This window comes from Bradyrhizobium sp. AUGA SZCCT0222 (genome assembly GCF_018130205.1).
Taxonomy (GTDB): Bacteria; Pseudomonadota; Alphaproteobacteria; order Rhizobiales; family Xanthobacteraceae; genus Bradyrhizobium.
Map to the genome: position 1 here is coordinate 109505 of NZ_JAFCLX010000001.1, position 115343 is coordinate 224847.

At 63.4% G+C, this 115343-nt stretch carries 81 protein-coding genes, 1 tRNA gene and 1 pseudogene (2 of these 83 running past the window's edge); 48 read left to right on the forward strand and 35 right to left on the reverse strand.

What is annotated here, in order from left to right; all coding sequences use genetic code 11:
- The 10 genes from fdhD to JQ629_RS00645 form a co-directional block, all read left to right on the forward strand.
- Positions 1–627, forward strand: the 3' portion of a protein-coding gene (gene fdhD, locus JQ629_RS00600; RefSeq protein ID WP_212410632.1) for a formate dehydrogenase accessory sulfurtransferase FdhD. Its footprint begins 204 nt before the window's first position; only the last 627 of its 831 coding nucleotides appear in the window; the start codon falls outside the window, past its left edge; the stop codon is at positions 625–627.
- Positions 617–832: a formate dehydrogenase subunit delta gene (locus JQ629_RS00605; protein ID WP_212410415.1), complete on the forward strand. Its 216-nt coding sequence runs from the start codon at positions 617–619 to the stop codon at positions 830–832. Before fdhD ends, JQ629_RS00605 begins: the two co-directional genes overlap by 11 nt.
- Before the next feature lie 117 nt (positions 833–949).
- Positions 950–2335: a sigma-54-dependent transcriptional regulator gene (locus tag JQ629_RS00610; RefSeq protein WP_212410416.1), complete on the forward strand. Its 1386-nt coding sequence runs from the start codon at positions 950–952 to the stop codon at positions 2333–2335.
- Positions 2328–4352: a sensor histidine kinase gene (locus tag JQ629_RS00615; RefSeq protein WP_212410418.1), complete on the forward strand. Its 2025-nt coding sequence runs from the start codon at positions 2328–2330 to the stop codon at positions 4350–4352. The genes JQ629_RS00610 and JQ629_RS00615 overlap by 8 nt, the downstream gene beginning before the upstream one ends.
- Before the next feature lie 420 nt (positions 4353–4772).
- Positions 4773–6704, forward strand: a complete 1932-nt coding sequence (locus JQ629_RS00620) for an AMP-dependent synthetase/ligase (RefSeq protein WP_212410419.1) — start codon at positions 4773–4775, stop codon at positions 6702–6704.
- Positions 6705–6718: 14 nt separating this feature from the next.
- The gene (locus JQ629_RS00625; RefSeq protein WP_502752155.1) at positions 6719–7516 is read left to right on the forward strand and encodes an ABC transporter ATP-binding protein; all 798 of its coding nucleotides are present in this window, start codon (positions 6719–6721) and stop codon (positions 7514–7516) included.
- Positions 7517–7525: 9 nt separating this feature from the next.
- Positions 7526–8428, forward strand: a complete 903-nt coding sequence (locus JQ629_RS00630; RefSeq protein WP_212410420.1) for a branched-chain amino acid ABC transporter permease — start codon at positions 7526–7528, stop codon at positions 8426–8428.
- A 27-nt stretch (positions 8429–8455) separates the two neighbouring features.
- A complete protein-coding gene (locus JQ629_RS00635; RefSeq protein WP_212410421.1) occupies positions 8456–9520 on the forward strand; it encodes a branched-chain amino acid ABC transporter permease in 1065 nt (354 codons plus the stop codon).
- 89 nt (positions 9521–9609) lie between these two features.
- Positions 9610–10962, forward strand: coding sequence for an ABC transporter substrate-binding protein (locus JQ629_RS00640; RefSeq protein WP_212410422.1), 1353 nt, complete (start codon positions 9610–9612; stop codon positions 10960–10962).
- A gap of 81 nt (positions 10963–11043) precedes the next feature.
- Complete coding sequence (locus JQ629_RS00645) at positions 11044–11898, forward strand: ABC transporter ATP-binding protein (protein WP_212410423.1); 855 nt, start codon at positions 11044–11046, stop codon at positions 11896–11898.
- Positions 11899–12002: 104 nt separating this feature from the next.
- On the opposite strand, the gene JQ629_RS00650 is transcribed toward JQ629_RS00645, so the two are convergent.
- The 3 genes from JQ629_RS00650 to JQ629_RS00660 all read right to left on the reverse strand — a co-directional run bounded on the left by JQ629_RS00650 (position 12003) and on the right by JQ629_RS00660 (position 15820).
- Positions 12003–12078: transfer RNA gene (locus JQ629_RS00650), tRNA-Lys, on the reverse strand.
- 148 nt (positions 12079–12226) lie between these two features.
- Positions 12227–15058: a glycosyltransferase gene (locus tag JQ629_RS00655; RefSeq protein ID WP_212410424.1), complete on the reverse strand. Its 2832-nt coding sequence runs from the start codon at positions 15056–15058 to the stop codon at positions 12227–12229.
- 189 nt (positions 15059–15247) lie between these two features.
- Positions 15248–15820 carry a beta-1-3, beta-1-6-glucan biosynthesis protein gene (locus JQ629_RS00660; RefSeq protein WP_212262873.1) on the reverse strand — a complete coding sequence of 191 codons (573 nt, stop codon included), beginning with the start codon at positions 15818–15820 and terminating at the stop codon, positions 15248–15250.
- 343 nt (positions 15821–16163) lie between these two features.
- Between JQ629_RS00660 and JQ629_RS00665 the strand changes: the two genes are divergently transcribed.
- Entirely contained in the window at positions 16164–17789 is a 1626-nt protein-coding gene (locus tag JQ629_RS00665) for a glycoside hydrolase family 17 protein (protein WP_212410427.1), read from the forward strand.
- Here JQ629_RS00665 and JQ629_RS00670 read toward each other — a convergent pair.
- Together JQ629_RS00670 and JQ629_RS00675 are read right to left on the reverse strand one after the other, a co-directional pair.
- Positions 17749–18129, reverse strand: coding sequence for a hypothetical protein (locus JQ629_RS00670; protein ID WP_212262875.1), 381 nt, complete (start codon positions 18127–18129; stop codon positions 17749–17751). The two genes, JQ629_RS00665 and JQ629_RS00670, sit on opposite strands and share 41 nt — an antisense overlap.
- Before the next feature lie 140 nt (positions 18130–18269).
- On the reverse strand, positions 18270–19697 hold the full coding sequence (locus JQ629_RS00675; RefSeq protein WP_212410429.1) for a hypothetical protein: 1428 nt from the start codon (positions 19695–19697) through the stop codon (positions 18270–18272).
- A gap of 170 nt (positions 19698–19867) precedes the next feature.
- On the opposite strand from JQ629_RS00675, the gene glmU reads away from it, so the two are divergent.
- The 4 genes from glmU to JQ629_RS00695 all read left to right on the forward strand — a co-directional run bounded on the left by glmU (position 19868) and on the right by JQ629_RS00695 (position 28402).
- Positions 19868–21226 (forward strand): bifunctional UDP-N-acetylglucosamine diphosphorylase/glucosamine-1-phosphate N-acetyltransferase GlmU, encoded by a 1359-nt coding sequence (gene glmU / locus JQ629_RS00680; RefSeq protein WP_212410431.1) that lies wholly within the window; start codon positions 19868–19870, stop codon positions 21224–21226.
- Positions 21227–22185: 959 nt separating this feature from the next.
- Complete coding sequence (locus tag JQ629_RS00685; RefSeq protein ID WP_212410432.1) at positions 22186–25500, forward strand: autotransporter outer membrane beta-barrel domain-containing protein; 3315 nt, start codon at positions 22186–22188, stop codon at positions 25498–25500.
- Positions 25501–25704: 204 nt separating this feature from the next.
- The gene (gene glmS / locus JQ629_RS00690) at positions 25705–27531 is read left to right on the forward strand and encodes a glutamine--fructose-6-phosphate transaminase (isomerizing) (RefSeq protein ID WP_212410434.1); all 1827 of its coding nucleotides are present in this window, start codon (positions 25705–25707) and stop codon (positions 27529–27531) included.
- A 97-nt stretch (positions 27532–27628) separates the two neighbouring features.
- Positions 27629–28402 carry a DUF502 domain-containing protein gene (locus JQ629_RS00695; protein ID WP_212410436.1) on the forward strand — a complete coding sequence of 258 codons (774 nt, stop codon included), beginning with the start codon at positions 27629–27631 and terminating at the stop codon, positions 28400–28402.
- A gap of 114 nt (positions 28403–28516) precedes the next feature.
- Here JQ629_RS00695 and JQ629_RS00700 read toward each other — a convergent pair whose 3' ends face one another.
- The 4 genes from JQ629_RS00700 to JQ629_RS00715 all read right to left on the reverse strand — a co-directional run bounded on the left by JQ629_RS00700 (position 28517) and on the right by JQ629_RS00715 (position 33021).
- Positions 28517–28804 (reverse strand): GIY-YIG nuclease family protein, encoded by a 288-nt coding sequence (locus tag JQ629_RS00700; RefSeq protein ID WP_212410438.1) that lies wholly within the window; start codon positions 28802–28804, stop codon positions 28517–28519.
- Between the two features lie 121 nt (positions 28805–28925).
- Entirely contained in the window at positions 28926–31034 is a 2109-nt protein-coding gene (gene recG, locus JQ629_RS00705) for an ATP-dependent DNA helicase RecG (RefSeq protein WP_212410440.1), read from the reverse strand.
- Between the two features lie 176 nt (positions 31035–31210).
- Positions 31211–31834 (reverse strand): peptide chain release factor H, encoded by a 624-nt coding sequence (gene prfH, locus JQ629_RS00710; RefSeq protein ID WP_212410442.1) that lies wholly within the window; start codon positions 31832–31834, stop codon positions 31211–31213.
- On the reverse strand, positions 31831–33021 hold the full coding sequence (locus JQ629_RS00715) for an RNA ligase RtcB family protein (protein ID WP_212410444.1): 1191 nt from the start codon (positions 33019–33021) through the stop codon (positions 31831–31833). The genes prfH and JQ629_RS00715 overlap by 4 nt, the downstream gene beginning before the upstream one ends.
- A 368-nt stretch (positions 33022–33389) precedes the next feature.
- On the opposite strand from JQ629_RS00715, the gene JQ629_RS00720 reads away from it, so the two are divergent.
- Positions 33390–33680, forward strand: coding sequence for an FAD assembly factor SdhE (locus JQ629_RS00720; RefSeq protein ID WP_212410445.1), 291 nt, complete (start codon positions 33390–33392; stop codon positions 33678–33680).
- Positions 33677–37195, forward strand: a complete 3519-nt coding sequence (gene mfd / locus JQ629_RS00725) for a transcription-repair coupling factor (RefSeq protein ID WP_212410447.1) — start codon at positions 33677–33679, stop codon at positions 37193–37195. The genes JQ629_RS00720 and mfd overlap by 4 nt, the downstream gene beginning before the upstream one ends.
- 137 nt (positions 37196–37332) lie before the next feature.
- On the opposite strand, the gene JQ629_RS00730 is transcribed toward mfd, so the two are convergent.
- From JQ629_RS00730 to JQ629_RS00740, 3 genes are all read right to left on the reverse strand, one after another.
- The gene (locus JQ629_RS00730) at positions 37333–38559 is read right to left on the reverse strand and encodes a GGDEF domain-containing protein (RefSeq protein ID WP_212410449.1); all 1227 of its coding nucleotides are present in this window, start codon (positions 38557–38559) and stop codon (positions 37333–37335) included.
- Between the two features lie 90 nt (positions 38560–38649).
- Positions 38650–40155: an AMP-binding protein gene (locus tag JQ629_RS00735; protein WP_212410451.1), complete on the reverse strand. Its 1506-nt coding sequence runs from the start codon at positions 40153–40155 to the stop codon at positions 38650–38652.
- Positions 40156–40177: 22 nt separating this feature from the next.
- Positions 40178–41941: an extracellular solute-binding protein gene (locus tag JQ629_RS00740; protein ID WP_249134747.1), complete on the reverse strand. Its 1764-nt coding sequence runs from the start codon at positions 41939–41941 to the stop codon at positions 40178–40180.
- A gap of 339 nt (positions 41942–42280) precedes the next feature.
- On the opposite strand from JQ629_RS00740, the gene JQ629_RS00745 reads away from it, so the two are divergent.
- Positions 42281–43126, forward strand: a complete 846-nt coding sequence (locus JQ629_RS00745) for an invasion associated locus B family protein (protein WP_212270264.1) — start codon at positions 42281–42283, stop codon at positions 43124–43126.
- Positions 43127–43212: 86 nt separating this feature from the next.
- Here JQ629_RS00745 and hspQ read toward each other — a convergent pair whose 3' ends face one another.
- Positions 43213–43545, reverse strand: a complete 333-nt coding sequence (hspQ, locus tag JQ629_RS00750) for a heat shock protein HspQ (protein ID WP_212031571.1) — start codon at positions 43543–43545, stop codon at positions 43213–43215.
- A 134-nt stretch (positions 43546–43679) separates the two neighbouring features.
- Between hspQ and JQ629_RS00755 the strand changes: the two genes are divergently transcribed.
- Together JQ629_RS00755 and JQ629_RS00760 are read left to right on the forward strand one after the other, a co-directional pair.
- Positions 43680–44633, forward strand: coding sequence for an AEC family transporter (locus JQ629_RS00755; protein ID WP_212410453.1), 954 nt, complete (start codon positions 43680–43682; stop codon positions 44631–44633).
- 906 nt (positions 44634–45539) lie between these two features.
- A complete protein-coding gene (locus JQ629_RS00760) occupies positions 45540–46199 on the forward strand; it encodes a hypothetical protein (RefSeq protein WP_212390757.1) in 660 nt (219 codons plus the stop codon).
- Between the two features lie 49 nt (positions 46200–46248).
- Here JQ629_RS00760 and JQ629_RS00765 read toward each other — a convergent pair whose 3' ends face one another.
- Entirely contained in the window at positions 46249–47439 is a 1191-nt protein-coding gene (locus JQ629_RS00765) for a UbiH/UbiF family hydroxylase (protein WP_212410455.1), read from the reverse strand.
- A 134-nt stretch (positions 47440–47573) separates the two neighbouring features.
- Between JQ629_RS00765 and pcsA the strand changes: the two genes are divergently transcribed.
- The 3 genes from pcsA (at position 47574) to JQ629_RS00780 (ending at position 50102) form a co-directional block, all read left to right on the forward strand.
- Positions 47574–48308, forward strand: a complete 735-nt coding sequence (gene pcsA, locus JQ629_RS00770) for a phosphatidylcholine synthase (protein WP_212410456.1) — start codon at positions 47574–47576, stop codon at positions 48306–48308.
- Positions 48305–49039 (forward strand): TerC family protein, encoded by a 735-nt coding sequence (locus tag JQ629_RS00775; protein ID WP_212410457.1) that lies wholly within the window; start codon positions 48305–48307, stop codon positions 49037–49039. The genes pcsA and JQ629_RS00775 overlap by 4 nt, the downstream gene beginning before the upstream one ends.
- Positions 49040–49127: 88 nt before the next feature.
- Positions 49128–50102 carry a quinone oxidoreductase family protein gene (locus JQ629_RS00780; RefSeq protein ID WP_212410459.1) on the forward strand — a complete coding sequence of 325 codons (975 nt, stop codon included), beginning with the start codon at positions 49128–49130 and terminating at the stop codon, positions 50100–50102.
- Between the two features lie 151 nt (positions 50103–50253).
- Here the strand turns inward: JQ629_RS00780 and JQ629_RS00785 are convergent, their stop codons facing one another.
- Both JQ629_RS00785 and JQ629_RS00790 read right to left on the reverse strand, forming a co-directional pair.
- A complete protein-coding gene (locus JQ629_RS00785; RefSeq protein ID WP_212410460.1) occupies positions 50254–51450 on the reverse strand; it encodes an acetylornithine transaminase in 1197 nt (398 codons plus the stop codon).
- 243 nt (positions 51451–51693) lie between these two features.
- Positions 51694–52965 (reverse strand): tetratricopeptide repeat protein, encoded by a 1272-nt coding sequence (locus tag JQ629_RS00790; protein ID WP_212410462.1) that lies wholly within the window; start codon positions 52963–52965, stop codon positions 51694–51696.
- A 155-nt stretch (positions 52966–53120) separates the two neighbouring features.
- Here JQ629_RS00790 and JQ629_RS00795 point away from each other — a divergent pair, with 155 nt between their 5' ends.
- Positions 53121–54077 (forward strand): hypothetical protein, encoded by a 957-nt coding sequence (locus JQ629_RS00795; RefSeq protein ID WP_212410463.1) that lies wholly within the window; start codon positions 53121–53123, stop codon positions 54075–54077.
- A 9-nt stretch (positions 54078–54086) separates the two neighbouring features.
- Here JQ629_RS00795 and rimO read toward each other — a convergent pair whose 3' ends face one another.
- On the reverse strand, positions 54087–55412 hold the full coding sequence (gene rimO / locus JQ629_RS00800) for a 30S ribosomal protein S12 methylthiotransferase RimO (protein WP_212410464.1): 1326 nt from the start codon (positions 55410–55412) through the stop codon (positions 54087–54089).
- Between the two features lie 113 nt (positions 55413–55525).
- Between rimO and JQ629_RS00805 the strand changes: the two genes are divergently transcribed.
- From JQ629_RS00805 to JQ629_RS00825, 5 genes are all read left to right on the forward strand, one after another.
- Positions 55526–56116 carry an ANTAR domain-containing response regulator gene (locus JQ629_RS00805; protein WP_212031559.1) on the forward strand — a complete coding sequence of 197 codons (591 nt, stop codon included), beginning with the start codon at positions 55526–55528 and terminating at the stop codon, positions 56114–56116.
- Entirely contained in the window at positions 56113–57279 is a 1167-nt protein-coding gene (locus tag JQ629_RS00810; protein ID WP_212410465.1) for a CmpA/NrtA family ABC transporter substrate-binding protein, read from the forward strand. Before JQ629_RS00805 ends, JQ629_RS00810 begins: the two co-directional genes overlap by 4 nt.
- 355 nt (positions 57280–57634) lie before the next feature.
- On the forward strand, positions 57635–59422 hold the full coding sequence (locus tag JQ629_RS00815) for a NirA family protein (protein WP_212410466.1): 1788 nt from the start codon (positions 57635–57637) through the stop codon (positions 59420–59422).
- A 10-nt stretch (positions 59423–59432) separates the two neighbouring features.
- Entirely contained in the window at positions 59433–61031 is a 1599-nt protein-coding gene (locus JQ629_RS00820; RefSeq protein ID WP_212410467.1) for a sulfite reductase subunit alpha, read from the forward strand.
- 197 nt (positions 61032–61228) lie between these two features.
- Positions 61229–61381 carry a hypothetical protein gene (locus tag JQ629_RS00825; protein ID WP_212410468.1) on the forward strand — a complete coding sequence of 51 codons (153 nt, stop codon included), beginning with the start codon at positions 61229–61231 and terminating at the stop codon, positions 61379–61381.
- 92 nt (positions 61382–61473) lie between these two features.
- Here the strand turns inward: JQ629_RS00825 and JQ629_RS00830 are convergent, their stop codons facing one another.
- The gene (locus tag JQ629_RS00830) at positions 61474–62385 is read right to left on the reverse strand and encodes a helix-turn-helix domain-containing protein (RefSeq protein WP_212410469.1); all 912 of its coding nucleotides are present in this window, start codon (positions 62383–62385) and stop codon (positions 61474–61476) included.
- Between the two features lie 168 nt (positions 62386–62553).
- On the opposite strand from JQ629_RS00830, the gene JQ629_RS00835 reads away from it, so the two are divergent.
- From JQ629_RS00835 to JQ629_RS00860, 6 genes are read left to right on the forward strand one after another with little or no spacing between them, the layout of a single operon-like run.
- Entirely contained in the window at positions 62554–63780 is a 1227-nt protein-coding gene (locus JQ629_RS00835) for an amino acid ABC transporter substrate-binding protein (protein WP_212410470.1), read from the forward strand.
- 30 nt (positions 63781–63810) lie between these two features.
- Positions 63811–64680: a branched-chain amino acid ABC transporter permease gene (locus tag JQ629_RS00840; RefSeq protein WP_249133094.1), complete on the forward strand. Its 870-nt coding sequence runs from the start codon at positions 63811–63813 to the stop codon at positions 64678–64680.
- Positions 64677–65624, forward strand: coding sequence for a branched-chain amino acid ABC transporter permease (locus tag JQ629_RS00845; protein ID WP_502752128.1), 948 nt, complete (start codon positions 64677–64679; stop codon positions 65622–65624). The genes JQ629_RS00840 and JQ629_RS00845 overlap by 4 nt, the downstream gene beginning before the upstream one ends.
- Positions 65621–66364, forward strand: coding sequence for an ABC transporter ATP-binding protein (locus JQ629_RS00850; RefSeq protein WP_212410472.1), 744 nt, complete (start codon positions 65621–65623; stop codon positions 66362–66364). Before JQ629_RS00845 ends, JQ629_RS00850 begins: the two co-directional genes overlap by 4 nt.
- Entirely contained in the window at positions 66357–67082 is a 726-nt protein-coding gene (locus JQ629_RS00855; protein ID WP_212410474.1) for an ABC transporter ATP-binding protein, read from the forward strand. Before JQ629_RS00850 ends, JQ629_RS00855 begins: the two co-directional genes overlap by 8 nt.
- 39 nt (positions 67083–67121) lie before the next feature.
- The gene (locus tag JQ629_RS00860) at positions 67122–68573 is read left to right on the forward strand and encodes an aldehyde dehydrogenase (RefSeq protein ID WP_212410475.1); all 1452 of its coding nucleotides are present in this window, start codon (positions 67122–67124) and stop codon (positions 68571–68573) included.
- On the opposite strand, the gene JQ629_RS00865 is transcribed toward JQ629_RS00860, so the two are convergent.
- Positions 68561–69601, reverse strand: a complete 1041-nt coding sequence (locus JQ629_RS00865; protein WP_212410477.1) for a helix-turn-helix domain-containing protein — start codon at positions 69599–69601, stop codon at positions 68561–68563. The two genes, JQ629_RS00860 and JQ629_RS00865, sit on opposite strands and share 13 nt — an antisense overlap.
- Before the next feature lie 53 nt (positions 69602–69654).
- Between JQ629_RS00865 and JQ629_RS00870 the strand changes: the two genes are divergently transcribed.
- The 3 genes from JQ629_RS00870 to ggt are packed head-to-tail and all read left to right on the forward strand — an operon-like array spanning position 69655 to position 74421.
- On the forward strand, positions 69655–71631 hold the full coding sequence (locus JQ629_RS00870; protein ID WP_212410480.1) for a primary-amine oxidase: 1977 nt from the start codon (positions 69655–69657) through the stop codon (positions 71629–71631).
- Between the two features lie 42 nt (positions 71632–71673).
- Positions 71674–72759, forward strand: a complete 1086-nt coding sequence (locus JQ629_RS00875; protein WP_212410482.1) for a TRAP transporter substrate-binding protein — start codon at positions 71674–71676, stop codon at positions 72757–72759.
- Positions 72760–72798: 39 nt separating this feature from the next.
- On the forward strand, positions 72799–74421 hold the full coding sequence (gene ggt, locus JQ629_RS00880; protein ID WP_212410483.1) for a gamma-glutamyltransferase: 1623 nt from the start codon (positions 72799–72801) through the stop codon (positions 74419–74421).
- Positions 74422–74426: 5 nt separating this feature from the next.
- Here ggt and JQ629_RS00885 read toward each other — a convergent pair whose 3' ends face one another.
- From JQ629_RS00885 to pxpB, 3 genes are read right to left on the reverse strand one after another with little or no spacing between them, the layout of a single operon-like run.
- A complete protein-coding gene (locus tag JQ629_RS00885) occupies positions 74427–75197 on the reverse strand; it encodes a LamB/YcsF family protein (RefSeq protein ID WP_212410484.1) in 771 nt (256 codons plus the stop codon).
- A 34-nt stretch (positions 75198–75231) separates the two neighbouring features.
- Positions 75232–76287 carry a 5-oxoprolinase subunit C family protein gene (locus tag JQ629_RS00890; RefSeq protein WP_212410485.1) on the reverse strand — a complete coding sequence of 352 codons (1056 nt, stop codon included), beginning with the start codon at positions 76285–76287 and terminating at the stop codon, positions 75232–75234.
- Positions 76284–77015 (reverse strand): 5-oxoprolinase subunit PxpB, encoded by a 732-nt coding sequence (gene pxpB, locus JQ629_RS00895; RefSeq protein WP_212410486.1) that lies wholly within the window; start codon positions 77013–77015, stop codon positions 76284–76286. Before pxpB ends, JQ629_RS00890 begins: the two co-directional genes overlap by 4 nt.
- Positions 77016–77267: 252 nt before the next feature.
- Between pxpB and JQ629_RS00900 the strand changes: the two genes are divergently transcribed.
- Together JQ629_RS00900 and JQ629_RS00905 are read left to right on the forward strand one after the other, a co-directional pair.
- Positions 77268–77966 carry a ribonuclease activity regulator RraA gene (locus JQ629_RS00900; RefSeq protein ID WP_211996833.1) on the forward strand — a complete coding sequence of 233 codons (699 nt, stop codon included), beginning with the start codon at positions 77268–77270 and terminating at the stop codon, positions 77964–77966.
- Positions 77967–77989: 23 nt separating this feature from the next.
- A complete protein-coding gene (locus JQ629_RS00905) occupies positions 77990–78394 on the forward strand; it encodes a (R)-mandelonitrile lyase (RefSeq protein ID WP_212410487.1) in 405 nt (134 codons plus the stop codon).
- A 116-nt stretch (positions 78395–78510) separates the two neighbouring features.
- Here the strand turns inward: JQ629_RS00905 and JQ629_RS00910 are convergent, their stop codons facing one another.
- The 3 genes from JQ629_RS00910 to JQ629_RS00920 form a co-directional block, all read right to left on the reverse strand.
- Positions 78511–78870 carry a hypothetical protein gene (locus JQ629_RS00910; RefSeq protein WP_212410488.1) on the reverse strand — a complete coding sequence of 120 codons (360 nt, stop codon included), beginning with the start codon at positions 78868–78870 and terminating at the stop codon, positions 78511–78513.
- A gap of 198 nt (positions 78871–79068) precedes the next feature.
- Positions 79069–79917 (reverse strand): DUF2147 domain-containing protein, encoded by an 849-nt coding sequence (locus tag JQ629_RS00915; protein ID WP_212410489.1) that lies wholly within the window; start codon positions 79915–79917, stop codon positions 79069–79071.
- Between the two features lie 187 nt (positions 79918–80104).
- Positions 80105–80884 carry a transporter substrate-binding domain-containing protein gene (locus tag JQ629_RS00920; RefSeq protein ID WP_212410490.1) on the reverse strand — a complete coding sequence of 260 codons (780 nt, stop codon included), beginning with the start codon at positions 80882–80884 and terminating at the stop codon, positions 80105–80107.
- 97 nt (positions 80885–80981) lie between these two features.
- Between JQ629_RS00920 and JQ629_RS00925 the strand changes: the two genes are divergently transcribed.
- The gene (locus tag JQ629_RS00925) at positions 80982–81494 is read left to right on the forward strand and encodes a DUF1993 domain-containing protein (protein ID WP_212410492.1); all 513 of its coding nucleotides are present in this window, start codon (positions 80982–80984) and stop codon (positions 81492–81494) included.
- Between the two features lie 9 nt (positions 81495–81503).
- Here the strand turns inward: JQ629_RS00925 and JQ629_RS00930 are convergent, their stop codons facing one another.
- From JQ629_RS00930 to JQ629_RS00955, 6 genes and pseudogenes are all read right to left on the reverse strand, one after another.
- Entirely contained in the window at positions 81504–82124 is a 621-nt protein-coding gene (locus tag JQ629_RS00930) for a hypothetical protein (protein WP_249134739.1), read from the reverse strand.
- Positions 82125–82264: 140 nt separating this feature from the next.
- A pseudogene (locus tag JQ629_RS00935) lies at positions 82265–83250 on the reverse strand (hydroxyacid dehydrogenase).
- Between the two features lie 32 nt (positions 83251–83282).
- A complete protein-coding gene (locus tag JQ629_RS00940; RefSeq protein WP_212410494.1) occupies positions 83283–84383 on the reverse strand; it encodes an ABC transporter ATP-binding protein in 1101 nt (366 codons plus the stop codon).
- A gap of 4 nt (positions 84384–84387) precedes the next feature.
- Positions 84388–85302, reverse strand: coding sequence for a carbohydrate ABC transporter permease (locus JQ629_RS00945; RefSeq protein WP_212031516.1), 915 nt, complete (start codon positions 85300–85302; stop codon positions 84388–84390).
- The gene (locus JQ629_RS00950) at positions 85302–86234 is read right to left on the reverse strand and encodes a carbohydrate ABC transporter permease (protein WP_212031515.1); all 933 of its coding nucleotides are present in this window, start codon (positions 86232–86234) and stop codon (positions 85302–85304) included. The genes JQ629_RS00945 and JQ629_RS00950 overlap by 1 nt, the downstream gene beginning before the upstream one ends.
- Positions 86235–86388: 154 nt before the next feature.
- Positions 86389–87729 (reverse strand): ABC transporter substrate-binding protein, encoded by a 1341-nt coding sequence (locus JQ629_RS00955; protein ID WP_212264495.1) that lies wholly within the window; start codon positions 87727–87729, stop codon positions 86389–86391.
- Positions 87730–88193: 464 nt separating this feature from the next.
- On the opposite strand from JQ629_RS00955, the gene JQ629_RS00960 reads away from it, so the two are divergent.
- On the forward strand, positions 88194–88943 hold the full coding sequence (locus JQ629_RS00960) for a Spy/CpxP family protein refolding chaperone (protein ID WP_212410496.1): 750 nt from the start codon (positions 88194–88196) through the stop codon (positions 88941–88943).
- A gap of 346 nt (positions 88944–89289) precedes the next feature.
- On the opposite strand, the gene JQ629_RS00965 is transcribed toward JQ629_RS00960, so the two are convergent.
- Both JQ629_RS00965 and JQ629_RS37660 read right to left on the reverse strand, forming a co-directional pair.
- The gene (locus tag JQ629_RS00965) at positions 89290–89691 is read right to left on the reverse strand and encodes a VOC family protein (protein ID WP_212264499.1); all 402 of its coding nucleotides are present in this window, start codon (positions 89689–89691) and stop codon (positions 89290–89292) included.
- 27 nt (positions 89692–89718) lie between these two features.
- Entirely contained in the window at positions 89719–90900 is a 1182-nt protein-coding gene (locus JQ629_RS37660; RefSeq protein WP_212410498.1) for an acyl-CoA dehydrogenase family protein, read from the reverse strand.
- Positions 90901–91318: 418 nt separating this feature from the next.
- Between JQ629_RS37660 and JQ629_RS00975 the strand changes: the two genes are divergently transcribed.
- On the forward strand, positions 91319–91585 hold the full coding sequence (locus JQ629_RS00975; RefSeq protein WP_212410500.1) for a PilZ domain-containing protein: 267 nt from the start codon (positions 91319–91321) through the stop codon (positions 91583–91585).
- 9 nt (positions 91586–91594) lie between these two features.
- Here the strand turns inward: JQ629_RS00975 and JQ629_RS00980 are convergent, their stop codons facing one another.
- Both JQ629_RS00980 and JQ629_RS00985 read right to left on the reverse strand, forming a co-directional pair.
- Entirely contained in the window at positions 91595–92563 is a 969-nt protein-coding gene (locus JQ629_RS00980) for a Bug family tripartite tricarboxylate transporter substrate binding protein (protein WP_212410502.1), read from the reverse strand.
- 84 nt (positions 92564–92647) lie between these two features.
- The gene (locus tag JQ629_RS00985) at positions 92648–93283 is read right to left on the reverse strand and encodes a DsbA family protein (RefSeq protein ID WP_502752135.1); all 636 of its coding nucleotides are present in this window, start codon (positions 93281–93283) and stop codon (positions 92648–92650) included.
- A 211-nt stretch (positions 93284–93494) separates the two neighbouring features.
- Here JQ629_RS00985 and JQ629_RS00990 point away from each other — a divergent pair, with 211 nt between their 5' ends.
- The 5 genes from JQ629_RS00990 to JQ629_RS01010 all read left to right on the forward strand — a co-directional run.
- Positions 93495–93884 carry a hypothetical protein gene (locus JQ629_RS00990; protein WP_212410504.1) on the forward strand — a complete coding sequence of 130 codons (390 nt, stop codon included), beginning with the start codon at positions 93495–93497 and terminating at the stop codon, positions 93882–93884.
- Between the two features lie 4 nt (positions 93885–93888).
- On the forward strand, positions 93889–94092 hold the full coding sequence (locus JQ629_RS00995) for a hypothetical protein (protein ID WP_212410506.1): 204 nt from the start codon (positions 93889–93891) through the stop codon (positions 94090–94092).
- A gap of 470 nt (positions 94093–94562) precedes the next feature.
- Entirely contained in the window at positions 94563–95276 is a 714-nt protein-coding gene (locus tag JQ629_RS01000) for a hypothetical protein (protein WP_212410508.1), read from the forward strand.
- Between the two features lie 75 nt (positions 95277–95351).
- The gene (locus JQ629_RS01005) at positions 95352–113987 is read left to right on the forward strand and encodes a leukotoxin LktA family filamentous adhesin (protein WP_212410510.1); all 18636 of its coding nucleotides are present in this window, start codon (positions 95352–95354) and stop codon (positions 113985–113987) included.
- A 15-nt stretch (positions 113988–114002) separates the two neighbouring features.
- On the forward strand, positions 114003–115343 hold the 5' portion of the coding sequence (locus JQ629_RS01010) for a ShlB/FhaC/HecB family hemolysin secretion/activation protein (RefSeq protein WP_212410512.1). Its footprint extends 321 nt past the window's final position; only the first 1341 of its 1662 coding nucleotides appear in the window; it begins with the start codon at positions 114003–114005; its stop codon lies off the right edge, out of view.

The window sequence follows — 115343 nt, forward strand, 5'->3', positions numbered from 1 at the left end:
GAGATTGAATCCCTCGACATCGTTTTCCTCGACGACGGCATCGAGCTGCGAATGTGGCTGGCGCAATCGAAAGCGGACCAGCTCAGCGAACGGCGGCGGCATATTGCAGGGCCCACCGGCTGTGGATTGTGCGGCATCGATTCCATCGCGGAGGCGGTCCGTCCGACGGCCGTCGTCGCGCAAGGCCGATCATTCTCGCCACAACAGGTCATGGCGGCGATGCAGAGCCTGCCGCCCTTGCAGAAGATCAATGTCGAGACCCGCGCGGTTCATGCCGCGGCGTTCTGGACCCCCGCACGCGGCAATGTTGCGCTGCGTGAGGATGTCGGCCGTCACAACGCGCTCGACAAGCTGGTCGGCGCACTGGCGCAGGATGGGATTTCCGCGGACGAAGGCATGGTGCTGCTGACCAGCCGCGTCTCGGTCGAGATGGTGCAGAAGGCCGCGGCGATGGGCGCGCCGCTGATGGTTGCCGTCTCCGCGCCGACGGCGCTGGCGGTGCGGACGGCGGATGCCGCCGGCATCACGCTTGCCGCCATTGCCCGTAGCGACGGGTTCGAAGTCTTCACCCATCCTGGCCGGATCAGCGCCGGCGTCGCCACTGAGGAAGCCGCCCATGTCGCCTGACCGGCTGATCTACATGGCCAATCAGATTGGCAAGTTTTTCCAGAGCCAGGGCCACGACAAGGCGGTACCGGGCATTGCCGATCATATCAGGAAGTTCTGGGATCCGAGGATGCGTAGCGCGATCCTGGCCCATCTCGACACTGGAGGAACAGGACTGGATCCGGACGTGATGAAGGCGATCGAGGCGCTGAAGACCGGTTCTTGAGTAACGTCACTCCCGGATCAGCCGGACCCATCCTGCTTTGTGATGAAGGACACCACCTGTACGTGCCGGACCGGCACGGCTAAGGTGTAAAAAAAGCAGGAGGCCGGGGGGAATTCTTTGCGGGGGGAAGCAGCGCGGAAAAGCCAGGAGAAGCTGGGCGATCCCGAATTTGGACCGTGGCTGGCGCAGGCGTCGATCCTGGTGGTCGATGACGAACCAGGCATGCGCAACTTTCTGGTGCGCACGCTCGGGCCGCTGTGCAAGCGCATCGAGGAAGCCGCCGATACCGAGGAGGCATCCCGCAAGCTCGACGCCAATTATTTCGATGTCGTCATTCTCGACAACGTGATGCCGGGCCGCCACGGGGTCGACTGGCTGGCCGAGCAGCGCGCGATCGGCTTCTTCGCCGATGCGATCCTGATGACGGCCTTCGCCGATCTCGAAACGGCGATCAGCGCCTTGCAGGCCGGTGCTGTCGACTTCGTGCTGAAGCCGTTCCGCTCCAACCAGATACTGAACGCCGTCGCAAGGTGCCTGCAGCGGAACAGGCTGCAGCGCGAAAACTACGTGCTGCGCTACGAGCTCAGGTCGACTTCGGATCACATCCTGTTGCGCGACCGGCTGCTTGGCGAATCGCCGGCGATCCGGCGCGTGCGCGAGACACTCGCCCGCGTCGCGCCGTTGCCCACCTCGGTGCTGCTGACCGGCCAGTCGGGCACCGGCAAGGAAGTCGCGGCGCGCTCGCTCCATTCGCTATCGGACCGGGCCGACAAGCCATTCGTGCCGGTGAACTGCGCGGCAATTCCGCCGGACATGATGGAGAGCGAGTTTTTCGGCCATCTGGAAGGCGCCTTCACCGGCGCCAAGGGAAGCCGCGCCGGGCTGTTCACCCATGCCCAGGGCGGAACGCTGTTTCTCGACGAAGTCGGCGAATTGCCGCTGGCGATGCAGAGCAAGCTGCTCCGTGTGCTGGAGGATCGCCGCGTGCGTCCGGTCGGCTCCGAGCGCGAGGTCCCGGTCGATCTGCGGTTCATCTTCGCGACCAATGCGGAGCTGGAAAAGGAGGTGGAGAAGGGGCGTTTCCGGGCCGACCTCTTCTTCCGGATCAACGTGATGCAGATCCGTCTGCCGCCATTGAAGGACCGCGAAGACGACGTGCAAACGCTGGCGACGGTTTTCATGCGCAAGCTCTCGCAGCAACTGGGCATGCCGCAGGTCGTGATCAGCGATTCCGTGAGGGCGTCGCTTGCCAGGTACGATTGGCCAGGCAATGTGCGCGAGTTGCGCAACGTCATCGAGCGTACGTTGATACTCGGACAATTCCCCGACGATTTCGGCGGCAACGCCGTCGAAACGCCCGGCACCGACAGCCTTGCTGAAATGGAGCGGCGCCATATCCTGGCCGTGCTGAGAGAGACCGGCGGCAACAAGGATGAAGCTGCCCGCAGGCTCGGCATTTCACGCAAGACGATCGATCGCAAATTCGCCTTGTCGAATGCTTAAGCGACCCGAAAACACGCTGTCACCCGTTCGGGGACGCTCGGTCCGCTTCCGCCTCCTCGCCATCGCGCTGTTGCCGATGCTGGTGATCCTCCCGCTGCTGCTTGGCGTTGCCGTCATCAGGTGGAACGAAAAATTCAACGCGGCGCTGATCTCGAAGGTCAATGGCGATCTCACCATTGCCCATCAGTACCTGGCCCGTATCCTCGAATACACCAGCGAGCACCTGCAGGCGCTCGGTCTCTCCGCCCGTTTTCGCGACGTCGTCGCCGCGGAAAACAGTGCAGACCTCGATGCGTTGCTCGAGGACAGGCGAAAAGCGCTGGGCCTCGATTTTCTCTACCTGGCGGACGGTGATGGGAAGATCATGTCGTCGGCGCCTAAAATTGCATCGGCGTCAATCCGGAACGATTGGCCGGTTGTCGTGTCTGCCCTGAAGGGCACGCCTTCAATCGCGATCGACATATTTGCCAATAGCGAACTCGGCGACATCGCGCGCGGACTTGCGGAGCGGGCGAGGCTCGAACTCGTACCGACCCCGAACGCGGTCCCGACCGACCGGGACGCGGAAACCCGCGGCATGGTGGTCCATTCGGCCAGCCCGGTTTCTCTGAATGGTCGGCAGCAGGCGGCGCTCGTCGGCGGCCTGCTGCTGAACCAGAACCTCGTGTTCATCGATACCATCAACGACCTGGTCTATCGCGCGGCGAGCTTGCCGGCGGGAAGTCAGGGAACGGCCACGCTGTTCCTGGACGATGTGCGGATCACCACCAATGTGCGCCTGTTCGAGGACCGACGCGCGCTCGGCACGCGGGTGTCCAGTGCGGTGCGATCGACGGTGCTGGACCAGGGCAAGACCTGGCTCGACAGCGCCTTCGTCGTCAACGACTGGTACATCTCGGCCTACGAGCCGATCATCGACAGCTATGGCAAGCGGGTCGGGATGCTCTATGTCGGGTTTCTCGAAGCCCCGTTCATCAAGGCCCGATATACCACGCTCGCAATCATCCTGATCGCGTTTCTGGCCATCACGGCGGCGATCGTGCCGATTTTCCTTCGCTGGGCGCGCGCGATCTTCAAACCACTGGAGCGGATGACGGATACGATCGAAAAGGTCGAAAGCGGCGATCTCGGCGCGCGCACCGATCTTCCCGTCGTTAATGACGAGATCGGGGTGGTGGCGTCGCATCTCGACAGTCTGCTCAATCGGCTGCAGGTAAGGGATCGTCAGCTTCGGGAATGGAACGAGGAACTCAATGCACGGGTCGACGAGCGCACCCGGGAACTCCAACTGGCGAACCGGCAGCTCGAAGCCACGACCAAGCAATTGATCGTTTCCGAAAAGCTCGCCACGATCGGCGAGGTCACCGCGGGCGTCGCGCACGAGATCAACAACCCGATCGCGGTGATGCAGGGCAATCTGGACGTCATCCGTGACCTGATGGGCGACAAGGCAAGCCTCGCACGAACCGAATTCAATCTGCTCGACGAGCAGATTCACCGCATCAGCCAGATCGTGAGCAGGCTGCTGCAGTTCGCCAAGCCGGAGGAATATGCCGGTTACGTCGAGCGCCACGCCGCGGACAATGTCATCTCGGATTCGCTGCCGCTGGTCCGCCACCTCTTGAACAAGGCCAGGATCGTCGTGGTCAGGGACGACCGTTCCTCCCGGCTCGTGCTGATGAACCGGACGGAACTGCAGCAGGTCGTCGTCAATCTCATCGTCAACGCCATCCACGCCATGCCCGACGGGGGCATGCTGACGCTTCGGACATCCGACACGGATATCGATGACAGACCGGGCCTCGCCATCGAAATCATCGACACTGGCGTTGGGATGGCGCCGGAAGTGATGCAAAGGGTCTTCGACCCGTTCTTCACGACAAAGCGGCGCGAAGGCACCGGTCTTGGGCTGTCCATCAGCCAGACGCTGGTAACGCGGCAGGGCGGCAAGATCTCGGTCGAAAGCGAGCCGGGGAAGGGGACCGCATTCACGGTCTGGCTGCCGGAGTCCAACTGAAGCCCGACGGACAATTTGTCCTCTCGGTCAGGACATTATGTCCCGGTCATCCCAATCATCTCTCCTAACTATTTGAATTTGCTGGATCGCCCGATTGGCACGGCGGTTGCTCCTAAGATGAAAAGCCGGGGGCATGTGCATTGCACCTCGAGCTGCAAAATCTGGGGGGATCTGCATGTCGTTACAAAAACAATCGACTGGAAATTAGCCGGCGGGGTCGGGCGCGGTTGCTCGCGCGTGACCTTAGCTGGCGATCGCGCCGCGCAAATGCTGCGGCGCCTGGCCAGCGAGCCGTGAACCAAATCCATCGTCGTATTCAGCAGTTTTCGCTCATCGCGAATTCGCGATGAGTCTTGCCTGCGCGCTCGCGACGGCGGGCAGGCGGATCACCAAATGGCCAGGCATTGAGGACACCAATAGATGGCGACCGAAAACGTAAGACCAGATACGTTCCCGCAGCTTCTCCTTCGTCATTCAAGGGAACGCGGTGAGCGTCCTGCGCTGCGGGAAAAGAAGCGGGGCATCTGGCGTACCGTGACGTGGCGCGAACTGGCTGACGAGGCGGCGGCGCTGGCCGCGGCGCTGTCGGCGCGAGGCCTGCAGCGCGGTGCGCATGTCGCTTTCGTGGGCGACAACCGGCCGCGCCTCTACACCGCGATGTGCGCGGCGCACTGGCTCGGCGCCATCGCGGTGCCCCTTTATCAGGATGCGACGGCCGACGAGATGGTTGCTCCGGTCCAGAGCGCCGAGATCACCCACATCTTCGCCGAGAACCAGGAACAGGTCGACAAGCTGCTGGAGATTCTGCCGCGCTGCCCGACCGTTCGCAGCATCGTCTACGACAAAGACCGGGGCATGCGCCATTACGACCGGCCCGAGCTTGTCAGCTACGATGCCCTCTTGAAGCAGGGCCGGGAGCTCGCCGCTACGAAGGAGAGCGAACTGCAGGCCGAGGCCGGGCGCGGCAGCGGCCAGGACGCGGCCTTCCTGTTCTTCACCTCGGGCACGACCGGTGCCGCCAAAGGCGTCGTCCTCACCCATGGATCGCTGATGGACCGTGCCCGGGTCGCCGCGGCGACGGAAAGTCTGAAGGACACCGACGTCGCGATGGCTTACCTGCCGCCGGGCTGGATCGGCCAGACCTTCTTCAGCTACGTCCAGCCGATGGTCGTCGGCTACTGCGTTTGCTGTCCCGAATCCGCGGAGACCATGCTCGCCGACATGCGCGAGATGGGGCCGACCTACTTCCTGGCGACACCCCGGGTGCTTGAAGCCCTCCTGACGCAGGTAACCATGCGCATGGAGGACGCGGGCGGGTTTAATCGACGCCTGTACCAGGCCGGCATGGCCGTGGCGCATCGCGTCGGCGCGCAGACCTCGACGGGCCAGACGATCTCTCTGGGCGACCGTCTCACCACCACCCTATGCAATTTGATGATCTACGGTCCGCTGCGCGACGTCCTGGGGATGAGCAAAGTGCGCGTGGCCTTCACGGCTGGCGACGCAATCGCTCCCGCGCTGGTGGCCTTCTTCCGCGCGCTCGGCATCAATTTGAAGCAGCTCTATGGCTCGACCGAGACCGGATTCTTCGTGGCGATGCAACGCGACGGACAGGTCAAGCCGGACACGGTGGGGCCGGCGGCCGACGGCGTCGAACTGAAATTCACGGCGCAGCGTGAAATCCTGGTGCGCTCACCCGGGATGTTCATGGAATATCACCGCGACCCCGAAACCACCACGCAGGCCAGGAATCCCGAGGGCTGGTTCCACACCGGCGACGCCGGTTATCTCGGCGATGACGGGCATCTGCGGATCATCGACCGCATGAAATATATCGGCGCCTTGAACGACGGCACCGCCTATGCCCCCAAGCCGATCGAAAACAGGCTCAAGTTCAGTCCCTACGTCAAGGAAGCGGTCACCTTCGGCGATCGGCGCGACATGGTCTGCGCGCTGATCGACATCGACATGGCCGCCGTCGGCAGATGGGCCGACAAGCGGAGCATCTCCTACACCGGCCACGCCGACCTTGCGTCGCAGGACGAGGTGTACACGCTGATCGCCGACAGCATCGCCAGGGTCAATGCCGATCTGGTGCAGGAGCCCGCGCTGGCGAATTCGCAGGTCCACCGCTTTCTGATCCTGCACGGCGAGCTCAGCGCCGATGACGGCGTGCTGACGCGCACCGGCAAACTGCGCCGCGGCGTGATCGCCGAACGCCACCGCACGCTGGTGGACGCAATGTACGGAGGCGGCAGTCACGTACGCATCGATGTCGAGGGCGGTCAGGCCGACATCAAGATCCGCGACGCGAAGGTCGTTGCCTCAGGGAAAATCAGGAGCGCAGCTTGAACATTTCGGCCATCCTGCAAACGTCGCAACGCGCCTTTCCCGTCGGCAAACCCATTCTCGAGCTCGACTCGATCTCGCTGCGGTTCGGCGGCGTCAAGGCGCTGACCAACATCAGCTTCAATGTGCTCGAGCACGAAGTGCGGGCGATCATCGGTCCGAACGGTGCCGGCAAGAGCTCGATGCTCAACGTCATCAACGGCGTCTACGTTCCTCAGGAAGGCAGCATCACCCTTCGGGGCGAGCGTCTGGCGGGCATGAAGCCGACGGACGCCGCCAAGCTCGGCATCTCCAGGACCTTCCAGAACATCGCCTTGTTCAAGGGCATGTCGGTGCTGGACAACATCATGGCGGGCCGCAATCTGCGTATGCATGCCGGCTTTCTCGAGGTCGCCCTGCAACTGCCCCGGGCCCGCCGCGAGGAAGCCGAGAGCCGCGAAGCGGTCGAGGAGATCATCGAGTTTCTCGAGATCGAACACATCCGCAAGACCCCGGTGTCGCGTCTGCCCTATGGCTTGCAAAAGCGCGTGGAACTTGGCCGTGCGCTGGCCGCCGAGCCGAAAATCCTGCTGCTCGACGAACCGATGGCCGGCATGAACATCGAGGAGAAGCAGGACATGTGCCGCTTCATCCTCGACGTCAACGATCACTACGGCACCACGATCGTGCTGATCGAGCACGACATGGGCGTGGTGATGGACATCTCCGACCGCGTCGTCGTGCTCGACTACGGCAAGAAGATCGGTGACGGCACGCCCGAAGAGGTGCGCTCGGACCAGAACGTCATCGACGCCTATCTCGGCGTCCCACACTGAGGAAGCGCAATGCCGGATTTTTGGTTTTTCCTCGAGGTGCTGGTCGGCGGTCTGCTTTCAGGCACCATGTACGCGCTGGTCGCGCTCGGCTTCGTGCTCATTTACAAAGCCTCGTCGGTGTTCAACTTCGCGCAAGGCGCGATGGTGTTCTTTGCCGTTCTGTCCTTTGTCGGCTTCATGGAGCTCGGCCTGCCGTTCTGGGCGGCGTTGCCGGTGACCGTCGGCGTGATGGTGCTGGTCGGCATGGGCACCGAGCGCTTCGTGCTGCGCCCGCTGGTGAACCAGAGCGAGGACACGCTGCTGATGGCCACGATCGGCCTCGCCTTCGTCATCGAAGGCGTGGCGCAGCTGGCCTGGGGCGTCGACGTGCGGCGCCTGGATCTCGGCATCCGGGACGAGCCGATCATCTGGCTGATGGACCAGACCGGCATGCTGATCAGCCAGCTCGATATCACGGCGGCCGCAGTCGCCGGCATCATGGTGGTGATACTGGCGCTGTTGTTTTCTCACACCAAGGTCGGGCGCGGCTTGCGCGCGGTCGCGGACGACCACGCGGCGGCGCTGTCGATCGGCATTCCGCTGAAGCACATCTGGATGCTGGTATGGGCGACGGCCGGCGTCGTCGCGCTCGTTGCGGGCATGCTGTGGGGCGCGCGCAGCGGCGTTCAGTTCGCGCTGGTATGGGTCGCTTTGAAAGCCTTGCCGGTGCTGATCATCGGCGGCTTCACCTCGGTGCCGGGCGTCATCCTCGCCGGCCTGATCGTCGGCGCAGTCGAAAAGATCGCCGAGGTCTTTATCGGCCCGTATTTCGGCGGCGGCATCGAAGGCTGGGCGCCGTACATGCTTGCCGTCCTGTTCCTGCTGATCAGGCCCGAAGGCCTGTTCGGCGAAAAGATCATCCGGCGCGTTTGACGTCGCGCAACCTGGAGACTCCCGTTCATGTTCTACAGAGAAGCCGGACAATTCCACACCAGTTACGCGCAGGACTCGCAGATCTTTCCGCTGCGTCAGGATCGCATCGGCATCCTCGTCATGCTGATCGCGGCGGTGCTGCTGCCGTTCGTCGCCAATAGCTACTGGCTGAGCGCGATCCTGATTCCGTGGCTGGTGCTTTCACTGGTGGCGCTCGGGCAAAACATCCTGATGGGCTATGCCGGCCAGCTTTCGCTTGGATCGGCCGGCTTCATGGCCGTCGGCGCGTTCGCCTGCTACAATCTGATCCTGCGCGTCGAAGGCATTCCGTTCGTGGTAGCGGTGGCGCTTTCCGGCGTGTGCGCGGCGCTGGTCGGCATCGTATTCGGCCTGCCGAGCCTGCGTATCAGGGGGCTCTATCTCGCGGTCGCGACGCTGGCGTCGCAGTTCTTCATCGTCTGGGCGCTGGACAAGTTCGGCTGGTTCAAGAACTACGACCCGGCGGGCGTGATCACCGCGCAGCCGATCGTGATGTTCGGCCATAACTTCGCAACGCCGCGTGAAAAATACTGGGTGGTGCTGGCGATCGTCGCGGTGCTAGCGCTGCTGGCCAAGAACATGGCGCGCGGCAGCATCGGGCGAGGCTGGATGGCGGTGCGCGACATGGACGTCGCGGCCGAGGTGATGGGCCTGTCGCTGCTGCGTACCAAGCTGCAGGCTTTCGCGATCAGCTCGTTCTATTGCGGCGTGGGCGGCGCGCTGTTTGCGTTCGCCTATCTGCAGACGGTGGAGCCTTCGGCGTTCGCCATCGATCTGTCGTTCCGAATTCTCTTCATGGTCATTATCGGCGGCCTCGGCACCATCATGGGCTCTTTCCTGGGCGCAGGATTCATTTTGCTGATGCCGATCTTCCTCAACATCTTTTTCCACACTGTCTTCGGCAAGTCGGTCGATGCCACCATCACGTCGGCGCTGGAGCAGGTCATTTTCGGCGCGATGATCATCATGTTCCTGATCTTCGAACCGCTCGGGCTGGCGCGGCTTTGGCAACTGACGAAAGAGAGGTTGCGGCTATGGCCATTCAAGCACTGAGGCAGACCAGCCAGCGCGCAACGCGCGTCGGTACCCCAACAAGAAGAGACAACAACGTCCAATAAACGCAAACAACGGGAGGACTAGTAATGTTAATCGACAAGATGCTTCGCCGCGTAATTCCCGCTATCTCCGCTACCGCCACCTTCATTGCGATATCAGCGGCGGCGTCCACGGCGATGGCCCAGGCCCAGGAACAGTATTTCGGGATACCGAGCAGCCGCGTCGGCCCGTACTCCGCCATGGGTACCGGCTATTACGGCGGCATCATCGACTATCTCAACTACGTCAACATGAAGGACGGCGGCGTCAACGGCGTCAAGCTGACCTATGACGAGTGCGAGACCGAGTATAACGCTGCGCGCACCGTGGAGTGTTATCAGCGCCTGCTCAACAAGGGCGATCAGAAGATGGTTGTGTTCGATACGCTCGGCACGCCAGGCGCCTATGCCGTGATCGGTCGCATGTCGCAGGACCACGTCGTGCTGGCTCAGTACGGCTATGGGCGAACCGATGCCGCCGACGGACGCGTCTGGCCGTGGGTGTTCAACGCCGCCGGCCACTACTGGGGGCAGATCGCGGTCAAGATGAACTATATCGCCAAGAAGGAAGGCGGCGTCGACAAGATGAAGGGCAAGACGATCGTGCATCTGCACATCGACACCGCCTATGGCCGCGAGCCGATTCCGGCGCTGCGTCAGATCGCCAAGGAATGGGACTTCAAGTTGATCGAGATCGCCGTGCCGGCTCCGGGCCTGGAACAGCAGTCGCAATGGCTGCAAATTCGCCGCGAGAAGGCCGACTGGGTCACGTTCTGGGGCGCCGGCTCCGGCATGAACTCAACCGCGATCACCACCGCCGCCCGCGTCGGATTCCCGCGCGAGAAAATGTTCTACGTCACATTCGGTGGTGCCGAGGAGGACATGATTCCGGCCGGAGACGCGGCGAAAGGCACGTATGTCGCCGCCAACGCCGCACCCGGCAGGGAATACCCGTTGATCGCCGACATCCTGAAAGTGGTCTACGGCGCCGGCAAGGGCAACATGCAGAACCCCGAACGCGTCGGTACGGTCTACTACAATCGCGGCGTCGGCGCGGCGGCGATGTGGATCGAAGCACTGAAGAACGCGCAGAAGATCCACAACAAGGTCGGCAAGACGGTCAATGGTGACGAGTTCCGGGATGGCTACGAGGCGCTCGACATCACCGACGCGAAGCTCAAGGAGATCGGCATTCTCGGCATGTCGGCGCCGTTCAAGATGTCATGCGCCAAGCACGACGGTTCCGAGCGCTTCAAGATGATGCAGTGGGACGGCAAGAAGTTCCAGATCCTGACGGACTGGGTACCGGCGCCGGACCCGGCATTCATCCGCAAGCTGATCGAAGACTCGGCCTCGAAATATGCCGCCGAGAACAACATCACGCCGCGCAAGTGCTCGTGATCGGCGGACGCATCACACGCGATATCCGGGGGATGGGGTGACACCCATCCCTCCGATGGATTTGTCCCAAGGGAGATTGCCATGAGTGTTTCTGTTGCCGCGGCCGTTGAACGGACCGTAGCGGTCGAAGCTGCGGCGCAGCCGGTGCTGGCGGTGAAAAACATCGAGGTAATCTACAATCACGTGATCCTCGTGCTCCGCGGGGTGTCGCTTGAAGTGCCGCAGGGCAAGATCGTGGCGTTGCTCGGCGGTAACGGCGCCGGCAAGAGCACGACGCTGAAATCGATCTCGACGCTATTGGCTTCGGAACGAGGCGCGGTAACCAAGGGATCGATCGAATTTCGCGGTCAGCGAACCGATCAACTCACGCCCGGCGAACTGGTCGGCATGGGTCTGGTGCAGGTGATGGAGGGCAGGCATTGTTTCGGGCATCTGACCGCCGAGGAAAACCTGATCACCGGCGCCTATGCGCGGTCCATCTCCAGATCGCAACTGCGCAACGAGCTCGAGCGGATTTATGCCTACTTTCCGCGGCTGAAAGTCCGGCGGAGCAGTCTTGCGGGGTACACGTCGGGCGGCGAACAGCAGATGATCGCGATCGGCCGCGCGATGATGGCGAAGCCGAACATGCTGCTGCTAGATGAGCCATCGATGGGCCTGGCGCCGCAGATCGTGGCCGAGATCTTCGAGATCGTTCGCGACCTCAACCAGAAGGAAGGCGTCAGCATTCTGCTGGCCGAGCAGAACACCAACGTCGCCCTGAAATATGCCGACTACGGCTACATCCTGGAGAGCGGTCGCATCATGATGGACGGCCCGGCCAAGGCTTTGGCGGAGAACAAGGATGTCAAGGAATTCTATCTCGGGATGTCTTCGGACGGCCGCAAGAGCTTTCGCGACATGAAGTCCTACCGCCGCCGCAAGCGCTGGGTTTGACGGCGTCGCGGATGCAGATGATCAATGGCCAAACGGTCCGCGGTCTTGCGTGCTCGGGCGGCATCCTCAGCGAACCGCCGGAATTCAACTTGTGCCCGATCTCATGGTGAGCGCGGAGGGACTCGAACCCTCGACCCCATGATTAAAAGTCACGTGCTCTACCGCCTGAGCTACGCGCTCACTCGACGCGCTGTGTAGGGGGCGGACCCCTGCGGGTCAATAGCGCCGGCGCCAGAAAATGTTAGGCCGTGCGATCCAAATTCCTGAGGTTCGGCTTGCGGTTAGTCCGGCTTCTTCAAGCGGGCGGCGCCGATCGATTTACCATCCGTTAATTGGCCTCCCGGCGAATCTCGGATGCCACCGGCTGGGAGGGGCGCGCGACCGTCGGCAGCCGGACCGGGCGGATCCCGATCAGTTCCGCCGTGCGCACCGCGCTGTTGCGCCAGAAGGCGAACGAGTTGGTGCGGGAGTTCTCCAACAGCGCAATCGCGACCGCGGACAGGAACGGCAGGCTTTGCAGCACCAGTACGCCAGCGAACACGTAGATTTCGTGCACCTGCTTGGATCCGTTCGTGACCACCAGCACGGCAGCGCCGATCAGAAGCAGCACGCCGATCACGGCCTCCCAGAATGCCTGGAATTCGATCGACATCCGCGACAGGCCGCCCTTGGAGGTGCGCGCAAAAGCGAGGTGCTCCGTTATCAGGCCCTGGGCGACGGCGCGCGACACGGTCCACTGCACGCTCATCGCCGCGATCATGGCGCCCAGCATCTGGCCGGCCTTGATCTTCACGCGCAGGCGATAGAGCGCGATGAAATGCACCAGCGAGACGACGAAGGAGGCGATGATCGGAAACGTCAGGATCTTGTCGGGGATGGCGATGTCGGCAAACGCCACGATCGGAACCCAGATCAGGTTGAGGATCGCAACCACCACGCCAAGGCTTTCGGCCCCTAACCAGTTCAGCCAGCCGAGCGAAAATTCCCGGCGTTGATCGGGGCTAAGCCGGCTCGCGCCGGGCAGGAAGCGCCGCCAGTGCTTCTTGACGATCTGGAAGCCGCCGTAAGCCCAGCGGTGACGCTGCTTCTTGAACGCTTCATAAGTGTCGGGGAGCAGGCCCTCGCCATAGCGGATGTTGGTGTAATGCGTCAGCCAGCCCTGTTGCTGGATGGTCAGCCCGAGATCGGTGTCCTCGCAGATTGTGTCGCTGGACCAGCCTCCAGCCATATCCATCGCGGAGCGGCGGATCAGGCACATCGTGCCGTGCACGATGATCGCGTTGAACTCGTTGCGCTGGACCATGCCGATGTCGAAGAATCCGGCATACTCGCCGTTCATGATGTAGTGCATCAGCGAGAGGTCGCCGTCGCGATGCTCCTGCGGCGCCTGCACCAGGCCGACGCGGGGGTCCGCGAAGACAGGGACGAGGTCCTTCAGCCAATCCGGATGCACGACATAGTCGGCGTCGATGATGCCGATGATTTCGGCGTCCGCCGCGGTGCGCTCCATCGCGATGCGCAGCGCGCCGGCCTTGAAGCCCTGCACCTTCTCGGCGTTGATGAACTTGAAGCGTTCACCGAGCGCACGGCAATGATCCTGGATCGGCTGCCAGAATGCCGGATCGGGCGTGTTGTTGATGATGCAGACGCATTCGAAGTTCGGATAGTCGAGCCGGGCCACCGCGTCGAGCGTCTGCTTCAGCATCTCGACCGGCTCGAAATAGGCGGGAATGTGGATCGACACCTTCGGGAAGGTGACGTTCTCGCCGATGGTGGCGGGCGCCAGCGGCGCGCTCTTGGTGATCAGCCGGCGCGGGCCGCGGCCGAAGGCGACCGCCGCGATCTCCTCGATCCGCGCCATCGCGATCAGCACCAGCGGCACCAGCAGGATCAGGCCCAAGGTCAGCGCGAAGGCTGAGCCGAATACGAAATAGTGAGTATCCCAATAGGCGAATACGGTGGCTGTCCAGGCGCCGACGCCGTTCGCGGCCGCCGACAGCATGACGGTCTGCATGACCGTCGGCCGGTCGAGGCGCAGGATCGGCAACGACAACAGAATGCCGACCAGCAGCGCGATGAGCGCCAGCTTCCAGTAGTTCGGATTGACGATCGGGCCGGTCCAGCTGAATTTCGGTTCGCGCGACGCGTTGAATATGCCCCAATACGGTCCGACGCCGCCTTCGAAGAATTTCCAGGGCTGATCGATCGCCTCGACAATATTGTAGTCCATGCCGATGGCGTCGGCACGCGTCACGAAGTTGCGCAACACCGACGCCTGCTCGAACGAACCGGGCTCGGCATTTCTCAGATTGTAGCCTGCGCTCGGCCAGCCGAATTCGGCGATGACGATCCGTTTTCCCGGGAACTGGTCGCGCAACAGCTGGTACATGGCGACCGACTGGTCCACCGCCTGCTTGTCGGTGAAGTTTTCCCAGTAGGGAAGGACGTGCGCGGCGATGAAATCAGCCGAGTTTGCGAGTTGAGGATGATCGCGCCAGATGTTCCAGATCTCGCCTGTCGTCACGGGAACATTGACGGACTTCTTGATCCGCTGGATCAGCCTTGCGAGCCGATAGACGTTGTTTTGCGCCGTCGTCCATTTCAACGCTTCGGCCCGCTTGTCTTCAGGCTGCGCTTCCGCTTCCTGAAGCCGCTGGGCCTCCTCGCGAAGTATCCGTGCGGCCTCACCGCCCTCAAGCTCAAGGTCCGGTAGCGGCACGAGGTTCTCGATGGGGACTTGTTCGCCCCGGTAGATCGTTTCGTTGCCGACGACGACCCCGATGACGTTGCTGTTGCGCCGCGCGAGATTGATGACCGCCTCGATTTCGCGCTTGTTGCGGTCCTTGTCCTTGTCGATCCAGGCGCCGACCGTGACCTTGAGGCCAAATTCGGCGGCAATCGGCGGCACCAGTTCGTTGCCTTCCGTCGAGGAGTAAAGGCGGATCGCGCGCGTCAGGGTGGAGAGTTTCCTTAGATCGGCGCGAACCTTGTCGGTGTCGGCGACGCTGTCGGCAACGGTGTGCCCCGGTTCAAACGGCGCGTAGGACAGGCTTGGCAGAATGCCCCGGAAATCGGGTGCTGGCCGCTTTTCCTGGAGCAGGCCCCACAACGCAGCATGAGCTGCGGTCACAAACAGCAGAACGGCGACGACGACGCGCATCGGCGGCTAAACCATACGGGGCCCAAATGAGGGGAAAGCGAACCCGTCCCCTAGGTTCGACCGACAACGCGGCTTCATGAGGATAATCCTGCCGCACAATTTAACAACTGGTATGACGCCATGGCGTTTTAAGGGCGCGGACGATTCAAACGCTGAAAAATTTGAATCGTTCCCGGCAGTTACGGCCGGTTACTTCGCCGGCGTCGGGCTGGCGCTGGGGGCCGGCGAGGGCGCTGCCGCTGGCGTTGGTGCTGCGTTGCCGGCGGTCGGGGGCGTGGCCGGGCTGGCCGCCACCGCAGCCTGCGGTTGGGCCGCCGGATTGATCCAGCAGGCGTGAACCCTGTCGTCGAGGCTCCTTGGCACCTTGTCGTCGATCTGTCCCCCGAAGCGGGTCAGGCAGCGGAACGTCGCCTGGACATGGCCGCCGGGGCAACCGAACCGGTCATAGAGGTCCAGATGCCGGAATGCGGTATCAAGGTCGTCGCGCCACATCAGGCGGACCACGCGCCGGCCGAGCCAGACGCATTCAGGGTTCCCGCCGGGGCCGTTGATGACCTGCGAAGCCTCGCCGAATTCATCGGTTTTCCGCTGATTATCCTTGGTCGGGTCGGCCGGATTGGCCGCCGGCGGCTTGCCGGACTGGTCCGGGGCGGGGGTGCCGCTCTGGGCGAAAACCCCGCCTGTGCCGAGCAGGAGGGCAAGGCCTGCAACGGCGAGATGGCGCAAAACCGCATTCTTGAGATCAGGCCCACTGCGACGCATACATTCCCCGACTTGTTTCATGGCCACTGAATTCCCAAAAAGGCAATTCCCGCGGCCCGTGATGGCTTGGCTAGTTGCCGTCCAAATAGGTCTCCAATGCGGCGGAGACACTGCCGGATTCCCATGACCGTTATTTCGGTTTTTGTCCAGCAAACTCACAACTTTATCGTGGCGTGGTAAAATCGCCGCAGCCAGGTCGGCGGGAAGACTTGGATCGAGAGGACTTGGATGAAGTCTTAGGTGAAGACTTTAGGGGGAGACTTGGGTCAGGTCTTTGGATTAGGTCTATCCTGGACTTGGCAGAACGCCGGTGACCGGCTAATCGACGGTCCCCGCCCGGAGGATGGAACCGATTTCTCTTCGTACGCCGCTGGCGCTTCTCCTGACATCGCTAGGTATGATCGCAGCTTTGTGGTGGTGGTTGGCCACCCCGATCACGCTTGTGCGCGCCCCGATCGATCCCAACGCCAAATTGCAATGCGTTTCCTACGCGCCGTTCCGCGACGGGCAGACACCGCTGATTCCGACCACGCATATCAGTGCGGAACAGATTGCGCAGGATCTGGCGCAACTCGCCAAGATCACCGACTGCGTGCGCACCTATTCGATCGAGAACGGCCTCGACCAGGTTCCGGCACTCGCCGCCAAGGTCGGGCTCAAGGTCATGCAGGGCGTCTGGCTCAGCAGCAACCGGATCAAGAACCTTTCGCAGATCGCGATCGCGGTCGGCCTGACCAAGCAATATCCAGGCGTCATCACCGCTCTGGTGATCGGCAACGAGGTGCTGCTGCGCGGCGAGATGACGACGTCGGATCTGGCGGCCTACATCCGCGGGGTCAAGCCGCAGGTCACCGTTCCCGTCACCTATGCCGATGTCTGGGAATTCTGGCTGCGCAACCGTGAGATCTACGACGCGGTCGACTTCGTCACGATTCATATCCTGCCGTACTGGGAAGACATTCCGGTGCGCGCGAAGTTTGCCGCCTCCCATGTCGATTCGATCCGCAAGCGGATGGCGGTCGCCTTTCCGGGCAAGGAAATCCTGATCGGCGAGACCGGCTGGCCCAGCGCCGGGCGGATGCGCGAGGGCGCGCTGCCGTCGCGCACCAACCAGGCGCGGGTGGTTTCCGAAATTCTCGATCTCGCCAAGCGCGAAGGCTTTCGCGTCAATCTGATCGAGGCCTACGACCAGCCCTGGAAGCGCCAGCTCGAGGGCACCGTCGGCGGCTATTGGGGCCTGATCGACGCGGCGCAGCGGGCGGTGAAATATCCGCCAGGCGAGGCCATCAGCAATTTTCCGTTCTGGAAGCTGCAGATGGGATGCGGCATGGCGCTGAGCTTTTTCGTGTTTTTCGCGGGCTGGCTGACGTTGCGGCGGCGGCCCTGGCAGCCGCGGCTGGCCGCCTGGCTTGTGGTCGGCACCTCAGCGACGATCTCCGGCATGCTGCTCGGCGTCGCCGCCGACAAGATGTTCTACGAGAGCTACGGGACCGGCGGCTGGCTGCAATGGGGGGCGCTGCTCGCGGCCGCGATCGCTTCACCGATGCTGTGCGCCAACGCTGCGATGTCGGGACGGCCGCTGCCGACCTTCCTCGAATTGCTCGGTCCGCGCGACGGCCGGACCGGATCGGTGCTGTCGGTGCTGCTCGGCCTGACGCTGGTGGTCGCCACGCTGATCGGCGCGGCGACCGCGCTCGGTTTTGCGTTCGATCCGCGTTATCGAGACTTTCCGTTCGCGTCGCTGACCATGGCCGTGGTGCCGTTCGCCGCCTTGATGCTGGTCAACCGGCCGAAAGAGGGCACTCGCCCGATCGCCGAATCGGCCTTTGCCGGACTGCTCGTGGCGGCCACGCTCTACATCGGCGTGAACGAAGGCGCGCAGAACTGGCAGGCGATGTGGACCTGCGCGATCTACTTCCTGCTCGCGCTTACGCTGTGGCGGGCGCGGGCCGTGCAAATCCCAAAATAAGCAGCCCGATCGCGATCCCCGACAGCGCGACGTTATAGAGCACGATCCCGAGCCCGGCTGCGATCAGGCCGCCGGTCAAAAGCACGATCGACGGCCGCATCACGTGAAGCACCGCGATGATCAGGGCGACGATGCCGAACACCGAATTCTTGAACAGGGTGGTGGCGAGCGTACGGGCCTTGCAGATCATCGTCTGCAGGCCGGCGTCGCACGCCAGCGCGACGGTGGAGAACTCGACCGCGAGATAGCGCAGATACAGCGCGTAGCCGACGGTGACGAAGCCGACCACCAACAGGAACTGCACCTGATAGGGCGTCAGCCGGAACGGAATTTTTTTCACAGCGGCATTTTCTCGAGCGTGGATGGATGGCGGGCGAATATGGTCGGGAATGGCCGCCGGGACAAGTCACTGCAGGACATTAAGGAGTGTCACAAGCAGATCAGAGTCTGACCGCAACCCATTGTATTACAATGAAATATCTATTGACCTCGCTTGCCGAACCAGGACGAGACCGCGGTCGTTGCCGCTGTTTCCGGCTTCTTTGCCGGGTCCTCCGCGACGACGGCCGCTCGTTTCGCCACCGCACCCCGCCGGCGCGGCGCGGGTTTTGCGCCCGGTGCAGGCGCCGGGTTGTCGCCGGTCAGCGACAGCCGTTGGCCGTCGAAGATCGCCGTCTCGCAGTTCCGCTTGTTTTCGGTCAGGACGGCGCAGATCCGGGCGGCAGCTCCGGCGTCGTTGATGGGACCGGCCACCAGCCGAAGCTGCATGCCGAGCCCGTTGGTGCTTTCCTTGATCACGATGATCGGGCGGAGCGCGGCGAGCGGCGCGTTCGATCTTGATTTCAACAGCCCCCGCCACAGCGCGCGCAGGCCGGGGACCGAATTGGCGGTGCCGAGATCGACCCCGAATTGGGTCCGTTGGACCGGGACCTTCGGGGCGGTTTCCTCGTCCGCCGCGGCGTCCGTGGCCGGCGCGGCCGCCATCACTTCCGGGATCGGGCTCGCTGTCACCGGACTCAGGGGTCTGCTGGGTTCGATCAGTTTGGTGGCGGACGGATCGGGCGGCGCCATGAAGGATTGTGAGGCGACCAGCGGCGTAGCCGGCGTCGCCGCGTCGGCCTTCGCAACTTCGATCTTCACGGTATCGATTTTCGCCGTATCGGACTTTACCGCTTCAAGCTTTAGCGGTTCAGGCTTAACCGCCTCAGCTTTGGCCAATTCAGGTTTGGCGGCTTCAGACCTTATCGGATCGGTCTTCTTTGCTTCGATCTTCGGCAACTCGGGCTTGATGGTTTCCTTGGCGGTCTCCTTGCCAATGTCTTTGGCCGAATCCTTGGCAACGGATGAAACCGCCGCCGGACCCGGTTCGGCTGGGCCTGGATTGGCAACGGGTTTGTCAGGTGTTGCCGCCGCCGTCTGCGTCGCCACCGGCGCGACGGTGGGGGCGGGAGTTTGCGCGGCTTGGGCGTGGGGCTCGGCAGGCGAAGGCGCTGCCGGGGCCGGCGATGCCGCGGCGGAATTCTGGCGGGCGATGGACCCGGTCACGGAGTCCAGCCCGCGCTCCAGGCCGGCGACGCGGGTGTAGAGCCGGTCGCGATCGCTGTTGAGCGTATCGATGGCCGCGGCGAGCCGCCGCGCCTCGCGTTCCGTTTGATTGGCAACATTCTGGATCTGCTGCGCTCGCTGGCTGATATCGGCCGCGGCCATCTGGTCGCGCTTCCATCCAAACTGGGTCTGGTTGGCCATGACGGCGACGACGACCGCGGCCACCGCACCGACACCCCACGATCCGAGCCGCCACAGCGCGCGGCGGTCGAGATCCTCTTCCTCGGCCAGCAAACCGCTCAGCACGCCGCCGGTATTGTCCGTCTCGAGGCCGCCAGCGCGATGGTCGGAATTCTTGGCCAAACGTCTTTGGCCCTCCCGAGGCCAGCCGAATCACAGGTCAAACATTAACAGGAATTCTGCCATGATCTTGAATCCGGAACTTTGCGGAACGGCGAATCGGGTTTCCACTCACAGCGAAAACACCTAAAGACGGCGCCGGCGTATTTTGGCTCAAATATTTGAGGACTTTCATGACTGCTCGATCCAGCCTGACGGTGGTGCTCGCGGCCGGCGAGGGGACGCGGATGCGGTCCGCGCTGCCGAAAGTGCTGCACCCGGTGGCCGGCCAGTCGCTGCTGGCGCACGTGCTGGATGCCGCCCCGAAGGGCCCCAGCGCCTCGCTCGCCGTCGTGATCGGCCCCGATCACAAGGCGGTCGCCGACGAGGTTGCGCGGATACGACCCGATGCCGCGACCTTCATCCAGCGCGAACGCCTCGGCACCGCCCATGCGGTGCTGGCGGCCCGGGAGGCGCTGGCGCGCGGCGCCGACGACCTGATCGTCGCCTTCGGCGATACGCCTTTGATATCGGCCGAAACGTTTGCGCGAATGCGCGCGCCGCTGGAGAAGGGCGCAGCCCTCACCGTGCTCGGTTTTCACGCCGCCGACCCGACCGGTTACGGCCGCTTGCTGATCGAAGGCGATCAGCTGGTGGCGATCCGCGAGCATGCGGATGCCAGCGCCGAGGAGCGCAAGGTCACGCTGTGCAATGCCGGGGTGATGGCGTTCGACGGCAAGAAGGCGCTCTCGATCCTCGAGCGGATCGGCAATGCCAACAGCAAGGGTGAGTATTATCTCGTCGATGCGGTTGCACTCGTCAGGGACATGGGACTGGAGGCCGTCGTGATTGAAACCAGCGAGGATGAAGTGCGCGGAATCAATACCAAAGCTCAGCTCGCCGAAGCCGAATCTGTCATGCAGGCGCGGCTGCGCAAGGCAGCGCTCGACGCCGGCGTGACGCTGATCGCGCCGGAAACCGTGCATCTTGCCGCCGACACCACCTTCGGCAACGACGTCACCATCGAGCCGTTCGTGGTGATCGGCCCCGGTGTCACCATCGCCGACGGCGCGGTGATCCATTCGTTCTCGCACATCGTGCAGGCCTCGATCGGCAAGAAGGCGTCGGTCGGTCCGTATGCGCGGCTGCGGCCCGGCACCTCGCTCGGCGACGGCGCGCGGATCGGCAATTTCGTCGAGACCAAGGCCGCTCATTTGGAAGCCGGCGTCAAGGTCAACCATCTCTCCTATATCGGCGATGCCCATGTCGGCGCCAATTCCAACATCGGCGCCGGCACCATCACCTGCAACTATGACGGCTTTTTCAAGCACAAGACCACGATCGGCGAGGGCGCTTTCATCGGCACCAATTCGTCGCTGGTGGCGCCGGTGAAAATCGGCAAGGGCGCCTATATCGGCTCGGGCTCTGTCATCACCAAGGACGTGCCCGACGATGCGCTGGCCGTCGAGCGCAGCCCGCAGAACAACCGCGACGGCGGCGCAGCGCGCTACCGCGAGATGAAGCTGCGGGCGAAGGCGAAGAAGGAAGGGTGAGGGCGCTTGCGTGCTAGAGGTCGTCGAACGACGACATCTCGTCCTGGTCGTCCCGGCGAACGCCGGGACCCATACCGCGTGATCTCTCGGTGAAGTCTCGGTAGCAGAGACCTTTCGCAAAGCTTTTCCCTGTGGTTATGGGTCCCGGATCGCGCTTCGCTTGTCCGGGACGACAAGAATGTGCGTTCGCATTCTCGCGGCGCGATGCGCCCGAGTTTTGCTCGTGAACTTCCCGCCCTCATGAAATCAGAGGGCGCAGGGAATGCCGGATGCGCGCTGCACCCGCGGTCTCATGTGCGATTGTGCTAAGAATGCTGCACATGAGCATACAGGGCAGCGGAGAACATCCGACATTCCCTGCGCAATGGCTTTACGGCTTATGACGCGCTCTCCCCGGTGAGACGGCCTCTATTGCCACCGTCGCCCCTCGGAAGCGTTAGCTCCCGCAGGACTTAACGCCGTTACGGGCGCCAGGACCACACGCTTTCGCCGTACGCTTCAGCCGCGACCGTCTATCGCAACTGTTACGTCCACCGCAACCCGCCCCTCGTCGTGACGACGGCCGACGCCCCTCTGAGTGGGACGGGATAACGATAGATGCGCACTGATTTGGGTCGGGCGACAACAGAAATATTTTTGATTTACGGAAATTTTTGGCTTGACGCGATTTCCGTAAATCAGAAGTGATTTGCCCGTCGGGTCGTTTTGCCGCACCCGTGGTGCGTTACGCGTGGTGACGCTGCGGCTGGATTTTGGCCGTCATCCAGCGGTCTCATTAAAGCACGTAGAACGCGCGCAACCGGGTGTTGCCTTGCCATCACACCGCCCGGAAAATGGCACAAGTCGGATTGCAACCGCGCGGCAGTGATGTTCGACTCCGCTATGTTGCGATCCTGGGCGCACGGCCTCAAAGCCCCTTTTTGTGCGCCATGGCAGGTTTTTGAAACGAGAAACATCAAATGCGTCCATCGAGTGCGATAACGCGATTTCGCGGTGCCCTGCTGGGAAGCACCACGCTGGTACGGTTGTCTCTTTCCGTCACACTGCTTGCGATCGGCCTCAATTGCTCCCCTGCGTTCGCCGATGGCGGATCGGGCGGATCTGGGGCAACCGGCGCGGGGGCAGGCGGGGCGGGCGGCGTCGATAATCCGGCGCAGGGCAATGGCGGCACCGGGACGGCCGGCACCGCCAACGCGAGCGGCGGGGGCGGTGGTGGCGGCGGCGGCAGTGGCGGGGTAATCGGAGTCGGGGGCGCAGGTGGCGCGGGGAGCGGAGGTGCTGCAGGCGGATCGGGCGCGGCCACTGCTCTCGGCACAGGAGGCGTTGGCGGCGCCGGCGGGGCCGCGGGGGCTGGAGGCGGCGGAGGCGGAGGCGGCTTCAACCTGTCGGAGACCTCGACCGTCGTGAATGACGCGGGGAATTTCACCGCACCCGCCGGCGGTGCCGGCGGCGCCGGAAACGGGACTGGCGGCGGAGGCGGCGGTGGCGCCGGCGGGGCCCAAATTTTGCTTATAAACACCGCCACTTACAGGATCTCCCCTGGATTTCAGAGGATCAGCGGCGCTGGCGGCGCGGGTGGTGCGAGTGCAACTGGTTTCGGCGGTGCCGGTGGCACTGGCGGCGCAGGAGCTATTTTTACCGCCGGCGGAACAGCGAACGTCGACGCAGGGGCGCTACTGCAGGGCGGCGCTGGTGGTGCTGGCGGGGTGGGCGGCGCCGGCAATGGCGCGAACGGCGCGGGCGGCGTCGGCGTCATTGGCGCGGGTCTGACGATCAACAACAGCGGCACGATCAGGGGCGGACTGAATGGCGATGGCGTGACACGCGCCAACGCAATCACCCTTACCGGGGGGGCCAACACCATCACGTTCGGCAATGTCGCTTCGGGCATCGTTGGAAACATCGCCGTCACCGGCTCGCTCACATTCGCTCAGCCGACCGATTCTGCGTTGGATCAGGTCATCACCGGGTCCGGATCGATCGCGAAGACCGGCGCCGGCGTACTGACTTTGTCCGGCACCAACACCTATGTGGGCGGGACCACCATCACGGCCGGCACGCTCGCGGTGACCGACGACAGCAATCTCGGCAATTTGGCGGGCGGCCTCACCTTCAACGGCGGCACGCTGCGGGTCTCGACCAACGGTGGCCCCACCGTCGCGCTTGCGCGCGGCATCACGCTGCAGGCCGGCGGCGGCACCGTCGAGACGACCATCGCGACTATCCTGACAGGTAATATCACCGGTGCGGGCGGCCTGACCAAGACCGGCACCGCGATCCTGTCGCTCGCCGGCACCAACAATTACACCGGCGCGACCAACGTCATGTCGGGGCAGTTGCAGTCGGATTCGGCAGGTGCTTTTTCGGCGGCGAGCGCCTTCACGGTTGCCGCTGGGGCTGCAATCGAACTTCGCGGCAGCCAACAAAGCATGGGCTCGCTCGCCGGTGCCGGCGCGGTCACGAACAACAACGTTGCGGCAGCGACGCTCACGACCGGCTTCGACAACACCAGCACGACGTTCAGCGGTGTGATGTCGGATGCAGGCGTCGGTCTCCTGTCGTTGGCCAAGGTCGGTTCGGGCACGCTGACCCTGTCGGGCGTGAATACTTATGGCGGCACCACAACGGTGAATGGCGGCACGCTGCTGGTCGATGGCTCGATCGCAAGCTCGACGATGACCACGGTGAATGCCGGCGGCACGCTCGGTGGCAACGGCATTGTCGGCAACACCGTTATCAACGCTGGCGGTACGCTGGCGCCGGGCAATTCGATCGGGCTGCTGACGGTGCAGGGCAGCCTCGTGTTCGCGGCGGCATCGAGCTATCTGGTCGAGGTCTCGCCGGCCAATGCCGATCGCGTCAACGTCACCGGCGCGGCAACCCTCGGCGGCGCGACGGTGAATGCGAACTTCGCCGCTGGCGCCTATGTCGCCAAGCAGTACACCATTATCAACGCGGCGGGCGGCGTGAACGGCACGTTCAGTGGCCCGGTCAACACCAACCTGCCCAGCGGATTCAACTCGAGCCTGAGTTACGACGCCAACAATGCGTATCTCAACCTCGCGCTCAATTTCGTTCCACCTCCGGGCACAGGTCTCAATACCAATCAACAGAACGTCGGCAACGCCATCGTCAATTTCTTCAACACCACCGGTGGCATTCCGATCGTGTTCGGCGGATTGACACCGTCCGGGCTGACGCAAATCTCCGGCGAGACCGCAACCGGATCGCAGCAGACGACATTCAATGCTATGAACCAGTTCATGGGGGTGATCACCGATCCGTTCGTTGCCGGCCGCGGCAATCCGATCAGCGGCGGCGGCAATCCGAATGCCTACGCCGAAGAGAGCATGGCTTACGCGGCAAAGCGCAAGCCGAATGATGCGTTGGCGGCGATCTACACCAAGGCGCCGCCGATTGCGCCGAGTTTCGAGCAGCGCTGGAGCGTGTGGGCGGCGGGCTTTGGCGGATCGCAAACCACCGACGGCAATACGGTGCTCGGATCGAACAGCACGCGCAGCAGCCTTGCAGCTGGCGCTGTCGGTGCCGACTATCGCCTCTCGCCGAACACGCTGGCGGGCTTCGCGCTGGCGGGCGGCGGCACCAGTTTCAGCGTCAATGGATTTGGCTCCGGTCGATCCGACCTGTTCCAGGCCGGCGCGTTCATCCGGCACAATGTCGGTCCAGCCTATATCACCGGCGCGCTCGCCTATGGTTGGCAGGACGTCACCACCGACCGCACGGTGACGGTCGCCGGCATCGACCAACTGCGCGCGAAGTTCAATGCCAATGCGTGGTCGGGTCGCGTCGAGGGCGGCTATCGTTTTGTCAGCCACGGCTTTGGCTGGACGCCGTACGCCGCCGGACAATTCACGACGTTCGAACTGCCGGCTTACACCGAGCAGGCGATCGTCGGCGCCAACACCTTTGCGCTGGCCTACAACGCCAAGAGTGTCACGAGCACCCGCAGCGAACTCGGCCTGCGCACCGACAAATCATTCGCGATGCCGAACGGCATCTTCACCCTGCGCGGCCGCGCCGCCTGGGCGCATGATTACAATCCGGACCGCTCGATCGGCGCCACGTTCCAGACGCTGCCGGGTGCGAGCTTCGTCGTCAACGGCGCGCGGCAAGCCGCTGACGCCGCGCTGGTGACCGGCTCGGCCGAGATGAAGTGGATCAACGGTTGGTCGATCGCAGGCACCTTCGAGGGCGAGTTCTCGAACGTGACCGAAAGCTACGCCGGCAAGGGCGTGGTGCGCTATGCCTGGTAAAGCGGGCAGGGAAGACGCATTGCCCTTCGCGCCGCGTTCGCCTAAGTCCGTCGGACGCCGTTTACCAATGGTAGACGTTAATCCTGCCGTTTAAGACTGTCTCAATCCGCAATAATTATTGAGTAGGTGGGTAGCGGCGTTTCCCGTTAAGGGAACGTGGCGTTGCTTCGGCAAATTTTCGACGATTTGGGGATATTAAACCGCATGTGCGGCATTGTCGGCATTCTCGGACGCGCTCCGGTCGCGGAGCAGTTGGTGGATTCGCTCAAACGCCTGGAATATCGCGGCTATGATTCGGCCGGCGTCGCCACGCTGGAAGGCGACCATCTGGCGCGGCGCCGCGCCGAGGGCAAACTCAAAAACCTCGAAAAGCGGCTGGAGGCCGAACCGCTCGCCGGCCATACGGGGATCGGGCATACCCGCTGGGCCACCCATGGCCGGCCGACCGAGAACAACGCGCATCCGCATGCGACCGAACGCGTCGCCGTGGTCCATAACGGCATCATCGAGAATTTTCGCGAGTTGCGCGAGGCGCTGGAGAAAAAGGGCGCGGTCTTCAAGACCGAAACCGATACCGAGATCGTGCTGCATCTGGTCGACAATCTGCTCGCCCAGGGCATAGGTCCCGTGGAAGCGGTGAAGGCGGCGCTGTCGCAGCTGCGCGGCGCGTTCGCGCTCGGCTTCATCTTCGCCGGAGACAATGATTTGATGATCGGCGCCCGCAACGGCCCGCCGCTGGCGATCGGTCACGGCGACGGCGAAATGTATCTGGGATCGGACGCGATTGCGCTCGGGCCGCTGACCAATACCGTCAGCTATCTCGAGGACGGCGACTGGGTGGTGCTGACGCGCAAGGGCGCCACCATCTACGACAAGGACAATGCGATCGTTCATCGCGACGCGATCAGGCACACGGCGTCGAGTTCGCTGGTCGACAAGGCGAACTACCGCCACTTCATGGCCAAGGAAATCCACGAACAGCCGGAAGTGGTCGGCCATACGCTCGCGCGCTACGTCGACATGGCGACCGACCGCGTGATGCTGCCGGTGACGCTGCCGTTCGACTTCCGGGGTGTGCAGCGTATCGCGATCGTCGCCTGCGGCACCGCGAGCTATGCCGGCCATATCGCCAAATACTGGTTCGAGCGGCTCGCCCGCGTGCCGGTCGAGGTCGATGTCGCCTCGGAATTCCGCTACCGCGAGGCGCCGCTGCGCAAGGGCGATCTGGCGATCTTCATCTCCCAGTCCGGCGAGACCGCCGACACGCTGGCGGCGTTGCGCTATGCCAAGTCGCAAGGCGTCCACACGCTCTCCGTGGTCAACGTGCCGACCTCGACGATCGCCCGCGAAAGCGAGACGGTGCTGCAGACGCTGGCGGGGCCCGAGATCGGCGTCGCCTCGACCAAGGCGTTCACCTGCCAGCTGATGGTGCTGGCCGCGCTGGCCGTTGCCGCCGGCAAGGCGCGCGGCGAATTGTCCGACGAGGATGAGATCAAGCTGGTCCATGGCCTCGTCGAAGTTCCCCGCCTGATGGCCGCGGCGCTGACGACCGAGCCGCAGATCGAAAAGCTGGCGCGCGACATCGCCAAATGCCGCGACGTGCTCTATCTCGGCCGCGGCACCAGCTATCCCTTGGCGCTGGAAGGCGCGCTGAAGCTGAAGGAAATCTCCTACATCCACGCCGAGGGCTATGCCGCCGGCGAGCTCAAGCACGGCCCGATCGCGCTGATCGACGAGAACATGCCGGTCGTGGTGATCGCGCCGCATGACCGGGTGTTCGAAAAGACGGTCTCCAACATGCAGGAGGTCGCCGCCCGCGGCGGCAACATCATCCTGATGACCGACGCCAAGGGCGCGGCGGAAGCGACCATCGAATCCCTGGTCACCATCGTGCTGCCCGACATGGCAGCGACCTTTACGCCCATGGTCTATGCGGTTCCGGTGCAGCTTCTGGCCTATCATACCGCCGTGGTGATGGGCACCGACGTCGATCAGCCGCGAAATCTGGCCAAATCGGTCACGGTCGAATAGCCGCAGGGGCGTGCTTGCCGGCATCTCGGGCCTTCAAAAACCTGCTAGGATGGCTTAGCTGGAACAAGACCGGCTGCCCCCGCGACCTGGAACCGCAATGAATCCCCAAGATCTGCCTCCGTCCAACCCGGCCGACGTGCCGCCGGAAGCCCCACGCGGGCTAATGGCCCGTTTCCGCAATTATTTCCTGACCGGCCTCGTGGTCGCCGGACCGATCGCGATCACCTTCTATCTGACCTGGTGGTTCGTCACCTGGGTCGACAACCTGGTCCGTCCCTTCGTTCCGACCGCCTACCGGCCGGAAACCTATCTGCCGTTCGGGCTGCCGGGTTCCGGGCTGATCGTCGCCGTGATCGCGCTGACGCTGCTGGGTTTCCTGACCGCGAACCTGATCGGCCGGACCCTGGTCGACCTCGGCGAACGGCTGCTCGGCCGCATTCCGGCGGTGCGCGCGATCTATCGCGGCCTGAAGCAGGTGTTCGAGACGCTGTTCTCGGGGAACGGATCGAGCTTTCGCCGGGTCGGCCTGGTCGAGTTTCCCTCGCCGGGCATGTGGTCGATCGTGCTGATCTCGCAATCGCCAAGCGTCGACATCGCCAACAAGCTGCCCGGCCAGGATGAGCACATCTCGGTGTTCCTGCCCTGCGCGCCGAACCCGACCACGGGGTTCTTCTTCTACGTGCCGAAGAACAAGATCATCGAGATCGACATGAGCGCCGAAGACGCCGCAACCCTGATCATGTCGGCGGGCGTGGTGCAGCCGGGCTCCGATCCGCAGAAGAAGATCGCGGCACTGGCCGCCACCGCGAACGCCGCGCGTGCAGCCAATGCCGCGAACGCAGCCACGCTGCAGCCGGCGAAGGTGGAGTAGGGCACCGGCCCTCGGCGTCATTGCGAGCGTAGCGAAGCAATCCATAGTCCGGCAAAGAAAGTGTGGATTGCTTCGTCGCTACGCTCCTCGCAATGACGGGGATAGGGCGGAGCCTTAAATCAGTGTTTCGTAGAGGTCATTCCAATCGGGGTTCAGTGTTTCGATCAATGCCAATTTCTTGGCGCGGCTGCCGGCTTTGATCTGCTTTTCTCGTGTGATCGCGTCAATCATGGTTTCGTGGACTTCGTACCAAACCAGGATTTTGCAGCCGTATTTGGCTGAGAAGCCCTTCACCAGCCCCTCGCGATGCTCATACGCGCGTTTTGGCAAGTTGGACGTGACGCCCGTGTAGAGCGTACCGTGACGCTTGCTTGCGAAGATGTAGACGCAGGGTTGCTTCATCGGCTGACCTCCGATCGTCCAACTTACTCCGTCATTGCGAGCGCAGCGAAGCAATCCATCTCGCTGCAAATAAGAAAGAATGGATTGCTTCGCTTCGCTCGCAATGACGGCTGATAGATCTTTACCCAGCCCCGATCAGCGGTATCGCTTCATCGCGCTCATACAAATAAAGCAAACAGCGCAGCGCTTCGCCGCGGTCGCCCTTGAGCTTCGGATTGTCCTTCATGATCCGCAGTGCCTCGTCGCGGGCCTGGGTGATGAGCTGGCCGTGGACTTCGGAGCGGGCGATGCGGTAGCCGGGCAGGCCGCTTTGCCGGATGCCGAGCACGTCGCCTTCGCCGCGCAGTTTCAGGTCCTCCTCGGCGATCCGAAAACCGTCTGACGTTTCGCGGATCACTTTCAGCCGCGCGGTGGACATCTCGTTGAGCGGTTCCTTGTAGAGCAAGAGGCAGGTGGAGGCTTCCGAACCGCGCCCGATGCGGCCGCGCAATTGATGCAATTGGGCGAGGCCAAACCGTTCGGCGTTCTCGATCACCATGATCGACGCGGCGGGGACGTCGACGCCGACTTCGACCACGGTGGTGGCGACCAGGAGGCCGATCTCGTGGGCGGCGAACTGCGCCATCACGCGGTCCTTTTCGGTGCCCTTCATCTGGCCGTGGACGAGCCCGACGCGGTCGCCGAAGCGCTGTTGCAGCCGCTCGAAGCGCTCGGTGGCGTTGGTGAGGTGCTCGATGCCTTCGGCCTCGGATTCCTCGACCAGCGGACAGATCCAGTAGACCAGCTTGCCGGCCTTGAGCGCGCGGCCGACGCCGTCGATGACCTCGTCGAGCCGGCTGTTGGGGACGGTGCGGGTATCGATCGGCTGGCGGCCGGCCGGCTTCTCGCGCAATTCGGAGACGTCCATGTCGCCAAAGTATGTCAGCACCAGCGTGCGCGGGATCGGGGTTGCGCTCAGCACCAGCACATCGACGGCGTCGCCCTTGTTGGTGAGCGCCAGCCGTTCGCGCACACCGAAACGATGCTGTTCATCGACCACGGCGAGCGCCAGCGCCTTGAAGGCGACGTCGTCCTGGATCAGCGCGTGGGTGCCGACCAAAAAATCGATCTCGCCGGCTTCCAGCTGGGCCAGGATTTCGCGTCGCTCCTTGCCCTTTTCGCGCCCCGTGAGGATCGCCACCCGCATGCCGGCGCGTTCGGCCAGCGGCGTGATGGTCTTGATGTGCTGGCGCGCGAGGATTTCGGTCGGCGCCATCAGCGCCGCCTGTTTGCCCACCTCGGTCACGGCGGCCGCCGCCAGCAGCGCCACCACGGTCTTGCCGGAGCCGACGTCGCCCTGCAGCAGCCGCAGCATCCGCACCGGCTGGCGCAGATCCCCGGTGATGGCGGCCACCGCGTCGCGCTGTGAGGCCGTCAGCGCATAAGGCAGCGCGTCGATGATCCTGCTGCGCAGATGGCCGTCGCCGGCGTGGCGGTCACCGGCCGGTCGTCGCAATTGCGCGCGCACCAGCGCCAGCGCCAGTTGACCCGCCAAAAGTTCGTCGAAGGCGAGCCGCGACCAGAACGGGCCATCGGGCAGGATGTCCGTCAGCTCGACCGGGACATGGACACGGGTGAACGCTTCCCGGATGGGCGGGAAGTGGCAGCGGCGGACGACTTCCGGACTGATCCATTCGGGCAATTCGGGGAGTTTCTGCAGCGCCTGGGCCACGGCACGCCGCAGCGAGCCGAGCGCGAGGCCTTCGGTCAGCGGATAGACCGGATCGATGCCGGTCAGTTTCGCAAAGGCCGCTTCATCCACGATGTTGGTGGGGTGCACGATCTGGGGAATCCCGTCGTACATCTGCAACGTGCCCGACACGTAGCGCTTCTCGCCTACGGGAAGCAGCTTTTCGACATAACCGGGCTTGGCGCGGAAGAACGTCAGCACCACGTCGCCGGTGTCATCGCTGGCATAGACGAGGTAGGGCGCGCGGGAATTGCGCGGCGGCGGCGGCCGGTGGCGATCGACGGTGACTTCGAGCGTCACCACGGTTCCCTGCACGGCTTCACGGATTTTTGGCCGCGCGCGGCGATCGATCACGCTGGCCGGCAGATGCAGCAGCAGATCGACCAGCCGCGGTGTCTCGCTGCGGCCGAGCAGATAGCGCAGCAGTTTGTCCTGCTTCGGCCCGACGCCAGGAAGCGTCGTAACCGGAGCAAACAGCGGATTGAGCAAAGGAGGGCGCATTTACTGGTCCGTCATGCGCGGGCTTGACCCGCGCATCCATCATTCTTCGAACGGAATCTTACGAAGCAGATGGATTGCCGGGTCAAGCCCGGCAATGACGAATTCTTCGAGCAGGAAGGGCTGACGTTCTCGCGAACGGACCCCGCCTGGCGCGTCCACGGCTTTTTGGTGTCGGACTACGCTGCCTGAAACGCGCTGCCCTTGAACCGCTTGACCGGGCTGCCGCGCTCGAGGCGATCATGCGCGGCATGCGCATCATTCCGGGCCGTGATCGCTTCGAGCTCGCCCTGCAGCCTGATCAGTGCCGCAATCCGCTCCAATGCCAGCGCCTTGTTCCGATGTTGCGAGCGTTCCTCGCGCGCCACGACGGACAGACCGGTTGCGATGTGGGTCGCACGCACGGCGCTCTCGGTCTTGTTCTGATGTTGGCCACCGGGGCCGCCGGCCCGGAAGGCTTCAAAGCGAACGTCGTGCGCGGCCAGCGCTTTCGGCGCTTCGGGCGGCGCCGGAAGTTCGAAAACACCGATGAACCAGTTCTTCCGCTTGTGATGTGGCCGCAGCGAGCTTTGCGCCACCCACTGGATCGAACCGATCCACGGCCGTGCGAAGGCCGCGGCGGCGTCGCCGTGGATCACTGTTATCGCCGACGCCGGACCATGCCCGTCCGGATTCGGCCCATTCACGCAATCGGTATCAAGACCGAGCGCGGTTGCTTCGGCGGTGAGCGTCGCAACGGCCTTTGCGAGCGCGATCCGGCATTCCGCCGGACCGCGTCCGCTGGTGAGGAGAAGCCGGATCATCGGCGATCCTCCTTCCAGGACTTTTCGCGCTTGCCGCTGCTTGCTGTGACGCTGGATTGCGCCTTCTTGAACGTCACCAGCGGCCGGAACGTCGCCACCACGCGCGCCAGGCCGAACTCGACGAGGTCGGCGATAACGCGATCGATGTTCTTGAAGGCCTCCGGCGCCTCTTCCACGAGCAAGCCGCGATCCCCGCAGACGACGATGCCTCCATAGGGATTGCGCTCCAGCCGTGCCACGTCGGATTTCTTGCCCCGCACGCGGCCGTGCATGGATGCCCGATCGTATTTGCGGCCGGCACCATGCGCGAGCGAGGCCAGCGCCTCGGTCTGCATCGCCGCCAGCGGCTCGACCAGATAGGACAGCGTCCCGCGCGATCCCGGCACCGGCACGAGCCCGCGATCGGAAGCCGCCGCGCCCTTCCGGTGCAGCATGATGTCGTCACCGGGATTGCCACGACGCTCGACCATGTTATGCGCCAGATCGTTGACAGGACGCAGTTCCGCACGCGCCGCCGCCGCGGCCCGCTCGGCGATGATGCGGCGATTGAGCTTCGCCCATCGCACGGCGTGATCATGCGCATCCATGTAGGATTCGCCGTCGTCACTCGCGGGATCGAGCGCTGCTTGCCCGTTCGACAGCACGCGCTCCAGGATCGAGTAACCGAGGCCGCGCGAGCCGGAATGGACCAGGACAAAGGCCTGATCCCGGTCCAGTCCCGCCTGTGCGGCCGTCTCCGGTGCAAGGATTTCCTCGATGGCCTGGACCTCACAGAAATGGTTGCCGCCGCCGATGCTGCCGAGCGAGGCATCATACGTCGTCGCGTCAAGACCGGCGCCGGCGAGGACGCCGGGGACGTCGCCATCCCAGGGTTGATCGAGCGAGCTCAAGCGCTCGGCCAATTGGTCGAGACGCAGCTTGCGCGCCGCGATGTCGAGCGCGAACAGCCCCATGCCGCAGCCGATGTCGGAGCCGACCAGTTGCGGATGAATCCGGTCGGCCAGAATGGCGCAACCTACGGGACCATATTTGCCGGGATGCAGATCCGGCATGGCGGCGACCGCCCGGACCCCAGCCAGGCCAGCGACCTGTTCCAGTTGAAGCGTGGCGTTGCCCTCGATCCAGGATTTGGACGAGGCGAAGAAATGGATCGGCGCACGGCCGTCCATCTTGGGAGAAGTGCCCATTTGAAAGCTTTCAGGAGATTTGGGTTAGTCGACGCGCACAGCACAGAGTTCGCTGACTTAAGCGCGTGATTTCCCAAGCGGCGCGGCTAACGCACGCGCCCTTAGGCGATGCCCTCGACGGGGCGGCGAGACAACGTCATCGAGCCTTCTCCCTGTTGATCGTGCCAAAATTGGCCACGGATCGCGCAAACACATACCGGCGAAACGCAAAAGCTGCAAGTCCGCCACGACGAGCTGTTGTCGCATGCCACAGGCATCAGGTTCACATGCATTTGCGCCGGAAACGCTACTGACATTCGCTGCGGCCATGGCTATATCAACCCCGCCCGGCACGTCCGGGCTTTTGGCGTTCGGATGGGAATGGGACAATGACGGGTTCGACACGATCGAGCGGCGGCCTCGACGACCGCCGCAAGCGGCTTTTGTTTCGCTGCTGGCATCGCGGCACCCGCGAAATGGATCTCATCCTCGGGCGCTTTGCCGACGCCGAGATCGCTGATCTGTCTGATAGCGACATGGCCGAACTGGAGCGCCTGATCGAGGTGCCAGATCCCGACCTCTATGCCGCGCTGACGGGCGACAAGCCGCTGGATCCCGAATACGCCAGCGCGCTGTTCGATCGCATCAAGGCGCGTCGCGCCGTGGACCACGGCGCATGAAGTCTCCAGTCAAATCGCCCGCTGCGCTGCTCAACCCCGGCCGCGCGCTGACCTTTGCCAATGTCGCCGAGGGCGCCGAGGGGCTGGTCGTCGCTGACCTCGCACGCGCGGTCGCTGCCAAGCCGAAGCCGCCGGCGGTGAGCCTTGCGGTGGTGTGCCGCGACGGCCCCCGCATGCAGCAACTGGCGCGGGCGCTGGAGTTCTTCGCGCCCGATTTGCCTGTCATGCAGTTTCCGGCCTGGGACTGCCAGCCCTACGATCGGGTGTCGCCGCATGGCGGCGTCCTGGCCCAGCGCCTGACCACGCTGGCGCGGCTGTCGCGGCTGCAAGGCAGCGACAAACCACTGATCGTGTTGACCACGGTGAACGCTGTCGTGCAGCGCGTTCCGGCGCGTGAGGTGGTGGCGGCGCAGGCGCTGTCGGTGGCACCCGGTCATGTCGTGCCGATGGACTCCATCGTCGCCTGGCTGGAGCATAATGGCTACAACCGGTCCTCGACGGTGCGCGAGCCCGGCGAATACGCCGTGCGCGGCGGCATTCTCGACCTCTTTCCGGCTGGGCTCGACCAGCCGGTCCGGTTCGATTTCTTCGGCGACAGCCTGGAATCGATCCGCACGTTCGACGCCGAAACCCAGCGCACGCTGCTCGACATGCGCGCGCTCGATCTGGTGCCGGTCTCCGAATTCCAATTGGTCACCGAGACCATCCGCCGCTTTCGCATGGGCTATGTCGCGACCTTCGGCGCGCCGCAGCGCGACGATCTGCTGTATGAAGCCGTCAGCGAAGGCCGCCGCCATCCCGGCATGGAGCACTGGCTGCCGCTGTTCCAGGAGCGGATGGACACGCTGTTCGACTATCTCGACGGCGCGCCGGTCGCGATCGAACCGCAGGGCGAGGACGCCGCCCGCGAACGCTTCAAGCAGATCGCGGACTATTACGAAGCAAGGCGCGAGGCGCTGGAGCATCCCGGCGGCGGCGCGATCTACAAGCCGCTGCCGCCCGACCGGCTCTATCTGAGCGAAGCAGAATGGACCACACGATTGGAAGAAGCCGCGCTGGCGCGGCTGACGCCGTTCGCGGTGCCCGACGGCAGTTCTGACGTGTTCGATGCCGGCGCGCGGCAGGGGCGCAACTTCACGCCGGAGCGCGCCGATAGCGCCGTCAACGTGTTTGAAGCCGTGGTCGCGCATGTGCTGGCGTTGCAGGCGCAGCGCAAGAAGGTCGTGATCACGCTGTGGAGCGAGGGCTCGCGCGACCGCATGGGCAGCATGCTGCGCGACCACAAGCTGCTCAACCTCACCAGCGTCAACACCTGGCGCACGGTGCAGGCGACCCCGCGCAACGAGGCCATGCTGGCGGTGGTCGGCATGGAATCCGGCTTCGAGACCGACGACGTCGCCGTCATCAGCGAACAGGACATCCTCGGCGACCGCCTGGTGCGGCCGCGCAAGGCGAGCCGCAAGCTCGATAATTTCATCTCTGAAGTCACGAGCCTGGCCGCCGGCGATCTCGTCGTTCATGTCGAGCACGGCATTGGCCGCTTCATCGGGCTGCAGACGCTGGAAGTCTCCGGCGCGCCGCATGACTGCCTCGAGCTGCATTACGCCGCCGAAACAAAACTGTTCCTCCCCGTCGAAAACATCGAGCTGCTGTCGCGCTACGGCTCCGACCACGCCAACGTCGAATTGGACCGTCTTGGCGGCGGCGGCTGGCAGGCGCGAAAAGCAAAACTCAAGAACCGCATCCGCGAGATCGCGGGTGAACTGATCAAGATCGCGGCCGAACGCCATCTGCACGAAGCGCCGAAAATGCCGGTGCAGGCCCATGTCTATGACGAGTTCTGCGCGCGCTTCCCCTATGAGGAAACCGAGGACCAGCTCGGCGCCATCACGTCGACGCTGAAGGACCTCGAAAGCGGCCGGCCGATGGACCGGCTGATCTGCGGCGACGTCGGCTTCGGCAAGACCGAGGTGGCGCTACGCGCCGCCTTTGCGGTCGCGCTCGACGGCAAGCAGGTCGCCGTGGTGGTGCCGACCACGCTGCTGGCGCGGCAGCACAGCAAGACCTTTACCGAACGTTTTCGTGGCTTCCCCGTCAACGTCGCGCAAGCCTCGCGGCTGGTGGCGCCGAAGGAACTGACCCAGGTCAAGAAGGGGCTGTCGGAAGGCAATGTCGACATTGTGGTCGGCACCCATGCGCTGCTCGGCAAGGCGATCAAGTTCAGGGATCTCGGCCTCCTGATCGTCGACGAAGAGCAGCACTTTGGCGTCAGCCACAAGGAACGGCTGAAGCAATTGCGCGCACAGGTCCATGTGCTGACGTTGAGCGCGACGCCGATCCCGCGCACGCTGCAACTGGCGCTGACCGGCGTGCGCGATCTCTCGATCATCGCTTCGCCCCCGGTCGATCGCCTCGCGGTGCGCACCTTCGTGGCGCCGCACGATCCGCTGATGATCCGCGAGGCGCTGCTGCGCGAACGCTACCGCGGCGGGCAGGCGTTTTATGTGGTGCCGCGTATCGAGGATCTCGCCGGCGTAAAAGACTTCCTCGACAAGACCGTGCCGGAGATGAAAGTCGCTGTCGCGCATGGCCAGATGCCGCCGACCGTGATCGAAGACATCATGTCGGCGTTCTACGACGGCAAATACGACGTCCTGCTCTCGACCACGATCATCGAATCCGGGCTCGATATCCCCTCGGCCAATACGCTGATCGTGCACCGCGCCGACATGTTTGGCCTCGCGCAGCTCTATCAGCTGCGCGGCCGTGTGGGGCGCTCGAAACTGCGCGCCTATGCGCTGTTCACGCTGCCGGCGCAGCAGAAGATCACCGGACAGGCCGAACGGCGGCTCAAGGTGCTGCAGTCGCTGGAAACGCTGGGCGCGGGCTTCCAGCTCGCGTCCCACGACCTCGACATCCGCGGCGCCGGCAATCTGCTCGGCGAGGAACAATCCGGGCACATCAAGGAAGTCGGCTTCGAGCTTTATCAATCGATGCTGGAAGAGGCGATCCTCAACCTCAAGGCCGGTGTGGTCGAGCCCGCGGCAGACCGCTGGTCGCCGCAGATCACCATCGGCATGCCCGTGCTGATCCCGGAGGATTACGTCAACGACCTCGCGGTGCGGCTGTCGCTGTACCGCCGGCTCGCCGATCTCGAGACTGACGAGGAGATCGACAATTTCGCCGCCGAAATGCGCGACCGTTTCGGCGTGCTGCCGGACGAGGTGCGCTATCTGTTCAAGGTCGCCGCGATCAAGGCCTATTGCCGAAGGGCCAATGTCGAGAAGGTCGATGCCGGACCGAAGGGCGCGGTCATCTCCTTCCGCGACAACAAGTTCGCGCAGCCGGACCGGCTGGTGTTCTTCATCCGCCAGCACGGCCAGGCTGCCAAGGTGCGGCCCGACATGAAGGTGGTGTTCCTGCAGGTATGGAAGACGCCGGAAGAACGGCTGATGGGCACGACGGAGATCTTGCGGCAGCTTGCCAATCTCGCGGAGAACAAGAAGGCGGCGTAGGCGCCCGTACCGTCCTCGTCATTGCCTGCGACAAACGCATAGCGTTTGCGCAAGGGAGCACTTGCGACGAAGCAATCCACCTCTCCGTTATGCCGCGCTATGGATTGCTTCGCTTCGCTCGCAATGACGGAAGCGGCCTAAGACGCGGCGCGATGGGCCTCTTCGCCGAGGCGCGCGAGCAGCGCTTTCGCGGAATCCCTCGACTCCAGCGTCGCGACCGTCACGGTTGGTTCTGCGCGCGTGTCGCGCTTGCCGTGGCTGGTGTGGCGCATGACGCTGGACAGCCGCCGCGCGATCGTATGCGCGGTCTTGAGGTCGGTCTCGGCGAAGGCGACCACGACCGATCCGTCATCGCAGACGGCGCCGAAATCCATCCGCCGCATCAGCCGGCTGATGATGCGCGCGCCGTCGAACTGGGCGCGGGGATGGGCGGGGTCGAAGGCGAAGCGCGCGACCGACAGGCCGCCGCCGCGTTGCTGGGTCTGGTAGACCGCGCTGGCGAAGTCACGCTCGAAGGCGGCTGATGTGAGCAGGCCGGTGCGGGCGTCGATCAGGCCCTCGGCGTCGATCGAGCGCAGGGTCCGGCTCAAATGCGCTTCGAAGGCATGCTGGCGGATCAGCGGCAACGCGGTCGCCACCATTTGCACAGGCTCGCCGCTGAGGATTTCGAGGTTCGGTAATTCATAGGACGGCAACAGATCGCCTGACGTCACCACCACAGGCAAATGGCGGAAGCGGGCGTCTTCCGCCAGCACGGTCAGGAAAGCATCGACCACGCGCGGGCTAAAGCCTTCGCTGAGCACGATGCCGTCGATGTCGCGCGCATTGAGATGCTTCGCCGCGGCCTCGATGCTCAGCGCGCCGACCACCCCGGTTTGTTCGCCAAGCGAGACCGACAGCGTGGGGTAGGCGCCGCCGCGGCCGACCAGCAGCACCGTGGCATCTCTGAAGGTGTCGATGTCCGAGAGCGCGATCCGGGTGGCCGGTACGAGCCGGCGCATCACCGTCGCGTGCAGCGAGCGGATACGCAGCGCGGCGCGCAGGCGGGCGACGAGGCGGCTGGAGTCTCCCTGGCTTTGGAAAAATGGAATGGCGTTTTCAGGCAGCGTTGCCTGCGGATCGACCGCGATCAGTGGCAGATAGGGTTGGTGGGCCGCGATCGGCGCGGCGAGTGCGGCAAGTGTCGCCTGATCGACGTCGGACGTCGCGGCCAATACCGCCGCCGGCTGCAGCTGTTCGACCGCGCGCACCGCATCCGTCCATTCGGCCTCGACGACCGGAAACAGCTTTGCGACATCGAGCGCTGCGGCAAACGACGGCCGCGTTGCGGTCGATACGACGAGGATCGGGCCTTGCTGGGACATCTACAACTCGGATCAAGCGCGCCATTTATGAGAGCGCGATCCTAGTTTGCCGGGCTTAATGTGGCGTCAACACAAGCCGTGAGATTGCGCTCAAGCGGAATTCGCCCGGTCGCGAAACGCTTCGACCATCAATGGGTTAAGCCCGAGTTCCGTCAACGCGTCGCGGGCGCGGGCGTTGTCCTGGGCGCGGCCGGCAAGCCGATGGCCGCTAAGGCGATCCGGCAAGGCCGTGAGCAGCGCGCCTTGCCCGAGCCGCCGGGCCCATTCTTGCAGGTCCTGCGCCAGGAAACGGTAGCCGCCAACCGCCATGATGCCGGACGGCGGCGCGGTGATATTGATGGCGCCGGTCGAGCGGTCGAGCCGCGCAGAATAATCGGTATCGACGTAATCGCGCGGCGGGGCTGCAATCAGCGAGTCGCTGGGTGGCGGCGGGGGCGCATAGGCCGCGACCGGGATCATCGGTCCGCGCAGTCCCAAGGTGCCCCGCGGGGTCAGCAGGATGTCGCCCGCGATCGAGGAGCCCGGCAGTTCGCGCGGCGCGCCGTGCGGTCCTGACTTGATCAGGGCGGGCGAACCGTCGTCCGCAAGCCGGCGCGCCGCGAACAAACCGACTTCGCCGAACAGATAGACGTCGGTCAGCGTCGCCTGCTGGGCCGACCAGGACGCGCTCGACATCACCTGTTCCGGCGCGCGCCACAACCCGATGACGTTGCGCAGGGTGGGCAGGCTGCCCGCGAGGTCGAGTTCGTCCAGCCGCAACGCCAGTTGTGCCGGGGCAATCAGCGTATCACAGGCATGCTCGTTGACCTGCTGCTCCAGGATCTCTTCGTCGAACGGATGGTGCAGCACCAGCGTTCCGCCCGACAGCAGCCAGACCGTCAGCGTCGATGCGAGGCCGGCAAACGACATCGGCGAAAACGCCGACAGGATCGTCGCGCCCTGCGGAACATCGCTTTCGAGCGAGACCGAGAGTCCTCCGGCGATCAGGCCGAGATGGGCGCGCGGGACGGGCCGGAAACCGTCCGACGTCAGATCGAACGAGATCAGCGCCGCCTTGCGGCCATCCTGGATCACCGCGCGCGCAGTGGTCGATTCCCGCAGGATTGCGTTGTCGAGCGAGGCCATGCCTTCCGGCAAATCGGTCCCGAAGCCGCAGACATGGCGGATCGAAAACGCTTCAGCCGCGGCATTCATGGCCAGATCCGAATAGACGATGCCGTCGACCTTGCTTGTGGTGACGATAGCCCGCGCCGCGGTGCGGTTGAGCGCCATGGTCAGTTCCGCCTGTCGCCACAGCAAGGGCAGCACAGCGACCACCAGTCCGGCGCGATAGGCGGCCAGAATTGTCAGCGCGAATTCGATGGTATTCGGCAGCTGGACCGCGATGACGGAGTTGGCCGGCAACCCGGATTCGACGAAATGCGCAGCCAGCGCGGAAATCGCGCGGTCGGCCTGCGCATAGGTGAGGCGCTTCGGCGTCTGGCCCGTGACGCGCGGCTTGTTCGGCGGATCGATCAGCGCCGTCGCATCCGGCTGCCGTGCCAGCGAGCGCTTGAACAATGTATCGAGCGTGGGCGAAGCGGCTGGCTGGGTCACGGCGTCACTTCAATGGCTTGCGTCATTTGGGTTGCGCGTCCGGTCTGTGCCACCACGTCTCCGGCAGGTAGCCCGTCAAGGCGATGGTTGAAGGTCGTTCTACCCGATTCCATCGCGCGATCCATTGCTCGGCGACGTTAAACAACGGGATAGCGTAGAAGCCCGACATCAGGGTCCGGTCCAGCGCCCGCACCGCCGAGACGAATTCCGGCCGCTCGCGGGCCTCCAGCAGCGCCGCGATCAGGGCGTCGATCGCCGGATCCTTCGCGCCCATGTAGTTCCTTGTGCCTGATATATCGGCGGCCTGGCTGCCCCAATAGAACGACTGCTCATTGCCGGGTGACAGCGACTGGTCCCAGCGGTTCTGCAGCATGTCGAACTCGTAGCCGAGCCGGCGCTGGTCGAATTGCACCGGATCGACCGCGCGCACGCTGGCCTCGATGCCGGCGCGTTTGAGGTCTCTGGCGTAGGCCAGCGCGATCCGTTCCTGATCGCGCGTCGTGACCAGGATTTCGAAGGTGAGGGGTGTTTTGGTCGCGCGCTGGCGCAGCACGGTGCCGTCGAGCACGTAGCCGGCCTCGGACAGCAGAGCGAGGGCGGCCCGCAGCGCCGCGCGGTCGCGGCCTGAACCGTCTGACACGGGCAGGCGGAAGCTGCCGTCGAGAATATCAGGCGGAATATGCGCGAGGTAGGGTTTCAAAAGTTCGCGCTCGCGCGCATCGGCGGCGCGGCCATAGGCTGATAATTCCGACCCGGCGAAGAAGCCTCCGGCACGCGTGTAGAGGCCGAAGAAGTAGTTGCGGTTGATCCATTCGAAATCGAACAGCAGCGTCAGCGCGCGCCGCACGCGGACATCGGAAAACAGCGGACGGCGGGTGTTGAACACCAAATATTCCGACGGCTGCGGCATCCCCGGCTTGATGGTGTCGCGGATCAGCTCGCCGCTGCGGGCGGCCGGGAAATCATAGCCGTCGTGCCAGCGCAGCGGCTCGGCTTCATTGCGGAAATCATAGAGCCCGCGCTTGAAGGCTTCGAACTGGCCGTTGGACTCGCGGTAGTAATCAAACCGGATCTCGTCGAAGTTCCACAGGCCCCGGTTCGCCGGCAGGTCACGGCCCCAATAGTCGGGATTGCGCGTCAGCGTGACGCTGGCGCCGGGGCGCACCGCAGTGACGCGATAGGGACCAGAACCGACCGGTCCGGTCATGGTCGTGTCCTCAAAGGTTTCGGGATCGACCGCATGGCGCGGCAATACCGGCATCAGGCCGAGGATCAGCGGCAGTTCGCGGTCGGGCGCGCCGCCGAAATCGAACCTGATGGTGAGCGGGTCGGGCGCCTCGGCCTTGGCGACCTTGGCATAATACTGGCGATGGTTGGGGCGGCCGCGGTCGCGCAGCAGCGCCCAGGAAAACAGCACGTCGTCGGCCGTTACCGGCTTGCCATCCGAGAACCGCGCCCGGGGATCGAGATGGAACGTGACATAGCTTCTGATGTCGTCGGTCTCGACGCTCCTGGCGAGCAGCCCGTAGAGCGTGAAGGCCTCGTCATTGCCGCGGCTCATCAGGCTCTCGACGACAAAGCCCCTGATCTGCTGCAAGGCGAGGCCCCGGACGATGAACGGATTGAGGCTGTCGAAGGTGCCAAGCAGACCCCAGACCAGCCGGCCGCCCTTCGGTGCGTCCGGTTTGGCGTAGGGCATGTGGACAAAATCGGCCGGCAGGGCCGGCGCGCCATGCATGGAGATCGCATGGCTTTCACCAGCGCGGGCGTTGCCCGCGAGCGCCATCGGCAACAGGCCGAGCGCGAGCACAACGCTGGCGAGAATACCAAGCCGGATACGTCCAAAGGCGACCATCTGCACGCGCGGATTTGATTCGGGGTCACACACCAGTGAGCTTTACCATAGGCCTTGACCACAGGCCTCGGCGTCCACCGGGACCGCAGCCAAAGATGCTTGTCGGCATTGATCTTTTCGTCCGCCGCTGTATTGAAGGCGTGCAATTGACCAGGGCGGTGACGCCTGTCACGTATCCGCCTCAATTGACTAGGAGACAGCCGCCCAAACGGCTAGGTGTCGGTGCCTGCAGCGGTTTCGGGCGCTCCCGTTCAGAAAGGGTTTTCCGCAATGAATTTCCGTATCTTGGCCGTCCGGCCGCATGGGCGGGTTGCCGCCTTGTTGGCGGCGACGGCATTGTCCGCGACGTTGCTCGTCGCGGGTGCGCAGGCCCAAACCCCGGCTCCGGCCCCCGGTGCCCCCGCAGCGGCGCCCAAGGAGGCCCCGAAGGCCGCTCCCAAGGCTGCCCCGAAAGCAGCTCCGAAGGCCCAAGCGCCCGCCGCCCCGAACGCCCAGCCGGCCCCGCCAGCGGCCGCCGGCGGCGCTCCCCCCGCAGGCGGTCAGTCGCAGGACCAGCAGGTCCAGCTGATTTACGCGCCCTGGACCAAATTCTGCCTCAAGGGGCAGGACGCCGGCGCCAAGCAGGTCTGCTTCACCGGTAAGGACGGGCGCATCGAGTCCGGCCAGCCGGTCATCGCGGCCGTCATCATCGAGCCGGAAGGCGAGCCGAAGAAGATCCTGCGCGTGACGCTGCCGCTCGGCATGCAGCTCGTGCACGGCACCCGCGTGATCGTCGATGCCAATCCTCCGGCGCAGAGCCCCTATGTGATCTGCTTCCAGAACGGTTGCATGTCGGACTACGAAGTGACCCCGGAACTGCTGGCCAACCTGAAGAAGGGCCAGAATCTGGTGGTTCAGGCGATCAACTCCAACGGCGCCCCGCTAACGCTGCCGCTGCCGCTGGCCGAATTCGCCAAGGCCTATGACGGCCCGCCGACCGACCCCAAGGAATTCGAAAAGACCCAGCAGAAGTTGCAGGAAGAGCTGCAGAAGCGGGCTGAAGAAGCGCGCAAGAAGCTCGAGGCCAACCCGCCCGCTGGCGGCGCGCCCGGCAATGCCAATCCGGCGGCCAAGTAACGCCGCTTCCATCGACAAACAAAAAGGCGCCCGGTCCGGGCGCCTTTTTCGTTCAGGAGAAGATTTGTAGCCTGGATGGAGCCAGATCAGTTCAGCGAGGGATTGCGCGGACGATAGCCGCCGGACTTGTCCTTGACGAAGATCTCGGCGACCTGCGAATGCCGGATCGGTTCGCCGGAATCGTCGGGCAGCAGGTTCTGCTCCGAGACGTAGGCGACGTATTCGGAGTCCGAATTCTCCGCCAGCAGATGATAGAACGGCTGATCCTTGTGCGGCCGAACGTTCTCAGGGATCGACAACCACCATTCCTCGGTATTGTTGAATACCGGATCGATGTCGAAAATCACGCCCCGGAATGAAAACACCCGGTGACGGACGATCTGACCGATCTGGAATTTGGCGGTGCGGGCTTTAATCATACCTCGTCGAATAGACCATGATTGTGGCCGATGCTAGGGGCAAAAGGTTGAATTAGCTCTCAAGTCCGGCTGGCACATCTGGCGCCAGCCCCAAGAAAACATTGATGAAACGCTGACAAAAAGACCCCCATTGCATGGCCGATATCCTCAATCTGGCGATTCCCTATTTCGGGGTGATCTTCATCGGCTTTGCCTGCGGCAAGACCAGGGGGCTGCCGGAGGCGGGGCTGGCCTGGATGAATTTCTTCCTGCTCTACGTCTCGCTGCCGGCCCTGATGTTCGGCATCATGGCCAAGACGCCGTTTTCGGAACTCAACAACCCGCCATTCCTGATCGCGACCACGCTCGGGACCGTGATCGCCTTCATCGTTGCCGTGGTGACTGGCCGGGTGATCGGCGATCTGTCGTTGCGCAAGGCCACCCTGGCTGGGCTGGCCGGCGCTTACGGCAATATCGGCTATATGGGTCCGGGGCTGGCGCTCGCCGTGCTCGGCACCAAGGCGGCGGCGCCGACCGCGCTGATTTTCTGTTGCGATAGCATTTTCCTGTTTTCGATCGTGCCGATACTGATCGCGTTCACCGATCGCGAGCATCGCTCGCTGCTGCACACGCTCGGCATCGTGGTACGGCAGATCGTGCTCAACCCGCTGATCATGTCGGCCGGCGCCGGCGCGCTCGCCGCGGCGCTGCATTTTCGTCCCCCCGTCGCGATCGACAACACGCTGGTGTTTTTGCAGAACGCCGCGGCGCCGACGGCGCTGTTCGTGCTTGGCGTCACGGTCGCGTTGCGCCCGTTCGATCGCGTGCCCTGGGAGGTGCCCGGCGTGATCGCTGTCAAACTCCTGATCCATCCGCTGATCGTGTTCGGTCTGATGCTGCTGTTCGGGCCGTTCGCGCAGCCCTGGGCGGCCACCGCGGTCCTGATGGCGTCACTGCCGCCGGCGCTCAACGTGTTCGTGATCGCGCGGCAGAACAACACCTGGATCGAGCCGGCGTCGGTCGCCGTCCTGATCGGAACCTTCGCCTCCGTCGTCACGCTGACCAGCGTGATGTGGTTCATCCAGAGCGGAAGGCTGGCGCTTCCTTGAGAATAACCACGCATGGCTGAGGCTATGCAACGCGTTCTGATGAAACCAAATTTGAGACCGACGAAACAATCTTCCGGGATCGACGAAGACGGCTTGAAACAATCGCCGTTCAGGGTGGCTACATCAGACACTGGGAGCCACGTGTGAAGAGCGAACCGATCGAAGCAGACATCAGAGCAACCCATATTTGGCGAACGGCCCAACGCCGCCGGGCGACGTATTTGGCCACTCTGGTCGATGAACCAACTGATGACGCGGGATATGTGATGGCCAGAAAATTGGCGATTCCCAGTGTCTTAGCCTCGGGGGTGATGGCGGTGGCGGTGTGGGCACTAGCTTGATCTCCGGTCCTCCCGGTCACGATGCCGTCAACCCTCGAACAGGCACGGGCGCGCTGATCCGGCGCGCTCCTCAAGCTAAGCTGAAGCCGGTTCGCGCTGAACGTCTTTCTCAAGAACGGGTTCGCTGCGCCAAGGCAGGGTCAAGACCGGGAAGAATCGTGATGCCTTCCTGATCACTTCCAGATGAATAAGCCCCGATCTGTGTACATCTGTTGTCGCCGTCCTTGCCCGCTGCATGCGGAAGATCAGCGGCGACGAAGCATTACTTATCTTCCCGCACCGAGACCGCTTTCTCGAGGCCGTCGCCGTAGTACACGGCGCATTCGCTTCGAGCATATGAGCATCGTCTCGATGGCCTGGTGAGAGGTCCCTATGCCATCACACCGGGCGGCATCGGTAATACGTTCACACAAACCTTCATCATTGCGCCGACAGGTTCGGCGTTAGAATTTTGAGAAGTGCAATGTTGGATTGGATTGTTAGCGTAATTCACGACCCCAATTCACCGATTTGGTTTTCCAGGGATATTTTCAGGAGTGTTTTCCAGTCCCTCTTGGGAGCAATCGTGTCTGCACTGCTGGTGGCTCCACTGACGGCGCGCTGGGTCGCATGGGAAACGACACGCAAGTGGCGTCCCGCACGACGCGTCGCGTTCCGTGATATCGAACATGGCACCAGCCTGATTTGCAATTCATTTGCGGACTGGAGCACGATTGGAAGAAAACCGGAATCGGAGAATGATCTGCTGTTGTCCTGTTGGTCCATTTACACGGCCATGTCGGAGGGGCACGAAGAGATGAAGAAGGCCTATGCGGACTGGTCCGACTTGTGGTCGCCGCAACAGGCATCAGCAATTATCAGCTTCCTGGAATACGTTTCCGACCTGTGCCATAATGTTGAAAATGAGAGCAATCTGATCAGTCGCATCATTGATTTTGACGAGCAGCCTGATCAACTAAAAAAAGGCGATCGCTGGGAGACGGTTACTCCGCGATGGGTTGAGTCCGGCCAGCTGCCGAAGTTGGATGTAGGTGCCATGCGGTCAAGGCTCAACCGACTTCGAGCAAGCTGCTCTGACCGCGCCCTCGTAAAAATATTCGATGATTGCAACGAAGCTCTAGGCGGCTGCGATCAAAAGGCCATGGACAATCTCCAAAAGGCCTGTCGCGAAGCTATGCTGGAAAAGGCTCGTATAATTGAAATAACATTCACCGAGAAAGCATGATCTACGTTGCGGAGCACGGGGCCGGCCTCCGATTTTGCGGGTTTACTTCCTAGCCCACGCGCTTCCATGTCGGCGCGAGGCCTTCGCGCATGGCGAGCCGCCGCAGCGGACCGAATGAGCCGATCAGATGCAGCCCCACCGCGCGCAGCGACTGCACGGGCAGGAAGTCGCTGAGCAGCGAGCGGTTGGCGAGGTCGATGGCAAATATCCGGCTGACGACATCGGAGCGGCGGGCGGATTGATAGCGCGCCAGCACCTGCGGCGCGCCCGGATCCTCGCCGATCGAGATCGCGTGGCCTGCGATATCGGCGATATCTGCGGCGTCGCGCAAACCCATGTTGAGACCCTGCGCGCCGATCGGCGGCAACACATGGGCGGATTCGCCGACCAGCGCCACGCGATGGCTGGCGAACTGCTTTGGACTTTCGATCGTGAGCGGAAACAGATTGCGTCCAGGCTCAACCCGGACGCTGCCGAGAATGGAATGCGATTGCTTTTCCGCGGCGTCGGACAGTTCGTCGTCGCCGAGCGCCATCAGCCGCTGCGCTTCCTTTGCCGCGGAAACCCACACCACGCTGCTGCGGTTGCCGGGCAGGGGCACGAACACGCATGGCCCGTGCGGGGTATGAAACTCAGTGGAGATATTCTTGTGCGGCCTTGAATGGCTGATGTTGAAGGTCAATGCCGACTGATGCAGGTCGCGGCGCTTGACGTCGATGCCGGCGGCCTCGCGCGACAGGGACTGCCGCCCGTCGGCGCCGATCACCAGCCGCGCCGACAGCGACCCGCCCGCACGGGTGTGGATGGCAACGATCGCATCCTGCGGATCGACCGCGGCCGCCTCATCGTCAAATCGGGTCAGGCCGGACAATTCGGCCGCGCGCTCCTCCAGCGCTGCCATCAGCGTCCGGTTGTCGATGTTGTAGCCGAATTGGTCGAGGCCGATTTCCTGCGACGCAAACCGCACTTCCGGCGCCCGGATCAGGCGGCCGGTGTCGTCGACGAGCCGCATGGTCCGCAGCGCCGCGGCCTGATCCCGGCAGCGGCGCCAGACATCCAGACGTTCGAGCAGGTCGGTGGAGGCGCCGAGCAGCGCCGTGGTGCGGTTGTCGGCATAGGGCGCGCGGCGGGCCAGCAAGGCAGTCCTGGCACCGGTCTCCGCCAGCGCGATGGCGGCGGTCAGTCCCGCCGGTCCGCCGCCGATTACAACGGCGTCATAAATTGGCGATGCATCGTTCATATTGGAACAATTGACGTTCCCGGCGGCATTTTCAAGTCATTGACCTTCTTAAATGTTTTCACCGCTTCGCGCGGCGGAACGCCGCAAGCGCCGGTATGCAAATCGGGGCGATTCCTGTTAGCACTGCCGGAGCAATGGACCAGACACAAGAACCAATAGCATCTCCCGCTACGGCCCGAATGCGGGCGGCCGCATTCGGCGTCCACGTCTTCACGGCGCTTGGAGCGGGCATCGGCCTGATCGCGATGCTGGAGGCGGTGCGCGAGCACTGGGCCGCCATGTTCGGCTGGCTTGGCGTCGCGCTCATCATCGACGCCATCGACGGTCCGCTCGCGCGCAAGTTCGACGTGGTGCGGCTGCAGCCGAACTGGTCGGGGGAGGTGCTCGACCTCGTGGTCGATTTCATCACTTACGTGTTCGTTCCGGCCTACGCCATCACCGCGAGCGGCTTGCTGCTGCCGCTGGCGGCGCCGCTGCTCGGCATCGGCATCATGACCTCGAGCGCGCTCTATTTTGCCGACCGCCGCATGAAGGCGGCCGACAACCATTTCCGCGGCTTTCCGGCGGTGTGGAACGTCGCGGCATTCTATCTGTTTCTGCTGCATCCATCGCCGGCGCTTGCCACTCTTGGCGTAGCGATCCTGATCGCGCTGACCTTCGCGCCGTTCCACGTGCTGCATCCGATCCGCGTCGTGCGCCTGCGCTGGCTGACCATGTGGCTGCTGGCGGCATGGGCCGTGCTGGCGGCCCACACCATTGCCTGCGACTTCGCCGTTGGCATTCCCATTACCGTCGGACTCTGCGCGATCGCCATCTACGTCGCCGGCAGCGATGCCGTGATCCGCAAACTGAAATCGTTCAAGGCATGATGGAATTACTGACCAGCCCGGAAGCATGGGTGGCGTTGCTGACGTTGACCACGCTCGAAATCGTCCTCGGAATCGACAACGTCATCTTCCTGTCGGTGATCGTCTCAAGGCTTCCGCCGGAGCAGGCCAATCGCGCGCGCCAGATCGGTTTGCTGCTGGCGCTGGTGTTCCGCATCATGTTGCTCAGCGTGCTGGTGTGGCTGATCGGTCTGACCGAACCTGTGCTGACCGTGAAAAGCGTGACGCTGTCCTGGCGTGACATCATCCTGATCGGCGGCGGCATGTTCCTGATCGCGAAGGCGACGCATGAAATTCACGCCGAAGTGGAGGCGCGTGAGGCCGAGCCCGAGGCCAAGCCGAGCGCGAGCGTATTCTTCTGGGTGATCATGCAGATCATCGTCGTCGACCTGGTGTTCTCGCTGGATTCGATCATCACCGCGATCGGCATGGCGGAGGATATCGAGATCATGGTGGCCGCCGTCGTGATCGCCTGCTTCATCATGTACGTTTCGTCAGGACCGGTGGCGAAGTTCGTGGCCGATCACCCCACCACCAAGATGCTGGCGCTGGCGTTCCTGGTGCTGATCGGCGTGGCGCTGGTGGCGGACGGATTCAAATTCCACATCCCGCGCGGCTACATCTATTTTGCCATCGTGTTCGCGGCCGCGGTGGAATTGTTCAACGTGCTGGCCCGGCGCAATCGCAAAAAAGTCGTCAAACAGCGGGTTTAGGCCCCCGCGAGTTGACAATACGGCCTTGATGGCTTTCGCTCCGCCACGAGCCGGGGCGCTTGAAGCCGACACCGAGGGAGAAAAGGTCATGGTCAAGGCCGTGCGCGTGCACAAGGTAGGGGGGCCGGAAGCCCTGGTGTATGAGAGCGTCGACGCGCCGGCACCGGGACCGGGCGAGGTCCGCATGCGCCAGCACGCCGTCGGCCTGAACTTCATCGACGTGTATTTCCGCACCGGTCTCTACAAGGCGCCGGGGCTGCCATTCATCCCCGGCAATGAGGCCGCGGGCGAGGTGGTGGCGGTCGGTCCTGGTGTCACCAACTTCCATCCCGGCGACCGCGTCGCCTATTATTTCAATCTCGGCGGTTACGCCTCTGAACGCGTGATCCCGGCGGACAAGCTGGTCAAGCTGCCCGACCACATCACCTACGAGCAGGGCGCGGTGCTGATGCTCAAGGGCCTGACGGTCTGGTACCTCCTGCACAAGACCTTCAAGGTCGAGCCCGGCCATCGCGTGCTGATCCACGCGGCCGCCGGCGGCATCGGCCTGTTGGCCTGCCAATGGGCGAAAGCGCTCGGCGCGCATGTGATCGGCACCGTCGGCACCAAGGCGAAAGCCGACCTCGCGCTCGCCAATGGTTGCGACCACGTCATCCTCTACAACGAGGAGGACTTTGTCGCGCGCGTCAAGCAGATCAGCCGCAACGAGCTGTGCGACGTCGTCTATGACGGCGTCGGCAAGACCACGTTCCCGGGCTCGCTGTCCTGCCTGCGGCCGCGCGGCCTGTTCGTCAGCTTCGGCAATGCCTCGGGCCCGGTGCCTCCGTTCGCGCTCGCCGAGCTCAACAACCACGGCTCGCTGTTTGCGACGCGGCCGAAACTCAACGATTACGTCAGCACCCGCCGCGACCTGCTGGAGGGCGCCGACACGTTGTTTGCCGCCGTCATCAACGGCAAACTGCACGTTCCGATCAACCACGCTTATGCGCTGAAGGATGTCGCCAAGGCGCACACCGACCTGGAGGGCAGGGCGACAACCGGGGCGATTATTTTGCGGCCGTGAGGTTTCAAACTCTTTCAATTGGTGTCGTCCCGGCGAACGCCGGGACCCATACCGCGTGATCCATCGATAGAAAAAAGGCGATAGAGACCGCGTGCCATTACAACGGCCGCGGCGTATGGGTCCCGGCGTTCGCCGGGACGACGACTTAGAGCTACGCCACCATCCGCGCCGCTCCCATCTGGGTCAGCACCGTATCCAGGCAATCGATCATCATCGAGATCTCCTCGCGCGTGACGTTGAGCGCCGGCATGAACCGCAGCGCGTCCGGCTGCGGCGAGTTGAGCAGCACGCCATCCGCAAATGCCTGCGCGACGATCGAGGCGCCGATCGGCAGTTTGAGATCGAGCGCCAGCAATAGCCCCCGGCCGCGCACGTTGCCGAGACCGTGGCGCGCCGACAGTTTCTGCAATTCGCTTTCCAGGAACAGACCGGCGTCAACGGCTTGCTTCAGGAAGTCGGGTGTTGCGACGTGTTCGAGCACCGCAAGGCCCGCGGCGCACATCAGCGGATTGCCGTTGAAGGTGCCGCCCTGGTCGCCGTGCTCGAAACAGGACGCATATTCGGTCGCCAGCAATGCCGCCAGCGGCACACCGCCGCCGATGCCTTTGCCGAGCGTCATGATGTCGGGCTCGATCCCGGCATGCTCGTAGTGAAACAGTTTTCCCGTCCGGCCCATGCCGGTCTGGATCTCGTCGACGATCAGCAGCAGGCCGCGCTCCTGGGTCAGCGCCCGCAACTCCCTGAGGAATTGATCGGTCGCCGGCCAAACGCCGGCTTCGCCCTGGATCGGCTCCAGCATGACCGCAACGGTCTTGCTCGAGATCAACCGCTTGACGGAATCGAGATCGTTGAGCTGCGCCTTTGGAAATCCGGTGACCTTGGGCTCGAACAGCGGCTCGAAAGCCTTCTTGCCCGACGCCGACATGGTGGCGAGCGTGCGGCCGTGGAAGCCGCCAGCAAAGGTGATGATCTCATGCGCGCCGCCCTTGTACAGCGTGCCAAATTTGCGCGCGAGCTTGATGGCGCCCTCGTTGGCTTCCGCTCCCGAATTCGCAAAGAACACCTGGTCGAAGCAGCTGTTGGCAACCAGCGCATTGGCGAGCTTGAGGCTGGGCTCGTTGAAGAACGCCGGGCTCGGCGTCAACAGCAGTTTTGCCTGCGCGGCAATCGCGTCGGCGACGATAGCAGGCGAATGGCCGAGGCAATTGACCGCCCAGCCCTGCATGAAATCGAGATAGCGCTTGCCGCTGTCGTCCCACAGATAGGCGCCTTCGCCCTTGACGAAGACGGTGGGGGGCCGCGCGGTGATGTTCATCAATGCGTCGAACGGTTGGGTAGCGTTGGTCATGTCGAACTCCTCGTTGGTTTTGGGTGAAAGGGCAGGCCGAAACGCAAGAAGGCCGCACTTTTCGGGTGCGGCCTTCTCGAAAACGTTGCTGAACTAGTTGATCAGCGGTGTCGTCGGACATGGCGCAGCCCATCATCGTCGCAAGAGCGACGACGGAAAGCTGCGCGGCGGTTGGTCCGGTTCAATGTCATGGCGCAGGCCCATACAGCCGAATGGTCGGTTGTGTCAAGCGGGAGCTGGTCATCACTCGATCCCATAGTGGCGGAATTCCTCTGATATGTCGGCTTTGATCGCCCTGGCGGCGGCCATGTCGCTCTCCGCGCCGCTTTCATCGCCCTTTTTCCGCTTGGCTATGCCGCGGCCGTACAGCGAGTTCGCCAATTTCGGATCGACGCCGAGCGCAACCGTGAAACCGTCGATCGCCGCGTCGAATTGGCCGAGCTTGAGATAGCAGAAGGCGCGGCTGTCGAGCGTCTGGGCATCGTCCGGCCTGTGCCTCAGCGACTCGCGGCAGTCTGCAAGCCCTTCCTGCGGACGGCCGAGAATGGCCCGTGTCAGGCACCGGGCGTTGAGCGCGGCGGCGTATTTCGGATTGAACCGGATCGCCTGATCAAAGTCGGACAGCGCCTGTGAAAAGTCGTGACGGTCAAAGTGAATAAGACCGCGCGCGTAGGCATCGCGATATTCATCAGGCGCCAGCCGCAGCGACTGGTCCAGATCGGCGAGCGCGCGTTCGATCTCGCCTTTGCCCCTGAACAGGCGCGCCCGGTTGCCATAGGCGGCGGCGTAGTTCGGGTCGAGCCGGATTGAAGTGTTCAAGTCGGCGAGCGCGCGGGCTTCGTCGCCGTGATTCCAATAGGCGGTGCCGCGGTTGAAATAGGCAAGTGCGAATTTCGGATCGAGCTTGATCGCGTGATCATAGTCGGACATCGCGCGGCTGAACTCGTTGATGTCGCCATAGGAGTTGCCGCGGTTGTTGTAGTACCAGGGATCGATCGAATTGAGCCGGATCGCCTGATTATAATCGGCGATCGCCTTTTCCGGTTCACCCTTGTCGCTGTAGGTGATTCCACGGTTGAACCAGGCGAACGATCCCTTCGGATCGAGCGCGATCGCGCGGTCCAGATCGGAGATCGCCTTGTCAACCTCGCCCTTGCGACGCCAGGCTTCGCCACGGTTGGTGTAGGCGCCGCCAAGCTTGGGATTGCGCCGGATCAGTTCGCTGAAATCGGCAATGGCGCGGTCGCTGTCGTTCTTGGTCAGGTAGTTGGCGCCACGATTGAGGTAGGCGCCGACGAGGTCTTTGGGCTTGGTACCTTTCGCCGCGATCACGCCGGTGCAGCCTGCGATAATCTGGTCAGGGGTGGCCTTGCCGCCGCTAAAGCAGGAGCTTCGGGCCGTCGCCGCGGGGGACGGTGGCTTCGCGAAAGCCGGCATGGCCGTGAGCACCGTCGCCAGACACACGATGGCCTTTGCGGCACCAAAGCCAGTCGTGGTCCTATTAAAACTCGCCATCTTCGATCTCGCTCTGACCCGTGCAGCCAATTTTTCAAATTGTCTGCCTTTGTGAGACCAGGGCCCGGATCGGTTCATTTCCAGGTTTAGCAGTTGAACCGGTTCGATGATGGAGCCGACCAAGGCGGGCCCACCAACCGCACAAGGTCATCCCAGTGTCCGACGACTATTCCTATCCCATCGATATCGACAGCATCAGCAGGGCATTTCCGCCGGGAACCGAGGCGCCGCCATTGCTGATTGATTTTGCTGGCTGGCTCAAGGGGCGCGATTGGGGCAATGCCGGCTGCTACGAGCTTGTCGGAGACTTTTCCGACAATGCGCCGATCGTCGACGGCAGCCCGCTGCGCGACCAGTTCGCGCTGTTTGCGCGGTTGCCGGAAGGCTCGGTCGTCGGAGCCTGGTACGGGGCCGGCACCAGCGTCGCCAATGCGCCGATCGTGGTGCTAGGCTCCGAAGGCCAATACGAAATCATCGCGGCGTCGCTCGAGGGCTTGCTGGCCAAGATCGCAATCCAGCGATTTGAGGAAGACGTGGTGTGGACCGACTTTACTCCGCACGAAGACGCAGAGGACGAGACGCACGAACTCGCCGATTGGTTGGCCAAACGTTTCCGCGTGAGGGACTTGCGGAGTTTGACGGAGCCGCCGACCGGGCTACCGGACTTCGGCCAATGGATGGAGAAATGGTGCAGGGATCGCGAGGCGTTTTGGGAAACGCATCCGGCGATGACCAAGCTGGCGGATCAGTTGATTGCGCATCGGCCACCTGGCAAGACGCCATGGGATCGCACGATGTTCGAGGTCGCGATCGCGGGCCAGCAGTATCAGGTGCGCGTGCTGGATCGCGGCCGCCAGCCGATCGAAGAAGTCGTCGCGATTGAGCCATTGCTGCGCGGTCTGCGCGACGACATGTGGCGGGCGAAACCCGATCTCGGCCTTTGGTATTCGATGTCGTTTTCGATGGGCGCCGATGGCCGCATCCTGCCGCGCTTCGACTATGAGACGCGTCCGGCGATCAACGACGTTCCCGTCGCAATTGCTGAGGCGCGAACCGACCTTGTCCGCGCACCCCGGCCCGAACGATGGGTGCCGGCGTGGCTGTCGAGTTGAGCGGAAGGGTCAGAATCCCGCGATGCTGCCGTGCAGGTCGTACTGGTCCGCACGTTCGATCTTGGCGGTGACGATTTCGCCGACTCGTAGCGGCCGTCGGCTGGAGACGTAGACCGCGCCGTCGATCTCGGGGGCGTCGGCCTTGGAGCGGCCCTTCGAGACTGTCGTGCCGACCTCGTCGATGATGATCTGCTGCCGCGTGCCGACCTTGCGCTTCAGGCGCCGCGCCGAAATCTTCTGCTGCCGCGCCATCAGCGCGTTCCAGCGCTCCTGCTTGATCTCGTCGGGCACGGGACTGCCGATCGCATTCGAGCTCGCGCCGGCGACCGGTTCATATTTGAAACAGCCGAGGCGATCGATCTCGGCTTCCTCGAGCCAATCGAGCAAATAAGCAAAATCGGAATCGGTTTCGCCGGGGAAGCCGACGATGAAGGTCGAGCGCAGGGTCAGCTCGGGACATTGCTCGCGCCACTTCTTGATCCGCGCCAGCGTCTTTTCCTGCGCCGCCGGGCGCTTCATCGCCTTGAGCACTTCCGGGCTCGCGTGCTGAAAGGGAATGTCGAGATAGGGCAAAACCTTGCCCTCGGTCATCAGGCCGATGACCTCGTCGACATGCGGGTAGGGGTAGACATATTGCAGCCGTACCCAGGCACCGAGTTCGCCGAGTTCTTTTGCGAGGTCGAAGAACTTGGCGCGGACCTGGCGGTCCTGCCACGGGCTCTCGGCATATTTGATGTCGATGCCGTAGGCTGACGTGTCCTGCGAGATCACAAGCAGTTCCTTGACGCCGGCGGCGACCAGTTTTTCTGCCTCGCGCAGCACGTCACCCGCCGGGCGCGATACCAGGTCGCCGCGCAGCTTCGGGATGATGCAGAAACTACAGCGATTGTTGCAGCCTTCGGAAATCTTCAGGTAGGCGTAGTGCCGCGGCGTCAGCTTGACGCCCTGCGGCGGCACCAGGTCGAGATGCGGATTATGGACCGGCGGCAGCGCCCGGTGCACCGCGTCCAGCACGCTCTCATATTGCTGCGGACCCGTGATCGAGAGCACGCCCGGATAGGCGGCCTCGATCTGCTCCGGTTCCGCACCCATGCAGCCGGTGACGATGACCTTGCCGTTCTCCGCCATCGCCTCGCCGATGGCGCCGAGCGATTCCTGCTTGGCGCTGTCCAGGAACCCGCAGGTGTTAACGATAACGATGTCGGCGCCGTCATGCTTGCGCGCCAGTTCATAGCCTTCGGCCCGCAGCCGCGTGATAATGCGCTCGGAATCCACCAGCGCCTTGGGGCATCCCAATGAAACAAAGCTGATCTTGGGCGCGGCGGCCTGTTGCATATCTTATCTGCCTGATTGATCAGCACGAGCTAGTCCCAATTGCCCATAAATACAAGGCTTTGCGGGGGCTTTTGACGTGCTATGGATGCCTTTGCCGGGTTAAGAGTTGATCGATGAGCGCTGAGTCGTCACCGAAAATCGTCATTGTCGACGAAAGCCCGATCCGCGCGGCCATTCTCGAAGAGGGGCTGCGGGAGGCGGGCTTTACCCGCGTGGTCCATATCAGCGAAATGCAGAGCCTGCTGGCGCGGATCTATTCCGAAGACCCTGATGTCATCCTGATCGACCTGGAAAACCCCAGCCGCGACGTGCTGGAGGCGATGTTCCAGGTCAGCCGCGCCGTGCGCCGCCCGATCGCCATGTTCGTCGACCAGAGCGATTCCGCCTCGATCCAGGCCTCGGTCGATGCCGGCGTCTCCGCCTATATCGTCGACGGCCTGAAGAAGGAGCGGATCAAACCGATCCTCGACCTCTGCATCTCGCGCTTCAATGCTTTTTCCAAGCTGCAGGACGAACTCGACCGCACCAAATCCGCGCTGGAGGAACGCAAGGTCATCGACCGCGCCAAGGGAATCCTGATGAAAGTGAAGGGGCTCACGGAAGACGAGGCCTACGTGCTGATGCGGTCCACCGCGATGCGCGAAAAGAAGAAAATCGGCGAGATCGCGCAGTCGATCCTGACCGCGTCGGAGCTGCTGAAATGACCACACCGCTGCATATCGGCTTCATCCCGCTGGTTGACGCCTCCGCGCTGATCATTGCCGTCGACAAGGGCTTTGCCGCCGCCGAGGGGCTCGATGTCACGCTGACGCGCGAAGTGTCGTGGTCCAATGTGCGCGACAAGCTCAATATCGGCCGGTTCGACGCGGCGCACCTGCTGGCGCCGGTAGCGATCGCCTCGAGTCTCGGCCTCGGCCACGTCAAGGTGCCGATCGTGGCGCCGTTCAATCTCGGGCTCAACGGCAATGCGATCACGATATCGCCGGCCCTGCACGCGGCGATCATGGGCGAAATCGACGGCGACCCGCGCAATCCGCTGGTGACGGCGCAGGCGCTCTCTCGGCTGGTGGCTGCGCGGCGCAAGGCCGGCGCGGAGCCGCTGACGTTCGGCATGACATTTCCGTTCTCGACCCATAACTACCAGCTTCGCTTCTGGATGGCGGCGGGCGGGGTCGATCCCGACGAGGACGTCCATCTGGTGGTGCTGCCGCCGCCCTACATGGTGGACAGCCTGGCCAACGGGCATGTCGATGCGTTCTGCGTCGGCGCGCCCTGGAATTCGGTGGCCGTCGATCTCGGCGTCGGTCACATCCTGCACTTCGTCTCCGACATCCTGGTGCGTGCCGCGGAAAAGGTGCTTGCGGTCAGGCAAAGCTGGTCGGACAAGAATCCGGAAGTCCTGGCGGCCTTGATCCGGGCGGCCTCGCGCGCCGCGCATTTCATCGAGCAACCGGACAATCGCAGCGAGGCGGCGCATATCCTCGCGAAGCCGGAATATATCGGCGTCGATGCCGAAGTGATCCTGCGGACGCTGGATGGCCGGTTGAAGATTTCCCCCGACGGCAAGATCCGCGAAAGCAGCCGCTATCTGCTGGTCGGACGCGAGGGCGCCGCACGGCCCGATCCCGTACAGGCCGCCTGGCTTTACGCCCAGATGGTGCGTTGGGGGCAGACGGCGATGCGGCCGGACGCGCTCAAGACCGCCATGGGGGTGTTCAGGCCGGATCTCTATGACGCCGCCTTGGGACAGCCAGCAAAGCTCGGTAACGGTTCCGACGCGGTCGGCGCCTTTGCCGGTCCCGCCTTCACCCCCGACGATATCGCCGGACATCTGGCGGCGTTCGAGATCGGTCGCTGGAAGCCGTGAAAGCCTGACCTTGATGAGGCAAAACTAGGCATTGATATAAACTGCCTAATAATTGAGCTGGCTGCCTTCCAAGTCGCTGTGAAGCGAGCTTCAGAGTTTCACCAGCCTATTTCCAACGCTTTGATATTTTAAATAAGTTTTACGAAATCGGTTTGGCACGCAACTTGTATGTTGCAGTGCAGCCAAACCGGCGCGGATGTCGGTCGGCTCAAGTCCAAGATGGATTTCCGCAGCAACGAAGCTGGTCGGACCGAACAGGAGCAAAAGCCCGGCACCGCGGCTGCGCCGAGTTCCAAACGGTCAAACCCATTCGTTGACGCCACCGATCGTGGCCGCAGGAGCTTCGTCACGTCAGATGAAAATGGAAACGCTCACAGTCGACTTTACCGACGAGCAGAAGCGCTACCTCGAAGGCTTCACCACCGGCCTGCAGATCAGCAGCGTCGGGCGCGGGCTCGGCGGCGGTTCGGGCAGCAAGGCGAATGCCGAGCCGAGCGGGCCTGAGGCCGCGCACGTCAAGGCGCAGGACAGGGTTACCGCCTCCGGCAAGAAACTCGTCGAGCAGGAAAAGTGGAAGCGCGAGGAGCATCCGTTCGATGCCTATCCGCGGCTGAAGCAACAGGCGCTGGTCGATGCGCGGCCGTCGCCGGCGGACAATTTCCGCTGGCGCTATTACGGCCTGTTCTATGTAGGACCGGCGCAGGACTCCTACATGTGCCGGCTGCGGATCCCGAACGGCATCATGAAGCATTGGCAGTTTGCCGGCATGGCGGACCTCGCCGAACAGCTGTGCGGCCCGTTCTGCCACGTCACCACGCGGGCGAATTTGCAGGTGCGCGAAATCCCGCCGAAGAACGCCGTGGCACTCATCGAAGGCATTCAGGACCTCGGCCTGTGTTCGCGCGGCTCCGGCGCCGACAACATCCGTAACGTCACGGGGACGCCGACGGCGGGGATCGATCCGCAGGAAATTCTGGACACCCGCGAATACGCCCGCGAGTGGCATTATCACGTCCTGAACGACCGCTCGCTGACGGGGCTGCCGCGCAAGTTCAACGTCGCCTTCGACGGCGCCGGCAAGATCGCGGTGCTCGAAGACACCAACGACATCGCGTTTTCCGCCGTCGAGGTGAAAGACGGTTTTGGCGTCGAGCCCGGCGTCTGGTTCAAGCTCGGCATCGGCGGCATCACGGGCCACCGGGATTTTGCCGCCGATACCGGAATCATCGTCAAGCCGGCCGATGCGACCAGGGTGTCGGATGCCATCGTCCGTGTTTTCATCGATCTCGGGGACCGCACCAACCGGCTCAAGGCGCGTTTGAAATATGTCATCGACGGCATGGGGATGGAAAAATTCCTTGTGCTGGTCGAGGAGAAACTCGGCGACGCGTTCACGCGCGTGCCGGCGGAGGCGCTGGCGCCACGGCCCAATTTCGAGCGCACGGCCCATATCGGCGTGCACAAGCAGAAGCAGGAAGGCCTGAACTGGATCGGCGTCGCACTGCCGCTCGGCAAAGTGACCTGCGAGCAGATGCGCGGCCTCGCCAGGATCGCGCAGGATCTCGGCGATGGCGATATCCGCCTTACGGTCTGGCAGAACCTGCTGATTCCGGGGGTGCCCGACGACAAGGTCGCGCTGGCTACGGCCGCGATCGAAGCGATCGGGCTGGCGATCGGGACCTCTGAACTCCGCGCCGGCCTGATTGCCTGCACCGGCCGCGCGGGCTGCAAATTCGGCCTTGCCGACACCAAGCGCACGGCCGCCAGGATCGCGGATTGGTGCGATCCGAAGGTGCCGATCGAGACGCCGATCAACATCCATCTCACCGGCTGCCACCATTCCTGCGCGCAGCATTACATCAGCGATATCGGCATGATCGGCGCGCGTATCCCGGTCGGCGATACCGACGACACGGTCGATGGCTTTCATGTCTTTACGGGCGGCGGCTTCGGTCCGGACGCCGATGTCGGGCAGGAGGTGTTTCACGATGTCACGGCGGAGGAGGTGCCTGTCTATGTCGAGCGGCTGTTGAAGGCCTATCTGGCGCATCGCGCTTCGCCTGATGAAACCTTCCTGACGTTTGCGCGCCGCCATGACGGCGAGACGTTGCGCAAGCTGGCCGAAGCCCAGATGTCCTCGTGAAGGTGTCCTCATGAACCAGATCACGCCGCCACCCAAGATCGAGATCATTCCCTCCAGCGCGCCGTTCTCCGAAGCGCAGCGCTCGTGGCTGAACGGGTTTTTTGCCGGTCTCTTGTCCGATGCGCCGACGCCGTTGTCGGCCGAGCAGGGTGCTGCCGTCATGGATGGCGGCGATGTCGATGACGGCGCGCCGTGGCACGACCAGACCATGCCGATTGCCGACCGCATGAAACTCGCGGAAGGCCGTCCATTGCGGCGGAAGATGATGGCGGCGATGGCGCAGCAGGATTGCGGCCAGTGTGGCTACAATTGCAACGACTATTCGGACGCGATCGCCGGCAAGACCGAGGCGCGGCTCAATCTCTGCGTCCCCGGCGGCAAGGAAACCGCCCGGATGCTGAAATCGCTGTATGAAGAACTGGACAAGGCGCCGGCCGCGTCGCCATCGGCGGCTGCCGCAGCACCCGCCGCTGCCGCGCCCGCGGTCGTTGGCGAACCCGGACGCTCGCGCGACAATCCCGCGCCGGCAAAATTCCTCGGGCGCTATCTGCTCAACAAGGGCCAATCGGAAAAGGAAACCTGGCACATCGACTTCGACCTGTCGGGCTGCGGGCTCGATTATGTCGTCGGCGATTCCTTTGGCATCTTCGCCCGCAACGATCTCGGCAATGTCGATCAAATCATTGCCTTGCTCGGCGCCTCGCACACCACCGAAGTCCGTGGCAAGACCTTGCGCGAAGTGTTGCTCGACGACGTCTCGCTGGCGCCGGCGCCGGATTCGCTGTTCGAACTGATCTCCTACCTTACCGGCGGCGCGCAGCGCGAGAAGGCGAGGGCGCTGGCGCAGGGCGAGGATCCCGACGGCGATGCCGCGACGCTCGACGTGATGGCGGTGCTGCAGAAATTTCCCAACGTGCGGCCGCATCCCGAAGCCTTCGTCGAAGCGCTGGAAGCGTTGCAGCCGCGGCTCTATTCGATCTCTTCGTCGCACAATGCGACGCCTGGAAAACTCTCGCTGACGGTGGACTGCGTTCGCTACGTCATCAACAAGCGCAAGCGGCTCGGCCTTGCCTCCACCTTCCTCGCCGAACGCATCCAGCCCGGCGACGAGGTCAAGGTCTATGTGCAGAAGGCCCACGGCTTTGCGCTGCCGGAGGATCCGAAAATTCCGATCATCATGATCGGGCCGGGCACCGGCATCGCGCCGTTCCGCGCCTTCCTGCATGATCGCCGCGCCACCGGCGCGCCCGGCAAGAACTGGCTGTTCTTCGGCCATCAGCGCAGCGACTGCGACTTCTTCTACCAGGACGAACTCAACGCGATGAAGACGTCGGGGCTGTTGACGCGGCTGTCGCTGGCGTGGTCGCGCGACGGCGACAAGAAGTTCTACGTGCAGGACCGCATGCGCGAAGTCGGCCGCGAGGTGTGGACGTGGCTCGCCGAGGGCGCCAACGTCTACATCTGCGGCGACGCCAAGCGGATGGCCAAGGACGTCGAGCGCGCGCTGGTCGATATCGTCGCCCAGTTCGGCGCCCGATCCACCGACGAGGCCGTCCTGTTCGTCGCGGAACTCAAGAAAAAGGGCCGGTTCCAGCAGGACGTTTACTGAGGGGGCACAATCGTAGCCCCGCGGGTTCCAATTCGCTCAAATCGGCCCGAATAAAATTCTCACCCGAATTCGGTCGAGAGAATTTTTCACTGGAAAGTGAGTCCGGAGGAGGGGCCGTATCACTATTTTTCGGGCCCGCTTGCAAGTTGGCGCGAACGATATTCCATATGCAGCCCATGCTGCGTTGGAGATCGACGATGCGCGAACTATCGGCGGAGGCCCGCCTGCACATTTATGCACGTTCCCTGTCCCGGCGGACCGGAACGGGATTCCATACCGCCGCGCTCTATAGCTCGCTCGCGCTCATCGCGGCCATCGTTTTCGGCTCGCTCTCGGTTCACCCGTTCTAAGGCTCTATTTTTTTGACGCGTTTTCTTGACGCGAACCGGTACCCATCCCCGGATCAAGTCCGAGGACATGCTTCGCTTGAAAACGCTATGTCCTACGGCCAGGCTGCGTAAGATGCGCCGCGCCGCATTTGCTCCAGTCGAGAACGACGCCGGTAGGCGCCCGGTGAAACACCCTGGTGTTTGCGAAAGAACCGGCTGAAATAACCGGGATCACGAAATCCAAGACCGTAACCGATTTGCTCGACCGGAAGATCGAGTTGCTGCAGGCGCGTGCAGGCTTCCTCGATCAGTCGCAGATGCACGACGGCGCGAGGGCTGACGCCTTTCTCGCGTTTGCAGTGGGCGTGCAGCTTGTCCTCGGTAACGCCAAGTGCGGCCGCATAGCGCGCGACCTGCCAGCCATCGCGGTAATGCAATTCGACCATCTGCAGAAAATTTCCGACCAGGCGGGTGCCGTCACCTCGGTGCGCGGCTTCGTCGGGCGCTTCACCTGAGATGACGGAGCGCCACAGATGCAGGCAAAGCAGCAGCACGTGAGATGACATCATCGTCGCGGTGCCGCGCCCGGGAGAATGCAGTTCGCGCACCAGCGCATCGCAGCCATGGATCACGGCGTTGAAAGCTTCGCCGACCTGTCCCGCCTTCAAGAGCACAAGCCGGTCGATGGTGCGGCGGAGGTGAAGCGCCTCGGCGCTGCCGGCGACGGTTTTGGTGAGAAAGTCTTCGGAGATCGCGATCAGATAGCCTTGCGCGCCGGCTTCGACCTGCAGATCGCCCTCGAGATCGGCCGGCAGCCAGAGCAGCGCCGGCGCCTCAAATGCGACATGGGTGCCACGCAGCGCGACGGCGCCGCGCCGCGCCTCGATCACCATGAGGTGGGAACGGCGAAGTCCGCGCTGACGAATGACCCATTGGGCCGGCGCAAGGCTGGCGGAAAACCGCTCCGCATGGAGGGCCGGAATCGGCTTCTCCGCAAAGGCTTCCAGCCCCGAACCCAACTGCATGGCATCCCCCAACCGTGACAATCTACCGCTTGTCGCAGGCGCTCTTTGACGGAAGGATACAATCAATCCCCGGATACGTCCAATTCTATGCCCCGAGCGCTCCCATAGGCTGCATCCGGTCGAACGCCGCTCCAAGGCGATGGACGCAAAAGTCTCTGGGAGGAGAACATGGGGTCATCAGTCACCCGCTTCGCAGCGGGATTACTCGCCGTCACCGGGGCGGCCCTTTTCGCAGCCGACGGACCGGCACTGGCACAAAGCTCGGTCAAGATCGGCTACGCGCTTTCGCGCACCGGCCCCAATGCCGGCGGTGCTGCGGTGACGACGCTGCCGAACTACGAAATGTGGGTGAAGGAAGTGAACGCCGCGGGCGGCCTGAAGCTCGGTGACAAGCGGGTGCCGATCGAGGTTGTCCAATATGACGATCGCTCCAGCGCCGAAGAAGCGGCGCGGTCGCTCGAGCGGCTGATCACCCAGGACAAGGTTGACTTCATCCTGCCGCCGTGGGGCACCGGCCTCAATCTCGCGGTCGGGCCGATCCTCAACAAGGCCGGCTATCCGCATCTCGCATCCACGGCGGTGACCGACCGCGCGCCTGAACTGGCCAAACGCTGGCCCAACAGTTTCTGGCTGCTCGGCACCAGCGCCGGCGCTGCCAACACGCTGGTGGATCTGCTGGTCAAGCTGCGCACCGAAGGCAAGATCGGCGACACCGTCGCCATGGTCAGCGTCGCCGACGGTTTTGGCATTGATCTGTCGGGCGCCGCGCGTCCGGCGTTGGCAAAAGCCAATTTCAAGCTGGCCTATGACAAGACCTATCCGGTCGGCACGCAAGACCTCAGCCCGATCGTCAACGAGGTCAAGGCGCTCAATCCGGATGTCTTCATCGCGTTCAGCTACCCGCCGGATACGCTCGGGATCACCGAACAGGCGCGGATCGCAAGCTTCAATCCAAAAATCTTCTACACCGGCGTCGGTACTGCTTTCCCGCTGTTCAAGCAGAAGTTTGGCGCCAATGCGCAGGGCGTGATGGGGATCGGCGGCTGGAGCGGCGACAGTGCGCCGATCAAGGATTACCTGGCGCGCCACAAGGCGGCAGCGGCGAACGGCGCGGAGCCGGATCGCTGGGCCAGTGCGGTGACCTACGCCAGCCTGCAGATGCTGCAGCAGGCGATCGAACGCGTAGGCAAGATCGACCGTGAGGCCGTCATCAAGGATCTGCAGACCGGGACCTTCGATACCATCATCGGCAAGGTCAAGTTCGAGAACAACCTGCCGACCAGATATTGGTGGGTCGGGCAGTGGCAGGACGGCGAATTCTACGGCGTCGCACCGGCCAGCAACGAAGGGGCGCGTACGCCTGTTATTCCGAAGCCGGCATGGAAGGCGCCGTGATCGGCGATTGGTCCAGACGGCACTGAGTAGATGACGAACGCCATCTTCACCGGCCTGATGCTCGGGGGCATGTACGCGCTGATCGCCATGGGGCTGACGCTCCAATATGGCGTGGCGCGGATCATGAACCTGTCCTACGGCGAGTTTCTCGTCGCGGCAGCCTTTGCGTCCTACTGGTTGTTCACGGGATGGGCATTGAACCCGTTGCTTGGACTGGCGCTCGTCATTCCCGCCGGTTTCGGCGTGAGCCTGTTGCTGTACCGCGTCCTGCTCACGCCACTGGTGCGCAGGGCAAGGACGCGGGGCGCGCTCGAAGTCGACAGCATTCTGGCGACCTTCGGCATGATGTTCATCGTCCAGGGCATCATGCTGTCGATGTTCGGCGGCGCCTACTTCAGCTACTCCTTCCTGGCGATCCCGGTCAGCCTGTTCGGTGAAATCCTCGCATTGAACCGGCTGATCGCGTTCGGCCTCGCGGTCGCCGTCGGGCTGGCGCTGTATCTGGCGCTGACCCGCACCCGGCTCGGCACATCGATCCGCGCGGTTGCGGTCGACCCCATGGCCGCGCAGCTGGTGGCGATCGATGTGGTCAGGACGTCCGCATTCGCATTCGCGCTAGGCGGCGCGCTGGTGGCTGCAGCCGGCGTTCTGATCAGCATGTTTCTGACATTCAGCGCTTCGTCGGGCGTGATCTTCACCATGAAGGCGCTGATCGTGGTCGTGATGGGCGGCGTCGGGAATCTGCTCGGTTGTCTCGTCGCCGGACTGGCGCTGGGCTTAAGTGAATCGCTGGTCGCGACCTTCGTCGATCCGGGCCTGACGCTGGCGGTGAATTTTGCGCTGTTCCTCGGCGTCCTGCTGGTCAAGCCGGCGGGGCTGTTCGGGAGGGCGCAGCGATGAGCGCAATGCGCCTTGCCGCCGCGCTCGCGGCCTGCGTTGGCCTTGCCGTGCTGGCGCTGCTGCCAATGTACGTCGATGCGTACTATCTCGCGCTCGCGATCGGCCTCTTGCAATTTACCGTGCTGGCGACCGCATGGGGCCTGTTCTCCGGACCGACGCGTTATGTCTCGCTGGCGACGACGGCGTTTTTCGGGGTCGGCGCCTATACGGTGGCCGTGCTCGGCGAACTGCTTTCCTGGCCGCTAGTGCTGCTGATCGCGACCGCGATCGGCGCACTGATGGCCGTCATCGTCGGCCTTTCCACGCTGCGGCTCAGCGGTCTGCATTTCGTGATCTTCACGTTCGGACTGGCCGAACTCATTCACCAGCTCGTGATCTGGTACGAGGTCAACAAGACCCGCGTGCTCGGCCGCTACGTGTTCGTCGACATCACCCAGAAGGATATCTACTGGCAGCTTCTCGTGCTTGCGGTCGCGGTGTTCGTGATCGGCTGGCTGATCGCGCGCTCGCGGCTCGGCTTTGCGCTGCGCATCATCGGCGAGGACGAGACCGTCGCAAAACATTGCGGGATCAACGTCACCGTCGCCAAGGTGACGCTGTTCACGATCAGCGCCGTCTTCATGACGCTGGTCGGCGCGATCATGGCGCCGCGCTGGACCTATATCGAACCCTCGATTGCGTTCAACGCCACGATTTCCTTTGAAGTCGTGATCATGGCGCTGTTGGGCGGCGCGCACCGGCTGTGGGGACCGGCGCTCGGCGCCATTCCGCTGACATTGCTGTTCGAGTTCCTGGCGGCGCGGTTTCCGACCGCCTCGACGCTGATCATGGGCGTCATCTTTCTGCTGATCGTATACGCGCTGCCCGCCGGCGTCGTTGGCCTGTGGGACAATTTCAGGCGGCAATGGCGGCCGCAGCGCATCGAGCAGGGGGCCAAGGCATGACCGCCGCAGCCTCCACCGTTCTGGAGATCAAGGGTCTGGTCCGGGCGTTCGGCGGCCTTGTCGCCGTCAATGCGCTGGATATGACGGTCGGGTCCGGCGAGATCGTTGGATTGCTGGGGCCGAACGGGTCGGGCAAGACCACCGCGCTCAATCTCGTCTCGGGCGTGCTGCGTCCGGATTCCGGCGCGATCCACTTCGCCGGGCACGACATTGCGGGGATGGCGACGCACCGCATCGCGCGCCTTGGCCTGGGGCGTACCTTTCAATTGGTCCGCGTGCTCGACGGCATGAACTGTGCCGAGAATGTCAGGGCGGGTCTCGCTTTTCACCCGGCACGCCTCGCACGCGGCGAAATGGACGCTGCCGCCATCCGGTTGCTGGAGCGGGTCGGGTTGAAAGATGCCGATCAGCGCCTGGCAACCGAGCTGACCTATATCGACCGCAAGCGCCTTGAGCTGGCGCGTGCGCTTGCACTGAAGCCACGGCTTCTTCTGCTCGATGAATGGCTGGCTGGACTCAATCCTTCCGAATTGCTGATCGGCATCGCGCTGATCCGCTCGTTGAAGGAGGAAGGCCTGTCGATCCTGCTCGTTGAACACGTCATGGACGCGATCCGCTCGCTTTGCGATCGCTGCGTGGTCATGAACAGCGGCCGAAAGATTGCCGAGGGAACGCCGGACAAGGTGCTGTCCGATCCCGCCGTCATCGAGGCCTATCTGGGAGCGGCAGCCGATGCTTGAGGTAGCGGATATCAGCGTCGCCTACGGCCAGCATCGCGCATTGACGGACGCCGCGCTGAACGTGGGCCGCGGCGAAATCGTCGTCATCCTCGGCGCCAATGGCGCGGGGAAAACCTCTCTGCTGAAAGCCATCGCCGGCATCGTGGCCTGCCTTCCCGGCAAGCGCGTCACGCTTTCGGGACGCGATATCTCCGCTCTTCCGGCCCACGAGATTGTCGAGGCTGGTCTGGCGCTGGTGCCGGAAGGTCGCGGCATCTTTGCCGATTTGACGGTCGCGGAAAACTTGTTGCTGGGCGCCAACCCGAAGCGCGCGCGTGACGGGGAGGCTGCGCGGCGGGAGCGGGTGCTGTCGCTGTTTCCGCGCCTCGGTGAACGGCTCGGACAGACGGTGCGGACCATGAGCGGCGGCGAGCAGCAGATGGTCGCGATCGGTCGCGCGCTGATGTCCAATCCCGACGTTCTCCTGCTGGACGAGCCCTCGCTCGGCCTGTCGCCGCTATTGGTGCGCGAATTGTTCGCAAGCCTTCGCAAGGTGCGCGAGAGCGGCGTCGGCCTGCTGCTGGTCGAACAGAACGCGCGCGAAAGCCTCGCCATCGCCGATCGCGGCTATCTCATCGAGAACGGCAAGATCACCGGCAGCGGCACGGGGACGGAGCTGATGTCCAACGATGCCGTACAGCGTGCCTATCTCGGCGGAATTGTCGCAAGCGCGGTTTGAAATTCACGAAAATAACCTGAAAACACGGAGGATCACGCCATGAACCAGATCAGTCTGCTGCTCGAAAACCAGGACGTTCAGGCTGTTGACGGCGTCACGTTCGATCGCCTCAACCCCATCACGGGCGAAGTCGCTACCCGCGCTTCCGCCGCGCAGATATCCGATGCCAAACGCGCTGCCGATGCAGCCGCGGCCGCGTTCCCGGCATGGTCGGCGACCGGACCGGGCCTGCGCAGAAAGATCCTGCTCAAGGCAGCCGACGCGCTCGAAGCCAAGACGGCGCAGTTCATCGAACTGATGGCGACCGAAACCGGCGCCACCGCCGGCTGGGCCGGGTTCAATGTGGGTCTTGCCGCGGGGATGCTGCGCGAAGCGGCCGCCATGACGACGCAGATTTCGGGCGAGGTGATCCCGTCGGACAAGCCGGGCTGCATCGCGATGGCCGTTCGGCAGCCGGCCGGCGTCGTGCTCAGCATCGCGCCCTGGAACGCCCCGGTGATCCTCGGCGTCCGCGCAGTAGCGTTGCCGCTCGCGTGCGGCAACACGGTTATTCTGAAGGCCTCGGAGATCTGCCCGGGCACACACCGTTTGATCGCCGAATGCCTGCGCGATGCCGGTTTGCCGCCCGGCGTGGTCAACGTCATCACGAACGCGCCGGAAGATGCGCCTGATCTGATCGAGGCCCTGATTGCCCATCCCGCCGTGCGCCGCATCAACTTCACCGGTTCGACCCGCGTCGGCCGCATCATCGCCCAGACGGCGGCAAAATATCTCAAGCCGGCACTGCTCGAGCTCGGCGGCAAGGCGCCGCTGATCGTGCTCGATGATGCGGATATCGATGCCGCGGTCGCTGCTGCCGCTTTCGGCGCGTTCATGAACCAGGGACAGATCTGCATGTCGACGGAACGGATCGTGCTCGACAACAAGGTCGCCGACGCCTTCGTCGCCAAGCTGGCGACCAAGGCCGACTCGCTGGTGGCGGGCGATCCGCGCAAGGGCGGCACACCTCTGGGATCGCTGATCGGCGCGGATGCCGTCGATCGTATCCAGGGTCTGATCAAGGACGCGGTAGCTAAGGGCGCGCGCGTCGTCGCCGGCGGCCGGTCGGAGGGGACGTTGATGTCGGCCACCGTGCTCGATCACGTCACCTCTGTCATGCGAATTTATGGCGAGGAATCGTTTGGTCCGGTGGTCAGCATCGTGCGTGTGAACAGCGTCGATGAGGCCGTGCGGGTCGCGAACGACACCGAGTATGGATTGTCAGCGGCAGTGTTCGGCCGCGATATCGCGCGCGCAATGGACGTCGCCAAAAGGATCGAGTCGGGCATTTGTCATGTCAACGGGCCGACGGTACACGACGAAGCGCAAATGCCGTTCGGGGGTACGAAGGCGTCCGGTTATGGCCGTTTCGGCGGCAAGGCAGGCATCGCCGAGTTCACCGAACTGCGCTGGATCACCATCGAGACCGGCCCGCAGCACTATCCGATCTGAGTCTGGGCAGGGATCGCGCCGCGGAAATCCCGCGGCGTGACGCCAAAGAAACTCTTGAACGTCCGGCTCGCGTGCGCGCCGTCGGCGAAACCGCATTGCATGGCGAGCGCCGCAATTGAAGTTTGCGACAGGGCAGGTTGCTGCAGCAGGTTTCGAAAGTGGTCGACGCGCAGCTGGAGCACGTGGCGTTCAAACGTCGTTTGCTGGTCGGCAAAGACGCGATGCAAGGTTCGCTCCGAAACGCCGAACGCACTTGCAATCGCCGGGGCCGGCCGGATCGCCGCAATGTTGGCCCTCAGATAGGTGTCGATCAAGCCAAACAGCTCGGTGCGGGTAAGCCCGTGGTCGTCACCCGTTGCGAGACGAAGCAGGGTCGACAGATAAGCGACGATATCCGTTTCGGCCTGGCCCGGCCGCGCATCCGACAGCTGGATGGCCGCGCGAATGAACGCCGCGATCGAGCGCGCGATGGCGCCGGACAACGGAACGGGTCTTGCGCATAGAAGCTCGGCTTGCGGAAACATCCGGAGCAGCGTCGCGGCGGGAACCGTTGCGATCAGCACTTCGGAACGCTGTTCGGGTCCATCGAGCCGATCCTCGAACGGCCGCCGCGCGTCATAGAGTACGCCATATCCCGGCTGGATCGTGCCTTCGTTACCGGCCTGCGCCATCGAGCTTCGCCCGCGACGTTGAAAATCGAACATGAATTCGTCCGAGCCCGCCTTGCTCACGAGCTTTGCGTCGCGGCTGTAGCATTGCGGGCTGCTGTCAAAACGCACGAGCTTGACGCTGCCGACTTCCACGAACTCGAAGTGACCGCTGACCCGCGTCGGACCGATCGGCCTGGTCTCGATATGGGCGAAGGATCGACAGATCGACTCGGTCCAGAACGCCTGGCGTTCGGCGGGGTGAATTTGGTCTGTCGAGACGCTGATCGGCATCGCGGATGCGGTTCCACACAGTGATGGCTCACCGTCGCCCGAATTCGGTCCGGCTGGCAAGGTCGAAAAGCTGGCAGGTTCGTTCAAGACGCTGCATCCTGGCTACCCTAACGTGCGGTCTAATGTTGCAAGGCGCGAATATGGACCTGACGAGAGAACCGGCCGCCACGGCCGTCACGCATCCCCTTGATTCCCTTAGCGAGGCCGAGGTTACGCTGGCGTCTGAACTGCTGCGCGACGCCAAGCAACTTGGTCCGGATACCCGCTTCTCCCACGTCCAGCTTGAGGAACCGGCCAAGGCCGACATCCTGGGTTGGACACCCGGCACCAATTTGCCGAGGCAGGCGGCGGTCACGCTGTTCGACTGCAAGACCGGGGCGACCCATATCGCGACCGTGGATCTCGGGTCACGGCAGGTGACGGCATGGCGCGAGCATCCGACCAAGGCGCATCCTTATGGCCAGCCCCCGGTCACGATCGAGGAAGTGTTCAAGGTCGGCGATATCGTCAAGCGCGATGCCGGATGGCGGCACGCGATGAAGCGACGCGGGCTGACGGACGAGGACATTGAACTGGTCCAGGTCGATCCGTTCTCAGCCGGTTATTTCGACCGGGACGTCGAGAAGGGCCGCAGGCTTGTCAGTGGGGTTTCCTTTTGGCGCCGCGATATCAAGGACAATGGCTATGCCCATCCGATCGAGGGTGTGGTTGCGCTGGTCGATCTGATCGAGGACAAGGTCGTGCAGCTCGTGGACGAGCCGGAAATCGTTCCGATCCCGAAGCGGTCGCGCAACTATGATCGCGCATCGATCCCGAAAATGCGCGAGGACGTCAAGCCGCTCGACATCGTGCAGAAAGACGGTCCCGGCTTCTCCGTCGAGGGTTGGAAGGTTTCCTGGCAGAACTGGTCGTTCCGCGTCGGCTGGACCGCGCGCGAAGGCCTCGTGCTGCATCAGATCGGCTTCAACGACAGCGGACGCGAGCGGCCGATCATCTATCGGGCCAGTGTCAGCGATATGATCGTGCCCTATGCCGATCCGACCGCGAACCACTTCTGGAAGTGTGCATTTGACGCCGGCGAGTACGGTTTAGGCAAACTTGCCAACGCGCTGGAACTCGGCTGCGACTGCCTCGGGCAAATCCATTATTTCGACGTTCCGGTCGCCGACGATTACGGCAAGCCGGTTGTCATGAAGAACGCGATCTGCCTGCACGAGGAGGATTACGGCATCCTCTGGAAGCACTATGAATTCCGCAACGAGACCTTCGAGGTGCGGCGCTCCCGCCGTCTCGTGATCTCGTTCTTCACGACCGTCGGCAATTATGATTACGGCTTCTACTGGTATTTCTATCAGGACGGCACGATCCAGCTTGAAGTCAAGCTGACCGGCATTATCCAGACCGCGGCGGTAGCGCCCGGTCAATCCTATCCCTGGGGTGGCATGGTCGCGGCAGGGCTGGGCGGTCCGACGCACCAGCACTTCTTCAACGCCCGCCTGCACATGATGGTCGATGGCGAGCGCAACAGCGTCACCGAGCACGAATTCAAGCCGCGGCCCTTTGGCACGGACAATCCATACGGCAACGTGTTCGACACCACAGCGCGAACGCTCGCGTGCGAACAGGATGCGGCCCGCGAGGCAGACGGCCGCACCGGGCGCTACTGGAAGATCATCAATCCCAACCAAACCAACAGCGTCGGCGGGCCGACCGGGTACAAGCTGCTGGCGCATGCGGCGCCTGTCATGCTGGCGCAGGAAAACTGTTACATGACCGCGCGCGGCGGCTTTGCCACCAAGCACCTCTGGGTCACGCGCTATGCGCCCGACGAACGCTATGCCAGCGGCGAATTCCCGAACCAGCATGCCGGCGGTGACGGTCTGCCGAAATACGTGGCGCAGAACCGCGGAATCGAAAACGAGGACATCGTGGTTTGGCACACTTTCGGCGCCACCCATGTCTGCCGGCCCGAAGATTTCCCGGTCATGCCGGTCGAATATGTCGGCTTCGCCCTCAAGCCGAACGGCTTCTTCGCCGAGAATCCGGCGATGGATTTGCCGCCTGATCGCAACGACGCAAGCCGCGACGTCAGGGAGAAGGGGGCGTGCTGCGCCTGACACGCGACTGGTTTCGCATCCGATCCAAACAGGAGATGGGCCATGAACCGCAGGAAGCTTCTCAGGGTCGCCGGTCTTGCCGCCGCCGCAACGGCTGTCAGCGCGCCCGCCATCGCGCAGTCCACTCCGACGCTGCGCTGGCGGTTGACGACGTCGTTCCCAAAATCCCTCGATACGCTCTATGGCGCGTGCGAGATGTTCAGCAAGGCCATGGCCGATCTCTCGGAGCAAAAATTCCAGATCAGCGTCTATGGCCCGGGCGAAATCGTGCCGGCGTTCCAGGTGTTCGATGCAGTGGCCAACAACACCGTGGAGATGGGGAACAGCGCGTCCTACTACTACATCGGCAAGGATCTGGCGTTCGCGTTCGGCACAGCGGTGCCGTTCGGGCTCAACACGCGGCAAATGAATGCCTGGCTCGCCTATGGTGGCGGGCTCGAACTCATGAACGAACTTTACAAGCCTTACGGCATCTACGGCCTGCCGTTCGGCAACACGACCGCGCAGATGGGCGGCTGGTTCCGCAAGGAGATCAAGACCCTCGATGATTTGAAGGGTCTGAAGTTCCGGGTCGGCGGTGTGGCCGGGCAGGTGCTGGCCCGCATTGGCGTCGTGCCGCAGCAGATTCCGCCGGGGGATATCTACCCCGCGCTTGAGAAGGGCACGATCGACGCTGCCGAATGGATCGGCCCCTACGACGACGAGAAGCTCGGCTTCCTCAAGGTCGCGCCCTATTACTATTATCCCGGCTGGTGGGAAGGCTGCGCCAACGGCTTTCTCTACATCAACACGGCGAAGTGGGCGGAGCTTCCAAAAGTCTATCAGGACATGATGACGATCGCGGCCGCGCAGGTGGCCGCCGACCTGACCGCCAAATACGATACCCGCAACGCCCAGGCGATCAAACGCCTGGTCGCGGCCGGCGCGCAGCTTCGGCCGTTCTCGACCGACATCCTCGACGCCTGCTTCAAGGAGACCAATGAGCTGTTTGCGGAGGTCGCGGCCAAGAACACCAAGTTTAAAGCCCTGAACGACTCCATGACGGCGTTCCGCAACGAGCAATATCAGTGGCATCAGGTCTGTGAAGCCACCTACGACAATTACATGATCCGGCGAAGCCGCGGCTAGGCTGACATCGCCGGCGGCTCGCCAGAACCGGGGACGCATTTGGATATTCGCACCGGCCGGCCGGTCTCGCTCGCGCCTCGTGGCATGGTGACGTCGCCGCATTCGCTGGCGTCCTCAGCCGGCGTCGACGTGCTTCGCGCCGGAGGGTCCGCCATCGATGCAGCGATTGCCGCCAGCGCCGTACTGGCGGTGGTCTATCCGCACATGACGGGGTTGGGTGGTGACGCGTTCTGGCTCGTGCATGACGGTGGTAGTGGCGAGATCAAATACCTCAACGGCGGCGGCAAGGCGGCAGCGGGGGCGTCGCTGGCGTCCATGGAGGGGAGAGGGCTGAAAGAAATCCCGCTGCGCGGGATCGTCCCGGCGACGCTGACGGTGCCGGGCGCGGTTGCGAGCTGGGTCGCGGCGCATGATGGCCATGGCCGGTTGCCTTTGCGGCGGGTACTCGAAGCCGCGATCGGCTATGCGCGCGACGGCTTTCCGGTCACTGGGCGGCTGGCGAGCTTCATCGAAATGATGCGTGACGATCTCCTTCAGCAACACGAAGCCGCCGGAATCTTTCTGCCCGGTGGTGCGGTGCCGTCGCCAGGCACAAGGCTCACCAATCCCGATCTGTCGAGAACGCTTGAAGCGATCGGGGATCATGGATGGTCCGGATTTTATGAGGGACCCATCGCCGCTGAAATGGTGCGCTTCTCGCAAGCGCGAGTTGGTTTCTTTGAGCCCGGAGATTTCGAGGCGCAAAGAGCTACTTGGGGTACGCCGCTGAGCGGCCGCTACCGCGACGTCACCATTTTCAACACGCCACCGCCGACGCAGGGCTTTACCGTGATCGAGATGCTCAATTTGCTCGAGCCGCTCGAACCGCACCGCATGGACCTGCTCGGACCCGACCGACTGCATCTGATGGTGCAGGCCAAGCAGATTGCCTATCACGACCGCGATCTCGTGCTCGCCGATCCCGCCTTTGCCGAGGTGCCCGTCGAAACGCTGATTTCCAAAGGCTACGCACGCCAGCGCAGCGGGTTGATCGATCCGGCGCGCGCACTGAAATGGGATGAAGTGCCGTCATTCGGCAGCCTGGCGGGCGATACCGTCTACATCGCCGCGGTCGACCGCGATGGCAATGCGGCCTCGCTTATCCAGAGCCTCTATGGCGGGTTCGGGTCATGCGTGGTGGCGGGTAGCACTGGCGTCGTGTTGCAAAACCGCGGCGCGTACTTTTCGCTTGATCCCAATCATCCCAATCGGCTTGAGCCTCGAAAAATCCCGCTGCACACCCTGATCGCCTCGATGGCCAAACGCGACGGCAAGCTCTGCAGCGTGCTGGGCTGCATGGGCGCGGATGGCCAGCCGCAGATCCAGCTGCAGCTCTATTCTGACATGATCGATCACGGGCTCGATATTCAGGAGGCGATCGAATTGCCGCGGTTCCTGTCCGGCCGCTTCGCACTCGGCGAAGCGCGCGACACCCTGCACATGGAAAACCGCTTTCCCGCGGACACGATCCGTGCGCTGGAACAACGGGGCCACATCGTCCATCGCTGGGCCCCGTGGGAGGAGATGGCCGGCCACGCCCATGGCATCACCATCTCATCGCACGACGGGACCTTGAGCGGCGGTTCGGACCCTCGCAGCGACGGCGCCGCGATCGGATACTGAAAACGTCAGTTCGCTGTCTTGAACGGCGCGACCGAGATCCCGGCTTCCTTCAACGCCTGACGCACGCCACGCCCGATCTCGACTGCTCCTGGCGTATCGCCATGAATGCAGACGGTATCGGTGCGCATCTTGATCACCTTGCCTGATACAGAGACCACGGCGCCGTCCTGCACCATCCGCACCACGCGGTCGGCGATCATCTTGGGATCATGCAGCACCGCGCCCGGCTTCTTGCGCGATACCAATTGGCCGTCGTCTTCATAGGCGCGGTCGGCGAACACTTCGTGCACCATCGGCAGGTTGGCGGCTTCGCCCGCGGTCACCAGCTTCGAATTGGCGAGCACCACGAAAATCAGGTTGGGATCGACCGCCTTGATGCCGTTGGCGATCGCCCGTGCGGTCATGTCGTCCTCGCACGCGACATTGGAGATCGCGCCATGCGCCTTGACGTGGGTAACCTTGTGTCCGGCCGCGGTCGCAATCGCCTGCAGCGCGCCGATCTGGTAGGCAATCAGGTTCTCGATCTCGGATGATTTCAAGCCGGGCATCGGGCGCCGGCCAAACCCGTGCAGGTCGCGGTAGCCGGGGTGAGCGCCGACGCTGACGCCGCGCGCCTTCGCCAGCTCGACCGTGCGGCGCATGATATCAGGATCGCCGGCATGGAAACCGCAGGCGACGTTGACCGAGGTCGCAAGCTCGATCATCGCGGCGTCATTGCCCATTTCCCACGCGCCAAATCCTTCGCCGAGATCGCAGTTGAGGTCGATGGTTGTCATGATAATCGTCCGCTTTTGATGAGTGGATCTTGAATTAGTCCGGTCCCGATACGTCCGCAGGCGACGCGACCTGCCAGGTGGCCGCATCGACGGCGCTGACGGCATAGCCGGCGACATTGGCATCTTGCAGCGCGTCGATGTTGAGATCAAAGCTTTCGATTGGCCGCAGCCGGTCGGGCAGGGAACGCAACAAATCAGCGAACTGGCGCGCTGCGGCCTGGGCTTCCGCCATGCTCACGGACTTGAAGCGAAAGGCGCGTCCGGCCGGCGTCTGCGCAAACCGGCCGAAGTCGGCGGAAATCACCGTCGCGATCTTGGGATAACCGCCGCTGGTGCCGCGATCCGGCATCAGCACGATCGGCTGGCCGTTGCCGGGAACCTGCAGGCTGCCGTTCACGGTGCCGTCGGAAACGATGTTGTGGCCGTGCAGATGCTTGATGACGGGGCCTTCGAGCCGGTAACCCATGCGGTCGCTGGTCGCCGATATCTTCCACTCGCTGTCGATAAACAGTTGTTTGGCATCATCTGCGAATTCGTCGTCCTGCGGTCCCCAGACCACGCGGATCGGCGCCTCCGCCGTGGCCGGCAGTTCGATCCGGCGTTCCGGTGCGCCGCTGGCCGGTGTCGTCTGCAATTCGTCGCCGCTCTGCAGCGGGCGCGGGTAGGGACTGCCGAGCCCGGCGCGGGCGTTGACGGAGAGGCTGCCGAAGTCAGGTTCGCCGGCGATGCCGCCCTCGAACGCGAGGTAGCTGAACGAACCGCTGCGGGCAAAGCCAAGCGTCAGGGTCTCGCCGTCGGCCAGCGTCGCAGACGTATCGACCGCAACCGGGCGTCCGGCGATGTCGGCATTGCGTGACGCCCCTGACAGCGCGATGCGAACGGCGCCGCCGCGCGCGGTGAAGGCGGCGCCAAACGGGCCGATCTCGACAGCGGCCGCAAACGGCTCGTTGCCGACCAGCGTGTTGGCCGCCGCCAGCGCCAGCCGGTCCATCGCGCCGCTCGGCACCAGGCCATAGCGCTGGGAGCCGGGGCGGCCGCCGTCCTGTACCGAACTTGCCGGGCCGATGGAGGTGATGACGAGCTTGCTCATGATGGCATCAACTCGGCCACGATTTCTCCCCCTGCCGCGGCGCGGTCCTGCTCGGCAAAGGTTTTGCTGTCGACCGGCACGAACGTAATGGCGTCGCCGGGCTCCAGCAGGAATGTCGGATCGCGGTGCAGCTGATAGGTCCGGACCGCGGTCTGGCCGAGCAGGTGCCAGCCGCTGGGGCCAGCCAGGCATTGCACGCCCGTCTGCACGCCGCCGATCGAGACCGTGCCGGCCGGCGTCAGCAGACGCGGATTTTGACGCCGTGGCATTTGCATCGAGGCCGCTAAGCCAGAGAGATAGGACCAGCCCGGCGTAAAGCCGATCATGGCGACGCGGTAGTCGCCGGCGACGTGCCGCGCGACGATGTCGTCCGGCGTGGTCTTGAGCGTCTTGGCGACGTCCTCAAGGTCCACTCCGTGCTCGCCGCCATAGACCACGGGAATGCGCCAGCGCCTGGTTTTTGTTGCCTCCGGTACCGGCAGCTGCGCCAGCGCCAGTATCTGCTCGCCGAGCGCTTCGAATGACGTTCGCACGGGATCGTAATGCACCAGCAGCGAGCGATAGGTTGGAACGGTCTCGGTGACGCCTTCGACCGGCGTTGCCGCCATCGCGCGGTCGAGCGCCAGGACCCGCCGGTTGGCGTCGTCGTCGATGTTGCGGGAAAACTCCACCGTGATGGCGCTGTCGCCACTCGGCAAAAGGCGGGGCGGGATGGGCGTCGCGGCCATGGCCTCGGTACTGCCTCGGGATCTGTCGGAAGACGGACTGGGGACTCTTGGGCTGAGATCAAGCTGTAGCGTGTTTCGCGCGCCAGTGGAATTCGCTTCGTACGAAATCATTGAGCAAGTTCAATAAATTAATCTGCATGGCAGCGATAAGCTGTTGTGATCGCTCCGCTGCGAACGAACCCTTGACGCGATGCCCGCGCCCCGCAAGATGCGCTACCTTTGATCCCCTCCCATTGGAGCGTTGCCTTACCGATGTCCCTGACCCCCGAAGCGATCGCGACCCTGTCCCGCGTGTCCACTGCCACCATCACCACGGTCCTGCTGAAGAAGGGCCTGCGGAACGTCTGGATGCGCGGCACCAAACCGTTGCGCCCGGGACAGCCGCGGCTGGTCGGGCCGGCCTTCACGCTGCGTTTCGTGCCCGCGCGCGAGGACCTGGCGACACCGGAATCATGGTCGTCGCCGATTTCGACCCGCACCGCGATTGAAGCAATGCCGCAGGGCTGCATTGCCGTGGTCGACGCGATGGGCGTCAAGGATGCCGGCATCTTCGGTGACATCCTGTGCGCGCGCATGGTCAAGCGCGGGGTCGCGGCACTGATCACCGACGGCGTCGTGCGCGACGTCGAGGGTGTGCTCGGCACCGGCCTGCCGGTCTGGTGCGATGGTTACGCGGCGCCACCGTCGGTCGCCGGGTTGACCTTCGTCGGCTGGGGCGAGCCGATCGGCTGTGGCGGGGTGGCGGTATTCCCGAACGACGTCGTGGTTGCCGACCAGGACGGCGCGGTGTTGATCCCGCAGGCGTTCCTCGACCTCATTCTGGCCGAAGGCGCCGAGCAGGAGCGGATGGAAGCCTGGATCGTCAACGAGGTGAACAACGGCGCCGCGCTTCCCGGCCTCTACCCCATGAATGCCGAGACCAAGGCGCGCTACGCGGCGAGCAAGAAATAACATCAACAAAGCGAGGTAACGCCATGGATATCCACGTCTCCGGCTCGCGGCCGACGCGCAAGGCTCCGCCCGACTATTTCACCGGTACGGTCTGGCAGGACCCGATCATCGCCACCGAGGCGCCGGCGCGGCTGGTTTGCAATCGCGTCTCGTTCGAACCCGGCGCGCGTACGGCGTGGCACTCGCATCCGCTGGGGCAGACGCTGTACGTGGTTTCGGGGATCGGCCGCGTGCAGGCCGCGGGTGGACCGGTCCGGGAAATCCGGCCCGGCGATGTCGTGTGGATCCCGCCCGGCGAGAAGCACTGGCATGGCGCCTCGCCAAACAACGGCATGACCCACATCGCCATGCAGGAAGCGCTCGATGGCAGCTACGCGACCTGGATGGAGAAGGTCACGGACGCCGAGTATGCGGTGAAGGTCGGGTAGCGCTCCCCGGATGAAGCGAGCCGAGACCCGTTCTACTTTGCATGGGGTTGTTTTCGCGATTTTTTGTTCAGGCCCTGCCGTTCATCGCTGATAGCGCGTCGGGACGCCGCGGCGCGCTAGATGCGCTGCGCGGTCCAGGTGCCCGAGCACAGCGCGGCGCGCCACGTGCCCGCCCCCGAGGTGCCCGTGAGGCGCCCGAGACCGACCGCGCGCTTCATGCCGCTCGCCAGCGTCACCGAGATGCTGCCGGCTTCGGCGACACGGCCCGACGCCGTCACGGCAGCACTGGTCGAGGCGACCTGACCTTTGTTGATGCCGATCGACACGGAGACGCCGCTGCTGCAGGCGGCGTTCGACGAAGCGATATGCACGTTCCATTCGCCGTCAAACGTGGCGGCTGCGGCGGGCGTCGAGAGGATCGTCCCGAGCAGGATCAGAATACGAACGGCGGTGGCAGATTTGTAAAAGCGTCCCATGACGAGCCCCTGTGTGTTTGACAGGAGCAGGCTCTCACGTCGACTCTGAAGCGGCAGTGATGGTCATCACACGGGTGATGGCGGGCGTCATTCCGGCGTGAACCGGATTGGTTGACGGCCGACGCGAGATGGGAAACCGCAAACAAAAAGCCCCGCCGGCGAAGGCGGGGCCTTGGTTGAATGTGCGTCGTTGGCGCGTCAGTTCACACGGGTCCAGGTCTGGCCACCGCAGAACATGCCGCCGAAGGCGCAGCCCTGAACGCGCAGGCTGTCGGAGCCTTTCAGCGCGAGCGTTGAATCATAGGTGCTGCCGGAATTCGGATCGAAAATCCGGCCGCTCCATTTGTTGTCCTTGCCGGGCTTCATGTTGATCAGCACTTGCTCGCCGTTGCGGTTCGACTTCTTGTCAACGGAATAGCCGCAAAGATTGGTGCCGCATTGTTCGATCCGGACCTTGCCTTCCTTCTCTTCCGTCAGCCAGACGCCAAGCGGCGAGTTCGCCGCCTGCGGGGCCGCCGGCGGCGGTGCGGGCGGCGGCGTTACCGCAGCGACGGCAGGAGCAGGCTTCGGCGCGGGAGGCGGCTCTTGCTGGACCTGCGGGGCGGGTGCGCCGGGCGGCAGTGGAGCGGCCGGCACAGTCACCGGCTCCGCCGCCGGGGCAACGGCGACAGTGGCGGTCGAAGGTTCTGCCGGCGCGGTCGCGACCGGTGCGGGAGCTGCAGGAACGGGTGCAGGGGCAGGCGGCACAGCGGCCTGCTCGGCGGGGACAGGCGCGGCGGGAGCAGGTACGGCGGGAGCGACCGTGTCGGGTGGCGTCCTGGAGTCCGTCTTCGCCTGTTGCGGTGACTGCTTGCGCGGACGGTCGCGATCACCGTCCTCGTTGCGCGAGCGTTTGGCCTTCGGCGTGTTGTCGTAGACGCCTGGGATCTGAACGGTGCCGCGATCGGGATCGATCCGAATGGTGCGGCCGCCGTAATCGAAGGTGTACTGCGCCTGCGCGGCACTGCTCGCCAGCAAAAACGCGGCGATCGCCAGAAGCTTCTTCATAATGACCTCCTGAGCAGGGAATCCCAACCCCCGAAGCTACGCAATGGCAGCTCGCAAAACGTGATCCGGATCACTTTCAAATGATAAGTCGTGTACTCGCGGCTTTGGTTCAATGTCGCCCGCGCAGCCTAATTTGCCCCCGACAGACGGTCAATTTGCGGCGAAAATTGCATATTTTGCCGGCCGATCAATCGAACCAGGCGGCGTAGATTTTCCTGAAGCTGCCGTCCTCTCTCGCAATGTGCAGCCACTGATCGACGAAGGCTTTCAGTGCGACGTCGCGCTGCAGCCAATAGGCCTTCTCGGCGAAGTCGAACGGCTTTTCGGGATGCACCGCGCACAGCACGCCGGGATGCAGTTTCTGCTGATACAGCGTCTCCGACGAATCCGTCATCATCAGGTCGGCATTGCCCTTGGCGATCTCGTCGAAGATCGTGACGTTGTCGTTGTGGAGTTTCACTTCCGCGTTCTTGACGTTGGCGCGGGCAAACCGTTCGTTGGTGCCGCCGGGATTGACGATCACGCGCGTGCCGGGCTTGTCGATGTCGGCCATGGTTTCGTACTTGCCCTTGTCGGCGCAGCGCGCGATCGGTGTCTTGCCCTCACGCATGATCGGCGTCGAAAACAGACCCTTCTTCTGCCGGTCAAGCGTGATCGATACGCCGCTCATCGCGACGTCGAAATTATCGGCCTCGAAATCCTTCATCAGTTGCGGCCATGCGGTTTGGACGAATTCGACCTTGACGCCGAGCGCCTTGCCGAGAGCTTCCGCCATGTCGACGTCGAAGCCGTTGAATTTCGACGTCGCCTTGTCGAGATAGCTGAAGGGCCGGTAGTCGCCGGTCATGCCGACCCGCAGCGTGCCGCGCTTGATGATGTCGTCGAGGCGGGAAGGGGCCGGCTGCTGGGCATGGGCGGAAATCGTCAACAGGGCAGCCATGCCCAGACCAAATAGCATTCGAAACATCAGTTCTTCTCCGCCGGTGAATTCGATGACACCTTGATTGTGTTGGCGCAGGATTTAGACCAGATGCCCGCGCCGTACCAGCCGGAGAAATCCAATCGTGACCATCTCGCTTTGTGAAACGTCAGTCGATGTTTTCGTGCCGTATCTCGGCAATCTGTCGGTCCTGCTGGACCACGCCTCAGCCTATGCCAAGGCCAAAAACATCGATCCGGCGATCCTGCTCAATTTGCGGCTCCATCCCAACATGTACAATCTGACGCGTCAGGTCGGGGAGGCCAACCGTCACGCGGTGGTTGCCTGCGCGCTGCTGGCCGGGCGCGAGCCGCATGTTTTTCCAGACGCCGAGCCTGATATTGCGGAACTCCAATCGCGTATCGCGGCAGCGATCGCCTTTGTGCAGGGCCTGCCGCGCGCGGAGATCGACGGCGCCGCAGACAAGGAGGTGGTGTTTACATTCAGGAGCGGGGCGACACGCAAATTCACCGGGCGGTCGTTGCTGCTGACATTCAGCGTGCCGCAGTTCTTCTTCCACGTCACCACGGCTTACGACATCCTGCGCCACGCCGGCGTGGATCTCGCCAAGAAGGATTTCCTAGGGCCGCCGAGATAGCGCGCAGGATTACGCCTCGCCGTTGTCTTTGCGCACCAGATTGGCGACGGCGGCGCGTCCCGTCATTTCGCTTTTCAGTTGCTCGAACCGGCGCCGTGCCTCGGCTTCGCGGTCGTCGACCAGCTGGATCGCGGCATCCTTGTTCATCGGTCCGCTGACAATGGGCGTTGAATTCTCCCCAATGGTCTCGTCGACGTAATAGTCGCCATCGTCCACGCGGACCGTCCATTTGAAACGGATCGCGGCCATCGGGCCGGGCCCGACCTTGGAATAGCCATCAGCCTCGAACGGTAGAAAGACCTCAGGCGGCGGGGCGGCCTCGATCGGCGCGTTGGCCTCAAGCGGCGGAGGAACCGCGAGCGATGGCAGTGTTTCGATCGGTTGAAATTCTTCGAGTGGCGGAGGGGTGGCCGGCACCTCTTCAACGGCAGGCCGTTCCCGCTCGCGGGGGATCACGGGCGGCTGATCGAGAATGCTGGCAATCGCCGCCAGGGCGTTGTCGGTCGGGTCGTTTTGGCTCACAATTCGGCCTCCGGATCGAACTCCGTCTGCGGAATCGGTGTCCCCGTTGCCGCCCGGTATCTTTTCCTCGCTTCCGAATGAGGCTGAGTTTTGTCCGTTCAGGCGCAAAACCGGCTATGCCGGGCGCGGACCTGTGCGGTGAGCCCGTAATACGGAATAAGGGTTCCTTATGGTCGGGCCGGCATGAAAACATCCCGGGCGGCCGCTCGATCGCTCAGCCGTCGCCCGGTTTGATCATGCCGGATCGGTCAGAGCACGTCCTGATTGATGACGTTCTGACGCAACGGATCGCCGTCGAGAACGCTCAGGATATTGCGTGCGGTCTGTTCGCTCATGCGATCGACGGCTTCCCTGGTCACACCGGCGACGTGGGGTGCGAAGATGACGTTCGGAAGCGCGAACAGCGAATGGCCGGCGGGCGGCGGCTCCTGTTCGAACACGTCGAGACCGGCGCCGGCAAGTTTGCCGGACACCAGCGCGTCATGCAGCGCGGGTTCGTCGATGATGCCGCCCCGTGCGGTATTGATCAGATAGGCGGTCGGCTTCATCCGCCTCAAGCGCGCGGCATTGATCATGCCGACCGTCTCCGGCGTCTTCGGGCAATGCAGGCTGACGAAGTCGGCGCGCGGCAACGCCGCGTCGAGATCGGTGACAGGCTCGCAGCCGGCGGCCTTGATGTCGGCCGCGGGCTTGTAGGGATCGAAAACCAGCACGTTCATTTCCATCGCCTGGCAGCGCTTGGCGGTGCGGGTGCCGATGCGGCCGAAGCCAACGATCAGGACGGTCTTGTCATAGAGGTCGTAGGGCAGCATGCCGAGCCGGCTCGGCCATTTGTTGTCCCTGACGATGGAGTGCATTTCCACTGCGCGCTTTGCCAATGTCAGCATCATGAACAATGCGCACTCGGCAACGGAGGGCGAATTCGCGGTGCCGGCGACCATCAGCGGCACTTTGCGGCGGCTCAACGCCGGCACATCGACGGCATCAAAACCGACGCCGATCCGGGTCACCACCAACATGTCCCTGGAAGCTTCCAGCTCCGTTTCACCGAAACGGGTGCCGCCGAGGGCGACGCCATGGACCGGCGCGGCTCCTTGAGCTTGGCCTGGAAATCCGGCTGCGAGATCATGTTGGGGAATTCGACAAGTTCGATATCCTCGCGTGCGTCGAGCAACGCACGCCCCTGCTGTGACATCGATTCCGTGACGAAGATTTTCTTCTTGTTGGTCGCCATTTCCTGCCCTTGGGTGACTGTTGTCTCCGCCGTCAAATGACGGCGCCGCTCACCTCGTTTAGCAGGTGCATATTGTTGAGGTCCACTGCCAATCGGAGCGGGGCGCCATCCTGTGCGCCGGCGTTGGGGTTGACCCGGCCGCAAACTTGCGTGCCGTCGATCGGGAAGTAGATCAGCGTTTCCATTCCCATCGGTTCGGTCACATCGAGCACAGCATCGAAGTTCTCGACACCCGGCTCGGCATGCGGGCTGGCTTCCGTGATGTGCTCGGGCCGCAGCCCCAGCAGCAGCTTGTCGGTCCGCGACACGCCTTGGTATCTGGCGGCGCGTTTAGGCGGCAGCGGGAAGGCGAGACGGTCGGTGATCCGGATATGCAGCTTGCCGCCGGCTTCCTCGAGCCGGCAGGGGATGAAGTTCATCGCCGGCGAACCGATGAAGCTTGCGACGAATTTGGTGGCGGGATTGTGATAGAGTTCGTTCGGCGTTCCGATCTGTTCGATGCGGCCATGGTTCATCACCACGACCCGGTCGGCGAGCGTCATCGCCTCGACCTGGTCGTGGGTAACGTAAACCGTGGTGGTGCGAACCTTCTGATGCACCTTCTTGATCTCGATTCTCATCTGGACGCGGAGCTTGGCGTCGAGGTTGGACAGCGGCTCGTCGAACAGGAACACCTTCGGATTACGCACGATGGCGCGGCCCATGGCGACGCGCTGACGCTGGCCGCCTGACAGCTGCTTCGGCTTGCGGTCGACGAGTTCGACGATGTCGAGCATGCGCGCGGCTTCGTCGATCCGGGTCTTGATCTCGGCCTTCGGATAGCGTTTCAGCCGCAGCCCGAACGACATGTTTTCCGCGACCGTCATGTGCGGGTAGAGCGCGTAGTTCTGGAACACCATGGCGATGTCGCGGTCCTTTGGCGGCACGTCGTTGACGACGTCGCCTCCGATCATGATGTCGCCGTCGGTGATGTCCTCGAGCCCCGCGATCATCCGCAGCGTGGTCGATTTTCCGCAACCCGACGGGCCCACCAGCACGACAAACTCATGATCGGCGATATCGAGATCGATGCCGCGCACCGCCTCGACGTCGTCGTACTTCTTGACAACCTTGCGCAACGTCACGTCAGCCATGAGTTCAACCCTTTGTCGCACCGGCGGTCAGGCCGGCAATGTAATAGTCCATCAGGAACGCGTAGATGATCAGCGGCGGCGCGGCGCCGAGCAGGGCGCCGGTCATGATCTGGCCCCATGCGAACACGTCGCCCTTGATCAAGGTCGTGACGATACCGACCGGCAGCACCAGTTGATCCGTCGATGTCGTGAAAACCAGCGGATAGAGAAACTGCGCCCAGGAAACCGTGAAGGCGAAGATGGTCGCGGCGATCAGGCCGGGTAGGGCGACGGGAATGAAGATCCGCGTCAGCGTCTGGAACCAGGACGCGCCGTCGATGATCGCGGCCTCGTCGAGCTCCTTGGGGATGGAGGCGAAGTAACCGATCATGATCCAGGTGCAAAACGGCACCGTGAGCGTCGGATAGATCACCAGCAGCACGTACCATTTGTTGATCAGCTGGATCCCGGTCAGGTCGCCAAACGCCACGAACATCTTGAACAACGGGAGAAACAGCAGCGTTTCCGGGATGAGGTAAGTCAGGAAAACCCCGGTCGCAAGCGTGGCCGAGCCCCAGAACCGCATCCGCGCCAGTGCAAAAGCCGCGGGCACGCTGATCAGCATGGTGATAGTCACGACGAAGATCGAGACCAGCGCCGAGTTGCGGAAGAAGGTCAGGAACTGGTTCGATGTCAGCAACTCGACGTAGTTCGACAATGTCGGATGGTAAACCCACCACGGGTTCGTCGCCGCGGAGATTTCGGCGCTGGTCTTCAGCGACGTGATTACCATGTAGAGCGGGGGCACCAGCGCAAAGACCGCGAACAATGTAAGGAAGAAGTACGACCATCGCAGCGCCCAGGTGCGGTCGCGGCTCATGCTGCGCAGTTTGACGGGGCGGGTCGGGGCGGCCTTGTCGATCACGACGGTGCTGGTCATCAGGATTCATTCCCGCGTTTGTTGATGTCGCGCAGGATGAAGACTGCCGCGATTGCGAGGATCGGCACCATGAACAGCGAGACGCTGGCGCCGAGTGGAATGTCGCCGCCCTCGATACCGATGCGGAATGCCCAGGTGGCGAAGACATGGGTACGGTCCAGCGGACCGCCGGCGGTCAGGATGCGCACGATATCGAAATTGGCGAAGGTGACGATCACCGAAAACAGCGTCGTGATCGCGATGATGTTGCGCATCATCGGCAGCGTCACGTACCAGATGCGCTGCCACCAGTTGGCGCCGTCGATGGCCGCGGCCTCATAGAGCTGATCGGGCACCGACTTCAGCGAAGCCAGATACATGATCATAAAGAACGGGGCGCCGAACCAGATATTCACCAGGATAACCGAGAATCGGGCCCAGCCGGTCTCGCCGGTCCACGGAATCCGGTCGACGCCGACGCCGGCCAACAAATAGTTGAAGGCGCTGTACGACGGATCGAACAGCCACAGCCAGGCCAACGTGCTCATGGCCGGTGGGATGACCCAGGGCACCAGCAGCATGCCGCGCCATTTGCGCTGGCCCTTGGCCGGAATGTTGTGGACGAAGTGCGCCACGATGAAGCCGATCAGCGCTTTGAAGAAGACGGCGGTGATCGCGAAAATGCAGGATTGCTCGACCACCAGCCAGAACGTTTCCCGCTTGAACAGGAACTGGAAGTTTCCGAGCCCGATGAAGCGCTGCATCGACTTGTTCAGGGTGGCCAGATGCAGCGAGTAGAAGGCAGGATAGATCACCAGCAGCGAGATCAGCAGGATCAGCGGCAGCGTCATCAGGAAGGCTGCGGTCGATTTGCGCTTCAGGGCGGTTCGTAAACTGGCGCGCTTGCGCGCCGTTCGCGGAGCGGCGTTACGCTCAATCGCGACATCAGCCATGATGCATCTTCCTCGCGCGTTTCATTCAGAGCAGGGTGGTTTCCTCGTCGAGAAGCCGGCGCGGCGCCGGCTCCCATCGTGTCGGCAGGCGGATGCACGCCGCCACGGCCCAAGATCCAACCGAGATCCGACGGGCCGCGGCGACGAAATCGCCTCAGCTACGCATGAAGCCTTCGAGTTCGCCTTCGGCCCAGGCCAGCGTCTTCTCCATGGGCTCGCCCCGGTAGAAGCGCACGCACATCTTGGTAAGCGTTGCCTGGGTGTAGATCTGCTGGGCGACCTTGGGCGGCGCCGGCGACGCCGAGATCGAAAGCAGCTGATGCTTGTGCGGATTCGGATAGTGGTAGAGCGTGCCCTTCGGCGGTCCTTCCTCAGCCCATGTCTTCAGGGTCGTCAGTTTCTCAAAGGCCGGCAGGTCGTAGCCGCCGCTCGCCGCCACCATTTTCTCGACCGCATCCGGCTGCGACAGACGCGTCAGCACGCTCTTTGCCGCCTCCTTGTTCTTGGAGAAGCTCCAGACGCTCCAGAAGTAGGGCAGGAACGGCGCGAAGCGGCCCTTCGGACCGACCGGGAAGCCGTGGGTCCAGCATTGCTCCGCGATCTGCGGCGCATCGCGCCTGGCGACGGCCCACGCGCTCGGCGGGTTCATGATCAGGGCGCCTCTGCCCGAGACCAGCCACCTGTTGTTGGAGCCGTCGTCCCATGACGGCGCGTCTGACGGCAGGAAAGCCATCAGCTTTTTGTAATATTCGAGCGCCTGCCGCACGTTGTCGTTCTTGACGACGACGTTGCCCTTGGCATCGACGACCTCCGCCCCGAACGCCAGGAAGAACGCCCCGACGGTATCGACGGAATCGCTGGTCTCGCCAAGCCCGATGCCGAAGGGAACGCCGCCCTTGTGACAGGCCTCCGCCGCCTTCAGGAATGTGTCCGTGGTCCAGCCATCGGCTTTCGGTGCCGAACCTGCCGGATACATGGCCTGGACGTCGATGCCGGCGTGCTGCTTCATCAGATCGATGCGCGAGCAGGGCCCCTTGATCTGGCTGCCGACGCAGGCCGGAACGCCCAGCCATTTGTTGCCGGCCTTGCCGAGGTACTGAACGGTGCCGTTGACTTCGCCGTTCTGCTTGATGAGCCCCTCGACCACGTCATTCATCGGCTCGAGCAATTCCGCCTGGGCGTGCGGCCACCAGGTCGGCATCGCCAGAATGTCATGGCCCGCCTTCGCCTGGGCCTCGGCGGCGATCGTCAAAAGGTTCTTGTTACCCTGGCTCGGGATGTAGTCGATGGTGACCTCGACCTTTTCCTTCTCGGCCCACTCATTGACAATATCGGTAGAAGCCTTGTTGGCGCCGGGTACCCAATGGTCCCAAAACCCGATCGATAGCTTGCCGGCGGCGTGCGCGCCGCGCACGTAGGGTGCGGTCACGAGTGCCGCCGATGATAGCGCTGTCGCAGCAATGAATTGGCGTCGAGTAAGCTTCTTCCGTGTCATGGCGTTCCTCCCTGGATGGGCCAATCGGATATGAAGAAATTCCCGTTCTTGCTTTTTTATTCGGCTCCGTTCGGGCGCCGCGCATTTTTCATTATTGACGATCAGAGCAGAATTGCCAGCGTCTGTCGAGAAATCACGTAGGCGCTGTCCTAGAACTAACGTTGCGTGCAGATCGAAGGCAGCGACGACCGTTAGCCCGTTGTCTACCGCTCATTGCTGACTCATGGCGCGGAATATTGCGTTGCACCTATCGAACTCACCGGAGGGGGTGAGGATGTGAAATAGCGCCGCAGGTTCCCCTACCGCGTGTCCAAATTGGGATACGCCGCCGTTTTCATCACCGGGATGGCTGGGCGCGGCAGGTAGACTCGCGCGGCGCGAAAACGATAAAATCGGATTCGGCCGCGGTCCTTGGCCCAGCACCACCACGCCGGAAACTCACGATCGACCATGGAGACCAGACAATGACCAGCCCGACATCGAAGCTGCGCGCGCGGCTCAGACTGTGCGCAGCCCTTGGGGTGGCCGCCCTTATGCTGTTTAGCGCGTCGCTCACGGTGGAGGCACAGGTGGTTGAGGGGGTCCAAAAGGGCGCCCGGGAGGGGAACAAGGCGGCCGGACCGGTCGGCGGCGTGCTTGGCGGCGCTATCGGCGGTGTCGTGGGGGTGGTGACCGGTGTGACCGGCGTCCTCACCGGCGGCGCACAACAGCAACAGCAGCAAGCGGCCCCGGCGAAGGGTGGCAAACAGGGCGATACCGCAAAGCAGGACGATGCCGCAAAATCCGGCAAGGCGGCCAAGGGGACTAAGACGGCAGCAAGACAGCCGCAGGTGCTGACCCAGACCGGTGCACCGCAAATGACGGCCGAACAGATCGTCGCCAACAGCGACGCCAATATCGAGCGCATCAAGAAGCAATTGAATCTGACGCCCGAGCAGGAGAAGAACTGGTCCGGCTTCAACAGTGCGATGCACTATCTCGGCCATAATGGCGCCGATCGCCTTAATCTGCGTATTGCGCGCGCCAAACGCGATCCGCCCGACGACATCATCGAGCAGATGCGGAACGAGGCCCAGTTTCTCAATGACCGCGCGGTGGACCAGCGCAATGTGGCCGATGCCGCCGAGCCTTTATTCGCAAGCCTGGACGAGAAGCAGAAAAAGATCTTCGTCCAGGAAATGGTCAATCTGAGCCACGAGCGCGGGCTGGATTAGCGCGGATAGACTGACGCATTCGCACGAAACGTCATTCGCCCCGGATCGAGTCCGGGCCGGCTTCCCCATTATTGTGGGTTTACCCGTGGGCGAATAGCCGGGCACGCATGCCCTGGGGTAGGTGAAAGGCGAGGCACCCGGCTATCCTGCCGCAGCGGCGCGGCGGGTTCCAATCGCCATGCAATGATGAAGAAACCCTGACGGGATCGCGCCCGACTGATGGCTGACTTGCGGCCTTGTCGGGAACCGCTAACGCAAAGCCGGAATCAAAAAGCCGGAATTAAAACAAGTTCGGCCAGCGCTGGGGCTGGCCGAATAGTCGAACCCTGCTCGCGGCGGTGCCCGGTTACGCCTTCGGGAAGTTCAACTCCACACCGACGCCGTCGGGATCGTAGAGAAAAAATTGGGTATCGCCGGTCCGGGGCACGATGCTCTCCCGGAATTTTACGCCCTTGGCTTGCAGCCGCTTGCGCACGCCATCGACGTCGGTCGCGGCAAAGGCAATGTGGTCAAGCCGCCCGGTGTCCTCGTATTTCTTCTCGGTACCGCGCACCACGATGCCCTCGCGTGGCTGACGCGTACCCATCAGGTGCACGGTGGCGGTGCCACCGGAGTAGAGCCAGTAGCCGGGGAAACCGAGCGGCGGACGGTCACCGTTCTCGAGTCCAAGCACGTCGCAGTAGAAATCCTTGGTGCGCTCGAGATCGGAGGGTTCGATGGTGTAATGCTGTAATCCGCCAAGTCCCATGGCTTGTTCTCCTTAGACGCAAAGGGGTTAGACAAAGGTGAGATCGACATCGACGCCCATCATCCAGGCGCCGACGGTTTCAAAATGTCTGATCTGGCCTTGCAGCTGCTGGGTCACGGTGTGGATGTCGCGAAAGCGGCGCTCCAGCGGGTGGCCTTCGAAGATTGCGGTGGCTCCCGCCGCGTTGTAGGCGAAGTCGACCGCCTCGCGTGCCTTGTGGATGGCGTTGGTGGCGGCCATGCGGACGGTGATGCGCTGCGCGACGGTGATGCTGGCGCCGGCGACGAGGTCCTTCCAGATTTCGGCCATCGACTGCAGCACGAAGCCGCGTGCCGCGCGCAGATTGACCTCGGCCTGGGCGAGGCCGGTCTGGACCACGGCGTTGTCGCGCAAGATGCCTTTGGCGCCACGCGGCACCTTGTTGCGCGCCACCTCGACGAAATCATCGAGTGTGCTTCGGGCGATGCCGCAGGCGACGGCGGCAAAGCCGACCTGGTAGCAAGTGCCGGCCCCCATGCGATAGAGCGGGCCGCCTTCGCGGCATTCCCGGTCGAATTCACGGGTGATGGAATGGTCGGACCTGACGAAGAAGTCATTCAGCGCGAACTGGTCGCTGGCGGTGCCGCGCAGGCCGACCGTGTTCCAGATGTCGGTCCATTCGACGTCCTCGGTTCGCACCAGCATGGTACGCTCCAGCGGCATACCGTTGGCTTCCAATCGGGGAGTGCCATCCGCCGCAAAGATCGGACAATGCGCGCCGAGCCAGGTCGCGTGCCGACCACCGGAGGCAAAGGCCCACACGCCGGTGACCCTGTAGCCGCCCTCGCATTCGATCGCGCGGACCTTGGGCCCGGGACCCCAGGCCAGCACCGCGCGCGGATCGCCGAAGATCGCGCGCGCCACCGACAGATCGAGATAGGCCGCCGACATCGCACAGCCGCCGGCCTGGCTGAGGCACCAAGCCGTGGATGCATCCGCCTTGGCGATGGTTTCAATGACATGGAAGAAGGTGATGGGATCGGTTTCGATCCCGTTGGTCGAGCGCGGCAGCAACAGACGAAACAGCTGCGCGTCGTGCAGTCTGTCGAGCAACGCCGGCGGCAGCCGGCGCTTATTCTCAATGTCGTTTCCGGCCGCCGCCACCTCGGGACGAACGGCCTCGGCACGGGCGATGATCGCCCGGTCGCCGGCAAGATCGGCAGCAGTCACGATCAAATTATCCAAGCCTCCATCGACGCTTTGTATTCATGATGATGCCTGCCGAACTCTCGCCGTCGACATATTCAGCCCGTCGGCCAGTTCCTTGTCGATCTGATCTGGTTGTCGGTCAGCGTCGTCCAGCGATCGAGGATCTCGAACATGGCGTTCCCCTTGGCGCCTGTGTATGCCGGACGGGCGTCGCGCCTGCGCACCGCGTATGTAAAAGGGTATCGTCAGGCGGTTGCGCGCGACAAGCCCGCGAAGACGCGGAGCACGTCTGCGCACAGATGATGGAGAACATTATGCCGCTCTGCACAAATCGGCATGTGAGGCTGCCGATCGCTACTTGCGTTGCGGTGCACGCGCGCCATTTGCTTAAGGTTTAGCCGCTAGCTTGGTCGTTTAGTGATATCCACAGCCGGAACGTATGGAAGAAAAGCGAAAATATCCGCGGACCGAGATCGAGGAGCCCGCCTATGTCTCATCGGGCGGCTCCGTGATGCGTTGCGTGGTGAGGAATATTTCGCTCGAGGGTGCGGCGATCGACGTCGAGAACCCAGCATTCGTTCCGCAGCAATTTCGCCTCGTGATGGCGAAGGATTCCTCGATCGTTCATCAGTGCCGGGTCGCCTGGATCAAGAAGAACCGGATCGGCCTGACGTTCATGAATGTCGTACAGGAACCGCCAGAATGAAGTGACGCGTCACTCTATCCTGAGCTTCGCGTCACGTACCACTTTGCCCCATTTTTCCATTTCCAGCTTGATGCGGGCGCCGAACTCCTCCGGCCGGTTCGCGACCGGCTTGAATCCGAGCGCGGTCAGGCGCTCCTTCACGTCTGGCTGCCCGACTGCCTTGGCAATTTCGCGATAGAGCAGGTCGACGATCTCTTTCGGCGTTCCCGCCGGCGCAAGGACGCCTGTTATGGTGTCGGCCTCGTGATCCTTGATGCCTTGTTCGGCAAAGGTCGGCACGTCGGGCAACTGGGTCGCGCGCTCGCTTGCGGCAACGCCGAGCGCGCGCAATTGGCCGGCCTGCACCGCCGAAAGGGCGGGCGGCAGCGCGGTGAAAGCGATCGGCGTGTGCCCGCCGACGGTTGACTGGATCGCAGGCGCTGCGCCGGTAAACGGCACGTGCACCAGGTCGAGGCTGAACGCCAGCCGAAACAGCTCGCCCCCCAGATGCGGCGTCGAACCGACGCCGGGGCCGGCAAAACCGTACTTGCCGGGATTGTCACGGATCAGCTGCACCAATTCCGGAAGCGACTTGGCCGGCACCGACGGGTTGACCACCACCACGTTCGGGGAAACCGCGACCAGCGTCACCGGTGCGAAATCCTTGACCGCGTCGTACGGCACCTTGGCGTAGAGGCTGGGATTGACCACAAAGCCGGTGCTGACGACCATGACAGTGTAACCATCGGGGGTCGCACGGGCGACCTGGCCGGACGCGGTGTTGCCGCCGGCACCGCCGATATTCTCCACAAAGAATTGCTGACCGAGCGCATCGGAGAGCTTTTGCGATACCATCCGCGCGATCACGTCGGTCGGGCCGCCGGCGGGAAACCCGACGACCACGCGCACCGGGCGGTTCGGATAGCCCTGCGCCGAGGCGGTCGGGACGGCCCCCAGCAGCAGCGCGGCAGCGAGCAAGATTTGCAGAACGGCCGCCATGACGCCCCCCCGGATTTTATGTTTGTTGACGCCATCATCAACGACGGCGCAGCGCAGAACAAGGGGAGGCGCGGGGGGCTGGCGCTATTTCTTCAGCAGCGGCTTGATCCGCTCTTCGAGTTCCTCGAACGACATCGAGCCTTTCAGCCGCTCTCCGTTGAGGAAGAAGGTCGGCGTTGAATCGACCTTGAGCGTTTCATGGGCGTATTTCTGATCCGCCGCGAGCTTGTCGAGCATCGCCTGATCCCTCTCGCAAGTCGTCACGTCCTGTTCGCTCATCCCGTTCAGCTTGCCGACGAAGTTCAGCGTTTCCTTGGTCTGCGCGATCAGTCGGCCCTGCAGCTTGAACAGAGTCTCGATGACGCCGAAATATTTTTCCGAATCGTTCCTGGCGATGCAGCGCGCCAGCATCGAGGCCGCCGCAGCCGCGACGTCGAGCGGGAACTCGCGGAACACGAAGCGAACCTTGCCGGTGTCGATATATTTGGAGCGCAGCATCGGAAAGACGTTCTCGCCGAAGGCGGCACAATGCGAGCAACTCATCGACGCGTATTCGGTGATGGTCACCGGCGCCTTCGGCGATCCGATCGCGATGTCCGGCAGCGACACCGGCCTGGCGACAGCCGCCGCCATCGCGCTCTGGGCGACGGCGGGGCCTGCGAAAAACGGCGCGGTGAAAGCGAGCAGGGCGACAAAAGCGATGCAGCGAGGGGCGTTCAACGGGCTATTCCAAATTGATGGGCGGGGAGAGTCTATCCGGTTCTTCCGTGTCTGAAATTATCTATATTCTTCAACAAGCAAAGACGAAAGCCGGATGTGTCACAGCAGCAATCGGTCCGCGTGGAGCCGCGCGCCGTCATGCCCGCCGCCAAAATCCCTGGTCAGCGCTTCGTTCGCCGATGCGTGCAGCAAACGTCCTGACGTTGATGGAGTGGCTGCAGACCTCTCAGGGTTTACTGCTGCGGAGGTTTCGACACGTCCCGGAACTTCCGACCTCACCGGCCTCGCCGAAGCGCCCACGTTGTACCTGACGGGCGGCGCGAACTCGCTGAATGACGTCTTCAACGCCAATCACATCATTGGAAGTGCAACCAATGATGCCCTGACTATCGCAGGGTCGCTCGGTAACGTGAGCGGAAAAACCATTGACCTGGGCGACGGCGACGACACCCTGAACATCAGCACGGTGCATACGCCTATCGGCCTTGTTGGTGTCGAGCATCTCAATGGCAACAGCCAGGACAATTTCTTCACACTCCTGAGCAATGTTTCAGGTCTCGCCGTCGACCTCGGCGCGCCTGCAGAACTTCGGTCCGGATAACGACTTGCTCCAGATCGACACCAATGGTGACGGGACAGCCGATATGGACATCAGCCTGCAGAACGACACGGGCACGCTGACTAGCAGCCACGTCCTGCTGAGCCAAGGGAAGGCGGCGCAACATACGCATCGAGATTTGGAAGCCGCGCACCGAGCGCGGCTTCTTCTGTTTTTGAAATCGGGGCGCCGCCGTCTGCCGTTTTTTTGAGTTGGCGAATCCCGATTTTTCGATGCCGCGCGAGTGTGCGCCGCGTGAGAAATGAGGCGATCTGATCGTGCGCTGAATGAGAACCAACGCCGTTCGAAATCTCACCGCCATCGACATTAACGATCGACAGGTCTGCCTGAACGCCGCCGGGCCGAACATTCCCAAGCATTGAAATCCGCTTGCGGCGCTGTCGCTATAAGCAGCTGATTTGTATCACTAATCCAAAATTCTCTGAGGGCGTTTGGCTCGACCGTCGCAAGTGCGCAGCATGCCGCATCAGTGCGCACTCGTGTCGGGCCTACCACGCATCCGCGCCGAAATTAGCCATCGCTACTCATTCTCCCATCGCCGCTATGTTCGGTGTGGGGAACGCGGTATTGTTGCTGGGTAAAGAGGCTAATTGCTAATTTCCGGTTACCGAATTGCGGCATTGCCTAAAATTTATGTCTGGTGTTTCGGAAGGTTTTTAAATGCGCAAGATTTCGTTGTTCCTGGCATTTTGCGGTATCGCATCTGTCGTAGCCGGCCCGGCGTATGCACAGGGCACGCCCAAGCAGAAGGCAGTGCCGGCGCCAAGGCCAGCAACCCAAGCCGAGGCGACGGTACCAGCAGTGGCGTCGGCCGATGAAAAAGCCGCCAAAGCGATCGATGGATTCCGTTCTTCGAAATTCGGCATGAACGAGGCGGATGTCCGCGCGGCGATCACCAAGGATTTCGGCGTCAAGCCGGATGCGATCAAGTCGCAGGACAATCCGGCCGAACTGACCCGCAGCGTATTGCTGGCCGTTCCGGACCTGCTGCCGAGCGGCGGGATCGCCGAAGTATCCTACGTGTTCGGCTACAAGTCGAAGACGCTCATTCAGGTCGGCACGGTCTGGTCGAAAGGGACGGATCCGGCGATGACGCCGGAGAAGCTGTTCTCGAATGCCAACATTCTCCGCGCCCACTTCCTGGGCGAGGGCTTCAAGCCCGATACCATCGCCGTCAACACGCCCGTCGCCGGCGGCGTCCTGATGTTTCGCGGCAGCGATGCCAAGGATCGATCGGTGATCCTGCTGCTGCAGGGAACGTTCGAGACCAAGGAGAACAACCAGCGGATCCTGACCCCCACCGGCCTGCTGCTGTTCTATGTGGCCGACACCAAGAGCCCCGACGTCTTCAAACTCCCGCCCGGTCAGTTCTGATGTCGTCTCGCTCCGGATCAACCCGACGCATGGCCGCCGGTCGCTCGCTCTTGTCACCAGCGAAGGTGAACTGACATGCGTATGCCGCTCTCAGCCAGAAGCGAGGGTGGTTTGACGTTGCGCAGGTTCTCGCGCCTGCGTTTCGTCTCGTTGATCTGCATTGCGCAGATGACGATCCTGCCGTTGGTCGGCACTGGCCTTCGGGCGCAGACGGCCAACGTGATCATTCCCGACGGTCGCACGGGAACGAGCCTGCAGACATCGGGCAATGTCACCAACATCACCACGACCACGGTATCGGGCGCCAACGCGTTCAACTCGTTTTCGCAGTTCGGCGTCGGGCAGGGCAACACCGTCAACCTGCAGGTGCCCAACGGCAGCCAGAACCTGATCAATATCGTCCGGGACGCGCCGGCTTACGTCAACGGCACGCTCAACTCCTATCAAAACGGCAAGATCGGCGGCAACGTCTACTTCGCCGATCCCTACGGCTTCGTGGTCGGCAAGACCGGCGTCGTCAATGTCGGCAGCCTGAACGTTTCCACGCCGTCGAAGGAATTCACCGACAGCATCATCGGTGCCTCGGGGCAGATCAACAACGCCGCCGTGAGCAGCCTGATGAACGGCTCGTTCCCGATCTCGCCGGACGGCAATATCCGGATTCTCGGCCGCATCAACGCTGCGGACGGTGTCCGGCTTACCGGCCAGAACGTCTTCGTCGGCGGCGGCAGAAGCCAGCGCGAGCGGGTCAACCAGGAACACGCTTCCAAATTCGCGGCCTCGGTCAATTCCAAGGGCCTGCGCAGCGCCAGCGCCATCACCGTCCGCAACGGATCGATCCATATTGGGGCGGTCAACAACGCAACCATCTCCGGACGGCTGACGGCGCGCAGCCGCACCACCACGCCGAGCACGATCACGGTCACCGCCGGAAACAACATCCAACTCGGCAAGACGGCCAGCCTGAGCACTGCCAGCAAGACGGGCGACGCCGGCAACATCACGCTGAAGGCCACCAGCGATCTGACCGTGAAGAGCGGCGCCCGGATCAACGCCAGCTCCGCCACGGGTAACGCGGCTGTTGTCGATCTGAGCGCCAACGGCATTGTCGAAATCGCCAATGGCGTCAAAATCAATGTTGCCGCACCCAACGGCAATGCCGGCAAGCTCATCCTCGATCCGACGGACATCGTTGTCGGCGCGACCGAAGGTGTCGCCGGTGTCAACATGTCGAATGCCACGGTCGCGGCCGCGATCTCTGCGCTCAACGGCACCGGCACGTTCACGCTTCTGGCGAGCAACTCGATCACGATCAATGGAAACGGCGTCGTCGACGGTGGGACCGCGGTCAATGTGACGCTGAATGCGCCGACGCTGAACCTGCTGGCGGGCAGCTATGTCAGGGGCGATACCGTTGCTCTGACTTCGACTACCTCTGGCGGCCAGGTCAACATCAATGCTGCCAGCAATGGTGGCGCTCAGATTTTGACCAATACTGCACTGCAGATTACTGCGTCGCGGGTCGTCCTCTCCAGCGCCGCCAATATGATTGTTGGCAATGGCAGCACAAGCAGCAATACCGGCGCGGCCGGCTTCGTGTCCAATGCCACGATCGCGCGCTACGCCGGAGCGGTAGGGAGCGGCGCCACGCTTTCGCTCAGCGCGGCGTCACAGATTACCGTCGATTCCACCGGCATCGTCGACGGCCGCCGGCTGGCTGGCGCCGTTTCGAATGCCAACTCGGTCGACCAAATCGTATTCACCGCACCGACGATCAACATTGACAGTGGCGGTCAGGTCCTTGTGCAGGCGGTAAACGCCGGCGGCACCAGCTATACTTCCGGCCGGGTCATCATGAATGCCTTCGGCGCCGGTTCAGGTATTAACCTATCCGGTACCGTTAGGGGCGGCTTCCTCGGCTTCAGTACGGATCAGGCCTCGATAACCGTGGGATCGACGGCCGTCCTTGCTGGCGATCCGTCGCGGTACGTCAATTTCAACGGCCCATCGATCAGCGTAAACACCGGCGCGAGCATCAGCGCGGGCACTGTCGGTTTCTTCTTCGCCCAAAGCGCGCTTACCGTTGGCGGCGCTTCGCTGACAGGCGGCAACGTCGCCGCCAACAACGGCCAGTCCGGTCAACTGTCGAACCTGATGGTCGCCAGATACATCGCGGCGGTAAACGGCTCCGGAACCTTGTTGCTGTCGGCCCAGGCCAACACATTGAATCTCAACGCCGATGCGGTGATCAACGCCGGCAGCACGATGAAGGTCGCGTTGCAGGCTCGTACGCTGAACGTCACGTCGGGCGCACAGATTACCGCGGGCGCCGCCGCGTTTGCCTTCGACCAGGACGACGTCATCATCGGCAGCTCGGCCGATCCCAGTGCCGGGAGCGCCGGGTTCGTCAACAACACCCAGATCGCCTCGTTGATGCTGGCGCTGTCCGGAACAAGCGCATTCGAGATTTCGGCAAACAATTCGATCACCCTGAATGCGACCGCCGTCATCGATTCACGTTCCCTGAACGCCTCGCAGAATTCGCAGGCCAACTCGCGGAACGTCACGTTGAGCGCGCCGACGATCACGATGGCCCAGGGATCGAAGATCCTTGCCCAAGCCGTCAATTTCGGCGGCTCCACCTTCACCAGCGGCGCGGTCACGCTCAATGCCAGCGCGAGCGACAACAGGTTGTCGGGTCAGGCGACCGCGGTGACGGGAATTACGATCGACGGCCAGATCACGGGCGGCCATATTACGATCAACGCGACCTCGACCGCCGTATCGAGTTTCACAAGCTCCATCCTGGGGATGTTCGCGCTCGTCGGCGAAAGCGTTGCGCCGGCGTTGCTCGGCCTCAATGGCGGCTACGTCGCGGCGAGTGCGACGGCAACGGTGAACATTAACAGCCACGCCAACATCAACGGCACCGGTCGGGTTTTGATCAGCGCGAACGGCTCAGAGCTGGCGGAGGATCCGGTCCTGGCGGGGCTCGTGAACTTCATGCCGTTCAGCGCGGCGGTGGTCGTCGGCAAGATCGACGCGAACGTTTCAACCAACGTAGCATCCGGCGCGACGATCTCCGCCGGAAGCAACCTGTCGATCCTTGCCACCAACGACGCGACGATGAAGGTGTCTGCCGTCTCGGCCGGTTCGGCGCAGTTCGTGGAGACGGTCGCCTATTCCAAGGTTTCCGTCGCGACCCTGGCCAACGTGGCCACCGGCGCCAACATCAGTGTCGGGACGGTCAACGCGAGCGGCAATACGTTTGCCGTCCGTGCGCTCAACAACAACAGCTTCTCGACGTCGGCGACATCGGTGGCATTGAGCACGCCCAGCGCCAGCGGCGGCGTAGGCGGAGCGCTGGCGATCAGCGATATCACGACCTCGGCTACGGCATTGTTGGGAGCCTCGCTCGGCACCAGCGCCAACCGGCTGAACGGTTCGGTGGTCGTCGAGGCGACATCCAACGGCAAGCTCAACTCCACCATGGCCTCGACCATCGTCGGCACGCCGGCCCTGGTCGGCGCCCTGCAGGAAGCGATTCTTACGACCGTGTCGCCGCAAAGCATGATCTTTGCGATGATGGGCCCGCTGGTCTCGGCGAGCTTCAACTTCAAGTCCGCGGGGGCGATGTCGCTTGCGAACAGCACGCAGAATGCGACGGCCGCGATCAAGCAAAACCCGAGCGGCGGCGCGCCCAGCATTTACACCAATGGTAATGTCGCTGTTGTCAGCAACGTCATCGACGTCGGCGTCCGCAGCAATGCCACCGCCAGCGCGATTACGTCCGATGTGTCGGCCGGCGAGGGCGTCGCGATCAGTGCGGCCGTCGCATGGGGCACCTTCAACCACAATTCCAACGCCTATATCGGTGGCGGTACGCTGATCAACGCGCCGAACATCGGTGTTGCTGCGAACACCTATTTACCGATCACCAACACCTGGTTGCAATGGGCCGGACTCGGCGAGGTGATCAGCCATCTCAACGGCAATCTCGGCGTCGGCGGCAATATCCTGACCAGCTACGCCAATGCGACCTCGGATGCCGGCGATACGGTTGGCATTGCCGGTTCGCTGAACAATTTCATGGTCAACAACAACACGACCGCGTGGGTTGCGACCGGAGCGAGCCTGAACGCGACCTGCACCATCGCGACCTGTGGCAACGGCGCCTGGTCGGCGTCGACCTGGAGCGGCACGCAGGACTTCAACGCGACCCTGGCCATCGCGGCAAACACGTCAACGAGTTCGATCAACGCCGCCGGCAATGTCGGCACGCTGGGCTTCCTCCCGGGCAATACCTCCGGTGGCTCCTCGCTGGGCGGCGCACTCAACCTCGTTCAGTTCTCCAGCAACACCATCGCTGGCGTTGCCTCCGGGGCTTCGCTAAGCGCCTCCGATAACATTTCCATCGATGCGGTCACAACCGACCTGTTCTTCGGTGTGGCGCCGACGTCCGGCAAGGCCGCGGGCGCTCTGTCGCTGAACGGAATCACGTCGATCGCGCTGGTCAACAACAAGACGCACGCATCGATCGGCATCGGCGCCCACGTGTCTTCTCCGACGGTCAACGTCCATGCTGCGCAGGATCTGTCGATGCTGTCGATCGCCGGTGCGGTCTCCCTCGGCGGCGCTTCCGCGGTCGGCATTGCGGTCGCCTATCTCGGCGCCAACACCGATACCGCCGCCTATATCGGCGAGAACCAGAGCGACATCAGGCCAGGCCCCTTCAGCACCAACGATCCGTCCTCGGGCAGTGGCGGTGGCAATGGCACCATCGCTGTTGACCATCTGGCCGTGAGCGCAACGACATCCGGGCGCATGACGGCGGCTTCGATCGCCGCCGCGATCTCCGAACCGTCGGTCTCGGACTTCGCCAACAAGGCCGGAGCCGTCGGTGCCGCCGCGACAGGCGGAGCCGATGGTGTCGGGATCGCAATGGCCAGGATCAGCCAGTCCTCGGGCGCCTCGAGCGATGGCTTCTCCATCGACATCGCGGGCAGTTCGTCGATCAGCGACGTCTCGCTCGGAACGAAAGCATCGATCGCCGGTGTTACGATCAACCGTTTCACGGGGTCGAGCACCGGAGCGAGCACGCTGGTCCAGGCGCTCAACGATACCGTCCTCAACAACGGTTCGGGCTCCGCTGCGGCCAACCTCGCAGGGTCCGCGGCATCGGGAAGCGTTGCGGTCGCCGGCGCCATTGCCGTAGCCATGTCGAACAACGCCACGGTAGCCTATATCGACAACACGACCATCAACAATCACGCGGCGGTGTCGGTTCAGGCGCTGAACGGCGGATCGGAAACAGTCGTCGCCATCGGCATCGCCGCATCTCGGGCCAATTCGGTTGCGATTGCGCTGTCGGTCGGCATCATCACCGACAGCGTCAACGCCTATATCCAGAATTCGACCCTTAACGGCGTCTCCAGCGGCATGTCGCGCGCGGTCGAGGTCGACGCCTATCAGACCAGCAACATCGCGATCGGCGGCGGCTCGCTTTATGTGGCCGGCGGCCAGGGCGGGGTCGGCGCCGGATTTACCTATGCCTCGATCGGCGATCCGACCGGCGGCACGGCGGTCGATGCGCATATTCGCGGGACCTCGATCAACGGTTACGATACGCTTACGGTGCTTGGAGACAACGCCAGCGTGATCGCCGCAGGCGCGGCCTCCGGCGGGGCCGGGGGCAATGGTGCTGCCGGCGCCATCGTCGTCACCGACATTACGACGTCGACGATGGCCTATATCCGCAGCAGTGCCACCGTTAACATCACGGTCACCGGCAACGTCATTGTGACCGCCGATAGCGTTGCCATTGCATCGCTCGACACCGCGCTGTCCAATCTCGTCAAAGCCTCGAACGCCAACCAGCTCGCGTCTGACAATTGCTCGACCACCGGCGGACAGCAAAACTGCGTCGATTTCAGCTACCAGGCGCTGAACGGCGGCACGGCGGGCAGTCCAACTGCACCGGGTGCTGCGATCATCGCGGTCGCGGGCATCATCCAGGCAGGCAAGAACAATGTCGGCGCATCGATGGTGTACGACCACATCGCGACGACGCATTCGGCCTACATCGCAGGTGTCCTGCTGACTTCGACCAACGGCACCGTCTCGGTGACTGCGAGCGACTCCTCGGAGATCCAGTCCGTTGCGATCGGCTTCGGCCTATCCACCGGCCAGTTCTCGGGCGTCGGCGGACTGTCGATCAACTCGATCCAGAATACTGTGACGGCCTCGATCGGCAACGCGCAGTCGACCACCACGAATTCGACGATTACGGCCGCAAACCTCTTTGTGACCGCAAACGACACCTCGAAGATCACCGGGACTGCGGCGGTGGCCGGCGGGTCGACGCAGGGAAGTGCTGCGGGCCTTTCGCTCGTCTACAGCGACATCTCGAACAATCTGAGCGCCGGGATAACCGGCTCCAAGGTGGTTTCGAGCGGTAATGTCGGCGTTTCGACCAAGTCGGACGCCACGATTTCGACGGTTGCGGTGGGTGTCGCCATTTCGTCGCAAATCGGTCTCGCCGGATCGGTTGCCACCAATCTGATGGGCACCAATGTTACTGCCAGCATCACCGGCGGCGCCGACGTCATCGCCGACGGCAGCATCGCCGTGCAAGCGAACAATACCGACAATGCCGCGGTCTTCGCTGGTGCCTTTGCGATCTCCAAGGGGGCTGCCGGCGGCGCGGGCTCGCTCGTCACCAACAAGATCACAGGCAACACGTCAGCCTACATCAGCGGTTCGGCCACCAAGGTCGATGCACGTGGCAACAGTACGCAGACCGCGGGTCCTTTCTCCGTCAACAGCGGCACACTCGCGCACGCGCTCGATCTTGGTGCATTCAGCGCACCGACCGACGACACGCCCGACCTGAGCGAGACGCGTGAAAATGTGAGAGGCCTTTCGGTCAACGCCAGCTCGCATCAGGCGGTCGTCGCCAACGTTGCCAGCCTTGCCGCGAGCTCCGGCGTTTCGATCATGATCAATCCGATCGTCAACGTGATGTCGGGCACGACCAGTGCCTATATCGACAGCGCCAGCATCGACACGCGGCTGACCAGTTCCACCCTGACGCCGCAGATCAATGTCGCCGCCAGCAGCATTTCCTACTCCGGCACGTTCGGCCTCGGTATCGTGGCGCCGACCGGCACTGCCGGCGGCGGCGCGACCATCATCAGCACGACGATGTCGCGCGAAACGTTCGCCTATATCACCAACGCCGCAGTCGGCGGCACCGTCAACGTTGGCGGCGTGATCTCCCCGACGGTCGGTGCGGTCACGGTCAAGGCCAATGCCGAGCAGCATGCGTCATCGGTCGCGGTCGGCTTCAACAGCGGTTCGGTCGGGCTCAACGTCTTCAATGCCACCACGCAAGCCTATGTCGATGGCGGCTCCCTGACCGCCTCGTCGCTGTCCGTCAAGGCCAAGAACAGCACGGGTATCGCTTCCGCCAACGGCTCCGGCGCGTACGGCAGCAATGTGGCGATCGGCGCCGCCTTCCTGGTCCAGGTCAGTTCGAACAAAACCCTGGCTTACGTCGGCGACGAATTTCACTATCGAGGTAACAGCGCGGCCCATACCACGGCCTTGCAATTGAGCGGTGCACTCGATGTCGACGCAAGAACGATCAACGATTTCCAGGCGTTTTCAGTCGGCGGCGCGATCTCAACCGGCGGCGGGGCTGTCGCCGGCATGGCCAACATCGAGATCGCCAACAACACCACGATCGCCGGTATCTACGACACCACGCTGACGTCGCCGACCGGCACCGCTGCGGGCGCGGTCACCGTGAATGCCAACGAGGAAGTCTACATCCGGGAGATCGCGGGTGCGCTGTCGGTTGCGACCGGCGGGGTAGGCGTCGGCGCCGCCGCCAACGTGCTGGTGTTCAAGAGCCAGACTACCGCGGAGACCCGCAACAGCAACCTGAACTCTTCAGGGGCGATCAACGTCAATGCCCAGAGCATCAAGGAAGTGCAGTCCTATGCCGTGACCGTGGGCGCCGGCAGTTCGGTCGGCATCGGCGCGGCGATTGGCGTCATCCTGATCGGCACCAACACGGCGGATGCCGACACGCAGGGCGACCAGACCGGACAGTTCGGCGGCACCATCACCGCCGCCAATGCCGGAACCAATTCCAGCCAGGGCAGCGGCGCGGTCGCGAGCGGTACGGCCGGCAATCCGAGCGGTGCCAACGCCACCTCGACCTATGACGTCAGCACCGTGCTGACCGGCGGCAACGACAGCGTCACGGCACAGATCGCGGGCGGCAACGTCACCGGCACCCAGGTCAACGTCAGCGCCACCAGCGCCAATGCCGCGCAGCAATTCCTGCTCGGCGCCGGTTTCGGCAAGAATGTCGGCATCGGCGCCGGCATCGGCTACACCACCGTCAACAGCAGCGTTCTCGCCAATCTGAGCGCCATCGTCTCGGCTCCCACGGTCAGCGTCGCCGCTGTCGTGAAGGATGCCACCACCGGGCCTTACGCCGGCAAGACCGTGGACACCGAATCCATTGCCGGCGGCCTGTCGCTGTATTTCGGCGCCCAGGCGGCCGTGGCGGTCGGCAATGTCAGCAATACCGTGACGGCGCAGCTCGGCGGCACGGTGACGGGAACGGGCGGCAACGGCGTCCAGGTGACCGCGCGGGACACCTCGACCCAGGCGGCAACGGCCGGGGGCGGCAGCGGCGGCATCGCGGCGATCGGCGTTACGATCGCCACCACCGCAAAATCCAGTTCGGTCGCCGCCAAGATCCTCGATAACGCCAGCGTCAGCAGTTCGACGGTTGCTGTCACGGCGTCCGAAGCCGGCGAATTGTCGGCGTCGGCGACGGCGGTTGCCGGCGGCATCGTCTCCGGCACCGGCGCGGCCGCGACCGCGAAGGAAGACTCCACGGTGCTGGCGGAGATCGGCAGCAGTGCCGCGATCACCACCTCCTCGACTGGTCTCGGCACCCTGGTATCGGCTTCGGCGACCCCGGACGTCTCGGCGACTTCGCTGGGTGTCGCAGTCGGCGGCGGTGCGATTGGCGTCTCCGTGGCGCTGGCAAGTTCGTCGCTCAACGTCACCTCCCGCGTCGGCAACAGTACTACTTTCTCCGGAGGCGACGTTTCCGTCACCGCCATGGCGCTGGCGCCGAGCAGCGGCAACGGCATCTACGCCCGTGCGATCGCGGGCGGCGGTGGATCGCTGATCGGCGTTCAGGGCAGCTACGCCGAAACCAGGGAAAACTCGACGGTTAGCGCCTATGGCGGGACAGGGATTACCCTGCCGGACGGCGACTTCATCATCGCCGCCCAAAACGACAGCAACCAGTACGCGACGGCGACGGGTATCGCGGCCGGCTATGTCGCCGCGGGCGCGACCATCAGCAAGGTCACATCCAACGCCACCACGGACGCCTATCTCGGAGCGGGGGCGATCACCACCGCAAACCACATCGGGATCCTGCAGATCACCGCGGTCGGCACCGACAGCCTTGCGTCCAGCGCAACGGCCGGCTCGGGCGGTACCATCGCCGGCGCCGCGGCAGTCGCGTTGATCAACGACACCGCGACGACGAGCGCGAACCTTTACGGAAACGCAACGTCCAATACGCTTTACCTCGGCGGACTGAACATCCAGGCCCAGCACCAGACAAACTATGCCGGCAACGGGGACGCCTTCCAGGCGTCCTTTGCCGGCGCCAGCGGCGGTAACGCGACCAACAATATCACCTCGACCACGACGGCCGGCGTCGGAACCAACCTGATCATCCATTCCGCCGGCGGCGACATGCTCGTGATCTCCAACGACATCGTCAATCAGGTCGGTGGCGGAGCGCGGGCAGGGTCGGGCGGCGTGGCCGCGGGCGCCGCGACGGTGAGTGACGCCCATGTTACCCAGAGGTCGACCACGAATATCGGCAGCGGCACGATCCTCAGCCTGAACGACGATCCTCTGACGTCAACCGCCAAGGTCAACATCGAGGCCTACAACTCGCTGCGCACCGTCGACAGCGTCAGCCTGACCGCGGGCGGCCTGTTTGCCGGCGGCGGCGCGCGGTCCAACATGACGGCGAACGCCTATGCCACGGTGAACATTGACGCGACCGAGATCTTCAGCGCCGGCAATCTCTTTATCGGCACCGCGTCCTCGCTGATCGCGTATAACTACGCCAACGCGAACCTCTACGGCGCCATCACCGGCGCTGGCGCCAGCACGAATACCTCGCTGACCGCGAACCAGGCCATCAACGTCAGCGGCGATACGACGCTCCTGGCCTGGGGCCTGCTCAATCTCACCGCCGGCCAGGCCGGCGACGGCAGCAAGTACAGCCAGGTGAGCGCCAACGCGACCACGGTGGTCTACAATCAGGCCCTGGTCCCGATTACCGCCGTGTACAGCGGCACGGCGACGGCGCGCAGCTATACCGACCTGAATATCGCCGGCGGCGCGCAGGTGCTTGGCGTGAACAACGTCTCGCTCGCAGCGACCAAAGGCGCCGTATCGGCGAACGGCAGGGGCACCAATTACAATCCATACCTGACGCTGTTCAGCACCGAGAACCACGACAACCACAGCGATGCGACCCAGGTTCGCGGCAACATCTCGCAGAACGGCGTCGTGGTGGCCGGCATCTACAATCAGCAATCGATCCTCATTGCGGTCGGCGCCAACGTGCCAACGCTAACGACGACCAGCCCGTACGCGCTGACCCTCGAACTGGTCTCCGATCCCAATAATTTCAGCACGGTCAAGAAGTACAATCACCAGACCATCCAGTACGCGGTCGTCAACGGGTTCAATCCCTATCAGACGATCGTCTCGCAGATCGCCACATTGAGCGGGTTGTCGACGGCGGATGTGCAGACGGTGTTGTCGGGCGCCAATCCCACCATCACGATCGCCGCCGCCAATGATCCGACCGGAGATATACAGCGTCAGGTCAACACGCTGATCCAGCAGGCGCCGTTCGCCGCCAATGTCGCCGGCGCGTCGATCGCGCTTGGTGATATCATGGTCTCGGGCGGCAACGTCTCGATCCTGGCCGATACGATGAGCGGCACGCAGGTGGCCGGCAAGGCCGCACCGCGAGTCTCGTCCCGCGACTCCGTCTCGATCAACATCGAGAACCAGGGCCTGAACTTCATGTCGGTGTCGAGGATGACGGTGACCGGCGTCAGCGGCGGCCACAATATCTTTACGGGTGCGGCGACCGACACCACGTCGCCCGGCATCACATTCCAGCAGGATCTGACTGGCTCGACGCCGGTCGTCACGGTAAACGCCAGCTATAACCGCAAGGACCCGAACACCGGCCTCGGCGTCGATCTGAACGGGATCCCGCTGACCAAGACCCCCGACATCTACTTCAACGGTGAGGTCACCAACCTCAACGGCCTGCTCAACATCTCCAACGCGCTCGGCAACGTGGTCGCGTCGAAGACCTACAACGCGGCGACGATCCAGGTGCAGGTCCCGAACGGCACCTTCACGTTCAATGGCGGGGTCGGCAGCATCTACAACACCAACGGCATCGTGTCGTCGCAGTGGGCGGGTGTCCAGTTCAGGCCCACTGAGACGCTTACCGCCGTCATGACGGCGGCGACGTGGCTCGGAACGTACGGCCAATACGTTCCCGGTGAGGTCTATATTGCCGGCAACGGCACCTACAAACCGTATACCCATTATTGCTGCAACGGCGGCAGCGGCAGCGCGGCTGCTGTACCGAACAGCGTGGTGTTCACCGCGCGCATGCTCAACCTGTTTTATGACGGCGTTTCGCTTTACTCGGCGATCTTTCTGCCGTCAGGCGAGGGCATTCCTGGAAACCTCGCTCAGATCGAGGGAGCCAATCCTGCCATCGTCTCGACCAGGCCTTGGGAGAAGAGCACCTATGACGGTCAGACGGTGTATGGTGACAATGGGAGCCCGTTCCATTGCTCGGGCTGCGCAGCCTTCTTCCAGGTCATCAACATCCAGTCCGCGGCGGTGACGCCAGTAACCGCTGCGACGACCCTCACGGCGGCGGCGCCCAACGCGTTTGCCATCGGCAAAGCGATCATCCTGTCGGCGTCGGTGCTCAACGTCAACGGAACCATCCAGAGCGGACAGAGCAGCAACTATTCGGTCAATATCGGCACCAACGCCAGGAACGTCATTGACAGCCTGCGCGCCGACACGCTGGCAAACCTGTCGCTCGCCCAGGCCCAGAGCAATGCCCAGAACGGCAATTATCTCGACCTGACCCCGTATCTGACCAAGGTCAACGGCGGCGACGTGCAGGTTGGCGCGCGGTACAACGTGCTGACTGACCAGATCGTGCTGAACAGCGTGGTGCAGGGTACCGGCGGCTATGTCTACCTGAACGGCCGCATCATCAGCACGTCCACGAGCGGCACATCGCAGGGCAACATCGTCGTCAATGGCGGCGCTGGCACGATTACCGTCAACAACACGACCGGAACGACGCTTGTCACCAACACGATCAACACCGGCGTGAGCGCGGCGAGCGTCATCCAGATCGTCGACCAGCTCAAGCAGCAGACGACCTGGTATGTCTACAATGCGGCGGCACCAGGCGGACAGCAGGTCAGCACCTACCGGACCGCAGGCGTCAATGCGAGCGGTTACAATTCGGGGATGCTGGTCGGACTCAGCGGAACCTCGGGCGTGGTCTACCAGCCGCTGGCCAACCAATATTATCAATGGGTCGACACCGCGACGCTGACGCGTCCCGTCACCAGCACTGCCGCCGACTATGGTTGGACCTTCAGCGGCGTCTCGGCCAACTCGCCGACCTATCCCTACACACAGACCACGAGCCTCGTCTCGAACGTGATGCAGGTCGTCAACGGCGTTACCACCAATCAGTTGCAGACCGCCAACTTCCAGGAAGTCGTCACGGCGACCGGCGGTTACCACTCAAACAACTTCAACACCAGCAGTGGTGCATGCTGTGGCAGTATCAAACAGTACAATTGGTACCAGATGATCTACGACAGCCTGACCTTGAAGCTGACAAACACCGTCAAGGCGTCCTACGACATCGGCATTCACTTCAACGGCGGCGGAGCCAGCTCGGTGGCGGTGACATCCGACGCCAGCATCGTCATCAACGGGCCGATCAACAATCTGCAGGGCGCAACGACCGTCACCGCGACGGGCGCCAATTCGTCCATTACGGTCGGTGCGACCGCCAATAATCCGCTGATTTCCGGCACCAACGTCACGCTCACCGCAGATGGTGGTATCGGCTCGCTCGCGGGGACGAAGACGCCGGTGCCGGTTCAGGTCTATGGCGGCAGGCTGAACGCAACATCGATCGACCGTGACATCGCCATTGCCGCGCAGGGATCGCTGGTGATCGGTCAGGTGAAGGTCAATTCGGCGACCCCGGGCAGCGCACCGCAAGGAAACATATTCCTGTCGGCGACCGGCGACATCAATTCGGGTTCGCCCTACAATTTCGCCAACCCGGTCGTGGTCGGCAAGTCGATCGAGATCAATTCGACGGGCGGCGCAATCGGCGCGATTTCAAGCGTCAGCAACGGTGCGACGGTTCTCACCAACGTCAACCCGCTCGTGGTCCAGGCCACCGGAACGACCCTGGTCAACGGCAGTGTCGACGGCGGGGTTCTCGACAGCACGTCCTCGACCGGTACCTATATCGTGCAATCGAGTGGCGATCTCAGGCTCGGCAAGGTTTCCTCCGGAGGTGCGGTCTTCCTGGCGGCCGCCGCGTCCGATGGGCAAACCGCCAATATCCTCAACGGCCTGTCGGCCGGCGGATTGACCGCCGAGCAGAGCGCGCACCTGCAGAGTGTCTGGACGGATCTGAACCTGGTGAGCGGCTCCGCTGCGGCCTCCGTCACCGCCTACGAGTCGATGATCAAGGCGGCCTACAACGACTATTGGCAGCTGCGCAATCTGGCCTTCGCCGACGGCAATACCTACGCGCTCACTTCGCTTGGCACCACCGTGCTCAAGGCCCAGGTCGCGGCCAAGCTCGGGATCGATCCTGCTGATGTCTCGACCACCCAGATGATGACCGAGGCGACGACGCGCTTCGAGAGGGCCGAGTATCTGCTCGGCATCAAGACAGCGGCCCAGCTCTCGAATTCGCTCACGACGCTGTTCGGCGCCAACCTTGCATCGAATGCAACCCTGCAGGCCGCGCCGGATCTGACCGTGTCGCTTACGGCGTACAATCCGAACTTCAGCTATTCGCTGTCGACCAGTTCGACGCTTTACGCGACGATCACATCGGGTTCGCAGTGGACGCAGGACCAGCTCAAATACACCGTGAGCGCCGCCGCCAATCCGGCCACCGCAGTGGCGCCGGCGCCGATCGGCGAACTCACGCCCGCGAACGTCAGCGGCCGGCAGGTCATGCTGTACGCGCCAAACGGTTCGGTCGGCAACCTGGCCAGACCCGAGGACTTCTCCTTCACCAGCAGCACGGGTTCCTCGACCTTGTCGGACGTACAGAAGGCGCTTTTGGCGTCGGCCGGTCCGTCACAACTGACGGTGACGCCGACGACCGACCAGGCTACCGGTGTCATCACGTATAATGTGAGCGTGTCGCAGCAGAGCTACGTTGTTCTGAATCCGATCGATGCCGTTGCCGCCAAGGTGCAGAGCGACATCTATCTGGCCAGCAAGTCCGACCTGAAGCTGGGTGGCATTGCCAACGCAACGTTCGGTCCGATTACGGCGGCACGGACCAACGGCGTGCAGATCGTGGGTGTCGGCGACGTCAAGCTCGACGCCGTCGGCAACATTTTCGCGGGCATTGCCAATCAGCCGGTAATCTCCGGTAACATCAGGGATCTCACCCTGATCTCGGAAACCGGCAACATCGGCCAGGCGCCGGCGGCCGGAAGCAACCCGGCGAACAATCCGAACGCCCTTCAGATCGCTTTCGACAACCCGTCGACCAATCAGCTCGACCAGGTCGTGGCGGCGCAGGGCGGCATCTATCTGAAACAGACCACCGGCGATCTCGTCCTCGGCAACGTCACTGCCGCTGGTGCGATCCAGTTCGCGGCGACCGGCAGCATTTACGCCCAGCCGCAATTTACCGACCGTACCGCAGTCCATATTGCGGGCGGGTCGCTGGACGTGCGCGCCGGCGGCAATGTCGGCTTCAACGGCGCCACGGCCCAGCCGCTCCAGGTCAAGATATCGGGTGCGATCACCGGCACGTCGGTCGGCGCCATGACGATCCTGGCCCCGTCGGACAACCTGAATATCGGCACGACCGGAACCTACGGCGGGCTTTCCGCCGGCGGCGCGATGACGCTGAGGACGCCGGTTGGCGCGCTCAATATCAATGCCGACGTCACCAGCGACGGGTTGATGCAACTGCTCGCCAATGGCGCAGTCACGTTCTCGGCCGGCACCAGCGCCGATCCGATCGTCGCCGAGAGCACCAACGGTGCGGTGACGCTGGCCTCGGCGTCACTCACCATGGGCGCCTATACCGCTATCAACGCCGCGGGCGTGATCACCGTGGCGACCACCGGGGATGCCACGCTCGGCCAGCTCAACTCGTCGGCATCCTTTGCTGCGGCCGGCAATGCGGCTTCCATCGTGATTTCGGCCGGCGGCGTCTCCGCGGGTGCGATCCTGAGCAATGCCGACGGCCAGACCAACCTGGTGGCTTCAGGCGCTAATGCACGGGTCGCGCTCAACGCCAGCAGCATCGGGACATCGACGCAGCGGATCACCCTGAACGCGCCATACCTGGCCGCCACAGCGACAGATGGCGGCATCTATATCGGCGCGCTGGCTGACCTCGAAGCGAGCCTGCTGTCGGCCGTCAAGGGCAGCGTGGACGTGCAGGGCAGCGGCAGCCTGACGCTCAACAATGTTCTGGCCGGCACGGCGACCGGCGCCAACGGCACCTTCACCGCGCGGGCAACCACCAGCGGCAGCAACATCGTCGTCGGGTCAGCCGCCAGCAGCGGCAGCCAGACGCTTCATGCCGACGGCAACGTGACCTTCAACCAGCTCAGTGCGACGGGTGTCGGCAGCGATCCCGGCGATATCACCGTCAACGCCGATCACGGTTTCGTCCTGGCGCAGACGGTCGTTAACGGCGGCGTCACGACGCCGGGTTCGGTCGTAGCCAACGGCTCGGCCTCGCTGACGGCCGCCACGACCATCACCGGCATGACGCTGGCGGCCACGACCGGTTCGGCCTCGCTCCAGGCCGCCGGCCTGATCGACTGGACCACGCTGACCGCGGGCACCACGCTGGGCATGACGTCAACGGCCGGCAGCATCACGCTCAAGACCGCGCAGAGCGGCGGCAGCCAGATCCTGCATGCCAGCCAGAACATCACGTTCAACCAACTGGCCACCACCGGCATCACCGGCGACGTCGGAAACATCAACATCAACGCCGACAACGGCTTCATCCTGGCGGAGACGGTGGTTGCCGGTGGCGTCACGACGCCGGGTTCCGTCGCAGCCAACGGCTCGGCCTCGCTGACGGCCGCGACAATCATCACCGGCACGACGCTGGCGGCGACGACCGGTTCGGCCTCGCTCCAGGCCACCGGCCTTATCGACTGGGCCACGCTGACCGCCGGTACCACGCTGGGAATCAATTCGACCGGAAGCAGCATCACGCTCAAGACCGCGCGGAGCGGCGGCAGCCAGACGCTGCACGCCAACCAGAACGTGACGTTCAACCAACTGGCCGCCAACGGCATCAGCGGCGATGCCGGAAACATCAACGTCAATGCCGACAACGGCTTCATCCTGGCAGAGACTGTCGTTGCCGGCGGTGTCACGACACCGGGCTCGGTCGCCGCCAATGGCTCGGCTTCCCTGACCGCAGCCACGACCATTGCCGGCACGTCGCTGACGGCCACCACCGGTTCGGCTTCGCTCCTGGCCGCCGGGCTGATCGACTGGACCGCACTGACTGCAGGGACGACGCTGGGGATCAATTCGACCGGAAGCAGCATCACGCTCAAGACCGCGCAGAGCGGCGGCAGCCAGACGCTGCACGCCAACCAGAATGTCACGTTCAATCAGCTGGCCGCCAACGGCATCACCGGCGACGTCGGAAACATCAACGTCAACGCCGCCAATGGTTTCATCCTGGCGGAGACGGTGGTTACCGGCGGCGTCACGACGCCGGGTTCGGTCACCGCCAATGGCTCGGCTTCGCTGACGGCAGCCACGACCATCACCGGCACGGCGCTGGCCGCTACCACCGGTTCGGCCTCGCTCCAGGCCGCCGGCCTGATCGACTGGACCGCGCTGACGGCAGGTACGACGCTGGGGGTCAATTCGACCGGCAGCAGCATCGCGCTCAAGACCGCGCAGAGCGGCGGCACGCAAACCCTGCATGCCAGGCAGAACGTGACGTTCGACCAGCTCACGACCAGCGGCATCACGGGCGACGCAGGTAACGTCAACATCAACGCCGATACCGGCAAACTCGCCGGCGGCTCGATCAATGCCCATGGTTCCGCCAGGCTGATCGCGGCGACCACCAATACCGGCGTCAACCTCACCACCGTCACCGGCGGCGCGTTGCTGCAGGGAACGCTGATCGACTGGGCCAACCTCCAGGTGGCCGGCGCACTCGGTATTACGGCGACGACGGGCGGGATCACCCTCGGGACGGCGATCAGCGGCGGCACCCAGACCTTGCAGGCACATGGCGACATCGTATTCAAGCAGCTGACCGCCAACGGCATCCCCGGCGATGCCGGTGACGTCAATCTGCGCTCCGACTTCGGCTCAATCCTGGGCGGATCGGTCTATGCCAATGGCGACACCCATTTCGATACGGCGGGTTCGATCAGCCTCGATCAGATCAGGGGCAATACGGTCGCGCTGTCCGCTCCCGGCGACCTCACCATCAAATGGGTTGGCGTCGTCAAGCAGCTGGATCTCGCCGCCAACACCATCAACGTCGTCGGCGGGCAAATTCCATCGACGCCGTCGATCCCGCTGATCATGAACGTCACCGGTTACAAGGGCGGTGTCGCGACCTCGGCCAATCTCAACATCGATCCGGATACGATCATCGTGAACCAGTTCAGGGTCGTTGACGCGAACTTCGTCACCGACGCGCCGAACGTCACGATCGTTAACGGCTTCGTGCCCGGACAGCTGATGCTGACGACGCTGACCCAACGGATATTGCTGGATAACCGTTCGCCGTCGCCGTCGAACTGGGCGACGCTGCAGCTCTACCAGCCGAGCGGCGTGTTCACGATGAGCCACAACGGCAACGCCAACGTCACCGACAGCTACGTCGTCCTCTACAATGGCGACATCTCGGCGACCGTGACCAACTACGTGGGATCTCACACCTGCTGCAGCAACTTCACGGGCTCGATGGCGATCCGCAACATCGCGAACGACACCGAGGGCACGGAAACGCTCACCACCTGGCTGGCGCAAAAGAGCGGAGCCGAAACGTTCTATCTGCTTGGTCTTGCCGGAAACGCGCGACTGGAGGCGCTGCTCACCCCGAAGCCGGTTGAGGTGATCGGATCGGGACCGGCCGTGAATATTGAGGGGCTTACGGAAGCCAGGAAGCTTCGGCAGCTCCATCGTGAAGGCCGCAAGAATAGCCGTCCGGGCTGGAACAGCACCGGGCTTGATGGACGCGCAAAAGGGAATGCTAATCGGTTCGCGGATGCCAGGGAGAATGGCAATCCGGTAGTTCAGTTCTAAGGCGACAGGTTTTCAATGCGTAGGCAGGCAATAGCATTGGGCGTCGGGCTTGCACTGTTGTGCAGTGCATCCGCGCGCGCGCAGCTCGCCCCGCAGGTCAACCCCGGCGCCATCCAGACTGACATCGACCGCCAGCGGCAGCAACTCGAGCGGCAGAGCCAACCACCCAAGCTCCAGGGCCCGGGCGTGGTCGGCGGCGAGCGGGAAAAGACCCAAACCCTGAAACCAGGTGGTCCAAAATTCCTGCTGCGCAAGCTTGAATTCGATTCATCCAAGTTCATTACGCCCGAAGAGCTCGACGAGATTGCGAAGAAATATATCGGCAAGGATGCCGATATCGCGACACTTCAGCAGGTCGTAGCCGACATCAACGCGGTCTACGCCGAACGCGGGATCGTCACGGGGATCGCGACGCTGCCGGATCAGGATGCCAAGGGCGGGATCGTTCGCATCAAGCTGACGGAAGGTCGTCTGCAAAAGACCACCATCGAGGGCAACAAGCAGACGTCGACATCCTATATCCTGCCGCGCGTCCTGGCGCCGGAAGGTGAAGTCCTCGATGTGCCGAAGCTCAACCGCGATGTGATCTGGTTCAATCGAACCAACGACGTGCAGATCAAGGCGTTGTTGCAGCCGGGGACCAGCTTCGGCCTGACCGACCTGCAATTCGCCGTTATCGAACCACCCACCGATACGCTGCAATTATTTGTCGACAATCAGGGTGTCCAGAACACCGGCCGGTTCGAAGGCGGCGCGTTTTACCGGCGTCACGGCCTGTTCGGCGTGGATGATCGCCTGACCTTCTATGGGGTGAGGTCGGACGGCAACCTCAACGGCAACGTCGCCTATAACATTCCGGTAAACCCGTGGGGCGGCCGCGTCGGCGTGAGCTACACGCAAGGGAAGATCAAGATCATCGACGGACCGTTCGTCGCGCTCGACGTAACCGGGCGATCGACCCAGGCCTCCATCAATTTCAGCCAGCCGGCCTGGGTTACTCAAAACTGGCTGCTGCTGCTCAATGCGGCGCAGACCGACGGCAATACGGTAAGCCGGTTTAGCACCGTTGCGGTCACCAGCGACCGCTATCAGCGAACCACGGGTGGGTTTTCGTTGACCAATTCCGGCAACAATTATTCCATCACCGTCTCGCCGTCGATGAACTACATCGAATGGCACGATTACATTCTGAACGGCAACCGAACCTTCAATACCTATACCGGCAGTGCGATAGCGACGGGGACGGGGCCTGCCAATTTCAGCGCCAATCTGCTGGGCAGCTGGCAATATTCGCCGACGAAGCTGTTGCCGGGCGACCAGATCTTTTCGATCGGCGGCCCGACCACCGTGCGCGGC

Bases quoted from the DNA above. Each gene is read 5' to 3' on its own strand.
- JQ629_RS00605 (WP_212410415.1), top strand. From the start codon at position 617: ATGTCGCCTGACCGGCTGATCTACATGGCCAATCAGATTGGCAAGTTT.
- JQ629_RS00615 (WP_212410418.1), top strand. From the start codon at position 2,328: ATGCTTAAGCGACCCGAAAACACGCTGTCACCCGTTCGGGGACGCTCG.
- JQ629_RS00620 (WP_212410419.1), top strand. From the start codon at position 4,773: ATGGCGACCGAAAACGTAAGACCAGATACGTTCCCGCAGCTTCTCCTT.
- JQ629_RS00630 (WP_212410420.1), top strand. From the start codon at position 7,526: ATGCCGGATTTTTGGTTTTTCCTCGAGGTGCTGGTCGGCGGTCTGCTT.
- JQ629_RS00635 (WP_212410421.1), top strand. From the start codon at position 8,456: ATGTTCTACAGAGAAGCCGGACAATTCCACACCAGTTACGCGCAGGAC.
- JQ629_RS00640 (WP_212410422.1), top strand. From the start codon at position 9,610: ATGTTAATCGACAAGATGCTTCGCCGCGTAATTCCCGCTATCTCCGCT.
- JQ629_RS00645 (WP_212410423.1), top strand. From the start codon at position 11,044: ATGAGTGTTTCTGTTGCCGCGGCCGTTGAACGGACCGTAGCGGTCGAA.
- JQ629_RS00655 (WP_212410424.1), bottom strand. From the start codon at position 15,058: ATGCGCGTCGTCGTCGCCGTTCTGCTGTTTGTGACCGCAGCTCATGCT.
- JQ629_RS00660 (WP_212262873.1), bottom strand. From the start codon at position 15,820: ATGCGTCGCAGTGGGCCTGATCTCAAGAATGCGGTTTTGCGCCATCTC.
- JQ629_RS00665 (WP_212410427.1), top strand. From the start codon at position 16,164: ATGGAACCGATTTCTCTTCGTACGCCGCTGGCGCTTCTCCTGACATCG.
- glmU (WP_212410431.1), top strand. From the start codon at position 19,868: ATGACTGCTCGATCCAGCCTGACGGTGGTGCTCGCGGCCGGCGAGGGG.
- JQ629_RS00685 (WP_212410432.1), top strand. From the start codon at position 22,186: ATGCGTCCATCGAGTGCGATAACGCGATTTCGCGGTGCCCTGCTGGGA.
- glmS (WP_212410434.1), top strand. From the start codon at position 25,705: ATGTGCGGCATTGTCGGCATTCTCGGACGCGCTCCGGTCGCGGAGCAG.
- JQ629_RS00695 (WP_212410436.1), top strand. From the start codon at position 27,629: ATGAATCCCCAAGATCTGCCTCCGTCCAACCCGGCCGACGTGCCGCCG.
- JQ629_RS00700 (WP_212410438.1), bottom strand. From the start codon at position 28,804: ATGAAGCAACCCTGCGTCTACATCTTCGCAAGCAAGCGTCACGGTACG.
- recG (WP_212410440.1), bottom strand. From the start codon at position 31,034: ATGCGCCCTCCTTTGCTCAATCCGCTGTTTGCTCCGGTTACGACGCTT.
- prfH (WP_212410442.1), bottom strand. From the start codon at position 31,834: ATGATCCGGCTTCTCCTCACCAGCGGACGCGGTCCGGCGGAATGCCGG.
- JQ629_RS00715 (WP_212410444.1), bottom strand. From the start codon at position 33,021: ATGGGCACTTCTCCCAAGATGGACGGCCGTGCGCCGATCCATTTCTTC.
- JQ629_RS00720 (WP_212410445.1), top strand. From the start codon at position 33,390: ATGACGGGTTCGACACGATCGAGCGGCGGCCTCGACGACCGCCGCAAG.
- mfd (WP_212410447.1), top strand. From the start codon at position 33,677: ATGAAGTCTCCAGTCAAATCGCCCGCTGCGCTGCTCAACCCCGGCCGC.
- JQ629_RS00730 (WP_212410449.1), bottom strand. From the start codon at position 38,559: ATGTCCCAGCAAGGCCCGATCCTCGTCGTATCGACCGCAACGCGGCCG.
- JQ629_RS00740 (WP_249134747.1), bottom strand. From the start codon at position 41,941: ATGGCGCTCGCGGGCAACGCCCGCGCTGGTGAAAGCCATGCGATCTCC.
- JQ629_RS00745 (WP_212270264.1), top strand. From the start codon at position 42,281: ATGAATTTCCGTATCTTGGCCGTCCGGCCGCATGGGCGGGTTGCCGCC.
- hspQ (WP_212031571.1), bottom strand. From the start codon at position 43,545: ATGATTAAAGCCCGCACCGCCAAATTCCAGATCGGTCAGATCGTCCGT.
- JQ629_RS00755 (WP_212410453.1), top strand. From the start codon at position 43,680: ATGGCCGATATCCTCAATCTGGCGATTCCCTATTTCGGGGTGATCTTC.
- JQ629_RS00765 (WP_212410455.1), bottom strand. From the start codon at position 47,439: ATGAACGATGCATCGCCAATTTATGACGCCGTTGTAATCGGCGGCGGA.
- pcsA (WP_212410456.1), top strand. From the start codon at position 47,574: ATGGACCAGACACAAGAACCAATAGCATCTCCCGCTACGGCCCGAATG.
- JQ629_RS00775 (WP_212410457.1), top strand. From the start codon at position 48,305: ATGATGGAATTACTGACCAGCCCGGAAGCATGGGTGGCGTTGCTGACG.
- JQ629_RS00780 (WP_212410459.1), top strand. From the start codon at position 49,128: ATGGTCAAGGCCGTGCGCGTGCACAAGGTAGGGGGGCCGGAAGCCCTG.
- JQ629_RS00785 (WP_212410460.1), bottom strand. From the start codon at position 51,450: ATGACCAACGCTACCCAACCGTTCGACGCATTGATGAACATCACCGCG.
- JQ629_RS00790 (WP_212410462.1), bottom strand. From the start codon at position 52,965: ATGGCGAGTTTTAATAGGACCACGACTGGCTTTGGTGCCGCAAAGGCC.
- rimO (WP_212410464.1), bottom strand. From the start codon at position 55,412: ATGCAACAGGCCGCCGCGCCCAAGATCAGCTTTGTTTCATTGGGATGC.
- JQ629_RS00805 (WP_212031559.1), top strand. From the start codon at position 55,526: ATGAGCGCTGAGTCGTCACCGAAAATCGTCATTGTCGACGAAAGCCCG.
- JQ629_RS00810 (WP_212410465.1), top strand. From the start codon at position 56,113: ATGACCACACCGCTGCATATCGGCTTCATCCCGCTGGTTGACGCCTCC.
- JQ629_RS00815 (WP_212410466.1), top strand. From the start codon at position 57,635: ATGAAAATGGAAACGCTCACAGTCGACTTTACCGACGAGCAGAAGCGC.
- JQ629_RS00820 (WP_212410467.1), top strand. From the start codon at position 59,433: ATGAACCAGATCACGCCGCCACCCAAGATCGAGATCATTCCCTCCAGC.
- JQ629_RS00825 (WP_212410468.1), top strand. From the start codon at position 61,229: ATGCGCGAACTATCGGCGGAGGCCCGCCTGCACATTTATGCACGTTCC.
- JQ629_RS00830 (WP_212410469.1), bottom strand. From the start codon at position 62,385: ATGCAGTTGGGTTCGGGGCTGGAAGCCTTTGCGGAGAAGCCGATTCCG.
- JQ629_RS00835 (WP_212410470.1), top strand. From the start codon at position 62,554: ATGGGGTCATCAGTCACCCGCTTCGCAGCGGGATTACTCGCCGTCACC.
- JQ629_RS00840 (WP_249133094.1), top strand. From the start codon at position 63,811: ATGACGAACGCCATCTTCACCGGCCTGATGCTCGGGGGCATGTACGCG.
- JQ629_RS00845 (WP_502752128.1), top strand. From the start codon at position 64,677: ATGAGCGCAATGCGCCTTGCCGCCGCGCTCGCGGCCTGCGTTGGCCTT.
- JQ629_RS00850 (WP_212410472.1), top strand. From the start codon at position 65,621: ATGACCGCCGCAGCCTCCACCGTTCTGGAGATCAAGGGTCTGGTCCGG.
- JQ629_RS00855 (WP_212410474.1), top strand. From the start codon at position 66,357: ATGCTTGAGGTAGCGGATATCAGCGTCGCCTACGGCCAGCATCGCGCA.
- JQ629_RS00860 (WP_212410475.1), top strand. From the start codon at position 67,122: ATGAACCAGATCAGTCTGCTGCTCGAAAACCAGGACGTTCAGGCTGTT.
- JQ629_RS00870 (WP_212410480.1), top strand. From the start codon at position 69,655: ATGGACCTGACGAGAGAACCGGCCGCCACGGCCGTCACGCATCCCCTT.
- JQ629_RS00875 (WP_212410482.1), top strand. From the start codon at position 71,674: ATGAACCGCAGGAAGCTTCTCAGGGTCGCCGGTCTTGCCGCCGCCGCA.
- JQ629_RS00885 (WP_212410484.1), bottom strand. From the start codon at position 75,197: ATGACAACCATCGACCTCAACTGCGATCTCGGCGAAGGATTTGGCGCG.
- JQ629_RS00890 (WP_212410485.1), bottom strand. From the start codon at position 76,287: ATGAGCAAGCTCGTCATCACCTCCATCGGCCCGGCAAGTTCGGTACAG.
- pxpB (WP_212410486.1), bottom strand. From the start codon at position 77,015: ATGGCCGCGACGCCCATCCCGCCCCGCCTTTTGCCGAGTGGCGACAGC.
- JQ629_RS00900 (WP_211996833.1), top strand. From the start codon at position 77,268: ATGTCCCTGACCCCCGAAGCGATCGCGACCCTGTCCCGCGTGTCCACT.
- JQ629_RS00905 (WP_212410487.1), top strand. From the start codon at position 77,990: ATGGATATCCACGTCTCCGGCTCGCGGCCGACGCGCAAGGCTCCGCCC.
- JQ629_RS00910 (WP_212410488.1), bottom strand. From the start codon at position 78,870: ATGGGACGCTTTTACAAATCTGCCACCGCCGTTCGTATTCTGATCCTG.
- JQ629_RS00915 (WP_212410489.1), bottom strand. From the start codon at position 79,917: ATGAAGAAGCTTCTGGCGATCGCCGCGTTTTTGCTGGCGAGCAGTGCC.
- JQ629_RS00920 (WP_212410490.1), bottom strand. From the start codon at position 80,884: ATGTTTCGAATGCTATTTGGTCTGGGCATGGCTGCCCTGTTGACGATT.
- JQ629_RS00940 (WP_212410494.1), bottom strand. From the start codon at position 84,383: ATGGCTGACGTGACGTTGCGCAAGGTTGTCAAGAAGTACGACGACGTC.
- JQ629_RS00945 (WP_212031516.1), bottom strand. From the start codon at position 85,302: ATGACCAGCACCGTCGTGATCGACAAGGCCGCCCCGACCCGCCCCGTC.
- JQ629_RS00950 (WP_212031515.1), bottom strand. From the start codon at position 86,234: ATGGCTGATGTCGCGATTGAGCGTAACGCCGCTCCGCGAACGGCGCGC.
- JQ629_RS00955 (WP_212264495.1), bottom strand. From the start codon at position 87,729: ATGACACGGAAGAAGCTTACTCGACGCCAATTCATTGCTGCGACAGCG.
- JQ629_RS00960 (WP_212410496.1), top strand. From the start codon at position 88,194: ATGACCAGCCCGACATCGAAGCTGCGCGCGCGGCTCAGACTGTGCGCA.
- JQ629_RS00965 (WP_212264499.1), bottom strand. From the start codon at position 89,691: ATGGGACTTGGCGGATTACAGCATTACACCATCGAACCCTCCGATCTC.
- JQ629_RS00975 (WP_212410500.1), top strand. From the start codon at position 91,319: ATGGAAGAAAAGCGAAAATATCCGCGGACCGAGATCGAGGAGCCCGCC.
- JQ629_RS00980 (WP_212410502.1), bottom strand. From the start codon at position 92,563: ATGGCGGCCGTTCTGCAAATCTTGCTCGCTGCCGCGCTGCTGCTGGGG.
- JQ629_RS01000 (WP_212410508.1), top strand. From the start codon at position 94,563: ATGCGCAAGATTTCGTTGTTCCTGGCATTTTGCGGTATCGCATCTGTC.
- JQ629_RS01005 (WP_212410510.1), top strand. From the start codon at position 95,352: ATGCGTATGCCGCTCTCAGCCAGAAGCGAGGGTGGTTTGACGTTGCGC.